Origin of the sequence: Acinetobacter terrestris, assembly GCF_004331155.1 — a bacterium.
In the GTDB taxonomy this organism is placed as follows: Bacteria; Pseudomonadota; Gammaproteobacteria; order Pseudomonadales; family Moraxellaceae; genus Acinetobacter; species Acinetobacter terrestris.
The window spans coordinates 1-115,343 of the sequence record NZ_SJNZ01000008.1; the positions used below are offsets into that span (position 1 = coordinate 1).

The window sequence follows — 115,343 nt, forward strand, 5'->3', positions numbered from 1 at the left end:
AACTCTTCAGTTTAATATTGCTTAGTGCCTTAAAGGGCACCAATCTTGGCTCATCAATTTTCTGACAAATATTTCTCAAATAAACTTCGAGTCATTTCTACCATCAATCAATGAAAATAATTTCGATTGATCAACCAGTAAAAATCCACACAAGTTGTTCTTCATAATCTCTTAATGATCTTCTTGCTGATTCGTCACCAGCAAGCTAGGTCGGCTATACTACTCTCTTTACAAGAATAGTCAACAGGTTTTGCCAATTAATTTTTAACTTCTTCAAGACTTCCAGATTTTACCCTTTAGGCTAAATCCTTGTTTCTCAACAAGTTTTAATCAACATCACCGCCGATGGATGTGCATTCTACAGTATTTCAGAGGGGTTGCAAGCCTGTTTTTGAAAGTTTTTATTTGGCTGTTGCTTTTATATTCCAATAAAAATATAAGATATTGTTTTATATAGTTAATTAATTTTATATTTTTTATTCTCCTTATAAAACATGCAATCAAAATAAATCAACATACTGATTTTATTACTATTAAAAAAATAAACCCTCTCATTAATGCTTATTTAGAGAACAATTCTTGCTGCTTTCTTCAACATTACTGTTACTTAATAAACAAAATGGTGTGATCAAGTAAAATAAATCCATTAAAAAAGATCTAACCGATTGCCTATTTATCTAGAAATAAAAAAGCCATCACTGAAACAGCGATGGCTTTTTTTAATGAAATTCAGTTTGAATCAGAATTTCATACTGATGCGTGCCCAGTAGTTACGACCAATATTATTAAATTGCTCATCAGCTGCAAAACCAAAGCCGGCACTCCCCGCTTTATTTAAGTGTTCGCTATAGGTTTTATCCAACACGTTATCAATACCCACGGAAAGGTCTATCCCGTCGTAAACATGATAGGTGCCATTCAATGATAATGTTCCAAAACCACGGCTTTCACCCAAGTCATACCCCACGATGTTGCCTTGATCTTTACTGATACGATTTTGACTATCCACAACACGCCACAATGCACCCAAAGTATATTGATCCTGCACATAACGCAGATTAACCCGACCTTCCAAAGGGGAAATTTGCGGTAAAGGTTTATCATCGGTGGTATTTTCACCCCAGGCATACATGGCACTGACATCCGCTTGCAGATGACCGGTAAATTGATAACCAATGCCTGCTTCAGCGCCGGCAATGGTCGCATCTACATTTTTAGCGCCAGCTGTTTTTTCAGCATTACCATGGTTCATGCCAGGCATAGATCCTGAATGATCATGATAACTCATCAGAATATAATCATTGATCAGTCCAGCATAAGCAGAAACCCAAGAACTGAGTGCACCATGCTCATGTTGATAACCCATGTCTAACTGTAAAGTTTTTTCGGTATTGAGATCATTAAATGCAGGAACAGGTATCCCAGTATTACCGTGTTTGGCACTAAACAGTTCCCAATAATCCGGTACACGCTCGACATAACCTACGCCGATATAGGATTTGGCATCATGCTCTGGATGTTGATTCTCTAAACGAACAAATCCACTTGGCAATGTTTCTTTACGGTCATCATTGAGCTTTAAGGCATCAATTTTCACCTGATCAACACGTGCACCTGTGACCAACTTGTAATTATCATTGAACTGGTAAGCCAACTCACCAAACGCACCATAAGACTGGAACTTCATATTGGTTTGCATCGGCATATTCATCATCATTGATGTCATGCTACCGGCATGATGATTCTGCTGGGAATCGATCCCTGTCGTCAGCTGCAGTCGATCCCATTCACTGACAGCAGCCAACCGGGCATTTAAGGTACGGCGTGTCACTTGCATAGAAGATGGATTCGGCATCTCCATCTCCATACCGTCATGCATCATTTTTTCAGTCGGTGGCGTACGCAAGCTAAAGTTATCCATGACATGATCGTTAAAACTATAGTTCACCTGCGCTTCAATTTTCTTGATCACCTCGGTGACATTTTTCTTTTCTACACGCAGTCCAAGACTTTCACGGGCAAATTGAGAACCATCCATATCGCGTCCAGCATAGACTGCTTCACCATCTGATTTCCCGCCAGTAAGTTCTACCCACGTGTTTTCATCCGGTGTCCATCCCAAAGCCAGATCCGCATTCCAGCGTTCCCAATCCGAAGGAACAGTATTGCCGTCACCATCTTTATAGCTATCTGAAACTGAGCGATTGGCATTCAGGCGAATATATTTCTGTTCATCTCCTACTGCGGCTTCAACATTATGATCAAGACGACCATATGAACCCATCAAGACACTGGCTTGACCACGATAAGGCTTATCTTGACTCAGCTTTTCCGCTTCGCGTTCAAAGATAACGGTCGCAGCCGAACCGGTATTGGCATATTGAACCGTTTGCGGACCTTTAATCACCGAAATGCGGTCATAGCTTTCCGGTGAAATATAAGAAGTTGGCGCATCCATACGGCTTGGGCAGGCACCCAGATTTTCTGTGCCATCCGCTAAAATTTTAATCCGCGAACCAAACATGCCACGGAAAGTCACATCACCATTAGTGCCGCCATTTTTAATCGAGCTGAATCCCATAATACTCTGTAGATAATCAGCACCATCACTGGCGGGAATCGGTTGAATCGGCTGCTTAGGATCTGCACGCACAATCAAACCATTGGCATCATTGCCTTGATGTGCAGTTGCCACAATTGGGGCTAAAGTCTGAATAATTGCAGTTTGTTCTTGAGCAAATACTGAAGCTGAATAACAAACAACACAAATCGCAGCTGCAAGAGGCTGTAAAAAGAATTTTGGCTGAGCCATTTTTCAATCTCACTAATACATAAATATGAGCTGCGGTTGAAGCAGCGCAAGGGCTTAAGTCAATTAAGACCCGAAAACAGGTTTCGATTTATGCAAATAGTGGTGGGGCTCGCCCTTGGGGCAGAAGAAAGAGTCGCTGTAGAACAAACCAGACATGACTAAAGGTCTTTTGGAATGCAATTAAACGAATTTGAATACGATCTAGAACTTCTTTAACGTCCAATTCAGGAGGCAAGACCAAGTTACCGTAGACAGTACAGTACTGGCATTTATGGTTGGCATCATGATCATGCCCTGCATGCTGTTCATGCAATTGGGTGTCTTGATTTACCTGATGATGGGAATGTTCAGAAGTGGAGGTTTGATGAATAGTGCTAGAGCTGAGTAATAATGCACGCGTAATGGTTTCACAGACCGGAGCAATCTGATATTGCTTCGGTAGCAAGGGCTGTAAAAAAACAGCAATCTGTAAAAATACCGCTATACAAGATAGCAGCAGACCACTACGCAAAAGCACCGGCAAACCCTAAAATTTGTCTAACTCAAGTATAACAAAGCCCAATCGAAATTGGGCTTTGTAAATTTTCATTTTATCTAAATATGTGTGCTTAACGTTTTACCGCAACTTTCTCTTTTTGGCGTTGACGAACAGTTTTTTCGACTTTTTCACGTGCACGTTGACGCTTTAATGGCGATAAATAATCGACAAATAACTTGCCATTTAAGTGATCCATTTCATGTTGAATACAAACAGCGAGAAGCTCGTCTGCTTCCATCTCAAATGATTGACCTTCAAGGTTAATGGCCTCGATTTTTACACGTGACGGACGCTCAACTTTATCGTATATTTGAGGCACTGACAGACAGCCTTCTTCATAGGGCTGAGTTTCTTCAGTTAACGGGGTAACTTTGGGGTTAATAAATACCATGGGTTGATCTTTATTTTCAGATAAATCCATGACAATCAGCTGAATATGGTAGTCCACTTGTGTTGCAGCCAAGCCAATACCAGGCGCTTCATACATAGTTTCAAACATATCTGCTGCAAGCTGACGAATTTCATCAGTGACTTCTTCGACTGGTTTAGCAATGGTACGAAGACGGGGATCCGGGAAACTTAAAATAGGTAATAAGGCCATACGGTGTCCTCACTTATGCCATTGATCAAAAAACAAAATGAAGGAATGCTTCATCAAAAAAATGTGTGTAATATCGTTATTATAACGCAACTACATACATAATTTTAGGAATTATGATAATGAAAAAGGTTTTGAAGGGCATGCCAACTTTTAGTGCCTTGGGGTTTAAAAAACAATTATTGGCACTTGCCGTTTGTGTAAGTGTTGGGGTCGGCGTTGTTAGTGTTGCTGAAGCGGCACCCGCCCGAAATGTAAACCCACCTACATTAAAAGCCGGTGCGCCACAAGTTTATGTGGTGAAAAAAGGTGATACTTTATGGGATATTTCCAAAAGATTTCTAAAAAATCCCGTGCGCTGGCCTGAAATTTGGGCCAGCAACAAACACGTGAAAAATCCACATTGGATTTTCCCGGGCGACCGCCTGCTTATGTGTACCTATAATGGCAAACCGATTATTGGTAAAGATGAGGGTGATGGCTGTGAAGGAATTATCCGTCGCTATACCGGTGGCACCGGCACCAAACTGCAACCTCAAGTTCGGGTTGAATCTTTAAATAATGCTATTCCAGTGATTCCTCTGGAATACATCAAACACTGGCTGGAACGTAGCACCATTGTGGCACCTGAATCGATTCAAGGTACGCCATACATTTTAGGTACTGCCGATCAACGTGTTCTTGCTGCCAAAGGTCAAACCGTTTATGCACGCGGAAATGGTCTGGAAGTCGGTCAACGCTATGCCGTTTACCGTGAAGGCGAACCGTATATGTTTACCGATGCCAATGGTAAAAAATACAATGCTGGCCTTGAGTTAATTCAAGTCGCATCAGGTGTTGCAGTTCGCGGTGAAAATGACATTACCACCCTTGAACTGACAGATACTTATAATGCTGAAGTTCGTCGTGGAGATCGTGTCCTTCCTGAATACGATCCAATGTTGCCAACCTTGTTCTACCCGACCAATGCCGAAGAAGTGGTTGCAGGTGGGCAAGTTGTTCGCGTGATGGGTTCTATCGGCACAGCGGCAAAACACAGTGTAGTGACCATTGACCGTGGTAGCCTGCAAGGTGTTCAAGTTGGACATGTGCTCACAGTGAACCAGAAAGGTGAAGTCGTCACCGATCCGAAAACCAAAGAACGTGTGCAATTACCTGGGCAACGTATTGGTAACATCATGGTATTCAAAAGCTTTGAAAACTTAAGCTATGCTTATGTACTGGATAGTGAATTACCGATTAAAGTCGGTGCTGGCATTCAGCCGCCACTGATGGATGAATAATCGTTAAATAAATCGAAATCTAGAAATGAGGCTGAGATTCAGCCTCATTTTAATTTTTAAACAATAAATTTTTTAAACAATAAAAAGAAGACATATCTAAAAGGTCTCATTATGCTCAATTCATTAAGCTGCTTGCAGCTGGATTACATTCGTTTATGGTTTCTGCTGCAACACTCCCTGCCCAGCTTTTATAAAATCAATAAACACTATCCACATCTCGCTGAGGCAACACAGCCCGATCAAATTGAAACCTGGCAAAAGCTTGGCATTCACAAAAACCATATTCAGCGCCTGAGAGATTTTCATCTTCCTGAATCACAGCTGCAATTTCAGCATTGTGTTGCCCTGATTCAAAAACATAGCGACTTTATTCTTACACTCGAACATCCAGATTACCCTACTCAACTGCTGCCCTACGCAGATAAACCGCCCATTCTATTTGGCCAAGGTGATGCTAAGGCACTGTTGCAGCCTCAAATTGCGATTGTCGGCAGCCGCAAACCGAGCAGCCACGGGCGACAGGTGGCTTATGATTTTGCCTATTATTTAAGTGATCAAGGTTTTTACATTATTAGCGGTTTGGCTGAAGGGATTGATGAAGCCGCACATCAAGGGGCTTTACGCCACAGTCGAACCATTGCCGTGATGGGTACTGGCCTGGACCAGACCTACCCGACACAGCATCAGCAACTGCGACAACAGATCATTAGCCAGTCAGGTACAGTGGTGACTGAATTCTTGCCAGGAACACCGCCTTTACAGCAGCATTTTCCACGGCGCAATCGCCTGGTGAGCGGTTTAAGTCTGGGCGTCATCGTTGCAGAAGCCGCACTGAAAAGTGGTTCTTTAATTACGGCGAAATGGGCGGCCGAACAAGGTAAATCAATCTTTGCCATTCCCGGTCATATTTATAGCGAGCATCATCAAGGCTGCCATCAACTGATTCGTGAAGGGGCCATTTTGGTCGACCATCCCGAACAGGTGATTGAAGACTTGGCCCTGCCGACCCAATGGCAGAATCAGCAGCAGATTGAACAATGCAAAAATTCAGATAGCCTTCAAGTACCAATCCAAGCACCCACTGCATTACCGCCTCACTTAACGCCGCTGTATAACCAGCTGGATTGGGTCGGGCAAACCATCGATGATCTGGTCGCTAAACTGCAATCCGATATTGCTACATTGACCAGCCAACTGATGGAATTAGAGCTACTTGGCTTATGTATGCAGCAGGCAGGTTTGTATCTACGTTGTCGTCCAGGCAAATAAGGTTCACAATATCCCGCTTAAATGTATTTGAAGGGATAAGATCCAATGATTACCACCTCTGTTGCCGAAGCTGCTCAATGTTTAAAACAAGGACAGGTTTTAGCGTACCCTACAGAGGCAGTTTGGGGCTTAGGCTGTGATCCGTTTAATGAACAGGCTTTCCTGAAAATTTTACGCTTAAAGCAACGCCCGATTGAAAAAGGGGTAATTTTATTGGCAGCCCAGATCGCACAAGTTGAGCCTCTGTTAGAACCTCTCACTGCAGAAATGCGTCAGAAAGTGATAGATTCGTGGAGTCATCGCTCACCAACTGAACGCGCAACCACCTGGTTACTTCCTGCAGGCGAGCATATTCCAAAATGGATTAAAGGCAACCACCCGAAAGTGGCGGTGCGTGTTACCACCCACCCTTTATGCGTGGCGCTATGCAATGCGTTTAATGGTTTTATTGTATCGACCAGTGCCAATCCTACCGGTGGCACACCTGCCCACTCACTGCAAGAAGCTAATCAGTATTTCTCAACTCAAATCAATTACCTAAACGGTGATCTAGGTCTTAGCCAAGAACCGAGCCGGATTATTGATGCTGAAACAGGTGAAGTGATCCGCGCTTAATGCGGATCATTTTGATGAATGGATTGACCCATCCTAATTTTTAGACAAAAAAAAGCTCAACCATATAGGGACGGCTGAGCATAAAAAGGATGTGCATAAATCACATCCAGAGGGTCTGTAAAGCTGGGTGCAAAAGCTTAAATACTTAAACATTTACGATAGAAATATTATCTAATAAATTGTTTTGTTATACAAATATATTATATATCTTATAAAACACTTAAAACCTATAAAGCATTCATCACATTTTCTTAACAATTTAAATTATCTCACTATTTTTCAATCATCTTTTTTCAAAACAGTCATTTCAAGCTATGATTAAACCCCTGATTCATCTTTGTACGCAATTAACGACACATGAAAAAATAAATTCGTTTGTTGTTTTTTTCATCTATTTTTAGCTTAAGTATTCAACTTTGCTGTGGCTGCTGTTATCACTTTCTTTTGGGCCAATAAAATTCCCAGCAAAATGATCACGCCCCCAATACTGTGATAAATCGTCCAGGCTTCAGCCAACCACAAATTGGCAATAATTGCGGTACAGACCGGCATCAGGTTCATAAAAATACTGGTTCGATTCGGTCCAATCATTTGTACTGCCAGCATCCAGACTAAGGGGGCAATCAGAGAGGGGAAAATACCGGCATAAAGAACACTGCCGACATTGTGCTGATCAATCGCATCCAGCCCTAACCATAAAACAAAGGGCAAATGGTAAAGCAAGGCAAAAACAATCTGCACATACAAACTCACCATCAACGGAATTTGCAGTTGCCACTTTTTCAAGAACACGCCATAAAAAGCATAGAAAAATACCGCCAGTACCATCATGGCATCGCCCAGATGGCCGCCTGACTGCAGCAGATGAAGCAGATTCCCTTGCGCCATCACATAGAGCAAACCGGCAAAAGATAAGATACTGCCCACGACTGCAAAACGGTTCGGAATATCCTTGAGCATGAGCATGGAAACAAAGATGGTAAACACAGGAATAAAGGCATTGATAATGCCCATATTGGTCGCGGTCGTATAATGTGCTGCGGTATAGCCCAGGCCTTGATACAACACCATGCCAAAAGCGCCCAGTACAGCAAGCTGTTTCCAGTGTTGCATCACCAACTGACGTTCACGCCAGACTTTGCCCAACATAAAAGGCGTTAATACAAGAAAAGCAATTAACCAACGATAAAAACTGATACTCACAGGAGAAATATAGTCTGCTACATAACGTGTCACCGTAATATTCATCGACCAGATTAAAACTGCCAGTAATGGCAAAGCCAGTGCCCACCAGACTGTTTTGTTTGGCTGTGTCATGCCCTTTCCTGTGCTTAAATATCCAGTATGCATTTTTACTGAAGTCTGAAATAATTAGAATATCGGATTTCAGACATCAATATTGCGCTACAGACACAGCTTAGATTGCTCAGTGCTGTGTAAGGAAAACTCGTACTAGCTATAAAATTGATGCAGTGACAGAGAAGAACCAAAATAAGGACATTCACATGCTGGAAAATATTGAACAATATGTAGAAGTGGATGATTTCTTTTATCAAAAGGATGAAATTGTCGCGCCACACAGTTCTTTGTGGGGCGATTTCAATTTTAGTTTGAACGGTATTTTAGAATATGAAATTGAAGGACAAATTTATCTGTCGCCACCGAATTACGGTATCTGGCTGCCACCTCAAACAGCACATGCCTCTATCGCCCTAGATGAACAAATCACCCATTATGTCTGTATTCGCGTGCATCCTTCACTCTGTGAACATTTTGCAGCTTGTACCAAAACCTTAAGTATTCGCCCCTTTCTTCGGCATCTGGTACATGAAATCCTGGAACAAAAACAGCAAGGCATAACCACCGCACATTATGCGCATTTATTACAGGTGCTGATGGATCAGCTGAAAACAGCACCGGTTTATGAACATTATTTACCGCAAACCAGTCATGTTTTGCTTAAGCCGCTATTACAGCAATTGGCCAATCCACAGTTATTTCAAAAAAGCTTGCAGCAGTTGCTGCGCGACTCATCCATAAGTGAACGGCATTTACTGCGTTTAAGCCAGCAAGAATTACAATTGAGCTTATCCGAATGGCGTAATCGGGCGAAAATCTTATATGCGATCACGCAGATTCGCCAAGGCAAAACCGTGAAAAAATTGGCTTATGAACTGGGTTATCAGCACAGTTCCAGCTTTATTGAGTTCTTTAAACGCTATACCGAACAAACTCCGGCACAACTGCGTGAAATCTAATCTTTATACGAGTTTAAATTACCTTTTTTGCAATTTGTCGTAGATAAGCCAACAAAAAAACCATAGTCAGCAGCAACAGAAGTATGCGACTTTGAGAACCATACTCAACTTAGTATGTGCCGTATTTTTAAATTTGAATGAATAGAATCAGGTTTAATAGAGTCAGTTTTGATGATTCAATTAAACCTGTGAGGATGCGTTATGAAAAAACGATTATTGGCTTCACTGTGTTTTGCTGCCATGGCATTAACGGCGTGCGATAAAAAAACTAATGAAGCACCAGCATCGTCATCGACTAGTTCAGCGGTATCTACTCCTCCTGCGAGTACTCAACCCGCAACCGCCGCCTTAAGCTCAAACAATGCCGCAGATATTAAAAATGATTTAAACCAGATTCAGACACTCTCCAACAGCCGGGCCAAAGAAGCAGCGGCCTTGCAAGACAAAGCCAATCAAGCTGCGCAAAAAGGTGATAAAGCCTCTTTAAATTCGATTGTTGCGGAAATGAAAAGCTATATTGCACGCTTCAATCAGGACCTCGACGCTTTAAGCCTGAAAAGCACAGAGCTTAATGCTGTTCGTGGCAAAATTAAAGAATCCAATAATATTGGTATAGAACTTTCTGAAGCGAGTATTGCCAATACACCGGATACCAAAAAAATCACTGAACTGCAAAACCGCGCCACTGAATTGCAAAAAGAATTAGTCACTGAAATGCAGGCTCTGCAAACCAAAGCGCAAACCGCCCAATAATTTAAGGTGAGTTTAAAAAACAGGTCTTTTGGCCTGTTTTTTAATTGGTTTATCTGGGAAGATTTTTAGAATTACCAATAAATGCTTGTCGATAGGCGCAATAACCGTTAAAACAAAACAACGATAATCTCAAGCATTTAAGGACAACAGAATGAGCCAATCCGTTTATGACATTCCTGTCAAAACCATTCAAGGCAATGACACCACACTGAACCAGTATCAAGGTAAAGTTCTGCTCATTGTAAATACCGCATCTAAATGTGGTCTTACTCCGCAATATGAAGGCTTGGAAAAACTGTATAAGGAAAAGAAGGATCAGGGACTTGAGATTTTAGGTTTTCCTGCCAACAATTTCTTGGCACAAGAACCCGGTTCTGATGAAGAAATTCAGGAATTCTGTTCAATCAATTACCAAGTGAATTTCCCCCTGTTTTCTAAAATTTCAGTTGCCGGTGAAGACAAGCACCCACTTTATCAAACCTTGACTCAAGCCATTCCAGAACGTATGGGTGAAGGTCCGTGGTGGAAAGATCTGGTTGATTATGGTTTAACCCCGAACCCTAAACCGGAAGTGCTGTGGAACTTTGAAAAATTCCTGATCAATAAAAATGGTGAGGTTGTGGCACGTTTCGCACCGGATATTACTGCAGATGATGCACGTATCGTTGATGCGGTGAATGCAGAACTTGCCAAGTAATTTGTAACAGTAATGTAAGTATCTATACCACTTATAGATACTTATATTTTTTATTCAAAAACAAAAACTTAACCACGTAAAAACTCATACTTTAATACTTCACACTTCATCCTTTATTTTAATTATTCAACAACACTTCATCCACGATGTATCAATGACTTAGCAATATAGTGGACGCATAAACCAACCGCCATGAACACAAGGTGAAGTATGAATACTCTAGTAAAAGCAATCGTTTTATCATTATCTACAGCTCTGGTTGCTGCACCTGCAATGGCTGCTCCACAAGAGCATAATCCACAACAACATCACCAGCAATATGGCCATCAACCTGTTCAAAATCACCATAAGACACCAGTTCAGCAACACCACAATGCTGTACATAAAAAAGCGGTGAATCCATCACATGACTGGCGAGTGGGTCAAAAAGTACCAACTCAATACTATGGCCACAGCTATAAAGTAGACCACAAAAAATTTAAAAAATTGAGCAAACCGGGTAAAAACCAACAATGGATTAAAGTGAATGGCGATTATGTTTTAACCAATATCATGAGTCATAACATTATCAAAATTATTGCTGGCTAATCCCAACAATCTCGGTGAGAAAAGAGTGCTTCGGTACTCTTTTTTAATGCCTGGAAATAAATTTGTTATCGCTTTGCAACAATCATTCTTTTCTACACATTTCACCCTTATATTAGGCAGGATTAAAGTAAAGATATGAATTGATTATGAAAAAATTCATCCAAAATGTGGTTTCTCCTTTTGTGATGTTTAGTGCGGGCATTTTGTTGATTGGTTGCGAGCAAGCCAACTCTCCTGATTCAACCGAAGACCGAACTTCACAATCAAGCGAAGTATCTGAACAGGTTTCAGAATCAGCGAAAGATTCAGCAGAAATATCCAAGCCTGAACTCAAAAGCGGCAACATATTTTATATCGTGCGTGACGTTGCAGATATGCAGCTTAAAGCCGGCGATTATGTTGAGCAGCTCAAGCAGACTCAAACTGATTTAGAAACTGCAATCAATGACAAAGACCAACAGCAGCTACAAAGCACTGCCAAAACCCTGAAACAGCAACTGACTGGATTTAATCAGGCACTGACTGGCTTGAACCTGAAAAGTCAGGAAATTGATTCGATTCGTCAAAATATCATGCAAGCCAATCAGCAAACCCTTGCTACCCCACTTTTAAATGGTGACGTCGATTTGAGTCAGGTCGATTTCAAGAAAATTGAAAAACAGATGGGCAGCATCCAAATGGAAATGATCAAATTGGCTGGAATGATGATTCCACAAGGTCAGGATGAAGCAGAACAGAATGAACAAGACCAGAGTGAAGCAGATCAGGAAGGCTAATGCTTAAAGCGATTTAGACCAATTCAGCATCAATGAATTGGTCTGATCAAATTGATCGTAAATTAAAAATAACTAAAACCAGATCATTTAAAACCTGGTCATTTACGGTAAATTCCTCCATCTCTGTCATTGCACGATTTAATCAAAATTTTATTTAATGAAAATCTCATTTTTGAAATGTATCTAACCAATAAAGCTAAATGTGTCATTGATAATATCAACTCGAAATCAACCCGACAAAAGCAGATCGTGCACGTTATATTGAGCCTGCCACGATACCCGTTTTGAATTGATTTCTTATATTTTAAAGCAGATTTAAACAGTACTTTAGAACGAAATAATCAACATACCAATAAAGCACACATTCCTGAAGTCGGTATTCGAGCAACCTTTAGAAAGCTTGGCATGCCAAGTTTAGGTGAAGGTTTAGATGAATTTTTTAAGCTAAAGATTGTGGACAATAGAGAATTTTCGGTTCAGTTAGTCGAAACTTAAAACCAAACTATTTTTGACTGTTACGCCAGCTTTTAAATGTGACTTGCATTGCCTGTTTTTCTGCTGCTGATGCAGGACGATTTTCAAGATTAGAAAAATTGCCACGAAAGACCTCTTTCACCAATTTTTTCGCAAGTTGATCAATACTGTTGCGACCGAAATTTTGATAAGCCTCTATTTCTATTCGAGTTAAGACCAGATCCCAACACGACACCACAGAACTGACATCAATCGCAATTGCTAAATATAACTGTTCACTCTCTTGATAGAGCTCCCAAAAATGGGGCTCTAATTCGATTATTTTCATACTCATCAATTTATCATTCAAAGATTTTTTATAAGAATAAGCTACAGGCTAATTTGGTGGAATAACACTTTAGATTACGATGAAGATAGCAGGCTTATTTTTATAAAATAAAGACCCAAGTTTGGCTGAAAGCTTGCTGGAATATTTAAGCTAAAAATTACAGGAAATGGGAAGTTTTCTATTTTAGCTATAAATAATTGATGCTTTTATAAAAAAACAGTAACCACTTCTCGTTTTTACTATAAAATGTGCAGATTAAAACGCAGAAAAATATTTTATATAATGAAAAAAATTGTTCTTGGGGTGGTCTGTTTAGCAATCATGGCATATGGCGTGTTGCATTTCAGCATGCCTGAAAAAACCACGCCACGCTTAAACCAGTTTTTTTCTAAACAAATCAAAGATGTTCAACTGATTCAGGACTGGCTCAAACACACTCAACAACATCAATTATTATTGGTTGATGTCATTCAGCCGGTCAATCCAAAACAAACAGCTGCTTATGTTGAATACATAAAGCAACGAATTGAATTCAACCAGCAAAATATTCAGCGTCTTAAGCTCAGTCACTATCGAAGCAAGGCATTTAAAGAAATTCAACAACTTGAAATTCATGCGCTACAACAATGGAATAATATCCATCAAAGCAATATTGTTGATGTTTTTGAACAGCAACAACGTTTATTAGATCTGCCCATTGCAGAGTTTGAACAACTGGATACTGCAGCACGTTATGCGCTGCAACAACAAGAAATTATCGTATTGCAACGGTTACAACAGTTAGTCCAGCAAAATAGCGATTATGTTGCAGATATTGACCACAGCTTACTTGGCGACTGGCTTGACTACCATTTGATGCAACATGAGATTCACCCGATTGTTGCCGAATGGCAAAGTCCATCCTCAACTGCAATACACAGTTCTTCAGAAGCATTGCAAGATTTACATCTGTATAAGCATTTTCAGCCAAATACGGATGAATATAAATATATTAAGGCGCTTTCAACTCAGCTTTGGCATATTGAATACCCCGCTTCATCCAATTTGGTCACAGCAAACCCTCGACCTGTTTCATATACTGACCAATCTAAAGAAGATATTTTTATCCTTACAGATGCACCAAAAGCTGAAAAATTAAAGCAATTGATTAAGATGCAAAATGACAGAGTGACTCGTCTGTTGTCAGCTCAGCTCAGAGAGGCTTTCTTTAAAGAAGATAAAAACTAGAGTTTGGATTTAGGAAAATAGACCAAACAGTTTTGATGAGATATTTAAGGTGAAGACTGTGGGGAATGGGGGATTTTTGATTTTCCCTTCTCATTTTAAATGAATAAATCACTTTAATAGAATCTTATTAGACATTAGGTCAGAAATACTTTCATCATATTGCTTTACAATTATTGGTAGCTGCTCTTTTAAACTTTTAGCATCATCAAAATGTTCAGAATGATAAACCTGTCCCTCTCTTTCATGATATTCCTCTAAAATTGGATCTAATACTTTATCTAGTTCGGCTTTAAATTCTTTAATTGTTTGTTCGTAAGTTTTATCTTTAAAAATAATTGCATAATAATCAAATCTATTCGCTATTTCCTTTAAATGGATTTTGACATTAGAAACTCCTTTAATTAGTCCACCATCCTCATAATCATCAATTTGACCCTGATTTCTATAAATATCTTCAAGCCAAGAATCATGAATATTCTGAAGCACATAAATAGCATCTTTTAACTCTATATATTTATCAAAAGTTTTCTGGAAATAAGCACTTTTTAAGTTTTCTCTATGCTCAATTTTCCAATTATCAAGTAATAGATATGCAACTATTGCTGCATACAAAGTTGCACTAACACTCAAACAAGAAGCTAAAGTAGTCCCTTTATCATTTGATATCGGAAAAATAAACACAATTGTTATCAACAAGGTATAAGAAAAAGTAAGTAAGAACATAGAAAGCATTTTTCTATATAAATTTAGTTCTGAAAATTTCTTCAACTCTAATTCCTTTTTATTGTTAATTGTATATACCATAAAAAAACCACCCTTCCGGGTGGTTTCTTTAATCTCGAACCGTCTCTTATTGAGCGCGGTTTTTGATTTTGCGGATCGTTTCTAACTGAGCAACAGTTTCTGCCAAAACAGCAAGTGCAGCAGCAGTGTCCAACTCACTCTTTTGATTGGCAAGCAATGTTTCAGCGTTTTTACGCGCTTCAAGAATTGCAGCTTCATCTAAATCGTGTGCACGAACTGCAGTATCTGCAAGAATCGTAACCACGTGCGGTTGAACTTCAAGAACACCACCTGATACATAGATTAACTCTTCTGTACCATTTTCAAGCAAAACGCGAATTGCGCCTGGCTTGAGCAAAGTTACCAACGGAGCATGGCCAGGCATAATACCCAACTCACCGCCAGCACCTTTTGCAATTAGCATCGTTACAGTGCCCGAGTACAAAGACTCGTTTACACTTACAACATCACATTGCATAGTCGCCATGAGAATCTCCTAAATTAGAGTAGCTAATTAAAGTTTCTCGGCTTTAGCAATAACTTCGTCAATACCACCAACCATATAGAACGCTTGTTCTGGAATGTGATCGTATTCACCAGCGAGAAGACCTTTAAAGCCACGAATCGTTTCTTTAAGAGATACTAATTTACCAGGCGCGCCAGTAAATACTTCAGCTACGTGGAACGGTTGAGAGAAGAAACGTTGGATTTTACGCGCACGGTAAACAACCAATTTATCTTCTTCAGCAAGCTCGTCCATACCAAGAATTGCGATAATGTCTTTCAATTCTTTATAACGTTGAAGAACGTTTTGAACTGAACGAGCAATTTCGTAATGCTCAGCACCAACTACTAATGGATCAAGTTGGCGTGAAGTTGAGTCTAGTGGATCGATCGCTGGATAAATACCAGAAGATGCGATGTCACGGCTCAATACAACAGTTGCGTCTAAGTGAGCAAACGTTGTAGCAGGCGATGGATCTGTTAAGTCATCGGCAGGTACGTATACCGCTTGGATTGACGTAATAGAACCAGACTTAGTCGATGTAATACGTTCTTGAAGAACACCCATCTCTTCTGCAAGAGTTGGTTGATAACCTACTGCAGATGGCATACGACCTAGAAGTGCAGACACTTCGGTACCAGCCAATGTGTAACGGTAAATGTTGTCAACGAACAACAATACGTCACGGCCTTTACCGTTTTCATCTTTCTCGTCACGGAAGTATTCAGCCATAGTCAAACCAGTCAACGCTACGCGTAAACGGTTTCCTGGTGGCTCATTCATCTGACCGTAGACCATTGCTACTTTGTCTAGAACGTTAGAATCTTTCATTTCGTGATAGAAGTCATTACCTTCACGAGTACGTTCACCAACACCAGCAAACACAGATAAACCTGAGTGAGCTTTCGCGATGTTGTTGATCAATTCCATCATGTTTACAGTTTTACCAACGCCGGCACCACCGAACAGACCAACTTTACCACCTTTCGCAAACGGGCAAAGTAAGTCGATGACTTTAATACCAGTTTCTAAAAGGTCAGTAGAAGCCGCTTGTTCAGCATAAGAAGGTGCTGCGCGGTGAATCGGCAAACGTGCTTCTGTCGCAACAGGACCAGCTTCGTCAATTGGGCGACCAAGAACATCCATGATACGACCCAAACATGCTGTACCTACAGGTACAGAGATTGGAGCACCAGTGTTAACTACGTTCAAACCACGCTTAAGGCCTTCAGTAGAACCCATTGCAATAGTACGAACTACGCCATCACCAAGTTGTTGCTGAACTTCTAAAGTAGTTTCAGTACCTTCAACATGGAGAGCGTCATAGATCTTAGGAACGCTGTTGCGTTCAAACTCGACGTCGATTACCGCGCCGATGATCTGAATGATACGACCGCTATTCATTGCTGTCTCCTCAATTCAAAATAATGTTAAACGGCAGCGGCACCACCAACGATCTCAGAAATTTCCTGAGTAATCGCGGCTTGACGCAGCTTGTTATAAATAAGTTGTAGGCTCTTGATGATGTCACCCGCATTGTCGGTAGCAGCTTTCATTGCCACCATTCGTGCAGATTGCTCACATGCGATGTTTTCAATCACACCCTGATACACCACAGACTCGATATAGCGAACCAATAAACCATTTAATAGCTCTTCAGCTTCTGGTTCATAGAGATAATCCCAACCGTATGAACGGTTCAGATTCTCGCCGTCTTCAGCAGCTGCCAAAGGAACGAGTTGCTCAATCTTTTGATTTTGAGTCATGGCATTCACGAAGCCATTAGACACTAGATAAATACGATCTAACTCGCCTTTATCAAATGCATTCAACATCACCTGTACAGAACCAGATAACTGTTCAAGACTAGGAGCATCACCCACTTGAGTGTTTGCACCAAGCACTTTACCGCCGTAGTTTTTAAAAAACGAAACCGCTTTTTGACCAATTAAAGCAAATTGAACTTCAATTGACTGCTCTTGTTGCTGTTGGACGTGTTTAACCACTTTCTTGAACAGGTTAATGTTCAAACCACCAGCAAGGCCACGATCTGAAGACACAATGATATAGCCAACGCGTTTTACCGGACGTTCAACCATATAACGGTGTTTGTATTCAGGGTTCGCTTGGACCAAATGAGCAATTACACGGTGCATATTTTCGGCATACGGACGGCCTTGAGCCATGCGCTCTTGCGCACGACGCATTTTAGAAGCAGCTACCATCTGCATCGCACGCGTAATTTTCTGCGTCGACTTGATACTAGCTACTTTGGCGCGAATTTCTTTTAAATTTGCCATACGCTTAACCTAGTATTCGAAGGCTTTTTCAAGCCTCCGAAGGTTGATTCCGTGAACCAAGCCTACTAGCTTTTAGCTATTGCTAAAATTAGTAAGTTTGAGTCGCTTTAAAGCTTTCAATACCAGCTTTGAATGCAGCTTCGATTTCCTTATCCCAAGCACCAGTCTCGTCAATTTTTTGCATTAACGCAGCGTTTTCTGAACGGAAGTAAGAAACAAGCGCAACATCAAATGCAACGATTTTATTCACTTCAACGTCAGTCATATAACCTTCGTTAGATGCATAAATTGAAACAGCTTGGTCAGCAATTGAATATGGAGCATATTGTTTTTGCTTCATTAATTCAGTTACACGTTGACCATGTTCAAGCTGTTTACGAGTTGCTTCATCAAGATCAGAAGCGAACTGAGCAAACGCTGCCAATTCACGGTATTGCGCCAAAGCGGTACGGATACCACCAGACAATTTTTTGATGATCTTAGTTTGCGCAGAACCACCAACACGAGATACAGAGATACCCGCGTTCACAGCAGGACGAATACCTGCATTGAATAATGATGTTTCTAAGAAGATCTGACCATCTGTAATCGAAATTACGTTAGTCGGTACGAATGCAGATACGTCACCGGCTTGAGTTTCAATAATCGGTAATGCAGTTAATGAACCAGTTTTGCCAGTAACTTCACCGTTAGTGAATTTCTCAACGTATGCAGCAGATACACGTGAAGCACGTTCAAGTAAACGTGAGTGTAAATAGAATACGTCACCAGGATATGCTTCACGACCTGGTGGACGGCGTAAAAGCAATGAAATTTGACGATACGCAACAGCTTGTTTAGACAAGTCATCATAAATGATAAGCGCGTCTTCACCACGGTCACGGAAGTATTCGCCCATTGTACAGCCAGAGTACGGAGCCAAATACAGCATTGCTGCTGGATCAGATGCACCTGCTGCGACAACAGTTGTATACGCCATAGCGCCAGTTTCTTCTAGCTTGCGCACAACGTTAGCGATAGTCGATTGTTTTTGACCGATTGCTACGTATACACATTTAATGCCAGAGTTTTTCTGCGCGATGATCGCGTCGATCGCCATTGCTGTTTTACCAGTTTGACGGTCACCAATGATCAACTCACGTTGACCACGGCCTACAGGGATCATTGTATCTACTGATTTATAACCAGTTTGTACAGGTTGATCCACTGATTGACGCCAAATTACGCCTGGTGCTACTTTTTCAACAGCATCAGTTAATTTAGCATCAATTGGGCCTTTAGCATCAATTGGGTTACCCAAAGCATCTACTACACGGCCTAAAAGTTCTGGACCAACCGGAACTTCTAATACACGACCTGTGCAACGCGCTTTTTGACCTTCTTGAAGGCTTAAGTAGTTACCTAAAACAACGACGCCCACTGAATCCTGTTCTAGGTTCAGTGCCATACCAAATAAGCCGCCGTCGAATTCGATCATTTCACCGTACATTGCATCAGCAAGGCCGTGAATACGCACAATACCGTCGGAAACCATAACAATGGTCCCTTCGTTCTTAGCGGTTGCGCTGGTGTCCAGATCGCCGATACGCTGTTTAATGAGCGCACTGATCTCGGATGGATTCAGTTGTTGCATTGCGCTATACCTCAATCTTTTTAAAGTTCAGTCTTCTTCTATGCAGTAATTTTTAAAAAAAATTACGCAAGAAGACGAGTCCGCATTTTTTCAAGCTTGTTAAGTGCAGAGTCATCTATCACTTGGTCGCCTGCACGAATAACAACACCTGCAATTAACGCAGGATTAACTTCTACAGTTACATTTACCGCAGCGTTAAATTTTTTCTCTAACGCTTGAACCAGTAATTGTTCCTGTACAGAAGTCACAGGGAATGCTGATTCAATCACAACATCCACAGTATTGTTATTCTGTGATTTGAGCAGTTCGTATTCTGTTTCAATTTCAGGTAACAACGCTAAACGATCGTTGTCTGCAAGAAGAGTCAAAAAGTTTGACACTTCTTGAGTTTGATTCTCACCTAAAACTTTTGCAAAAACACTCACCTGCTCAGCAGGAGTAAGCTCAGGGCGATTCAAATAAGCGGAAAATGCTTCGTCTTGCACCGCAGCACTGAGCACTTGTAACACATTCGACCAATTGTCAGTTGCACCTTGCTCAGAAGCGAAAGCAAATGCTGCTTTTGCGTACGGGCGTGCCAACGTCAAGAGTTCAGCCATAATCGCCTCGCTTAAAGTTTAGCAGCCAGCTGAGTAAGCATGGCATTGTGAGCTTCCGCATCAACTTGCTGGTTCAGAATTTTTTCTGCACCAGTAACTGCCAAGGCAGCAACTTGTTGACGTAATTCTTCGCGTGCAGAATTGATTTCAGTATCAACAGTTTCTTTCGCCTGTTGACGGATACGCTCACCTTCAGCAGATGCTTGGGTACGCGCTTCTTCGATCAATTGTGCACCACGACGGTTCGCTTGTTCGATCAATTGAGCCGCTTGTGCTTTTGCCACATCTAATTCAGCTTTCACTTGAGCTTGCGCATCGGCAAGGTCAGCTTTTGCTTTTTCAGCAGCATTTAGCCCATCAGCGATACGACGCTGACGTTCACTAATCGCATTGATTAGTGGTGGCCATACAAACTTCATGCAGAATGCGACAAACATCGCAAACGCAATTGCTTGGCCAATCAATGTGAGGTTGATATTCATAGCTATTCCTCAATAGTTTAATTTAGGAATTAAGCTGATTAACCTACAAATGGATTAGCGAAGATGAAGAACAAGCCAATACCAACACCGATCATAGGCACAGCATCAAGAAGACCTGCGATTAAAAACATACGAGTTTGAAGTTGTGGAGCCAATTCTGGTTGACGTGCAACAGCTTCAAGGAAACGGCCGCCTAAAAGACCAAAACCAATCGCAGTACCTAAAGCACCAAAAGCGATCAAGATAGCAGATGCAATTGCAACTAGACCTAAAGTGAGTTCCATGAAAAATTCCTCAGAGGTTAGGTTTTACCCAATTAAATTAAAAATTGTACCCAACCATCTTATGATAGTTAGGCAATTACCATTAATGCTTTTCGCTTGCCATGCTCAAATATACGATAGTCAGCATCATGAAAATAAATGCTTGTAGCGTGATAATTAAGATATGGAAAATAGCCCATGGCACAGACAATGCCCATTGAATCCAGAACGGTAGTAACGCGATAAGGATGAAGATTAACTCACCCGCATACATGTTACCGAATAGTCGTAGAGCCAATGAAATTGGACGTGCAAGGAAAGTTACCAATTCCAAAAGCAAGTTAAATGGAATTAAAAGCGCTTTAGCGATTGGATTCTTTGGATTGAACGGGTTCAGCGCCAACTCACCAACAAAGCCACTCAAACCTTTTTCACGAATACTGTAGAAAATAATGAGAGCGAATACAGATAAAGACATCCCTAATGTGATGTTTGGATCTGTTGTTGGTACGATTTTGAAATACACACTATGTGGATCCATTCCGAATACATTGCTACCAATAAGCGTAGCTAAATGAGGAATGAAATCTACCGGCATCAAATCCATTAAGTTCATGAGGAAAATCCACACGAAAATGGTCAGTGCAAGCGGTGCAATCAAACGTGACTTTCCGTGGAAAGTATCACGAACACTTGAATCAACAAACTCAATGATCATTTCAATTGCTGACTGGAACTTGGTAGGAACACCAGAGTTTGCAGCTTTCGCTACAACCCAGAACAACAAACAGAAAATCACACCCAGCGTGATTGACCAACCCATTGAATCCAAGTGAATAGCAGTGAACCCCATCTGTTGAGCTTCTTCAGCAGTCTCAGCCAACTTCCACGAGCCATCAGGCATCTTGCCATAGGTCATATTGGTCAAGTGATGCTTGATATACTCGGTCGAAGTAAGCGCATGTTCTTCAGCAGCCATAAATCACACCTGGTCAATGTCAAATACTAAATAGAGTGAACGAACATCGCGTGCTGCCTGATATCTCGTCCATCTCCTAAAAAACTTTTCAATTTTTTGTTGTGCTTAAACCCGTTTTTGTAGACGTGACGCTAAAAAAGGAGCGACCCACGACATGGCTTGAACGAGGATAAAACCACAAAACAACGCTCCCGCTGACAACGGTTTAACGTTACTTAAAATTAAAATGAAACCAACGATCACAATTGCAAACTTGCCCATCAGGCCTCTATACATGTTCGAAAGAACCTGCTTTGAAGCTCGCGCACCTGCGGCTCGAAACGATTGCCAAGAAAAATAACAACTTGCAAGCCAGCACACCAACGCACCAAGCGCAGCGCTGTAAGCTGCAGTTGAGTCTTTCAGGACCCACGCTATCAAGGCTGAAACAGGGATCATGCCTGCTTGTAAGATGACCAAAGCTTTCGCTAATCGTCGGTCAACCATGCGACTAGTTCGGCTCATTATTTATTCACTCACAGCAATCATGCTTGACAAGTTTAGCTGATGATCGTTTTTAATCGCAGGCATTATAGAGTTACACCCCTGAACATGCAATCTTTTCCCGACTTAAGTCTGGTTTTTTTCCACGATCAAGTTGCTTTGATACTAATCAATAGTTGTTTATTTTTTGTATTACTTTCGTGCATTTAGCACACAGTTATGGGTTTGCTCGGCAAGTTTTTTCCAAGCCAGCACAAAATCCCCTGCCCCGCCCATGCTTTCATCTACTGCCTGGAAGGTAATCGGATTCAGTTTACGGTACTGGTTTTTACTGGCATGCCCTTCTGCCAACAGGCACATATTGCGACTTGGACGACTGTCATTTAGGTATTTAATTTGCGCCAGAGTCGGTGCGACATGCGGATCATCGGTCAGTGCACCGGCAAATTTCAAATTCAAGGCCCGTTCCAAATATTGATAAGCATCATGATAGGACCAGTAGGTCTTTGCCGTTGAGCGACTATTATACTGTTGTGCAGTCAGTAACATCTCTTGGGCGAAACGCTTGGCATTGGCCCAATAGGCATCTTTATGTTCGGGCAATTGTTGTGAACGCAGTGCAGCGATAAAGAAGCCAATCCGCACCGCATTGTTTGGATCAAGCCAGACATGGGTATCCACGGTATTGTTTAAAGCCACGCCACGGGTATTGCGCTGCGGCAATGTCTGTACGATCCCTGAATCTAAAATAGAGATGGCTTTGGGATTATCCGATAACAGTTTATCTAGTGGTGCTTCATGTGCCTTGCCCAACCAGATTACTAATGATGCATCGAGGATGGCTTTGCGATGTGCAGGCGTGAGCGTGACATCGTGTCCGGTTTGATCGGCGAGCAACAGTACAGGCTTTTCAACACCTTGCGTGATTTCTTCAGCAATAAGATAAATGGGATGCGTAGAGACCACTAAACTTTGTGACCAGCTTAAGCTACTGAATAAGGCAAGCGCACAAAATGCAAAGAAACGGGACATGAAAGAAGATTACCAAAGATTCAACAGGTGTTATAATATAACAAATCAACAAAAATACCTACGTCTAATCGAAACGGGTATCGCTTCATGTTAAGATTTAATGTCCATTTGTTTTTATAAATTTCGCACTTGAGGTTGGCTATGAGCTCATGTTCTCACGAACATCACAATGCATTACATGGCGTACACGACCATCATAATGTCGAAACACGTCTCGCTGAAGCGGAAAACCTCTGTGCAACGACTGGCGCACGTTTAACACCGTTACGAAAAGAAGTATTAGGACTGATTTTAAATGCCACCGGTCCAATGGGTGCATATGACTTACTGGCTAAAATCAAAAGCAATTCAGACCGCCCTGCCGCCCCACCGACGGTTTATCGGACTTTAGACTTTTTATTAGAAAAAGGCTTAATCCACCGTTTAACCTCTATTAATGCTTATATTCCTTGTTGTCATCCGCGTGAAGGACATCAGGCTGCATTTTTAATTTGTACCGATTGCAAGAATGTGACAGAAGCTTCTGCACAAGGTTTATTAACACAATTAGATGCACTTTCAGCATCTGATCAATTTACTGCACATCACAGTATTATTGAAATTTCTGGGATATGTCAGCAGTGTCGCAACAAACAGTAAACCCTCATACACTGATTGCGTTAGACAAAATCAGTGTACGCATCGATGAGCGTGACATTTTAAAGAATGTCGATTTCGCCTTACATGAGCGAGAAATTGTCACGCTGATTGGCCCGAATGGCGCAGGGAAATCCACCCTGATTAAAGTCCTGTTAGGGATTGTAAAAGCCAATTCAGGCAAAATTCATAGTCATAAAAAATTAAAATTTTCTTATGTGCCGCAAAAGTTCAATCCGTCGCATAGCCTGCCTTTACGCGTGCAAGACTTGCTGGCCTTAGAAAAATGCGCTGCGGATAGAAAAGCAGAAATTATTCGCGATACCGGCATCACCAAGTTACAGGATTGTAAAGTTCAGCAACTGTCCGGCGGTGAACGTCAGCGTGTGCTTTTAGCACGTGCTTTATTGCGTCAACCCGATGTACTGGTTCTAGATGAACCGATGCAAGGTTTAGATATTCAGTCAGAAGCTGAACTGTATGAATATGTCAGAAGCCTGCCAATCAAATATGGCTGTGCCGTGTTGATGGTATCGCACGATCTGCAATGGGTGATGCAAGGTACACACCGTGTGGTCTGTTTAAATAAACACATCTGTTGCAGTGGCTTACCTGAAAATGTGCAGAAGCATCCAGAATATCAGGCCATTTTTGGCACTAATCGGGTTTTCTATCAACATCATCATGATCATTGCGCCCATGGTGACAGTGCAACCCCGTGCCAGCATGATCCTCGTCCCCATATTCACCCCGAACCGGAAGCTTAAGCCATGATGGAATGGTTACAAATATTGTTGCCTGCATGGACCATGGGAACACTACTGGTGTTTCTAACTGCTCCGCTGGGTTGTTTAATGTTATGGCGACGGATGTCTTTTTTTGCCGATACCATGGCGCACGGGACTTTATTGGGTGTTGCGATTGCCGGTGCCTTAAGTCTGCCGCTGTGGTTAGGCGTGACCTTTTTGGCATTTTTATTGGTCGGTGTTTTATGGGTGCTGCATGACCCTCGTCTGCCCAATGATGCTTTGCTGGCGCTCTGTTCAGCCACCCTGCTCTGTTCAGGCTTATTGTTTATTCAGCATATTCCAAGCTTAAGACCGGAACTGCTCAGCTATTTGTTTGGTGATCTGCTACAAATTTCCTGGTCAGATCTACCGATGTTTGCTTTTGTCATTATTGCTGCACTGGCTGTGCTATATAAAAACTGGCAAGCCCAAATTCAAATTGCGATTGACCCTGATATGGCAGTGAGTGAAGGCGTGAATGCCAAATGGCAACGTCTGGTGTTTATGCTGTTATTGGCACTCTTTACCGTATTGGCTTTACGTGCCGTAGGTTCATTGTTAATGGGCGCTTTACTGGTGATTCCAGCCCTGACGGCTCGCCTGCTGGCAAACTCACCTAAACAGATGGTGATTTGGGCTTTTTTGATTGCGCAATTTGGGATTAGTGTCGGTTTATGGTCAAGTGCCGGTTTAGATACATCGACCGGTTTAACCATTGTACTGACCATGGCAATTTTATTTGCGCTGATTTTTGCAGTGCAGAAAGTGAAAAAGATGGCTTAGTCATATGTCCAGCAAACGCTACTTGATGAGTGCATGTTTGCTCGAACATAAGGTTCGGTAAGATGGAAAAGATTGTTTGATTAGAGGGATTTTAGATCATCTGTTACCAGATCAATATATCAGTCTATGTCCTGAAGTTGCCGGTGGTCTGCCCACTCCTCGTCCACCTGCTAAAATTCAGTATGCTTCGAGCATCGACGTATTACAACACCAAGCATTTGTTCTCGATAATCTAGGCAACGATGTGTCTAATGCCTTTATTGATGGTGCTCATCAAGCCTTAAAACTAGCTCAACAATTTAAAGTTACCCATGCCATATTAAAAGCCAAAAGTCCGTCTTGTGGTAGTGACTTGATTTATGACGGCTCATTTTCAGGACATAAAGTTCATGGCGATGGCGTCACCGCTGCACTCTTTAAACAGCATGGCATAACCGTCATGACTGAGCATGAATTCTTGGTGCAATTATCAAAGACTATTCTTTAATTTATAAAATCTAAATTCGGGATTAAACAGCCCAATCAAAAATAAAATCGTGAATGCAATCCAAAAGAACCACGCCATCATGATGACCTGATCCTTCGTCCATTCTTCAGACTGAGAGGTGTTAAAGACAAACTATGTTTTCCAACCCTGAATATACGCTGCCCCGCCCCATGAAATAATCCACTTGGTTAAAGTGCAGTGTAAGACATAGATCAAAATCCATAATGGAGTTGACATGCTGCTTTGCCTATTTGTTATTTTAATGCTGGCAAATTAGATGAAATACGTTTAAAAATCAAGAAATAGCCTTTCGAAATGTATTACGGTACTGTTACTGATGTACTAAGCTCAACAAACTTGCGGCACAGGCAAACAACACTGCAAAAGTACGGTTCATGACTTTTTGCTGTTTTGGCGATTTTAGAACCCGTAAAACTTTAGCTGCAAGTCCGGTGTAACCTGCCATCACGATCAGATCAATTGTAATCATGGTCGCGGCCATAATCAGATATTGAATCCATTGTTGTTTGGACAAATCCAGAAACTGCGGCAACACTGCCAGTAAAAACACAATCGCTTTCGGGTTGCTCATATTGACCAAAAAGCCATGCAGGACCAGTTTAGCAATAGATTTATCCGGCTGTTCTTGTTGAATTTTAATTGACTGAGTTGGTGCTTTCCATTGCAGATAAGCCAGATATAACAAATACAACACGCCGAACCATTTCACCACCATGAATGCCCATGGCGTAGTTGCAAATAGTACCCCTACCCCGGCAGCCACAATCCCGATTTGCACCAACAACGCCAACTGCAAACCTAAAGCATTCCAGTAGCCTCGGCGAAAGCCATAATTTAAACCACTCGACATAGAAGCAATTGCACCTGCGCCAGGAGAAATGCTAATCACCCAACATGCCAGCATATAGGCAAGCCAAACTTGGTAAGACATAAAATACAAGGAGATAGAAAGACCAGCTTATTATATGACTTTTCATGCTGATGAAACGTTAAAAATCAACTATCAAAATAAAACTTTGGCTATTCACTCAGGCAGTGATGAGGCACAATAAAGCCAGCCACGTATTTTATAAAAATTGTTAGGAGCCATGTATGACTGCCCAATCTGTAATTTTACCATTACCTTCAGATCATGCTCGGTTTATTGTTTTACGTTTAAAAGACTTAACGATTGATGAGTTAAAAGAGAAACTTGCAGATTTATTTACCACACGTGATCGTTTAATCACGCAGCATCCCAATGCGCAAATTAAAACCGGTGTCGCTTTTGGTCCCGAACTTTGGGCAAAACTCTATAATCAAACACCAGCAGGTTTTAAACAATTGGAACCCCTTCAAGGCTCCTTTCAAATGCCGGTTGTCCCTGCCGATGTTCTCATTCATGTTGCATCTCAACGTACTGATATTTGTTTTGCGTTAAGCCAGTCATTCTTTGAAGGCATTCAAGATAAAGTTGAAGTGCTGGATGAACGGGTATGTTTCCGTAATTTTGATGGTCGTGACCTCACAGGTTTCATTGATGGCACTGAAAATCCACAATTCCCGGATGACCGTGCCGAAGTCGCTTTACTCGGTGATGATGCTGGAGTTTTTGCTGATGGTTCTTTTGTCTTTGCACAACGCTATGCTCATAACTTGGCAAAATGGAAACAACTAAAAGTCGATGCCCAAGAAAATGTGATGGGTCGAACCAAGTTAGAGTCTATTGAACTGGATGATGAGGTTAAACCTAAAAATGCCCATATTGCCCGTGTTGTGATTGAAGATGATGAAGGCGAAGAAATGGAAATTTTACGTCACTCCCTTCCTTATGGTGATGGTAAAGGTGACCAGGGTTTGTTCTTTATTGCTTATACCCAAAATTTAGGAATTATTGATCGCATGCTACAACACATGTTTGGTATAGCGGGCGATGGTATTCATGACCGACTTCTACACTTTGTAACACCAATGGATGGCGCGTATTACTTTGCGCCAAGTGAAGAGCTGTTGGAAGAAGTTTTGGAAGGGTGATCTAATGAGAAATAGCTTGATAAGCTATTTCTCATTTTTTAATAGATTTAATAAATTAATTATATCTTTCTAGAAATGAGATTCTTTCTTTAGTCATATCAATTTGACATTGAATAGCATCAAAATGGCTTTCTCTTCCATAATTTTTTTCATCTGCTATACATTTTGACTCTTTAAGCTTAATCCATTCTCGTTGAGAATTTTTTAATTTATTTTTTTTAATTTCTGATATTTTACTTATTTTATTCTTATATAATTTATTCAATTTTTTATCATATTCCTTATAATCACTTATATAACACTCTAAAATTTCATTAAAAATTATACTATTAGGAACACACTTTTGATTATAAGCAAAACATGTTATCGAACTAGTTGATAATAAGATAAAACTTATTAGTTTTTTTTTGAAAACAATCACATTTTAGTCCTTTCATGAATTATTTTTATGAATTAAAAAATCCAAAATCAAATAATTAATATAAAAAAATTAAGTATTTTATTAAAAAATCCTCATAAGAGGTGAATAATTATCAAAATTTAATAATATAATTAAAAAATAATTTGAATTATAAATAATGAGTTAACTTAAAAATGGCAGACTAAATATATTAAGAAAGTTAATTTTTATCAATTATTTATAATTTTCTAAAAATTTTATTCGCTTATGATTTTCTTGTGCATAACAATCAATTAAATAAATGGGTGCTTCTCTTCCTTCCTCTGCCTCTTTATATTCCGATGTACATTTATTTTTTCTATTTTTCAACCATGCTCTTTGACTTATTAATATTTTTTTCTTCTTAATCATATTCATTGATTTAAGCTTATCTTTGTATTCTACATTTAATAATTTATCGGACTCTAGATAATCTCTTGAAACACAATACATTAAGTCATCTTGCATAGGACTTCCTTTTTTACATTTCACTTTTAGAGCATCTTTGTATAAAAAATCTTCAGGAATAACTGCATAAGTATTTAAAGAAACCAATAAAATTAAAAAAAATAAAAATTTATTTATAACAATCACATTTTAATCCTTTTTCAAAAATTTTTGCTTCATCTTCTCGTCTTGCTTGTAAACCTCTATTTTGTTTTGTTGTCCACAAACGTTTCATACTTCTTAAAGATATAGGAACATTACTTCCACTTATTTTTAAATCATCCTGAATTTCTCTCATTTCTCTTCGTCTATTTCCTTTAAGACCTATATATCGATTATATACAAGCGATAAAATTGCACCTTGACAATGAGGATGATATTTTAAAATATCAGGGTAAATTTTTAATGCATCTTCTGCATATCTTTTCTTTACTATCATTACCATATCATAAGCTTTATTTTTACTTATCGTAATATCAGATAGACTACTCACTAAAGCTTGTGCAGATACGCCTTTTTTTCCTTGAGCTTTTAATAAGCGTTGAATTTGATTTGGATTATAATACAAAGCTAAATCTTTTTTAATTTGTTCTATACTCTGTTGTCCTAAATCATAACCATACCCTAAGGTTACGCCACTTCTAGCATCTCCTCCTTTACTCGGTACATAAGGTTTAGATTCATATTTTTCCCATTTTAGAATTGATTCAAGAGATTCTTTGGAAATAATCATTGTTCCTGAAGATGTTTCAAAAGAATATGTTTGAATAATGCATTCAGAAGAGCACTCTTTATGATTAATACTTTTATTTATAACTGGTTTATCTTGCTGAGTACTTCCATTCGTTACATCCACATCTAGATGCAACTTAACAGAACTTTCATTTATTCTTTTTGGCAAATAATTTATAGATTCTAATGGAGTACCATCAGGTTTATATACGGTTATCCTTAACCATTTTCCAATATGGCCACGAACTGTAATTTTTCCATTTGAAGTAGTGATTATATTTTTTTCTTTACTATCTAGAGCCAATATTTCAACGTTCGTTTTTTCTACAATATAGTTATTATCATTTCTATCTAGCAGAGTTATTGTCAATAAACTTTTAAAACTTTCATATGGTTCATCTAATTTAATAAGAATTGGCTGTTGTGAACCAGTACCAGAATTTACAGATTTTTTTAGAATAAATTTATCACTAGATGTCAGAACTAAAATCTCTATGTCTCTATTTGGAGAAGACTCAATTTCTGCAATCCCTTCTTTATTAGTAGCACGTTCAAAAGCTTTTTTACCTTTGGGTCTTGATTGAACAGGAAAATCAACCATAACTTTTCCTGTACGATCTATAACTTTAAATAAGGTAAAAACTGTTCCACTCGCAGGTTGTTTTACATTTCCCTTTTTGTATTCTTCAATAGTTTTTGGCAATTGTACTTTTATCGGATTACTAACAGATGAGGTTAGAGAGGAATTAATCGTTTTAAACACTGTATACTCTTTAGCATTAGGCGGTTTAGCTAAAATTTCAATGGTTCTGTTCGAAGAAGCCTGAAAGATGAAAAAGCCCTTTTCATCTGTCTTTTGCGGATTTTCTCTGGTGGATCCATGATAACGAGACTTTACATTGAGATTGATCACTCGTTGACCAGATTTATCATAGAATTTAGAAATAATTGTGACCAAATTACTCATTAGTCAAAGTCCTCTTCTGTGTAAACTTCATCCTCTTCTGAAATTTCTTCTTCTGTTTCTTCTATCAGTTCATCACAATTATCGTTTGATATTTCCTGACTTAAATAAGTGTTTAAAGAGTTAAATCCCAATGCTGTAAATTCTGCTTGTTGTGGAGTATAGAACCTTAAAGAACTAATATTTTTTTCGCTACCCAATTCATTTTTAATATTTTTAATTAATTTCCCTTCTGATTTATCAACAATAAAAATCTCTTTTTCTCCCATAGATAGTCTGTTCCAAATATAATCAACTTGATTGCTGTAAGGCGTTTCAAGTATCGGCAAACTTACCTGAGGGGTTAGTACTTTCTGCCCTCCCACAAAACTATGCTGCCCCGCTTTACTCTCAAACTTACCGCCCGTAGTTGTAAAAACACCTTCACCATTAATCTTTAACTGTGACCCGCCAGCTGTCAGCACGATCTCTTTCGGGCTGATCATTTCAATCTTATCTTCTGTAGAAATCAGCTTGATGACCTTGCGCGCGATCGCTTCGATTGCATCATCCTGTGCTTGTAGTTCAACCTTTCCTTTTGCAGCAAAAGCTCTGAATCCTTCTTGTGCTGCAAAAAGACTGATTTTCTGACTTGCATGCCCAATCAAAGATTTTTGTGTACTGAGGTTGATACTATCTCCCGCACTATGGTTAATCTGCTGATCTGCTGAAATATGAATATCTTCATTGGTTGCAAGGGCAATCGAATTAGGCGCTGCGAGTAGCATTAAAGCCTGTTTAAATGTATCCGCTTTTTCTTTTTCCCCACTTTCAATGTGCTCAAGAAAAGCTTGCAAATTGTCCAAAACATCCAACGGATCTGTCAGCTGGTTCTTTGCGATTTGACTCAATGCTTCAGAATTATTCAGACTCGATTGCAGTTGAGTCTTTGCCTCATTTGTACTGAGATGATTGGCAATGGCTTGATCTTGAGGATGTGTGGAAATCAGCAGACCTTTACCCGCACGAACAGCTCCATATTGATCGGTTCTTAGCTCAAAGCCTTCACCACGCCCCTCACTGGTCTCGGCAGCTTTTGGATGGCTCAAGTTGCCCAAATTCAGCTGGCTCGCCCCATGACTGCTCTGCAACTGGCTGCTAATTTGTCCTGTGGTGTCATCAAAACGAAGTTGATTAAAACCTGTGCCAGCGACCTCTTGCGAGCGAATGCCACTGAGCTTTTTGGTATCGGGTAACTGACCTTTAATATCGAACTTGGTCTGATGGCGTTCAGCCTCATGAATACGTCCCACCACAAAAGGCCGATCAACATCACCTTCAAAGAAATCAATTACCACTACTTCACCAATTCGAGGATGAAATCGTGCGCCATAACCTTCGCCTGCCCAAGGAGTCAACACATCTACCCAGGCAGAGTCGGTGTCGTTCTCATTGCTCCCTGCACCCCCATCATGACCATGGTCATCGGTACGGGTAAACAAGAAGCGCACCTTGATGCGGCCCCATGCATCCACAAAAATAGTTTCACCTTCAGGCCCCACGACTTTGGCACGTTGTGGATAGGCCGCAGGCCGATATATTAAAGGGCTATATTCAGGCACCACGGGGACATTGCGACGTACCAGATACAGCTCATTGGCTTGCCGTTCATCACCTTGATGGTGCCAGCGGCTTAAAGTTAATAAGGCATCAAGTTGACGAAGAATGTCTTTGGGTAAATTATTCTGGTTATAAAAAGCTTTGCCTAAAATCAGGAATTCTTTATCTGAACCTGAATGCCGGTCAATTTCTGGATGATCGATTAATTCAAACCAGTAGCCTACCTGGGCATCACGCACGCTACTCTGCGCAGTGAAATATTTGGCCTGCAACGCTTGGTACTGGCCCAGCTGCTGATTCAATTTTTCTAACTGCTGACTGCCTGAAGTGGTTGCTTGATCTGTACCGGTTAAATCGGATGTCCATGCAGGGCTAATGCTCCAGGCTTGCTCCAAGCTTAAGGTTTCATTGTCCTGCAACTCACTATGTTGATGATGACTGAGCAGGCTATCGGCTTGATCTTGAGACAGACTGCTGGCTTGCCAACGCTGTACCTGAATTGCGGTGGATTGCAAATAGCGTTCGGCGATAAAACTGGTAATGCTATCTAGGCGTTCTGTGGCATGGCTACGATGAAATCGGATTGATCTTCTGCTTAACGCGCTATATTGATGATTATCATCAATCAAACGCAGTTTCTGCGGCTGAATCGCGGAGGAAGACACTGCAACTCTGTGTTCAGATTCATCAATCAGCCAGTTAATGCCTTCACTGCGCCACAGTCGTGTCAGAAATTCATAATCGGTTTCATTGGATTGCATCACAAAAGGACGGATATCGTAGTCTCGGGTTAAGCCTTGGGTATTTAGACTTAAGCTGGCTGCAAACAAGGCACTTTTACCTTGCCATTCTTTAAACAGTATTTCACTGATATCACGCACGCTTTTGTTCATAAACACACGACTATTGCGGCGCTTGTGCCAGAGTGCAGTCGCATCTTCAATGGTGATTTTATAGAGGGTGAGTGCCCCATCACTCTGACCTTGACTGGCGCCCGTAACCACACCTGTGATTCGAGAGAGCTCACCTAGATCAGTCACTTGGTCGACAGCTACTCGGCCGCCTATAAATTGCTTCAGGGGAATATAGGCATTGGTCGACAGGCAAATCAGTTCTGCTTTCAGTCCTTGATTGATTTGATGTTGTCCTTCAATTCTTTGAATAAAGACCTGAGGATTGAGCAGTTGGTTGGAAAAATATAAATGCAGGGCACGTTTTTGCAAACTTAAGCCCATAGCTTCAATCACAGTATGGATCGTATTTAATATAGTCATTTATTATTCTAATAATTTTATTTTTATTCGTGGCTGCATTCTAGGAAATGTTGTTTTTTTAGTCTAGTGCATTTTTTGTTATTTTGATAAAAAGCTGCATTCAGCTAAATGGATCAGATGAGTTAAAAAATGTAGCGATTAAACCAGACTTTTATTTTTCAGCCCCACGCTTGCTGCTACACTAAAAAGAATAACAATATTCAAGAGTTCGGGTCATGATTGACATCCATTCCAAACTGCCTGCACAAGGTGTCACTATTTTCAGTGTGATGACTGCAATGGCACATCGCCTGAATGCCTTAAATCTCTCTCAAGGTTTTCCAGACTTTGCAGCCCCGCCTGCCTTATTAAAAGCCTTAAGCCAAGCCACTTTAGATGGCTTTAATCAATATGCACCAAGTGATGGACTGATTTCGCTACGTGAACAATTGGCACACCAGTTTTTAAAACGCGACCAACTGGTGATTGACCCGATTACCGAAATCACCATTACCCCAGGGGCAACCATTGGAATTTTTTGCACCATTCAAGCACTGATCCATGCCGGTGATGAAGTCATCATTTTCGATCCCTGCTATGACAGTTATGGCCCCAGCGTGCAGCTGGTGGGTGCTCAAGCCATTCATATTCCTCTGCTTTCACCGGAGTTTTCCGTGAACTGGAATCAGGTCAAGGATGCTATCAATGACAAGACCCGAATGATCATTGTGAATACCCCTCACAATCCTACAGGTGCAATCTGGTCACATCAGGACTGGCTAAATTTAATTGAACTGATTCGTGATAAAAACATTGTGGTGCTATCCGATGAAGTCTATGAACACCTGATTTATGATGGTCAAAAGCATTATTCTGCGCTGTCTTTTCCTGAATTGCGTGACCGAAGTATTGTGGTTGGTTCTTTTGGTAAAACCTTTCATGTCACCGGCTGGAAAACCGGTTACTGCATTGCCTCACCTGAACTGATGAAACTATTTAGACAGGTATACCAGTTTGTCAGTTTTTGCGGTGTCACCCCCATACAAATGGCACTGGCAACTTTTATGCAGCAGCATCCTGAACATATTGATGGACTGGCCGACTTCTATCAGGAAAAACGTGATCTGTTTAATGCTGGCATTCGTAATTCACGCTTTCATTTTACCCCGTCGCAAGGGACCTATTTCCAGAACTTGAATTACAGTGCCATTCGCCCCGATTTAAACGATGTCGAGATGTGTAAATTTCTTGCGGAGCATCATGGCATTGTCGCCATTCCTGTTTCCGTTTTTTATCAGCAAGCACCGGAAAATTTACGTTTAATTCGTTTTTGCTTTGCCAAAAAAGATGAAACCCTAGAACAAGCCTCTGCAATTTTATCTGCCGTTTAAGTTCATGATTTGTTCATAAATTTAAGCCTTAGTTACTGAACAACTAAGGCTTTTTTAAGCCAATTCAGGTAGTGTGAGTTTAAATCTGAAAATGATAAAAACACCTTTACAGGACGTTCAATGCCTCAACATCAATCCCTGCTCACTCAACAGAAATTATGGAAAACCTTTTTAATTTTCCTGTTGCCGTTGATTGCGACCAATATTTTGCAAAATCTTTCAGGAACGATTAATACCGTTTTTGTTGGGCAAATGATGGGGGTAAATGCCATTGCAGCAGTGGCTGTGTTCTTCCCGATTTTGTTCTGTCTGATGGCTTTCGTGATTGGTCTTTCAGCAGGCGCAACCGTATTGGTTGGACAGGCATGGGGAGCGAAGAATGTTGAAAAAGTCCGCTGTGTGGTTGGTTCAACCCTGTTTATGACTTTAATTGGCGGCAGTATCATTGCCCTGTTGGGGGTGCTTTTTGCTGAACATATCTTGCTTGCCTTAGGCACAGATCCTGACGTCATGCACCTGTCTCTGCCTTATGTGCAGTGGATGCTTGCCGGTAGTCCATTACTGTTTATCTATATTATTTATACTTCAATTTTACGCGGTGTCGGTGACAGCACCACCCCGCTGATTGCGTCAGGCATGACCATTCTGATAGGCGTACTGATTACCCCGGTACTGATTGCAGGATATTTTGGCTTTCCGAAAATGGGCATTGTTGCGCCTGCCATTGCCACCATTGTCGGTTATCTTGCGGTACTGATCTTTCTGGCCGTGTACCTGAATAAAAAAGATCATCCGCTTAAACCGGACCGTCATCTGCTCAGCCATATCCGTCATCAACCTGAACTCAGTAAAATCATTCTGCGTTTGGGCATTCCCACCGGTGTGCAAATGGTTACCACATCCGTTGCCGGTTTGGTGATTGTCGGCCTGGTCAATCGTTATGGTTCACATGCAACCGCAGCTTATGGTGCAGTCAATCAGGTACTGAACTACATTCAATTCCCTGCCCTGTCTATTTCTATTGCTGCATCCATTTTCGCAGCTCAAGCCATTGGTGCAGGAAAATCGGAACTTCTGAACAAAGTGACGCGTACTGCACTGGGTATGAATATCCTGATTACCGGTGGATTGGTGGCCTTGGCCTATCTGTTCTCAAAATATCTGATGGCGCTATTTATTACCGACCCGACGGTGGTGGTCCTTGGGCAGCAATTACTGTTTATTGTGTTGTGGTCGATTATCTTCTTTGGTGCGAGTGCCATTTTTGCTTCAATCATGCGTGCCAGTGGTACCGTGACTATTCCAATGCTCATTAATATCGCCGCGATTATTGGTATTGAAGTGCCGTGCGCCTATTTGTTTAGTCAATGGTGGGGCTTGCAAGGCATTTGGTATGCCTATGCTCTGGCATTCGTCTGCTTGTGTATTTTGCAGGGACTGTATTATCAGTTTGTGTGGAAGAAAAAAACCGTAACCGCCCTGATTTAAGTGCCTTCCTTTAATCAGCGCATTGATGAAAACAAGCCTCTACCAAACCTTGATTGAGGCGATCCACATCCTTATCCCATATAGGTTATAAGGATTTAATTTTATCGTATTTTTCAAGCGCCTGATTCCTTGCTATAACCCTGTTGAAAATGAATGATTACAACAGGGTATGACCATGTCTAAACGACAAATTAAACTGGGTGCTTTTATTCCAACCACCTCACAGCACGCAGCAGGCTGGCGTCACCCGCAGTCTCGTCCACAAGATCATTTAAGCATTGATTACGTTATAGAACTGGCGAAAACTGCAGAAAAAGGTTTGTTCGATGCCTATTTTCTTGCCGACGGTTTATCGGTGAATTGGAGTCATGGCGCGTCTAAAAACAAGCAAAGTATTGGTTATAGCGACAAGGTTGTCGGCTTTGAACCGGTGACTTTATTTGCTGCCATTTCAGCAGTCACCAAACACATTGGTTTTATTGCAACTGCTTCAACCACTTATGAAGAACCTTACCTGCTAGCACGTAAATTTTCCTCTTTAGACCATATCAGCAAAGGTCGTGCGGCTTGGAATGTGGTCACCACCATTTCGGCGGATACGGCACGCAACTTTGGTTTTACTGCACATCCGGATGCCAAAGTCCGTTATGAACGTGCAGATGAATTTATTGAAGTAACGCAAAAGCTTTGGGATTCCTGGGAAGATGATTCATTTTTATATGATAAAGAAAGCGGTCAATTTTTTGATGCCAGCAAGCAGCATGAACCGCTACATACAGGCAAATATTTCAATGTACAAGGTTCACTCAATGTCCCTCGTTCACCGCAAGGCTACCCGGTCATTGTACAAGCGGGCCAGTCGGAAGATGGTCGTGAACTTGCAGCCAAATATGCCGAAGTTATTTTCACTGCGCAACAAAGCTTAAGTGATGCCCAAGCGTTTTACCGTGATGTTAAAAGCCGTTTAAGCAAATATGGGCGTCATCCTAATGACCTGAAGGTAATGCCGGGCGTATCGGTATTTGTGGCTAAAACTGAACAGGAAGCCAAAGAAAAATATGAATTGCTGAATAGCCTGATTCACCCGGATGTTGGTTTAGGCTTAATTTCCGGTTTAGCTGGCGATATTGATTTATCTCAATTTGACCTGGATGCACCATTCCCGAGATTGGAAGATATTGAGATCAAGTCCAGCCGTCAGCAAATGATGATCGAGATTGCAGCCAAGCATAACTTCAGCATTCGCCAGTTATATGAACATATTGCCTCTGCCCGTGGTCACTGGACCTTGATTGGCACAGCTGAACAGGTGGTCGATCAACTGCAACAGTGGTTCGAAAATGAAGCTGCGGATGGCTTTAATGTATTGCCACCTTCGACCCCGGCAGGTCTGAATGACTTTGTTGAATTTATTGTGCCAGAACTGCAACGCCGCGGCCTGTTCCGTACAGAATATGAAGGCACCACCTTACGTGAAAACTTGGGGCTGAAACGTCCTGAAAACCAGCATGTATTAGCAAGATGCAATACTGCTGAAGCCTCTTAAGAGCTTCTCCCTCTAAAGTGCCCTTCGGGGCATTTTTTTATGTCTTTTTTAAAGATCACAGCATTTTGATTGATCTAAAAAATAATATAAGCATAGAGATTTTCCTTCTTCGCCCATAGCGAGCTTTTCATATAAGTACTGCATTTTTTCTACTGTCTCATTTGAAACAAAGCAACGATTTTACTGCTTAATTTTAAACACATAAAACTATTATGCATTTTAACTTATTGTTTATTTTATATTTTTAACTTGGCACAAAGATTGAGTTATATATTTTGAATATTATTAAAATCCAGAGGATATAACAATGTCAAAACGTCAAATTAAACTCGGTGCTTTTATTCCTGCGACCGCTCAACATGCTGCTGGCTGGCGTCATCCTGAATCACGCCCTCAGGACCACTTGAATCTTGATTACATTATCGAGCTGGCAAAAACCGCAGAGAAAGGTTTATTCGATGCTTACTTTTTAGCAGATGGCCTATCCGTCCGTTGGGGTTCGGCAATTGAAGGTGAATTGGGTTTAGGAGATAAAGGTGTCGGTTTTGAACCTGTGACCTTGTTTGCTGCACTGTCTGCAGTGACCAAAAATCTGGGCTTTATTGCTACAGCATCGACTACTTATGAAGACCCGTACCTATTGGCACGTAAATTCGCTTCGCTGGATCATATTTCGAAAGGTCGTGCAGCATGGAATGTCGTGACAACCGCATCCCCAGACACTGCTAGCAATTTTGGTTTAACCCAACATCCTGACCCGAAAACACGTTATGAACGTGCCGATGAATTTATTGAAGTAACCCAAAAGCTTTGGGATTCCTGGGAAGATGATGCCTTTATTTATAACAAGGAAAGTGGTCAATTTTTCCATGCCGATAAAATTCACGAGCCTAAACATAAGGGCAAATATTTTAGCGTCCAGGGGCCACTAAACGTCTCTCGCCCACCGCAAGGTTATCCTGTGATTGTGCAAGCGGGACAATCTGAAGATGGCCGAGAACTTGCGGGTAAATATGCTGAAGTCATCTTTACTGCGCAACAAAACCTGGCCGATGCACAGGAATTTTACCGCGATGTCAAAAGCCGTCTGGTCAAATATGGTCGCCAGCCAGATGACCTGAAAATCATGCCAGGTGTATCCATTTTTGTGGCAAAAACCGAACAGGAAGCGCAAGAAAAATACCAATTACTGAATAGCCTGATTCATCCAAAAGTTGGTTTAAGTTTACTGTCAGGTCTATCGGGTGGGATTAATTTAGAAAAATATGATTTAGATGCGCCATTCCCGAAACTTGAAGATGCCGATATTAATTTCTCAAGCCGTCAGCAAATGATGATTGATATTGCGCGTAAACATAATTTTACTATTCGCCAGCTGTATGAATATATCGCCAGCGCACGTGGTCACTGGACCTTGATTGGTACGCCTGAACAAGTGGTCGATGAGCTACAAAACTGGTTTGAAAATGAAGGCGCGGATGGCTTTAACATTCTGCCGCCAACTACCCCTGCCGGCCTGAATGACTTTGTTGATTTTATTGTGCCTGAGCTACAACGCCGCGGCCTGTTCCGTACCGAATATGAAGGCTCAAGCTTACGTGAAAACTTAGGACTGAAACGTCCTGAAAACCAGTATGTTTTGGCACGTCAAGAAGTAAAAGCCTCTTAAGTTAAAACCTGTTGAATCTCCCTCATTGGTGGGGGATTTTTTATGCCTGATTATTTTTAAATAGCTATCAAAAAACCCGCTTGACGCAGGCTTTTGGATCGAATATAGAACGTGACTACCAGGCAAACTGGTAATCGGAAAACTTTGCTGGCTTACTGTGAAATTGATCTTTGAATGGGTCACTAAAATCGAGCAAAATATCATTTTTAATATTGTGCAAACGCACATCTTCACGTTTACGCGGATGCGCAACCGGTACATCCACAATGCGTTTAATTCGACCTGGATGTGGCTGCATCACCACCACGCGATCCCCTAAATATACTGCTTCTTCAACGTCATGGGTCACAATCACCATGGTGATTTTTTCTGCTTGCCAAATCCGCTGCAATTCATCTTGCAGGTTTTGACGGGTTAAGGCATCCAGCGCACCAAAGGGCTCATCCAGAAATAAAATTTCCGGACGATTGACCAAACTGCGTGCAATCGCCACGCGCTGGTTCATGCCGCCGGAAAGTTGTGACGGATAAGCATCTTTAAACTTGGTCAATTTGACCAGTTCTAAATGCTCATCAATGATGACATCTTCTTCGGCACGGCTTAAATTGCTTTGATGCAATGCAATGCGAATATTTTCTGTCACACTTAACCACGGAAAAAGACGATGGTCTTGAAACACAATCCCGCGGTTTAAACTGGTGCCAAAAATCTTTTTGCCATCCACCTGGATCTGGCCTTGATAGCTATTTTCCAGTCCCACCAATAAGCGTAACAGTGTGGATTTACCACAACCACTGCTACCGACAATACTAATAAATTCACCCGGTTGAATGTCTAAATTAATATCGTCCAGTACAGTTAATGCTTCATCATTTTGAGTCGGATAGGTTTTACTGAGTTGCTGAATAGATACATGGCCGGTCTGTTGCTGTGTCATATCTCAATTCTCCTGTAAAGCTTGAGGCAATGGCGAATTAAAGCTTCGCCAATGACACTTCCGTCGATTTGATCAACACCACCACTTCAGAACCGACTTTTAGATCAAGGTCTTTGACTGAACGGGTACTAATAATTGAAGTAAAAAGACCGGCTTTGGTTTCCACATTTATTTCTGAAACAACGTCACCTTGTAATACTTCTTGAATAACGCCTTTAAATTGGTTACGTACATTAACGGCTGTGATTGTCATTATAATTACTCTGTGTTTATGATGTTGTTAATATAAAATACTTTTGGCTGATCATTTATCTCGATTTAATATTTAGTTATGCGCGCTTTATTTATCTATTTAACAGATATATTTATCAAAAAGCATTTATGCAGCAAAACAGATAATTAAATATCGTTTTATTATTTATTTTTCGATATTAAATATTTCATGATGAGCTGAATTTTTATAATGAAGCAAATCATATGTCTATATTAACGCATCCTAGCGTCAGTCAGACGGTTCGCTACGAACGCGCAAGAGCGACCGTCTTTGAAGATCCCCTGTCAAAGGCGCTACTTGAGCGCATTGAACAAATTGCGCCAAGCGATGCCAATGCCTTGATTATTGGCGAAACCGGTACCGGTAAAGAACTGGTTGCCAGACAAATTCATGCCCTAAGTCACCGTACCAAAGGTCCTTTTATTGCGGTGAATTGCGGTGCTTTAACCGAATCTTTGGCAGAAAGTGAATTATTTGGCCATGAAAAAGGTGCGTTTACCGGTGCAATTCATCAGCGTATTGGCTGGTTTGAAGCCGCACATAATGGCACCTTATTTTTAGATGAAATTGGTGATTTATCGCTGTCGATGCAGGTGAAATTACTGCGGATTTTACAAGAACGTGAGATTGTTCGGGTCGGCTCGCTCAAGCCGATTCGGATTAACGTACGTATTATTGCTGCGACCAATGTCGACCTTGAAAAAGCAGTACTGGAAGGTAAATTCCGTGAGGATTTATTTTATCGCCTATATGTCGCTTTGCTACGTATTCCCAAGCTTTCAGAGCGTCGCGATGACATTTTACCCTTGGCTAAATTCTTTGTGGAACGCTACCAAACGGATCCGCATGCAACGCCGTTACGCATCAGCCCACTGTCGGTAAAAAAACTATTACAACATCGTTGGCCGGGTAACATCCGTGAACTGGAAAATACCATTCACCATGCAGTTTTGGTCAGTCAAAATGGGGTGATTGAACCGGACGATATCCGCTTTTCTAACCTGTTACATAGCCGCAGCAAAGGGCAAAATCAGGGCGTACAGCAAAACGATTTGGAGCCAAGTGCATTGCCGGAAATTTTGGCCAATACCGATGCTGAAAAATTATTACAATCCACCTTTCAGCATTTGTTCCAAGCCTCACAACAATTGCCACAACTGAATATCAATGAGTTGATTGAAGAGCAATTTATTCGCAGCGCCTATAGTTACTGCGAATACAATCAGGTGCATACTGCAAGGTTGCTGGGCGTGACCCGTAATGTGATTCGTACCCGCTTAATGAAATATGCATTATTGTAACTGGATGAATTTTTAATATAAAAACTCAAAATCAGCCTAAAAAAGCAGATAATCATCCTTTTAAAATTCCAATTTAAGCGCTATTTAAAATTCAGAAATTATATTAATTTTCACATTTTATACCTATTAATATTTTTATTTTATTAATCAAAAAAAAGCAGTATTTTAATACTGCTTTTTTAAATCTTTATATTATTCCGACGGATTACGTTTCCACGCAGTAAAGTATTTTTCCAGTCCAATCAAAATATAGTTAAATGATAGACCGACCAGTGTAATCACCAAAATACCGACAAACATTTGCGGAATTTCAAAACTAAATTGTGAATACATAATCAGGTAACCCAGACCGGCTTTGGCACCGAACATCTCAACCGCAACCAGGGCAAGAATAGAGATCGCCCCTGCCAAACGGATACCCACGAAAATAGTCGGTACAGATGCCGGCAAGATGACTTTACGAAATAATTGATACGGTTTTAAACCCATGGTACGCGCTGATTTAATCAGCAACGGATCAACGGTTTGTACACCAGTAATGGTATTTAACAGAATCGGCCAGGTGCACGCATAAACCAGCAAGCTGATTTTAGAAGCTTCACCAATTCCTAAGAATAAAATGAATAATGGCATTAATGCCAGCGCAGTGGTATTACGAAACAGTTCCAATAATGGATTTAAGGTTTCTGCCACCAGCTTATACCAGCCAATAATGAGACCCAGTGGAATGGCAATCGCTAAGGCCAAAACAAAACCAATAATCGAGCGCTGAATACTGGCGCTAAAATGCGTGCCCAATTGCCCGCTTTGATACAGCTGCCATGCTGTATCTAGTACCACAGACAATGGTGGTAAAAATGCCGGACTGACTACGCCTAAACGCGGAAGACTTTCCCAAAGTAATAAAAACAGAACAATGGCAATACTGCGTTTAAAAATCGTATTGAGCCAGTTCAGTTGTAAGCGTGGTTTTGCCGCAGTATAGCTTTGGCGATGCGGAATCGCCTGTTGAGTCGATGACATGATGAATATTCCTCTTATTTATTTATGCGTGAGCAAGCTGTTTATCTTTTTCGAGTGCCTGCGCCTTAATCACTTCTTCGCTAAGCTGCGACCAAATTTGATGACGAATTTTGCCGTATTCAGCCGTTGAACGGATGTCCTCACCTTTGGCTTTCAGGCTGGCTGGAATGTCGATAATTTCCTTAATCCGTCCCGGTCTAGAGGTCATAATTGCCACGCGTTGACTGAGGAAAATCGCTTCATCAATACTATGGGTGATGAAAACAATGGTCTTTTTCGAGCTTTGCCAGATTTTCATCAGCTCTTCTTGCAAGGTTTCACGGGTCTGTGCATCCAGTGCGGCAAACGGCTCATCCATCAATAAAATTTCAGGCTCATACGCCAGGCTGCGCGCAATCGCCACCCGCTGTTTCATCCCACCTGAAAGCTCATTCGGATAATGCTTTTCAAAACCGGATAGTCCGACCAGTTGCAGATAATACTGGGCTTTTTCACGGCGGGTTTTCTTGTTTACACCTTTGGCCTCTAACCCAAATTCAATATTTTCTAAAGCGGTCAGCCATGGATACAGCGCGTATTGCTGAAACACAATGCCGCGATCCAGACCGGGTTGGGTAATTTGCTTGCCGCTGAGTAGGATTTGTCCCGAAGATGGCTTGGTTAAACCGGCAATCAGATCCAGTAAAGTCGATTTACCGCAACCACTTGGTCCAACAATCGAAACAAATTCTCCTTGCTGAATATCTAGAGTGACATTTTCAACCGCCACGAATTCAGGTTTGTAATTTTTACTGCTGGGATGATTTTGCGCAGGAAATACCTTACGCACATGATCTAAATTTAAGGCACTGGTCATTGTTATATTCCTTTCTAATCTTAATTTTTGAGCGTTGCATAAGGATTGAATTCATTGCTGTAGAGCGTGCTGACATTCAATTGATTCGGTTTAAGTTTTTGCTCTTGCACCAAGGCATTGACCCATGGCTCGAAGTCTTGAGTTTTTTGTACGCCGCCCAGCGCATGCACACCAGTTCCCGTGTAATACGGAATCAACACTTTGGTTTCGTTACGCTGACGTTTATCAATAATGTTTTCCATACGCGCCACAATTTGCTCTTTTGGCGTGTTATGCAACCACTCTTGCGCACGCGCCACGCCGCTGACAAAGGTTTTTGCGGCATCAGGGTGTTGGGCAATAAAGTCTTTGCGCATTGAATAACTGCCCGCAGTAAATGGCCCGTATAACTCAATATCTTTAAACACTGGACGTACGCCACCGGTTTTTAAGGCACGTTTTTCCAAAATTCCGGAAAATACGGCAATATCAATTTGTCCATTACGCAAGGCTTGCTCGGCACTCACAGGTGGCAGCACAATCAGCTCAACATCACGAATCTCTTTTTCAGTTAAACCATGACGCAACAAATAATCTTTGACGATAAATTCGTAATGTGCGCCAAAGGCATTCACTGCAACTTTTTTACCCATAAAATCACGTGCGCCACGAATCTTGCTGTTTTCCAGTACATAGAAACCTGCATTCATCTCTTCATCACTGCCATAAGAGGCAACTACAGGCACAACATCCAGCCCTGCGGCAATGACTTTCACCACGGCGCCATTAAAGGCTGAAGCAAAATCGACATCACCAGAAACCAGAGTCAGTAAGTCTTGTGGGCCGCCTTGTACCGTACCGACATAATCCAGTTTGATTTTGCCCAAATAGCCCAAGTCTTGCGCCAGTTCAGGTAGCGACACTAAACCCGGGTAACTTTGATAACGTAAATAGGTGACTTCTGTCGTGGGATTTTTATCGACCTGCTGCGTGCTACAGCCTGCAATCACACTTGCACCGATCACTGCAGCCAAGACCGCTTTTTGCCAAAATTCAGGAAGTATTTTCATTGTTATTTCTCCTGGCTACGCTGCTGCCAGCGCAGTACTTTTCGTTCTATACGGGCAAGGATGCTGTTTAAAATCACCCCGACAATACCAATGCTCAGCATGCCTAAAATAATCAAGGATACATTGAACTGTTCGCGACCACGAATCACCAAATTACCGAGTCCAACCCCATAATTGGCCAATAAAAATTCTGAACCTACGGTTGCCAGCCATGCGAAAATCAAGCCCAGTTGCAGACCGACAAAAATCTGCGGACTTGCTGCCGGTAAAATCAGTTTGCGGTAGGTATATAGTTTTGGAAATTGATACACTCTTGCGACTTCGCGGTATTTCGCGCTAATGCTGCTGACGCCTTCTAAGCTATGTAGCGCCACAGGGTAAAATACAGAAAGACTAATAAATAAGATTTTGGCGCCGTTGCCATATCCTAAAAAGGTCGAGATCAACGGCAACCATGCAAATAGCGATACTTGGCGTAACACATTAAAGCTGGGCGCAAAAATCCAGCTGACCCAACGCGTGGTACCGAGTGCAACGCCAAACGCTACACCCAAGCTTGTGCCAATGGCATAACCGGTGAAATTACGGCTTAGACTTGCCACAAAACCTTGCCAGAATTCGGGTTGGCTAAAGCTTTGAATTGCACCGCTTAACACGGTCAATGGCGATGGAATCAGTTTCGGATCGAGCCACTGTAAAGCTGAAGCGACTGCCCAAAGTACAATAAAGGCGATCGGTAAAATCAAGGCGTGTAGCACTTTAAGACTTTTTTCAAAGCCTGAATTTACGCTGATTGCTGATTTTTCAAGACTGAGTTCTGACATGATTAATCCCCTACTCGCGTTGCGTAAAAACGAGCCAGGCGTTCAAAGGCGGCCAATACGCTGTCCAGAACAAAGCCCGTGATGCCAATTAAAATAATGCCCATGAAAATAATATCCATCTGCATGAGCTGGCGTCCCCAAACCATCAGAAAGCCAATGCCTTCACTGCTTGCCAGTAATTCCACAAACACCAAAGCCAACCAGGCTTGCATCACACCTTGGCGCAAACCACTAATGATCGCAGGCAGGCTTGCCGGTAAAATCACTTTGGAAAAAGTCTGGAATTTAGAGAATTGGTAGACTTGTGCCACTTCAAGCAATCGATTTGGCACTTGTTGAATGCCTTTAAAGGTTGCAATCAATACTGGAGAAATCACAGCAAGTGAGATCGCAACAATCTTCAAGGCTTCATCAATGCCCAAGAAAATCATTAACAGTGGAATCCAACCGATGATTGGAAATTGAGTGAGTAAATGAATACTTGGCAAGACAAAACGTTGCGCACGCTGAGACAATGCAAACCAGATCCCAAGGCTCAAACCAATACTGACACCTAAAGACACACTCCATAAAATACGTTTGGCACTGATCAAAAAGTGAAATTGCAAATCACCCGACTGCCACAGTTCAACGGTTGTGCTCCACACCAATTGTGGTGCTGGCAAAATCTGTTCCGGCAGCCACTGTTTGAGTGTTGCTACATACCACACACCCAGCAACAACACCGGTAGCAGCAGACCACAAGCCAATTGCAAGGTTACTTTTAGGTATTTCTTAAAAAATTCAAATGCACTACGGTAACTTTGCCACTGTACCGAATGTGCGGTTACATTGGTAAGGCTCATGATTCTTGTCCTTCTACTATGTGTTGTGAATCATCAGGTTTTAAAAAAGAGATAAATGCCTGATCACGAGAGATCACTAAAATCAGTCCAATAAAAGCCAGACCAATCGGGAAAAATAGATTTTGCAAGCCCAGACTGGCGCCAAAGGCTGCCCCTAAAAAGCCGCCAAACAAGCCGCCTGCCGGCCCAACCAAGGCCAAAATCGGAGAGATTTTTGCCATGGCAGTTTGTTCGCCCACTTTGGCAAAAGACATGAAATTGGCAATGTGCAACATGCCTAAACCGAGTCCCAACATCAGCGATGCCGGCCACATCCAAAAAGTAATGGGTGTGATGGCTAAAATGAGTAATGCGCTGCTGATCAAGCTCAGTCCAATCCAGTAAAACTTGGCATAGCCAATCAGTTCGGCCAAACCACCTAGTGTGAATAAAGAACCGACAAAGACGATCCCTTGTGTGGTGAGCAGCATCACCGCGACGGATTCAGACAGGGAAAAACTTTGAATGGCGATAACCACAATGAAAAAACCAAAATAATTATTCGCGACACTGCTTAAAAACTCTAAGGCGCAAACCATACGCAGCGCTGCATGGGTTTTCAGTAATGCCAGCGGTGCAACTACATCACGCCATTGAAAGCTGGGTGCATTGGCTGCGGTTTGATGAATCTGCTGAAAACAAAATGGCGCAAAGATTAGTGTTCCCAAAAATAAAAACGCCACCCAGTAAAAGCTGCCGCCATAACCAAAATGCTGGATCAGCAATACGGTTAAAGCCGGTGCAATCAGGAAAAAACCCATCATGTGTGAACCGCGGAACCAGCCTGCTTTGGCCGGGCCGAGACGTTTTAAATTGCTCAGAAAAACGGTATTAATTGAGACAAAACGCATCGGTAAAACAAAGCTCACCAATGCCGTCACAATGAGTAAATACCAAGCACTTTCCTGTAGCGGTGTCAGTGCATATAAAGCTGCACCCATCACACTGCCCAGACTAAAAACTTTTAGGGAACCCAAACGCTGCACCAGAACACCAATGGGCAGCGCCATAAACAAGATACCGACACTTTGTGCTGCAGCAATCAATCCAAGCTGAAGCTCTGTCGCTTCAAGTTGCACGGCGTACAATGAAATCAAGATACGGGCAACGCCCACCCCAAGACCTGCAATAATTGTCAGCAGCACAAAACTGCCCATGAATTTCGCGGTTAGAGGGGTAGAGACAACATTGCTTTCAATCGGATTCATGACCACATTCCTGAATTATTTAGGCTGGCCATTGGCATTAAATTGACGCCAATAGTTCTGCAAATTCAGTTCTTTTAAAGCATTGTTTAAATACTTCGGTTCGTACCAGGTTTTGGTATCGACATCGCGGCGGATGAGTTTTGCCTCTTTGGCAATTTGTAATGCGCTGTCGATTTGTGCGCGGTGAAATTCATCCAGTAATGGGCTGTTACGATCTTTGAGGTTCCAGCCATCCCAGGTTTTTTGATAGTCGACCAATGGAATACCGCTTTGTGACCAAAGCTTATATTGGGTGACACGGTTGGCTTCTTCCGAACTCCAATGAGCTTGTTTAATCAGTGTAGTGACGACACGTTGCGTGACTTCCGGATATTGTTTTTCAAAATTCTCAGTCACCCAAAAATGCGCCACGGCTGCAACTTTTGGATCTTTGATTTCAATTAACGTTTTTGCGACTCCACGTGAAACCAAACTAAATGGTGAAGTAATCGTGGCATCAATATCACCTGTTGCGAGTGATGTACGAGCAGAATAACCATCTTGCGAAATCACGCGTAGATCACGTTCGGTAAAGCCATATTTTGCCAATACACGGTTAAAGACGATTTGACCATTCGTGCCTTTAAAGATTGAGAATTTCTTACCTTTTAGATCAGCAAAAGATTTCGCACTAGAACCCGCTGGTACCACCACGTAAGTCGGGCCAAAATGTCCAGTGGAGAACAACACTTTGGTTTTAAGTCCAGTAGAACGACCCACCAATGAAGGTAAGTCCCCGTGTAAAGCAAAGTCGACTTTGCCATTGGCTAAAGCCTCATTAGTTGCGGGGCCTGCACCCGGGAAGAATAACCACTTCACAGCAATACCATCTTTTTTAAATTCTTGTTCCAACACACCACGTAAATTGGCTGAAGCGGCAAAACTTCCCCCCACTTTAGGTTTGCCACCCTCACCGGCACTTGACATAGAAATTCGAATTTCTTTGGGATTGGCAGCATGGATGTGTAAACTTAAACCGAGTGCAGAGAGCGCTAAAAATGTTGCGGCAATTTTTTTTGAAAAAAGCTTCATCGAACTGTTCCTTAACAATCAAAATTAAAAGGTGTACTGAAATTGTGCTTGCAATTCGTTGGTATCTTTTTGAGTTGCGGTCTCAATGTCATAGAGGTAATGGTTGAGCTGTAACTGGAATTTGGTGGTTTGCGCAAAAAACAGGTTTAAGCCGAGTGAGTGAATGTCGTATTCACCAATGCGACCACTTGCAGTATCGAGATAATCTTTCTGATTTCTATTCGGGTTATAGCTGTCATAACGGTAGTAACCCTGAATCGATTTCGGCCAGAAATCGTCAAATTTGGCATTCGATTTAATACTGTTATAGAACTGGTCACCCAAGGTATAGAACGCGGTAAAGGTATGCCCTTCTGCTTTGGCTTCTTTAACCGCAAGTGCAGCCGTGTCGATATAATCGGTCTTGCCTTGCAGATATTCATAGGTCACGCCAAACGGTGCATGGTTATAATAAATATCGAAACCTAAACGGTCTTTCTTGGCTTTATTGTCGCTAATACCTGAACCGGATAGTTTTGCTTCGCCTTTGATATAAGACGCACCGACCTTGAATTCACGTAACCAGCTGGCATAGTCCACAGGCAAAGTGAATGCCACACGGCCAATATAATCCTTGCCATTATTGTCATCGGTTTTGTTGCTGCCATTGCCATTGGTCACACCAATTGCATATTCAAACAATGGCGCACGATAGTTCGCACCGTAGTCCACAAAAGGCTTGGCATCGCCACGAACAATCAGGCCGTTTTGACGGGTAAATAAACCCAAATATGTTGGTGCAGTTGCAGTGCTGATGGTGGGGCGTAAGTCTTCAGGTGACTGGACATCTAGACCAAACGGTAGCAATTGTTGACCCAATGTCAGGTTCAGTTTTGCTGTCTCGAGTCCTGAGTTAGTCGAAAGCACGTGATAACGCAAATAAGCATCCAGCAGGTTAAAATTGCTGTTGTTGCTGCCATCATTACGTTTTGAATAACCAAAAGAGGCTTGGTAATCGAGGTTTTTGCCTTCGTTATAATCTTTAAACAAGTTACCGCGTACGCCCAGTAATGCCGTACCAATATCAAAGGTTGATTTAGGCGTATTGGGTGCAGTGTTATTGTCTTGCACATTGGCACGCAGTTGCACCGTACCGAATAAAGTCGTATCACGTGCCGACTTCACCGTTTGGCGCTCGTACTGACGCGACTGATCATATTTATAGTTTTCTACATCGGCACGTAAACCTTCCACATCATCTGAGGTTGCAGGTGTTGGACCTGCAGCCAATTCAGATGCTTCAATATCTTCACTGCTATAACTTTCTATACTGTCATTCACCGGTGCAACAACAGCCGCTTTGGTTTGGGGTTGCGCTTCGACAGCATTTAAGCGTTGTTGCAGGGTTTCAATTTGTTGTTTCAAGCTGCTCAGCTGCTTTTGTAAGTCAGCGTCACTGGCAAAACTCAATTGACTGGTTGCAGATAAAACTAATGCCACTGCAAGGTTTAAGGATGTTTTTTTCATACTCTCATTTCACTTCTTTTTTGTGCCCCAAAGCGCAAAGCTGCCCCAACCCCAAGCCAAGGACTTGGGGGTAAATGTAGTGCGTTGGAAATACGGGTTATGCGGCCTGTTTGTTCTTCAGTTTTTCTTCCACTTGCGTGCCTTTGAAGAAATCCGGGTTGTTTGCAGTATAAAAACGGTAAGGGTTATCAAACACCAAGGCTTTAAAGTCAGCTTCAGTAATCGCACCTTCTTTGACTAAATCCCAAGTTTCAGCCAAAGGTTCAGTCAGCTCTGGTACATCCCAGTGACCTGAATCTGATGAAAATAAAGCATTTATTTTTTGATTAAACGGTGTTGCTTGAGGATGCAATGCGCCAACAATCGTGCGGTCATCAGCTTCGTTACCGAAGTAGAAGTTTGGTACCCAACGATCAAAAATATCTTGTTTGTTTTGTACTTTAGCTAAAGCAAAGTCATTAATATCTTGCGGATTTTGCTCACGGTAATGGGACGGCAAAATAATGCCAAAAATATGCTCAAGAATTTCATCATCGCTATAGTCACGACCCCGGAATAGCTCTTGACCATATTGGCGATACAAACTCAGCACCAATTCACGATCAACATTTGCAGGGTTATATTGCTGAATATGCTCATTACCGCGTTTTTCAAAACGGTCGACCAAATGCGTCAATACATTGGCGCCCCAAGCTGCACCTGCTTCTAAAAGTGCGATACGTAATTGTGGGAAACGCTCGGTCACGCCACCAAAGAATAATGCTTTCGCCAATCCTTCAGATGCATCCGCAAAATGGTTAATGTGGTTAAACATGTAGTTGGTTGGTGAATTACGTGCCACCCAACTTTGACTGCCTGAATGGGTCGAAAGATTAACCCCAAGATCAATACTCTTTTGCCAGAACGGATCGTAATCATGTGCGCTATCGATGCCAAAAAAATCTAACCAATAGGCATAGCGACGTAGTTCTGCATCATCTGGGTATTTTTCAGCGATCGATTTTACCGGACGGCGAATCGAACCCGGAATAAGCGCTGTTTTTAAGCCCAAACTCACTGCATGTTGTAATTCTTCAATCCCTTCTTCTGGAGTATTCAAAGGAATAGCAGCCACTGGGGTTAAACGGTCGGCATAAGGACGATAAATATCCGCATGATAATGGTTAATTGCACGCGTTAAGCTACGGCGTAAATCATCATTGCTTGAGTTAATTGGGAACAAAGAAATATTTGGGTAAAGCACCGCATAATCTGTTCCTTGCTCTTCTAGACGTTCATATAATAAACCCGGTAAAGACACCGTTGCCAAATCATAAGAATTTTGTGCAGGTGACGCCCAAAATGGTGGACGGAATAAACGCTTGTCTTGACGCTCTTGTGGCGTTGCACGATACCATTCTGCAGCCAGTACATTTAAACCATTACTGTTTAAATGTTCACGAAAGGTGTCAACTATTTTTGCGCCACCATATTGTGCAATATAGTCTTCGAGCAATGGACTGAATTCATTGGTATGAATATCCGTATCAATCACTGGATAATCCAGCTCTGCTTTCACTTCCGCTGAACGGGAATTTCTGGCTTTTAAAGCTTGTAAACTGGTCATGGCTATTCCTCTAATTTTCATTGTTCTGTGATTCTTATTTCGCAACAACCATGCCAACTATTTAAGTTATTGTTTTAAATTAACTTATTAATTTTATTCCAACTAAGCCTGTTGGTTTTAACGCGGTATATCTGTTGATATTTCAACACTTGCTTATTTAAATTCAGCTCGATTCTGTATTTTTATTTCTTATTTTTAGATATAAGGGCTTTTTAGACTTAAATCCTGTTTTAGCCAGTTTCGGGATATTTCAGATATAAAAAAACCCGCTATGCGCGGGTTTAAATGGCTAGAATTTTAAGCCGATTTCTTGTTCTTATTGCCCAATTTAGTGGCGAATGCCATGATACGCTGATAACCGGTCGGCAAAATGCGCTGCATCAAATCAACAGCTTTGGCATCGTTACCAATCAACAAACGGCGTTTATCTTTTTGCACTGCTTCAATAATTTGACGTGCGGCTTCTTCAGGTGGGCAACGTAATAATTTATTAAAGGCTTTAGCCGATTTTTCCGGATGCATACCTAAAGTTCGTATACTGTCATTCATTTTTGCCGCATTGGCAATATTGGTCCGAATACCGCCTGGGTGAACACAGAGCGCACTTACGCCACAGTTTTCCATATCCAGTTCCTGACGCAGCGATTCAGTAAAACCCCGTACCGCAAATTTGGTCGCGTTATAGGCAGACTGGGTCGGTTGTGCCGTTAAACCAAACAGACTGGAAATGTTGATGACATGCCCATCACCCGACTTCTTGATTAAAGGTAAAAACTCTTTGGTGCCATAGACCACACCCCAGAAGTTAATATTGACAATCCATTCCAGTTCTTCGTAACTTGCCCCTTCAACGGTTGAACCCAGCGCGACCCCGGCATTGTTGAAAATCATGTTGACTGAACCATGATTTTGCACGGTATCCGCAGCCCATGCTTTCATGGCATCGCGGTCAGCCACATCCAGTTTTTGGGTGGTTACACGCACATGACTGTCTTTGACCAGTTCAACTGTTTGCGCCAAACCTTGCTCATTCACATCACTTAAGGACAAATGACAACCCTGTTTTGCCAAAAGAACCGCCAACTGCTGGCCAATCCCTGAACCCGCACCGGTAATTGCAGCGACTTTATTTTTAAAATTTTTCATGACTCATCCTTATCCAATTTTTTCTGCACCATTCACCTAAACATCGCGATTATTTTTCTGTTGTGATGAAGTGCAGTTCATCCATCCAATATAATTTTGACAATACATATTGTCAATATAATATATGACCAATAGCAAGATCAAAGCGCATCTGGCCATTTGTGACATAGGTCTACGAGTAAATTATTGTTAATATAAGGCAAAATCTAGATTTAATTCGGCAACTACATTTATGACTGAACCATACGAAAATCTTGAAGAAAAACAAAATAAGCTGTCGCAAACTAAAGAACGTCAATTTAAAGGCCTGTCTTTAACTGAGCGTAAACAGGCACGTCGTGAAAAGTTGATTGAAGCCGGCATTGAAGCTTATGGCACGCATGGTTTTTTTGCGGTGACGGTAAAAGATATTTGTAATGAAGCCAAACTGACCGAACGCTATTTCTATGAATCTTTTAAGAAAAGTGATGAACTTTTTCAAACCATCTTTTTAAAATTGATCGATCAATTGCAGCACAATGTCATGCAAGCCATCATGCAGGCATCAACCGATCCGCGAAAAATGATTGAATCTGGCTTAACTGCATTACTGACCACCTTAAAAGATAATCCACGTATGGCACGGATTATTTATATCGATGCCATGTTGGTTCAAGAGCTGCATAATCAGGCCACCATTCATGAAACCATGCTGCGTTTTGACCGCATGATTCATGCCTTTGTCATGTTAATGATGCCGCATATTGACCGTTCCGAGCGTGAAATTTCTTTGGTTGCAACCGGACTAAATGGCTACGTCACTCAAATTGCGATTCGCTGGGTGGTGAGTGGTTTTAAACAGTCCATGCAAGAAGTTTTATCGTCTTGCAGTATTGTTTTTCTGTCGCTGCTGGATACTTTCTCAGAAAAAGAAAAAATATTGAAAAAAGAAAGTTCATCTTAAACAGCCGAGTAAAATACATACAATGTGTTGAATTCATTATATTTAGATGCCTGATTTAGTTTTAAATTTTCATTTTTCAGCAGAAAAATTGTCACATTTCTTTGCGAAAATTGGCATATCGCCCTTTTCTGCAATGATACTGTCATAATTAATCTTTGTAATAAGCCTGTCATAAATACAAAACGGTTCACCGTTAACATCAAATAGGATATTGCGTTGTGAAAGATGACTATATATTAATCGTCGATGACGAACTTCCCATTCGAGAGATGATTCATACCTCTTTAGACATGGCAGGCTTTCAATGCTTACAGGCAGAAGATGCTAAACAAGCCCACCAAATAATCGTGGATCAACGCCCTGCGCTTATTTTATTAGATTGGATGTTACCGGGTGGGATCAGCGGGGTTGACCTGTGCCGCCGTTTAAAACGCGATGAAAGCTTAAATGAAATTCCAGTAATTATGCTGACTGCACGTGGTGAAGAAGACCATAAAGTACAAGGCCTCGATGCCGGTGCAGATGACTATATGACCAAACCTTTCTCGACCCGGGAACTGGTATCACGGATTAAAGCGGTGTTACGCCGTGCCAATGCCTTAAGTGGCGAAAAAACCATTGATGCCAATGGTCTGGTGCTTGATCCGGTCAGCCAGCGCGTCAGTTTCGGTGATCATATTTTAGAGATGGGGCCAACAGAATACCGTTTGCTGGCATTCTTCATGACCCATCCAGAACGTGCCTATACCCGCGCTCAATTGCTGGATCAGGTTTGGGGTGGTAACGTATATATTGAAGACCGTACCATTGATGTGCATATTCGCCGTTTACGTAAAGTGCTGGAACCTTTTGGGGTAGACCGCTATATACAAACCGTTCGTGGCACAGGTTACCGTTTTTCGACCCGCACAGATGTCGCTTTAGGTTAGCCGTTTTTTAGGTAAATTGCGTTTTATGTATGAACCCTACCCCATCCCAGAACTTGCCCGAGAACATAAACGGTTCCGCTACAGCAGTTTATGGAATTTTGCCAAGCAAGATTTACGTTTACTTGCCTTTTTACTGCTGATTGCAGGTTTAATGGGTATCGGGATGGGGTATTTCTGGATTTTTATTTTTATCGCTTTTGCGATATTTTTCGCTTTTCAATTACGTTCACTATATTTGGTGAATGAATGGATTTCCAATCGCCCTTACGATGTTCCACCCAATTTAGATGGGATTTGGGGGGCATTGCTGTTTAATGTTTATCGTGCACAGCGCCAAGAACGTATTGTACAAGCAGAAATGGTCGGCTTAATTGATCGCGCGCAATCGTCCTTGGTTGCCCTGGCCGAAGCTGTAGTTTTGATTGATGAATTACACCAGATTGAATGGTGGAATCCCGCAGCGGAAAAGTTGCTCGGAATTCAACCCCTAGATCGGGGGCGTAATATTTTAACCCTGCTGCGTCAGCCAAATTTTATTGAATATTTTAACAATATAGATCAGGCACCCGATGGCTTAAAAATGAAATCTTCTGCCTTTGAAGACCATTATGTTCAAGTCAAAATGACCCGTTTTGGTGGCGAGAGCCGTCTATTGGTGGCTTATGACGTTACCCGCATGCACAATTTGGAACAAATGCGTAAAGACTTTGTCGACAATATTTCCCATGAACTGCGTACGCCCCTAACCGTACTCAGTGGTTATATTGAAACCTTTACCGATCAGGAAGATTTAAATCCACGCTGGAAACGTGCCTTTGACCAGATGCAGGCCCAAACCAGACGTATGAACGCCTTGGTCAATGACTTGCTGTTACTGTCACGTTTAGAAAGCAACAAGCAGATTGCCAAGAACCAGATCATTGAAATGCCAGGGCTGATGAACCAGCTGTTTGATGATGCTCAAGCCTACAATGTTGACTATCACCATACGTTGAATTTAGATATCGACAGTCATTGCGACCTGATTGGTTCAGATACCGAACTTTCCAGTGCCTTCAGCAACCTGATTACCAATGCCATTAAATACACGCCTAAAGGCGGAACCATTACCATGGGCTGGCATGATGATGGCGAGCACGGCATCTTTACCGTTGAAGATACCGGCATCGGGATTGACCCCAAACACTTGCCGCGTTTAACCGAACGTTTCTATCGTGTTGATAGCGCGCGTAGCCGTCAAACTGGCGGAACCGGTTTAGGGCTGGCCATTGTCAAACATGTGCTGATGCAACACGGCGCACATTTGGAAATTGAATCTAAAGAAAATCAGGGCTCGACCTTTAAAGTGATTTTTCCAAAAGAACGCCTCTATCACATCAACTAGCCGTACCGTACAGATTGGGCTTAATCTAGGCCAGGTTCTGTTCTTTAAACTTGGCACGCTGGTAAGCTGGACGCTCCGCCAAACGTTTTACATAGGCCGCAATATAAGGATATGAGCCTGATGTTCTTGACTGAATGGCCTCTAAGGGAAAACCCATCTGAATATCGGCAAAAGAAAATTCGCCTGCGACATATTCATGCTTCGCCAAATAATCTTCCAGATAATTAATATGATCTTTTAAACGCGGTTGAATAAACCCGGCCTTCACCCCTGCGGTGATTTTTTTCGCAACCGGTTTTACCAGCCATGGAACCTGTTTCGGTACATTGCTCATGACCAGTTGCATCACCAGTAAAGGCATCAATGAGCCTTCTGCATAATGCATCCAGTAGCGATATTGCTGCTGATCTTTCTTGTTCTGCAGTTTAAATTGCTGCTGCTGATCATAGTTTTCTTGCAGATACTGCAAAATCACTGCAGATTCGGCAATGGTTTGATCGGCATCGGTCAACACCGGAGCTTTGGCTAAAGGATGAACCAGTTTTAGTTCAGGTGGCGCGGCAAAAGTCGGTAAGCGCTTATAAAACTTCACCTGATAATCCAGAGCCAGTTCTTCTAAAGCCCATAAAATCCGAAAGGAACGCGATTGATCTAAGTGGTGTAAGGTAATCATTATTTTGCTCTCTATTTTTTTCTGCATTGACTATACCCATAGCCCTAAAAAAATGACATCCTGCTTTACACAAAATGTCATTTCGATCTGCTCATCAACTTAGACCAGTACAGTATGAATCTCCAGGCTACGTAATAAGGTCTTGGTCACTGGCGTTTTACTGCTGATCTCTAAAACCTTTTGCTTCAGCTCATCCGATAAAGGCTGTGCAAAAGACAAACGCCGTTCAATCCACTCTTTGCCTTGTTTATTGGCATTAAAATCGGCTTCAACAGAAAATTCGCCCAGCTCTATGTCTTTATGACTGGCATACATTCGCAGCGTGATCATGGTACAAGCAATCAGACCTGAACAAATCAAATCATAAGGTGCAGGGCCTTTATCTTGCCCACCAAAAGATTCGGGTTTGTCGGTGATAAATTGATGCGTTCCAGTCCTGATCTCGCCCGACCAGGGTTCAGCCAAGCGATGTACTTCTGCATTTGCAATAATGGCCATGAGGGTAATGGTTCCTAAATATTAGCTTTATTTTTAAAGTTGATCTTTATTTAGAGGCACGCATTTTCTCCGGGAATGCCGGCGCTTCCAAACGTGGTCCCGGATAATCAGCGATACTACCAAAACGTTCATGTTGTTCAATCCAGTGGTCACGCGCCATGCAAAGTTCTTCCTGGGTACGGCCAACAAAGTTCCACCACAAGAGTATTGGCGACTCAAAAGGTTCACCGCCCAGCAACAGAATACGGCTGCCCTTATGCAGCTGAATTTCAATTTCGGCAACACCCGGCTCCAGAACCACCATATTGTCTTCAGTCAGTTCATGACCATTCACCACAGCAGCCCCATCCAAAGCCATGAAACCATATTCAAATTTTGGATTGAGTTTAATTCGGGTCGTGGTCGATTCTTTGGCGGTTAAATCCACACCGAGTAATTCTGTATGCACGGCTACCGGCGATTTGGTTTTTAAAAACTCACCGACCAGTACGGTAAATTCAACCTGATCTTTTTCAACCACAGGAAGTTCTGGGTAATGATCAAAGCAGGGTGCCATATTTATTTTATCATCAGGCAGCGCTATCCAGAGCTGTGCCGCATGCATATGGGTTTCAGTGTCCGGAGCAACTTCAGTATGTGAAATGCCGTAGCCTGCTGTCATTAAATTGACCTGCTTGGGGCGAATCAACTGTTTTGTGCCCAGACTGTCGGTATGCATCATGGTGCCTTCAATCATCCAGGTGAAGGTCTGTAAACCGATATGTGGATGCGGTCCAACATCCAGGCCATCACCTTGCGGAAAAGTCACCGGACCGGCATGATCCAGGAAACACCATGCGCCAATTAAGCGTTTATGGCGACTTGGCAAAGCACGCTTGATCACGGTTCCCTGCCCAATTTCCGCGCTACGTAAAGGAAATTCCTGAATAAACTGGTTCACGTATTTTTCACAATCATCTGAATCAGAAAGCTCTGTATAGTTGCTATTGGTCATATTTTTATCCTGAATCGTATGGACTAAGCGTGCTTTAATGGCCTGAATTTATGCTTATGATCATATAGGCTCTTAGCGATTCAGCCTATAGCTAAGTTAATACGCTGAATACCATATGTAGGACAATATTATTTTTGAAATTTTCCTTAATAAAACAAGACCTTTATTTTTTATTTACTGCAGTATTTGTCTCCTATTCATATGAATTTTATATATAAATAAAATTTTGTCACAATTGGCTTAACCATTCATTGTTTATCTTATATACAAAATTTAGTGCTCCACCTATTATTCTTGCTTTATGAATCCCACACAGAAAGGGGTATCTCCATGTTGAGCGGAGATCAACAAAATTTTTATAACAACAATGATAAGAATCCTCATCAGACTGGGATCAATGAGGCTAAAAATTTACATCATGAAACTGCTTATATTTTACCCAAGCAGCTGTGTACGATTGAAAATCGAAAAGTGATAGAACAGGAATTACAGCATCCAGCCACACGTATTCCGGACCAATTTGAACCATATTACCTGGACTACCAAAATAAGCACCAACGACAATTTTTAAAATGCGTCAACTTTATAGGCCAGATTACCTTTTTAAGTTATTTCTTTGTAGACTGGTTGCTGATCCCTGAAATAGGCATGCTTTCCGGTATTTCCCGGCTCATTCTTGTGGTCTGTGCCATATTAATCAACTGGCTCGCATTTCGTTACTGTAAAAATATTAAAATTCTGGATAGCTTGCTTCCCGTCTATGTGGCGGCAGCAGCTGCACTGTGGCTGGGTCTTCTGATCTTGTCACATAGTGCGCTGGTGACAACCTATATATATGCTGCAGTAATTTTTATTTTATTGGGCAATTTGTGTGTACAAGTCTCTTTTCGAAATTCAATTTTCACCTCTGCGCTGATTAGCGCTGTCATATTTCATGGTGTATTTCAGCTGGTCAGCCTGGAGGAAATTGTTTTATTTTCGCTCATCTATGCCCCTATTTTATTCCTCAGCATGTATATCAGCTGGAATAATACTTTAAATTCCAAACGCAATTTTTTGCGGGTTCTATTAAATGACTGGAACTACTATGCCTTAAGTGAACTGGCGCATACAGATGAGTTAACCCAGCTCAATAACCGTCGACAGTTTTTGCAGGTTGCCGAACAGACCATTCAGAAATGGCCAAAATATAATTTAGCCTGTTTATTGATGCTGGATATCGACTTTTTCAAAAAAATTAATGACACGTATGGACATGATGTAGGCGATGAAGTGCTTCGGATCCTTGCTGAAATTGCGCGTAAGGAAATGCGGCATACAGATGTCTTGGCCCGTTTTGGCGGAGAGGAATTTATTGCATTGCTGCCCAATACCACACTGGAAGATGCCATCGCCATCGCCAATCGGTTATGTCGAACCATTGAAACTCATCAAATCTGTATTAAAGATAAGCTGTTTTTAAATTTTAGTGTCTCGATTGGGGTGTCCCAATTACAACCCAATCAAAAGGATTTGAGTTTACTGATTAAAAATGCAGATATTGCCCTGTATCAAGCCAAGAAAAATGGCCGCAATCAGGTGGCTATTTATAATTATGGCTAATTCAAATCAATTCCTAAAAAGGCTCTTCATCAAATAATCCTGGTCAGTTTTATCACTAGAGATACGAACTCGGCTTAATCATTTGATAAAAACTTACAACTTATTGATGTAAATTAATTGTTTATTTGGTTTTACGGCTCCTTTACCATAGAATAAAAATTAATCTATTACATCTATAAAAAAGAATAAAGCACACTTCTATCAATTTAGTAGAAAAATATAATGATCGATAAATATAAAAAAGAATCTCGTTACTCTATTCAAGAGATTTTAAACCGCCCTTTTGCGCGGATTCCTTCATCCCTGGAACATGAATTTCATAGCTACCAAAAAGACCAAATTTTTAAATTCTTGTTGCAAGTCAATATTCTTGCCCAATGTGCCTACGTCTTTTACAGCATTGCAGACTGGTATATTCTTGCTGATGTTGGCCTGCTTGCGGTGTGGTTAAAACTGTCTTATACCGCTTTGATCAGTTTGGTCACGGTACTGATTTACACGTTTAGTCGAAGCCTTAAATTATTTGATTTAATGTTGCCCATCTCGATTATTGGGGCCGCTGCGATCTGGTTTTATTTACTCAATTTATCGCATAGTCCAGACACGCCCATTTATTTGTATGCCTCTTTAATCTTTGTGGTCTTGGCCAATCTGTGTGTACAAATCCGTTTTATTCCTGCAGTGGTCATCTCGCTGATCATTTCTGCAGTGATTTATACCGGGGTTTATTGTGTTGTTAATGCTGACTGGCATCAAATAAAGCTATTTTCTCTCATCTACACGCCGGTATTTATGTTCAGTCTTTATATCAGCTGGACTTCAACCCAAAAATCAAAAATGTTATTTTTACATAGCAAATTAGATGAAATTAATTGCCAAGCACTTAATATCATTGCGCATCCCGATGTCCTGACCGGGTTGCATAACCGTCATCAATTTACCCAACTGGCCGAGCAAGAAATCCAGTCGGCGCAAAAATTTGCCCATCCTATTTGTTTATTAATGTTCGATGTAGATGAATTCAAAAAAATTAATGACAGCTATGGGTATGATATTGGCGATCAGGTTTTACAACAGATCGCCGAGACCAGCAGCAATATTTTACGTGCCAATGACGTGCTAGCGCGTTTTGGTGGTGAAGAATTTATTATGCTGTTACCACGCGCCCATTTGGAACAGACCCGGCAAATTGCTGAACGTTTACGCAAAGCCATTGCAAACAGTCATTTAATCACTGATGACGGCACCAAGCTTCAATATACCATTTCCATTGGCATCGCTGAATTTAGTGTTCAAAACCCAGATTTGAATAGTGTTATTAAACGTGCTGATGAAGCACTTTACCAAGCCAAAAAGAATGGACGTAATCAAACCCGAGGTTATCAGCCTTTCAAGCCTTAATTTTTTGCTTAAATAAAAAAGGACGCAAAAGCGTCTTTAATAATTATCTTCATCAAAACGATCTTGGTCGATTTTATAAATATGAAAACTGCGCTCGACTTGCACACCCAATCCAAATTCAATCATGAGTGACGTGAGTTTGTCGCCATCAATTAAGACAATTCCAGATTTTTTAGCTGATTCAATCGCTTCTTTACTAAAATTTGATGTCGTTATAAAAACACCTTTCTTTGCGACTTGATCCGCCAAAGCACCTTTAAACTGCTGAATATCAGGACGTCCGACTGTATTTTCCCAACGTTTTGCCTGAATATAAATTTTATCTAGCCCTAAACGGTCTTCACTAATCACACCATCAATTCCACCATCGTTAGTTTTACCAATCGCTTGAGCAGCATCTTGATGTGAACCTCCGTATCCTATCTCTACAAGAAGATCGACTACTAATCTTTCAAAAAAAGATGGACTATTTTCTTTTACTAATTTCAAAAGATCATTTTTTAATGAAGAAATTAATAGCATTGTTGTATTTTGAATGATTTCTTCAGGTGTTTGAGTCTCACTTTTTTTAGCAGCATCAATATCTCTAACTGTATCTTTTCGGTTGTTTGACTCTGAACCAGAATTAGTTCCTAAGTGAAATTCTGAAAATCCATCAAACCTCATCAAAAAATCATTTGTGATGGCGGTAATACTATTTAAATCCAGTTTTCTGCCTTCTGCACTTAATTCACAAAATGCACGCTTAGGTTGTGAAATTAATCCTGCTTTTACAAGATATGTTTTCGCCCAACCAACTCTACTTTTAAAAATATTATTACCACTAGCTAGCGATTTATTTAATTCTTCTTCAGTTAAGCCTGATCGCTGAGCTAAAATTTCACTAGCTTGTGAAATTTTAATTGCCTCATCTCGCTCTGATAATAATTTCATCAATGGCAACATGAGTTGATCGTAAGTAGGCAATGCCATTTATTCTCTCATTAAGTATTTAATTTTTAATAATTATAGGATAAAAAAAGAGCGCCTAAGCGCTCTTTTTCTAGTAATTTTCTTTAGAAAATTACTCCCATTCAATTGTCGCTGGTGGCTTAGATGACACGTCATATACAACACGTGAAACGTCAGCAATTTCGTTCATGATACGCGTTGAAATTTTATCAACCAATTCATATGGAAGATGAGCAAAACGTGCTGTCATGAAGTCCACAGTTTCCACTGCACGCAGTGCAATTACCCATGCATAACGACGACCATCACCCACTACACCAACCGATTTAACAGGCTGGAACACAGCGAAAGCTTGAGCAGTTTTGTCATACCAACCGCTGGCACGAAGTTCTTGCATGAAAATATCATCTGCTAAACGAAGAATGTCAGCATATTCTTTTTTCACTTCACCCAAAATACGCACGCCCAAACCTGGACCTGGGAATGGATGACGGTAAAGCATCTCAAATGGCAAACCTAAAGTTGTACCTAAACGGCGTACTTCATCTTTAAACAAGTCACGAATTGGCTCAACCAACTCAAATGCCAAATCTTCTGGCAAACCGCCCACATTGTGGTGTGATTTAATCACGTGCGCTTTACCGTTTTTAGTTGCAGCAGATTCGATTACGTCAGGGTAAATTGTACCTTGAGCAAGGAAATTCACGCCATCTAGACCACGTGCTTCTTCAGCGAATACTTCAATGAATTCGCGGCCAATGATTTTACGTTTTTTCTCAGGATCGACCTCACCTGCAAGTGCAGACAAGAAACGTTCTTCAGCATCGGCACGAATTACACGGATCCCCATGTTTTTCGCAAACATCTCCATGACTTGCTCGCCTTCGTTCAAACGGAGCAAACCGTTATCTACGAATACACAAGTCAACTGATCGCCAATGGCTTTGTGGAGAAGTGCAGCAACTACAGATGAATCTACGCCACCTGAAAGGCCAAGCAATACTTTTTGATCGCCAATTTGTTCACGTAATTGTTCAACGCGTAGGTCGATAATATTTTCAGAGTTCCAAAGATTACGACATCCGCAAATGCTGTGTACAAAGTTAGACAATAACTCTGCGCCTTTTGCAGTATGGGTGACTTCTGGATGGAACTGTACACCGTAGAAACGACGTTTTTCATCGCTTACTGCTGCAAATGGACAGCTTGGAGTGCTGGCAGTCACAGAGAAACCTTCTGGAATTGCACTCACTTTATCACCATGGCTCATCCAAACATTCAGTTTGTTTTCACCATCGTTTAAATCACCAAGAAGCTGGTCACGGACTAAAACGTCAACTGCCGCATAACCAAATTCATGCACTGTGCCCGGCTCTACTTTACCGCCAAGCTGTTCAGACATGGTTTGTAAGCCATAGCAAATACCCAATACAGGGACACCCAAGTTAAATACAACTTCAGGTGCGCGTGGACTACCTTCTTCATGAACACTTTCAGGACCACCCGACAAGATGATACCGTTTGGATTAAATGCGCGAATGTCTTCTTCAGACATGTCATAGGCATACATTTCAGAATATACACCAGCTTCACGTACACGACGTGCAATAAGCTGACTGTATTGAGAACCGAAGTCCAAGATCAGGATGCGGTCTTCAGTGATTTGAGTATTGGTAGTCATGACAAACAACTATGTAAGGCAAACGAAATAAGCGCTGCATTCTATCATTTTTCGCTGCATTAAGCACACTATTCGCACAAGGCTCGTATTCAATTGATTGCATGATATTTTGATCAAAAAAAAGCACCCTTTCGAGTACTTTTTTATGTAGCTGTTTTTTCTATTTTAAGCGCCGCCATATCTTCGATCCATTACCATGAGTGACAAGCTCACCAATTCGTTCAACTTTATCAAATATATTCAAACCTGTTGGTTTCCAGAAGTCATCTGGCCTATCAATGCTGGTTATACCAAGTCCATTTATCAGATTGATTTTCCATTTTTCCAATTTGAACGACATCAATATCCGCCGCTTGACCTGTATTGGTATCCACTTCACCAATCACCTTAACTTTATCACCTGCTTTCAAGCCCATCGGTTTCCATAAATCAGAATCCACTTCCATCCCAATTTTTCCCGAGCTATCTTTCAATTCAAAATGATCCTTCTGTGTTTTTCTGACAATTACGCCAGAGAGCGTGACCGCAGTTTCATCCGGGAGTTTTTTTGCTTCTGCAACAGTCACCATGTTTTGAGCAGCTTCAGTCATGATGACCTGATCACTTTTGCCTGCCCATACAGATGCGGTAGAAAGCATTGAACCCGTAACAAACAGTGCCAATAATATTTTATTCATGATTGATTCCACTAGGGTAGCTTCATCAATCTTTATTGAAGCAAAATTCAGACAATTTGTACGCAGCTTTTATGTAGGGTAGGCAGCCTTTATGTAATTACAAAAATGTAATAATCCAGCTTAAATCGTCCTGTTCTTCTAGATTTAGTGATTATTTTCAATTGTATAATCCGTACTGGATTTTCCTGCGCCATACAACATCAGCAACAATAATCCATCGGTCATGGCAATATTCTTCATCAAGTGAACATATCATCTGGAGTGCACGCACCATGGAAAATATAAGCCATCAGCACACTTGCAACCAGCCTTATCAAGGCATCGGCTTGCGGGTCTTGAACCAGATTTTTTATTTCATATGAGAGTTAAATATCGGCTCAGCTATTGATTTCTATTTTTAATGACCCGTTCATCCTAAGCCTGTTTTCATAAAGCGCCAAAAATAATTTGCAAGCTAAACCGCTGCAAAAAAGAAAAGATGAAAGCGCAATTAATTTCCTTTCTGGTACTGACTTTCATGCCCCGGACTGCTAGGATTTCAGCACATTTTTGTTGCCTGTAGCCCCATGGAACTGCTTGATTTTATCTTACATGTCGATGACCATCTGCTCGAATTTATCACCAATTATGGCATCTGGATTTATGCCATTCTTTTCTTAATTATTTTTGTGGAAACCGGTCTGGTGGTGATGCCGTTTCTACCGGGTGACAGCTTATTGTTTGCTGCAGGAGCATTGGCCGCTTCAACCGGGGCAATGGATCCAGTGGTTCTGGTGATTTTACTGTTTACTGCTGCAGTCTTGGGCGACACGCTGAATTATCATATTGGTAAATTTGTCGGACCGCGGGTTTTTGAAATGGAATCACGTTTTATTAACAGACAGCATTTGATTTACACGCAAAAATTCTTTGAGAAACATGGTGGAAAAACCATTATTTTTGCCCGTTTTGTTCCTTTTGCCCGTACTTTCGCTCCCTTTGTCGCAGGGGCAGGTAGCATGAATTATAAATTCTTTCTGACCTATAATCTGATTGGCGCATTTTTCTGGGTCGGTTCATTTATTACCTTGGGCTATTTATTTGGCAACATGCCAATAGTCAAAGACAATTTCACCCATCTGATTTTTGGCATCATTATTATTAGTGTACTGCCCGGCATTATTGGTTTTATTCGCCAGAAGCTGAAAAAGGCAGCTTAAACTGGTGTGTTGTACAGCTGTGAAATTTAAAAGAAACGAATCACCACAGGCAACATTCCCAGCAGCAGCAACATGGCCGATCCTTTATATAAGAGATCGGCTTTTATTTGCGTTGATTGACCTGCCAGAATTGCACTTCCAAATGACATCCAGAACACTACAGTAGGCAGCAGCACCAAACTGAATACTGCAAACACTAAAACAAAATTGGTTGCACTGTTCCAGGTTTCAATTGGTAAAACGCCAGCGGCAAATAATAAGGCTTTAGGATTTTTAAAGGTGGAAAAGAACAGCTGTCGAGGCCGGATAGAAGGATGACGTTGATTATGCTTTTCTAAATCGGAGACTTTCCATAAATTGAAGGCCATCCAAACCACATAAATGGCACTAAAAAAATGCACAATATGAATAAAGCTCGGCCAGACTGGACTACATAAATGAATCAGCAATGCCCATAAATTAATGGCATAAAAATAGCCCAGCAGCTCGGCTGGAATAAATAAACTGGTTTTGGCAATGCCTTGTTGATGTGCAGAGCTTGCAAGTAATGCGTTAGTTGGACCCGGAATCATCAGAACCGCAATCACCGCCAACACAAAAAGCCAACTCTCAATCATAAATACCTGACATCACCACTAAAGAGTGGCACACCTTATACGAAAGTCACAAAAAGTGACAAGTATTTCGATTATAAAATCATGACCTTAGGCGTTTAGTTTTTACACTTTAAATAAACAAGTATTTGATCTTAATAAAATTTACCTGAAACATTTTGCTAAGATTTTATCACCCTGCTGTACATTTAACAGCCACAACAGCGTGATAAATCGATGAATTATTAAGCTTTATTGCGAACAATAATTGGGCAATTCTTAAATTGAGCCGCCTGAACCACAGCTTCCTGCTCACCCAATAGGCGGGCCAATTCCGTTTTTTTGGTATTTGAAGATTGTCCCATATTGACTGAAACACTCGGACCAATTCCCCAGCCACCACGACTGCCCCAACCACCACCCACGCCTACACCTACGCCTACACCACTACGCTTGGGCGGCTGTACGCCACTGTCGATATATTGCTGGATACGGTTATATTCACTTTGTAATTGCTGGCAGTTTAAGGCTTGATACTGCGTTGGAGATACATAACTCGGTTTGACCGTTGTTGCACATGCACCCAGTAAAAGAGTACTACCCAGTAACAGGCTTAAATATATTGTTTTCATGGGAAACCTCACATCTTATTTTGCTCAATTTCATTGAACAATGATTGATAGGCTTGCGTCAATTTATGATCGGTAGCCAAGTGAATTAAAGGCTGGTTTTTAAGATGAGATTCTTTCATCAGAATCGATGGAGGCAACATACTTTCTAACACAGGCAAGCCTTCATCTTTAAGTTGTTGCACCACTTCACGGGGCAATTTTGCCTGTGCCTGAAACTGATTAACCACGATGCCTTCAATTTCCAGACGCTCATTATGATCGTCTTGAGTTTCAATGACGTTTTCAATCAAGGTTTTTAAAGCCCGTTTCGAGAAAACATCACAATCAAAAGGAATCAGGACCCGCTCTGCGGCAATCAATGCAGACAAAGTAAAGAAGTTAAACGCGGGTGGCGTATCAATATAAACACGGTCATATTGACCTGCCAGCTGTTGCAAGGCATCGCGTAATTTATAAATTTTATGTTTCGACTCTAAAGCATGTGCCAGTGCACCCAAGGTTGGACTGGCAGGAATCACATGCAGATTTTTAAACGGTGATTGATGGACATAGCTTTCCAGACCTTTGGAACGATTCTTTAAAATCGAACCAATGGCATTGCCTAAAAGTCCCTTATTTTGGGTGCTGCCTAGAACTTCTTCAAAGTAGTTTTCAACATTCGGCTCCAGCGCAGGTTTATCAACCGAGTAAGTCGCATCATCCCCCAACAAATATTGACTGGAATTGGCTTGTGGATCGAGATCAATCAGCAAAGTTTTAAAACCTTGATGAGCACTGATTGCCGCCAGATTTACGGCAATACTTGACTTGCCTACCCCACCTTTCTGATTAAAAACCACACGTGTCCGCATTGCCGCCCTCTATTATGCTTTATATTTATGTATTGCTTGCAGTTTAACCTACTGGCCTTGCTTCAAAAACAATTATGTCTAACAATTAACCGAAATTTGGCTTGATGATGACCAGACCAATAATCCCAATCAACGCTACCACAGCAATAACTAAGCCTGCACGACGTTGTGCCAATAAAATACTGTCATCTTTTTTATAGGCCTTGATTAAAGATGAAAATAAAACCAGGAATAAAACCACTTTGGCATAGAACCACGGTTGTACTTCAAAATTTTTGATCACTAAGGAGGCGACACCGGTCAGTATAATGATGGTCATCGACAGATGTTGTAACGCCACCAAAAGTTTCCGTGCCACTGGATTAGGCTGGTTACCCTGAACCCCAACAAACAGGGTAAAAGCCCGGGCAATCACCACCCCAATCAACAAGGTCACAATACTCATATGTATAATTTTAACAGTCAGCTGCATGTCCATTATTCAACATTCCTTATTCAGGTTTGGGTGCATGCGCACATTCAGGACTTGGTGTCGCTTGTCCTTGCCATTCTGAGGGAACAAAAGCATGGATGGCCAATGCATGAATACGGCTCGGACTCAGCAAATCTCCCGCAGCAGCATAAATTTTTTGATGACGTTGCACCAGGCGCAGTCCTTCAAAGCTATCACTCACCACAATCACTTTAAAATGGGATTCTTTACCGGGGAAATAGCCACCATGACCTGAGGATTCATTCACCACTTCTAAATGGGTGGGTGATAAATTCTGAAGACGTTGGATCAGTTGTTGTTCTAAAGTCATAATAATACTCCCAAATCATTTAAGCGCTGGGTTTAGTATAACGTGTTCCGATTCAATCTTTATCCTGAAGCAGCTAAATCATTCAGCAGTTTTAGCGAGAAATCATCCTGATTCATATTGTTTTTGCTTACAAAAGCGCCACAAGCTTAGAAAATGGTTTTATTTTATGCAATTGATACAAGTTTTTTCACAAAGTTATTGACCCTATTTTTGCATCCTGTATTATACACGGCATGCGGGAATAGCTCAGTTGGTAGAGCATAACCTTGCCAAGGTTGGGGTCGGGAGTTCGAGTCTCCTTTCCCGCTCAAATTTTTTAGTGTAAGTTTTATAAAAAACTGCTCAATAAGCGGGAATAGCTCAGTTGGTAGAGCATAACCTTGCCAAGGTTGGGGTCGGGAGTTCGAGTCTCCTTTCCCGCTCCAGATTCAAAAAAGGCCCTCATCGAAAGATGGGGGCTTTTTTCTTGTTAGTTTTTACAGATATTAGCTAATACAGGTAGAGTTGGAAAAATTTGTCTAAAAAATAAAACCTATTTAACTATTTGTTTTTAAATCTTAATACAATCAAATCTCGGTGATATCAAGGGAGAGCGAGAATCGTGATTTTCGCTTTCCCCATCTTTAAGCAGAATTTTTTATTGCATGAAATTTCTTAATTAAAAAAGACCAGTATCCATCTTAAACAACTTTAGTTCTTGGCTCAGAACTTTCTTGATGAGCAATTACGGCCTGATTGCTATACACCTCTTTCCAAGGAGAAATACCGTAAAAAGAGCCATTCAGTTGTGAATAGAGAATAAGTTCTCTACGGAAATAAGAGAAATAATGAGAATCGACCTTTCCGGGATTGGCCCAGAACTTGGACAAAGCATATTGATTGGTCAGTTTTGGTAAATTATATAAAGCAAAACCCAGCACTTTAACCGGTATTTGATGGAATAATGCCTGAATACCGGTTGTGCTATTCACAGTCACCAAACCTAAGCCATGCTTTAACAGGGTAGGAAAATGTATATCACAAAAGTAATGAACCCGCCCTTGAATATGGAATTGCTTAGCATACCGATTAATGAGTTTTTTATAATTTCGATATCCTCGATCCATTGGGTGATGTTTCAAAACTAAATGCATGGATTGATCTGCATGCTGGCCGAAGTCTTTTAAAACCAGTTCAATATACTTTTCTACATTCTTTAAATCACTATGTATTTTGATTTGCGAATCATTATGTACTTGCAACGAAAAAATAAAATATTTTTTTGAATTTTCCTCTAAAAATTTATTAAATTTACGCTGTTCAAAAAGTTTATTTTTAACACTTCGAATACTCGATAATGTCCAGAATCCCACTTCTTTTATTGGGTGAATACCGCGATGATGCTCATAATCTGGATATTTAAAAGAAAATAAAACCCATAATATATAATAGGTAATAACACTCATCACCATTTTAGAGTAGCTATTCTGTACATCAGTGATGTTGGAATTTAAATCATTACGATATTCCACTCCCTGTACCTTATTATTATCTAAATGGTTCAAAAAATTAGAAAAAAAGTTAACGCCATTTTGTTCAAAAGTGATGTAATTCGGGCGAATATAACCCTCTTCAAAAGCAAAAAAATTAATATTGTTTTTTTCCGCTATCACTTTTGCTAATTTATGATATTTCCTGCAATCGCCAAAGCAAACAATAGCATCGATCTCATGCTCTATTAAAAATGCCTCAATCCAACCTAAAAAATCGCCTAAACGTCCCTGATAATCAAAAACGTTCTCTTTGGATTTATAAAAAAACCGGTCTCCACCATTAAAGTTAATTTTATAACATTCAATATTTTTACTATTTAACCATTGCGCTAAACGATGAAAAAAATCACCCATTGGTCCTTGTAAAAGTAAGACCTTATTAGCCAGCAGTAATTTATCTACATGTATAGACATGAATGAATTTTACCTATTTTGAATTTTTTTAAACTTTAAAAAAATATCCTTCCACGTTTCTTTTGAAGTTTCGGCTGGAAAATTCATCTGGCTTTGAATGTATAAAATCACATCTTCAGCAGAAACGAGTGGAATATTCATACTTGTAGTGTTTTTAATATTATATACCGCATATTCTACAAGTGTCACATACACTAAGGTATCAATATCTAAATTTTTATCTCGTCTCTCACACCGGAATTTATCTTGTGTTAACCCCCAGCCTGCATAAAAAGGCAGACCATAACAATAAACCTTTAATCCTCTTAACAATGCCTCAAAACCGCTTAATGAAGTAATGGTATGCACCTCATCGCAAATTTCAAAACATTCTAAAATTGAAGCGTCCAATTCAATCTGATTGGCAAACTGCAACACGACCTGCTCTTCAATTTTCCCCACTCTAAGACCAGCATGAACATCAGGATGAGGCTTGTAAACAATATATGCCTCTGGATTATTGGTTCTAACCTCTTTAAGTAAAGCCAGGTTAGTCTTTATTTCGACTCCCCCCAACTGTACTGACATATCATCTTCAACCTGACCAATGACCAATAAATTTTTTTGATCTTCCGAGGGTTTAATTAATTTTTTTGCTACACCTACATTGTATTTGGAAATATTGAGTTCAACCAATAAATCACGCAGCTTCTGGGCGCGCTCATATTGGGTATAAGTTAATTCTCTAGTTTTTAATAAATTTTCTATTTTAGAGGGTTGTGTTGCATCGTAATAAATACCCACATCATCAAACACTAAAGAACAGGGACGGATCAGCGAGGCACCCAGACCAATCGAACGAATAAAACCATCCTCGACTGTTATCACATTTTTATAGCCTTTATCTTTTAGCAGTTTTGCTTTTTTCCCCCAAGCCAAAATATGATCATTCTGATTGGGTTTGAAGAATTTTTTAAAATTAATTTCAACTTTTGGAAAAGCCAAGAAGTCTCTTATAAATTTCCTCTTCCAGGCACTAAAACCATAGGCGCTAAGCTTCAAGGGTAAAGTGGCTTGTACTTCAATATTCGGTATAAGTAAGGCAATAATCTCTTCTAGCTCACAGCGTTTATGGGTGACTGGTGACACATAACGCGCATATTTTAGATAGGCGCAGGCAAAAAGATGCTCTAAGGAACGATTAACTCCTCTGCGCCCCTGAAGAATCTCTAAAGGAGCAAACTTATCATTGGTTAGCCCCCAACCTGCATACCAGGGAACACCAAAGCAATGAACCTTTTTGTCACACATTAAAGCTTCAAAGCCCAATTGAGAACTTACAACATAAACTTCATCAATTAGTGAAAGCAGATCAATAGGATTATAATTTTCAATTAAAATTTTTATATTTGAATGATTTAAATCAGCTGTTGAAAAATGCCCCTTTGATTTTCCTGCAATCACATCTGGATGGATCTTTACCCAAACTATTGCATCTGGATGATCAAGACATGCTTGTTTAAGCATTTGTTTAAATATTTCAGGAGTTGCACCCGCATATTTAATCGATTGATCACCAAAAGTTTGATCGACAACCAATATATTTTTTGCTGTTTTTGAAAACAGAGAAGGATCAAGTTTTTTGAATTGTTGATTATATTTAGTGATTTTATGGTGCAGAATGGCCTGAATCGCAGATGTAGCCCGCAGATTTAATTCTTGATTTTCGAGTTGAAGAATCAGTTGTTCCAAGTCAGATGACTGTAAGGCATCAAAATAAATTCCGGTTTCATCGACCACAAGGGAAAGAGGGGCATAGCCATCCTTGCCTAAACCGAGAGAACGGATAAAACCATCTTCTAGACACAAAGCTTTTAAACCTTTTTTTTCGGCAAGCGCTTGGGCTTTAAAGAAGCTTTTTTTACGGCCCCAGCCCAATATCACATGCCTAATTCTCTCTTGAAGAAAGGTGTTCAAAAAGAGGATTTTATAAATACCTCTTTTTCTTTTAAATATCATTCAAAAAAAACCCTTAGTCTACGAAGATTAGAGTTTTTCGCATCCTTAAAAAAATCATAAGGTTTGTACCTCAACTTATTTAGCTTGCGCTTAAATTTTTCTACTGGATTTTTTTGTTTATTAGCCTCTGTAAAAGAACTATTTTGGTTTAACAAAGAATCAGGAGTAGATATTTTCCTAGTACATTCAGGCGAAGATGTTTTTTGCTTGCCTCCTGATATTTTTGAACTTTGTTGTAGAATATCGAGACCAAATCGTTCAAACAACGGAGAATTAGTTGACAAGAAATCTTTAGGTTCACGTAAATATGTCATAATTTGTTTATTATTAATTTTAAGATCATAAAAATTGATTTTTTTTGTAATTGTTCGCTTGGAGCTATCTGATTCAATACGTTGTGAAGTTGTAACATCACCAAAGGAGTAAAAATTATTAACTAAGAAATCTATAAACGTATAAGCTTTGTTTTGATCAAACTTAAAATCACTACTAATAATTTTTTTTGCTAATAAATTTAATTTCTGGTCATCCTTATATTCATACTTCAATACTTTATAATTTAGATTATCGTGTTCATAAAATGCATTACCAAATATATAACATGGTTTAGACATCATCATACTATACATGCCAACTCCTGAATTAATTAAAGCTGATGCCTCACAAGCTTCAAGAAGATCTAAGAAATGTGTATCATCATTTACAATTTTTGCATTGCAAAAATTTAGATTCCCCACTTCAAGAGGGTGTTTTTTAACCAGAGTAACCCAACCATAGGTTTTTAATACTCCCGCCAATCTATCAATTATATTAATAAAGTTATCAAACCCCTCAATATCGCCAGAAAAATATTTAATTACTGTGTCTGATGGTCTTTGGAGTGGAACGAATAATATTTTTTGGTTTGAAATATTTAATTTATTCCTCAGCCCTTCACCACCTAATCTCACCCCTTGTATCTCAAGAGCATCTGAATGATTCAAACAGTTATTTATATAACACTTAATATCATTAATTTTTTTATTAGAGAGAATACCATCAAATTTAATTTTGTAACTTTTTGAATCTGAATTGAATCCACAAGGATCAAAAAACCAACTATTAGGTAAAGCGCCTCTTTCAAAAACCAAATATGGGAAATTATTCTGTCTACACCAATTATAAATTTTTAATCGCGATTCATTACCATAAGGATTAGGAAATAAAATCAATCTAATATTATTCAAACGAAGCATTTCAAAAAAATTATCGTTTACTTCGTAAGTAAAATTATTAACACAATCATATTCACTTACACAATGCACATTACCAAGATGTGGAAAAACATCTCTTAAACAATTGAATGCATTTGTATTTTTCTTACCAAAAAAAAGCACATTTGAATACAGATTATCAGATTTAACTAAAGGTTGAGGATGTAATCTATCTTTATCAAATTTTGTAAATGCATTAAAAATTCGCTTTCTATTTTCAATTAATTTTTTGGTATCATAAAATGAATTTTTTTTAGGTCTTGGATGCCATAAATGGAATATTATTATATTCATCATTAATGCGGGCCTACCGAGGATAGATAATTGACTTCTAAATCCGGAATACTCATATGAAACCCAGTTTTTTGTATCCTTTAGATAGTTGTCAGCTCTTGGAATAACATTATCTTCAATCATTAATCTATGATACAGATCAAAATCTTCATAGCCATGACCATTAAATTCAGGATTATGGCCTCCAATCGAAAGGTAGTGAAATCTATCCACAATCATCACAGATGAACAAGCTGCAAAACTTTCAATATTGTCTTTATTCCCTTTTAAATATTGTAGATAAATTTTATGATATTTATCATCATCCTCTTTTAACGTATTGAACTCCCTTGTACCTTCTTCAGAAAGATACAAACAAGGAATCGCTAATACCTTAGATTTGCTATCACTTACTCCCCAATTTTTAATAAGATTTAATAGATTATCCCAAAAACTTGGAGCCATACGTAAATCAACATCCAAAAAAGTTATAACTTTTCCCTCTGCATTTTCTACTCCAAAATCACGACATCCGCCTAAAGAAAAAGGTTTACCTCTTGTATCTTCAAATAAGTATCTAATATTATTTTCTTTACAGATTTTCTTACATGATTCTGAATAATTCAGCGATGATCCCGAGTCCACCACCAAAAATTCAATATCATTATGGTTAGGCAAAATTTCACATAAATTCTTTAATCTAATAAATAAATAATCAGAAATATTATTTTCACAACGAAATGGAATTATTACAGATAGCTTAAACATTCAAAAAACCTTCAAAAAATTATTTAGAAATTTTTAAATTATTTCGAGATATAATTAAAAAATTATGAATTTTAAAAACATTTTCAACATTTTTAAAATAAAAACCATGCTTATCATCTTCAATCTTATTTAGATAAAATAATATTTTCTTAAAATCAATTTTTTTAAAAAAATCTAAATTTAGTTTATCCATTGGATAATCACCACAAGCATAGTAGATAGCTGAATTAACTTCTTTATTTTTTATAAACAAATCAATATCAACCCATTCATTTCGAACTCTATCAAGAGTAACCTTCAAATCCTTCCAAGCTGATTCATATGATAATTCAAAATTTATTTGAGGATTCGATACTATAATATTGGTATCAAAAAACAAACCATAGTTCAAAGCTGCGTACCCTGCCATAGAACTACCAAAAAATGTTACATGACTAGCCCCATATTTATCAATAAATGGTTTAAGCATTTTTTTGTAGGATTCACCTTTGTCTTTCTCGAGATAATATGTATTCAAAGGATCTTTAATAAATAGTAAACTACACTTTTGCTCGGAAACTAGTGATTTTAGAAAAAAATAACGCTCTCCAAAATTGTGGGTACTCATTGCAATAATTAAGGATTTATTTAAATTTTCCTCTATATTATAAGGGATATATATATACTTTTTATTCTCAAAAAGAGCTTCATGCTTTTGAACAATTAAGTTCAATTCTTCATCTGATATCATAAAAAACCTACAAATCCAAAGCAACTTTTGCCGCTACCGCAATTTGGTAAAGTACTTGAGTAATACCACGAGTTAGCTCAATACCTTTAGTCTGAGCTTTAGGTAAAACTAAAATTTCATCACCCTGCTTAATTTTTTCACCTTTACGTACAAGTTCAGCTTTACCATTTTGACGAATCACAATCACTTTGGATTTATTCGATTTTTGGCTAAAACCACCGACTTGTTCAATATAATTCTTGGCACTTAAGCCATTTCTATATTCAATACCATTTGGGAAAGCAACTTCACCGTGTACCATAATCACAGATGTTTTCTCTGGAATATGTAAAATATCACCTTGTTCCAATATCACATCTTGGAAAGTATCTGGATTGAGTACCACTTGCCCTTTAGGCTCTACCTGACGCGCTTTTACGATAAACTGCTTCACCAATTCTGCATCGCGTAAACGCAAAGCTGCTTCTTCCTGCGTGCTTGAGCGGGCATTGAATGTGGTTTCTTCTAACTTATCTAAAGCAACATTCAACATTTCTTTTTGCCGCTTGGCTACAGAAGGACGGAACAATTGTAAAGATTCCACTTCCGCTAAGGCATTTGGTTGCAGCTGCGTTAATACATCACTCAGTTTGGCGCCATAAGGCAGTACAATAGCGTGGGCACCATTATGTGCACCATTAACACGCACTTGAATGGTACCCGCATAGCGGTCAGCCGTAACAGTAACAATATCGCCATCTTCCACCATTACATTATGCGCTTGGTTCAGCGAGTAATATTCACTTCTATACTCTGCACCTTGTCGACGCTGAATACTGACATTGGTTGCCCCTGGCTTAAGCTTGGCAAATGCCAATGCTTGTGCCAGCGTGACTGCAGGCGAGTTAAACTCGAAATCATTCTGGTTATAGACTTCACCCGACACATTAAAGGTATGAGTGCGCTGTCCTACAACAATTACATCCCCATCTCGAAAAGAGAAAGGACGAATTTGGCCTTGTAACAGGAATTCATATAAGTCGACCTGCTGAATTGTTTGACCATTTCGCATGACTTTAATATCAATATAACTGCCACGCTCTGGATCTACCCCACCCGCACGATCCAAGTAAGCAATGACACTATCATTCGCCACACCACCATAATTACCAGGCTGATTCACAAAACCAGTGACCATCACTTTTACTGGCTGAGCTTGCTCAAGGGCTGCATACACGCCGACATTAGACACATAAATACGTCGTACCTGCGCTTCAACCACCGATTGCAGATTGCCATTGCGAACACCCGCCACTTTGACCGGTCCGACATTCGGAATAAAAATATTGCCTTGTGGATCGACTGTTTGGGTGCCATTAAACTGATAGGCGCCCCATAGGCGTAAATTAATATTATCGCCTGGATTAATTTGATAACTACTATTGAAAGTCGATCCCGCCGTTGACGCAAATGCCCCTTTAAAAAGCTGCGAACCAAACATTTTATTTTGAGTAGGATATTTCATTGAGCTGCTTGGAGACAGCTCAACCACTGACTGGCTATTGAGCAGTGTGGCATTATTCGTACTTGCTGTATCCAAATTTCCGCCATTCAAGGTCTGAGACACTTCGGTTGGCAGCAGACTTGAATCGAATGCATAAGTTTCCGTCGCACACGCCAATGATAAAACTGATAATAAAGCAATTTTTTTCATAATTTATTCTCTGTGCTCACGGATAATTGAATGGATCAGTAATCCAATACCAAAAATAATGTTCAATAAAAGAAATGAGGTAATACTGATATAAATTTTACGCGGATATAAAGCATCCTGGGCTAAACGAGGTGTGGCAATCACCACCAACTTTTTCAGCTTACGTGAAGCTTCTAAACGTGCCTTTTCAAGAGAGACCAGGGAAATTTTATAAAGATCGGCTGCAAATTCAACTTGTGCTTTGAGTGCTTCAAAATCTGCAACATTTTTATTGAGCTTCAAATTGTTCGGGGAAGTCAGTTTTGAACTTTCAGTATTAATTTGCTGTTGTAATGCTGCAATTTGACTACGTAAGGCCACTACTTGAGGGGCTTCAGGGGTCAAGTAACTGAGTAGAGCCCGTTCTTCGGTTTTCATTTGCGCTAGACTGCTTTGCAAGCCTGCAATCAGGGTAGCGACAGCTTTGGCTTGTAATTCAGGATCGAAAATTTCATTTTCATTTTGATACTGGAGTACCGCCTGACGTGCCTCATCCAACTGTGCAGTAGCTTCCGTATACTGTTTCTGCGCAAATACCTGTTGCTCTTGTGCGATGGTCTGTGAAATTTCATTAATAAATTGATCACTTTGCTTCAACACTTCTTGATTGAGCTTAAGCGAGAACTGTGGCGAGAAACCTTGCGCATGCACATGCAACATCATGGTTTGCTCATCAAGCTCGACTTTAATCATTTTATTAAAGTATTCGACCAAGTCTTCCACCGAAGCATCTTTAGAAAGTGCAAATATCGGATCATTAACCGATGAAAATTCCTGACGCAAATGCAACGTTTGATCTAACTGCTCAATCATATCGCGAGAGCCAATATACTCTTTGAGAATCTGGGAATCCTCACGGCTAGTATTGGGCACTCCCAACAAAGCGCCTAGTCCTGCAGTATCGGCAACTGGGGTATCAGCCACCTGCTTCACCAACAAGATGGAAGAAGATTCATAACGATCTTTAGCAAAGGCAAAAAGATAAAATATAATGATCAATACGGGAACTAGAACACAGCAGGTATAGGCGATCCAAAGTCGCTTATTTATTTTAGCTTGCATACGCTTTATATACCTCTACTGCATCTTGCACATTATCAAAATATTCTGCTTTGCCGTCTCTTACCAAGAAAGCGACATCACAATTACGGGTTAAATCTTTTAAGTCGTGAGAAACCATAATAATATTTGAATTTTCTTTAAGTTCATCGAGCAGAGCCTGACTCTTTTTTCGAAAAGAAGCATCCCCTACAGCACCCGCTTCATCGAGTAAATAATAATCAAAGTTAAAGGCCATACTTAAACCGAAACCAATCCGGCTACGCATACCACTTGAGTAACTTTTCATCGGCATATCAAAGTATTTACCAATTTCAGCAAACTCTTCAACAAAATTTACCACATGTTCAACTTCTTCAGCCTGACTCACATATAGTCGGGCCACAAAACGTACATTTTGTCGGGCAGTTAAACTTCCCTGGAAGCCACCTGACAACGCCACTGGCCATGAAATTGTTTTATTGGTAATAACCTTGCCAGAATCGGCATAGTCAATCCCACCAATGACACGCAGCAAGGTACTCTTGCCTGCCCCATTTTTACCCAATAAAGCCACACTTTTATTCTCAGGTAAAATCGCATTTAAATCTTTAAAGACATAATGCCGACCTTTGGGTGTCGCATATGATTTTGTTAAATTTTTTAATTCAATCATTTTGATTTCACCATATGTCGCTCAAAGCGTTTATACAGTAATAGCCCAATAAATAAAGAAATAATCATCCAGATTATAAAGTAACTTAAACTAATTCCCGGTACTAAACTATAACTAGGGGCAACAGCATGACGCATTAACTCAAAGATATGAATCAGGGGGTTATAAAGTAAATATTCGCGATATTCCACTGGAATAATATGAATGGAATATAAAATACCCGATAAAAAATAAAGAATTAAAAAAAATACTGAAAGAAATTTATTTAATTCTTTTGAAAAATCGCCAATCACAACAAAAATAAGACTACACGCCATCATGAATATGAATAATAGTGACCAGTAGCCCAAAAGCTGCGGAATCTGTTCAAAACTGATGCTATAGCCAAACCATACAAATGCTGCAGTAAAAGCGATATAAGCTGTGAATTTCAGCAGAAATTCGAGAATATTACGCGCGAGTAAAGCATCGATCGGTTTTACTGGGCGATAGCTAAATAGCCCTCGGTTGGACTCTGTTGCACTAATCGCAAGGGTGACCCCAGTTCTAAACATAAAGAATGGAATGATGCCATTGATCAAAAAAACAGCGTAATCCATACCGGGTAATGTTCTCTGCATGACTGTACCGAAAAGTACCACCATTATCCCAATAGTTAATAAAGGCTCTAGAAAAACCCATAAATATCCTAAACGATATTGACCAAAGCGGGTTTGTAATTCCCGAAGCAATAATGCACGTATAGCTGCATGCATCACTTGCAAACCACCACGAGCTTTCAGTCGAGGGAGTTTTTTCAGTTGAGATTGTTCTGGAAATTCCATGTATATAAGCTTTTTATTAGTGAGTCATATTAAGTTAAATATGTGGATGACATCATACCGATATCCCTAATCTTTATAAAGTAGATTGTGAGTTAAGCTCAATAATGGATCCGCCTATTCGACTAAAGATAAGTTTATTCTTTTAATACAACTGACAAGTCTATAAAGAAAGCATAAATTCCCGCCAGATCACCTGCATACGATGATGTTTATTTCTTAGTGCTATATCGGCTCTTTAGTCATCTGAAATAGAAATAACGGTCTAAAATCCAAACAATTATCAACATTCTGCATAAGCTTGTCGTTATTTATACATTTCAACTGTTTAAAGATTGTGCATAATCGCAGGCTTTTAAAATAAAGGCCTCTTTTCAAGCATTCTACGACTGTGTATAACAATGGGCAGTTTAGGGAAATCAATAAGCATAGGCAAATGACGTCAAAACACGTTAGACTATGCAGCAATCAATACAAGCAAAATGTCATTTGAGACAAAAAGAAGGTGAAGGTTGATGCCGCTCAATACCGTTGAAGAGCTCGTAGCAGATATCCGTGCAGGGAAAATGGTCATCCTGATGGATGATGAAGATCGTGAAAATGAAGGTGATTTAGTCATTGCTGCGACACACGTGCGTCCAGAAGACATCAACTTTATGATCACGCATGCGCGTGGTTTAGTTTGCTTAACGCTTAGCCGCGACCGTTGTCAGCAACTCAATCTACCTTTAATGGTTGATGCAAATGGTGCGCAGCACGGCACTAACTTTACCCTTTCGATTGAAGCTGCAAAAGGCATTTCAACAGGGATTTCTCCTGCTGAACGTGCACATACCATTCAAACTGCAGTTGCAGCACATGCAAAACCGGCTGACATTGTACAACCCGGACATATCTTCCCACTCATGGCACAGCCAGGTGGCGTACTGCACCGTGCCGGTCATACTGAAGCCGGTTGTGACTTATCGCGCTTGGCGGGCCTAGAACCTGCTTCGGTGATTTGTGAAATTATTAATGAAGATGGCACCATGGCGCGCCGTCCTGACCTTGAAGTTTTCGCCGAAAAACATGGTTTGAAAATGGGTACCATTGCGGATCTGATCCACTACCGCATGACCAATGAACAAACCGTAGAACGTATCGATCAACAAACTTTAGATACTGAATACGGTACATTTGATTTATATCGTTACCGCGAAATTGGTAATCCAGACATTCATTTGGCTTTAGTAAAAGGTCAACCGAAAGACGGCGTAACCACTGTTCGCGTGCATGGCTTTAATCCGGCACGTGACTTGCTTAAACTCAATAAGCAAGATGGTGAGCCTGCCTGGAACTTAGACCGCGCATTGAAAGAAATTGCCAACAGTGATCGCGGTGTCCTGGTCTGGATTGGTCAACGCCATTTACAGGATTTGGGTCCTGCACTGGACAGCTTGACTGCACCAAAACCAACAAAATCCAATGCTGCCCTTTCACAGCAATATCAAACCATTGGTGTAGGTGCACAAATTTTACGTGATTTGGGTGTTGAAAAAATGAAGTTGCTTAGCTCTCCATTACGTTTCAATGCACTATCAGGCTTTAACTTGGAAGTGGTGGAATATATCACCGCACAGCAAACAATTTAAGAAATAATCGAGGTTGCCATGGCAGTTCGCCGTATTGAAGGTATGTTACATCTCGCGAACGAAGACCGTTATGCGATTTTAGTGGGTCGCTTTAATAGCTTTGTTGTTGAACATTTGCTAGAAGGTGCAATTGATACGTTGAAACGTCATGGCGTATCAGAGGATAATATCACTGTTGTTCACGCACCTGGCGCTTGGGAACTTCCTGTGGTTGCAAAAAAACTTGCCGCTTCAGATCGTTTTGATGCGATCATTGCACTTGGCGCCGTGATTCGTGGTAGCACGCCTCACTTTGATTTTGTTGCTGGTGAATGTGTCAAAGGTTTAGGCGTTGTTGGCCTGGATGCTGGCTTACCAGTAATTAACGGTGTATTAACTACGGATAGTATTGAACAAGCGATTGAACGCTCTGGAACAAAAGCAGGTAATAAAGGTGGCGAAGCTGCCCTTACTGCGATTGAAATGGTTAACTTGTTAAAGGCTATTTAACGCTATGTCGCAAACACTTCAAGCAACTTATGCAGCGAAACGTAAAGCACGTCGCTTTGCTGTACAAGGAATTTATGAATGGCAGATGAGCCACAATCCAGTGCATGAGATTGAAGCACGTACCCGTGTGGAAAATGCCATGCACAAAGTGGATCTCGGCTATTATCATGAATTGTTGACTCAAGTGGTTGCCAATCATGAAGCATTGGATGCGCTCTTAATCCCTGTGCTTGACCGCGAAGTTAGCGCCCTTGATGGCGTTGAACTTGCAACTCTTCGTCTGGGTGCCTATGAATTGCAAGATCATCTTGAAATTCCATATCGCGTCGTTTTAGATGAATCGATTGAGCTTGCTAAACACTTTGGCGGTGCAGACAGCCATAAATACATCAATGGTGTATTGGACCGTTTAGCCACCAGCTTACGTGCAGCAGAAAAGCAACAAGCCGACTAATTTTTCAGTAGATTTGTTGTATGGCTGAGTTCTCGATCATTGATACTTATTTTAATCGGCAGATCAATTCATCTGTCGATTTAGGTGTCGGTGACGACTCAGCCTTGCTCACTCCCCCTCCCAACCAGCAACTGGTCATCTGTGCCGATACTTTAGTTGCCGGGCGACATTTTCCTTTAGATACAAACCCGCATGCCATTGGCTGGAAATCTGTTGCCGTCAATTTATCCGATATTGCTGCAATGGGTGCCAAACCACACAGCATTCTTCTTGCATTGAGCCTACCCCAAATTGATCATGACTGGCTGAAAGGTTTTAGCCAGGGTCTGTATGATTGCTGCGATCAATTTGGTGTGAGTTTAATTGGTGGTGATACCACACAAAGTCCTCATCTGACCATTTCAGTCACTGCCCTCGGCTGGATTGAAGCAGGTCAGGCCGTGACACGTTCTGGCGCACAAATCGGTGACTATGTCTGTGTTAGCGGTCAAGTCGGTGATGCCGCTTATGCATTGCAACATTTAGGTCATCATCTACAGAAACGTCTGGATTACCCCACCCCGCGTTGTCAACTCGGTCAAAAGTTAAAAGGCCTCGCCTCAAGTATGATTGATATATCTGATGGCTTGGCCCAAGACCTAGGACATATCCTTAAAGCATCGCATGTCGGTGCAACCTTAGATTTAGACCAGCTACCGATTGATGCTGCTTTAAAAAAATTACAACAAGAAAAGCAGTGGCAATATGCACTCGCAGGTGGCGACGACTATGAACTATGCTTTACAATCAGCCCGCAAAACTATGAAAAGCTTTTGCAACAACAATTAGATGTCGACATTACCAGGATTGGAAAAATTGCCCAAGAAAAAGGCTTAACTTTTGTGCAGAATGGCGTAGATCATTCGCTACAATTTCATGGATACCAACACTTTGCATAAACCCAGCATTAATTTTAAAAACATGTCCTGGCCAAACCGCTGCATCGTGTTTTGTGGCGTTGGCTTCGGCTCTGGTTTATTACCTAAAGCACCAGGGACTTTTGGTTCAGCATTTGCATTACTATTTATTCCTATTTGGCTAGTATTGGGCTTTGTTAACTCTATATTTGCTATTTTTGTAATGTCACTTATAGGCATCTATATTTGTGGTCAAACCGCCAAAGTCATGGGCGTGCATGATGATGGGCGTATTGTCTGGGATGAGTTTGCCGGACAGTCGATTACATTTTTGCCTCTCATTTATTTAGGGCACATGAGCTGGTTATGGATATTGGTTGGATTTGCTTTATTTCGTTTGTTTGATGTATGGAAACCTTGGCCTATTCGCGTGATTGACCGTCAAGTCGGTGGCGGCTTCGGCATTATGTTTGACGATATTATCGCCGGCATTTGGGCTGCACTATGCATTTACATTTATTTATCGTTCATGATGGCTTAAGCTAAAAATTGTAGGATTACAGATGTCTACTAGCGTTATTATTCTTGCTGCAGGTAAAGGAACACGTATGCGTTCTAATTTACCGAAAGTATTACAACCTCTTGCAGGACGTCCTTTGCTGCGCCATGTCATTGAAACGGCAAAAAAACTCAATGCAAAAAACATTATTACCATTTATGGCCATGGTGGAGATAAAGTACAGCAAGCCTTCGAACAAGAGAATGTGCAATGGGTTGAACAAGCAGAACAACTCGGTACAGGCCATGCCGTTAAAGTCACCTTACCGGTACTTCCTAGCGATGGCGTTTCACTGATTCTTTCCGGCGATGTGCCTTGCATTACCCAAGAAACCCTGGAAAAGCTGTTGGCTGTTTCACGTGAAACAGGCATTGGCTTGGTGACATTAACCTTGAATGACGCGGCAGGTTATGGCCGTATCGTGCGTGAAAACAATAAAATTCAAGCCATTGTTGAGCATAAAGATGCAAACGATGCACAGCGTCAAATTAAGGAAATCAATACCGGTATTTACTGTGTCAGCAATGCCAAACTGCATCAATGGTTGCCCAAACTTTCTAATAAAAATGCCCAAGGTGAGTATTACCTGACTGATATTGTCGCTATGGCAATTGCAGATGGCTTAGAAGTTGCATCTGTAGAACCGGAACGTGCCTTTGAAGTTGAAGGCGTCAATGACCGTGTTCAGCTTGCTGCTTTAGAACGTGAATTCCAGAGCTATCAGGCAAAAAAACTCATGCAGCAAGGCGTGCATTTAATCGACCCTGCCCGTTTCGACTTACGTGGTCAATTAAAAGTAGGTCAAGATGTGCGGATCGACATTAATGTGGTCATTGAAGGTGATTGCGAATTTGGTGACAATGTTGAAATTGGTGCCGGTTGTATCATCAAAAATACCACGATTGCTTCTGGCAGCAAAGTTCAACCCTACAGTATTTTCGACAATGCGATTGTTGGCGAAGATGCGCAAATTGGTCCATTTTCCCGTTTGCGTCCAGGTGCCAAACTGGCAAACGAAGTCCACATCGGCAATTTTGTTGAAGTTAAAAATTCAAGCATTGGTCTCGGGTCTAAAGCCAATCACTTTACCTATTTAGGTGATGCAGAAGTCGGCGCAGGCTCGAATATTGGGGCCGGTACCATTACCTGCAATTATGATGGTGCCAATAAATTTAAAACCATTATTGGTGATTCAGCTTTTATCGGTTCAAATAGCTCACTGGTTGCCCCGGTGAGTATTGGCAATGGTGCAACTGTGGGTGCCGGCTCAGTCATCACACGCGATGTCGCAGAAAATAGTTTAGCCTTTGAACGATCAAAACAAGTCGCTAAAGAAAACTATCAACGCCCCCAAAAATTGAAAAAATAAGAGGATTATAAATATGTGCGGAATTGTCGGTGGCGTTGCTGAACGTAATATTAGCAATATTTTAATTGAAGGCCTAAAACGCCTTGAGTACCGTGGTTATGATTCAGCAGGCATGGCACTGATTAATGGCGGCCATGTACTGCGTGAACGTCGTGTCGGTAAAGTCATCAATCTGGAACAGGCAGTCGCAGAAGCCGATATTCAAGGCTCACTCGGTATTGCACATACACGTTGGGCAACCCATGGTAAACCGACTGAAAATAATGCCCATCCGCATATTTCAGGTACGGTGGCTGTGGTTCATAACGGCATCATTGAAAACTATCAAGAACTGAAAGATGATCTTGAAGCGCTTGGTTATGTGTTTACTTCACAAACCGATACTGAAGTTGTGGCACATTTGGTCAACGATGCATTGAAGTCGACACCTAGCCTTTTAGCAGCAGTACAGCAAGTCGTTCCGCAGCTTAAAGGTGCGTATGCTCTCGGGATTGTACATACCGATTATCCGGATGAATTGATTACCGTTCGTGAAGGTTCGCCGCTAGTGATTGGTGTCGGGATTGGTGAAAACTTTATCAGTTCGGATCAATTGGCGTTACTTCCCATTACCAACCGTTTTATTTACCTCGAAGAAGGTGATATTGCGCGTTTAACCCGTAATAGCATTGAAATATTTGTAGATGGTCAATTGGTTCAGCGTCCTGTGAAAGAATTGGATGCCACGGTAAGCAATGCTTCTAAAGGTGAATACAAACACTACATGCTCAAAGAAATTTATGAGCAGCCAGAAGCGATCCAGCAAACCATTTCCCAAGCATTAAATGGAAATGTTTTACGTGAAGATTTCTTAAAAGATGCGGTTGTTGATTTTGAAAAAATCCAACAGATCCAAATCATTGCCTGTGGGACCAGCTACCATGCCGGCATGATCGCAAAATACTGGTTCGAGCAACTGATTGACCTGCCTTGTCAGGTTGAGATTGCCAGTGAATTCCGCTATCGCACCCCTGTGATTGTCAATAATACACTTTATGTGTGTATTTCTCAGTCAGGTGAAACGGCTGATACTTTGGCGGCACTTCGTGATACACAAAAACGTGCTGCTGCAAAAAATCTAGACATTGCGACCCTGACCATCTGTAATGTGGCAACCTCTTCAATGGTTCGTGAAACCAACCATAGTCTACTGACTTTGGCGGGGCCAGAAATTGGGGTTGCATCGACCAAGGCCTTCACCACACAACTTGCAGCACTTCTGCTGTTGGTTTTAAAAATCGGTCAGGTGAAGCAAAGTATTACTGCGGAAAAAACCACGGCGATCATTACTGATTTATGGCATGTACCCAAAGTAATTTTAGATACGCTGCAAAAAGATAAAGATATTTTGCGTTTATCGGAACTCTTTGTAGAGAAACAGCACTGCCTATTCCTTGGTCGCGGTACAGAATTTCCTATTGCACTTGAAGGCGCCTTGAAACTGAAAGAAATTTCATATATTCACGCTGAAGGTTATGCCGCAGGTGAACTGAAACACGGGCCATTGGCACTGGTTGATAATGACATGCCTGTGGTGATTCTTGCCCCGAAAGATGACATGCTGGATAAACTCAAATCCAATATGGAAGAAGTTCAAGCCCGCGGTGGTGAATTATTCGTATTTGCCGATGAAAACAGTGGAATTAAAGGAAAAGACCGCCAGCATGTGGTCCATGTTCCAAGTATCAGCCCGATCCTTTCTCCAATTGTTTACAGTATTCCGGTACAACTCCTGTCTTACCATGTCGCAGTACTGCGTGGCACCGATGTCGATCAGCCACGCAACTTGGCGAAATCGGTCACTGTAGAATAAAAATTTAATATATAAAAGGCTGATTAAAATCGGCCTTTTCTTTATAGAGAGAAAAAAATGACGCAACTGACTTGTTTTAAAGCTTATGATATCCGAGGTAAATTAGGTGCTGAACTCAATGAAGAGATCGCCTATAAAATTGGCCGTGCCTATGGTCAGATTTATCAACCAAAATCAGTCGTCATTGGTTGTGATATCCGCTTAAGCAGTGAAGCATTGAAACAGGCCACGATCAAAGGTTTAAATGATGCTGGCGCCAATGTTTTAGATTTAGGCATGACCGGTACAGAAGAAGTCTATTTCGGTGCATTCCATCTTGACGTTCAAGGCGGAATTGAAATTACTGCAAGTCATAATCCAATGGATTATAACGGCATGAAATTGGTACGTGAAAATGCACGCCCGATTAGTGCGGATACCGGACTCAAAGAGATTCAAGCTTTGGCAGAAGCAGAGAACTTTACTGAAGTTGCAAAAAAAGGGATAACTCAAAACTACAATATTTTGCCTGAATTTATTGAACATTTGATGAGCTATATCGACCCGGCTCAAATCAGCCCAATGAAATTGGTGATGAATGCTGGTAACGGTGCAGCAGGTCATGTGGTAGATGCAATTGAGGAAAAATTTAAACAGCTGCATATACCGGTTGAATTTATCAAAATCAATAATGAAGCTGATGGAACATTCCCGAATGGTATTCCCAACCCGATTTTAATTGAAAACCGTGATAGCACCCGTGATGCAGTCATTCAGCATCAAGCAGATATGGGGATTGCCTGGGATGGCGACTTCGATCGGTGCTTCCTTTTTGATGAAAAAGGCCAGTTTATTGAAGGTTATTACATTGTCGGTCTGCTTGCACAAGCCTTCTTGCTGAAACAGTCTGGTGAGAAAGTCGTTCATGACCCTCGCCTGGTTTGGAATACCTTGGATGTGGTTGAGCAATATCAGGGTATTGCTGTGCAATCAAAATCAGGTCACGCCTTCATTAAAGATGTGATGCGTGAGCACAATGCGGTTTATGGGGGCGAGATGAGTGCACATCATTATTTCCGTGATTTTGCTTATTGCGATAGTGGCATGATTCCGTGGTTATTGGCGGTTGTGGTTTTATCTGAAACTAAAAAATCATTATCTAGCCTGGTTGAAGAGATGATTTCGAAATTCCCATGTTCGGGTGAAATCAACTTTAAAGTTACGGATACTCAAACGACAATTCAAAAGATTTTTGATCACTATGCAGATCAAAAACCTGAGATTGATTACACGGATGGTGTGAGTTTAGATTTTGGCGTATGGCGTTTGAACGTACGTGCTTCAAATACTGAACCACTATTACGTTTAAATATCGAAAGTCGCCGTGACAAGAATCCAAAACCGATGCAAGACTATGTGAATGAATTAACGTTACTCATTCAGAGTTAATTTAATTTCAGCAATAAAAATGGGAGCCGATATGCTCCCATTTTTATTTAGACCCATTAATTTTTATAACCAGTGGGATTTTGTTTTTGCCAGTTCCAGCTATCTGCCAACATATCTTCTAAAGCATATTGTGGTGTCCAGCCTAGCTCTGACACTGCACGTGCATTATCCGCAAAAGAGGTTGCCACATCCCCTTCACGACGTGGAGCAAATTCAAATGCGACCGCTATACCGTTCACTTTTTCAAACGTATTTTTAACTTGAAGCACAGATGAACCATTGCCGGTGCCGATATTCCAGGCACGACAACCTTGCGCATTTAAACGGTTATTCAAGGCACATAAATGCGCATTGGCCAAATCGACCACATGAATATAGTCACGCACGCCTGTACCATCGACAGTGTCATAGTCCTGACCAAAAATAGAAAGTTTCTCTCGGCGCCCTACTGCCACCTGAGTCACATATGGCATCAAATTATTGGGAATCCCTTGTGGATCTTCACCAATACGTCCACTTTTATGTGCACCGACCGGATTAAAATAGCGAAGTAGCGCAATCGACCAACGTTCATCTGCAATTGATAATTTTTGCAAGAGTTGTTCAACAATCAGTTTGGTGTAGCCATAGTTATTACTTGGCATACCTGTTGGCATCTCTTCATTTAGCGGAGATGTATTTGCTTCATCATAAACGGTTGCAGATGAGCTAAAAACCAAATTAAAAATTTCTGCGCGTTCCATTGCTCTAACCAGGCTAATAGAACCGGCAATATTATTATCAAAATAGGTCAATGGAATTTGCTGACTTTCGCCCACCGCTTTCAAACCGGCAAAATGAATTACCGCATCAATCGGATATTGCTGAAAAACCTGATCCAGAACTTGTGCATCACGAATATCGCCTTCAACAAAAACCAAGGTTTTACCGGTCAACTGTTGCACACGGTTAAGAGATTCTTCTGAACTGTTGCAAAGATTATCCAGAACCACAACTTCATGTCCTGAATTTAACAGCTCCACACAGGTATGCGAGCCTATATAACCCGCCCCACCTGTTACTAAAATTTTAGCCATGTGTTTTCCCTAATAATATCTGGATCAACCCTTGAGTAGAGGCATCTAAACTCGAAATATCTTCTACATCTCCATTTAAAATCGGCAACAGCTGATTGGCAATTTCTTTGCCTTTCTCAACGCCCCATTGATCGAATGGATTGATATTCCAAAGTACAGACTGTACGAATACCTTGTGTTCATACATGGCAATCAGCATACCTAAACTATAGGGATTTAATTCTTGCAATAAAATGGTCGTGCTCGGTTGATTACCCGAATACTGCTTATAGCGCGCTAAATTTTCTAATTCATCTTGATCAAGCGCCTGATTACCAAATGCCAATAAACGCGACTGCGCCAGACAGTTGGATAAAGCTAAATGGTGCTGCTCGACCAAGGCCTCAGCATTTTCTGCATAGGTAAACTGGTTGGTATTATAGCGTTGCACAGGTGCAATAAAATCACAGCTTACTGCCTGTGTACCTTGATGTAACAATTGATAAAAGGCATGCTGGGCATTCGGCCCGACTTCCCCCCAGACAATCGGGCAGGTATCCAAAGTGACTTTTTCACCATTGCGCTGAATCGACTTACCATTCGATTCCATTTCTAGCTGCTGCAAGTAGGAAGCAAAGTATTTCAGGCGGCCATCATAAGGCAGTACTGCATGGGTTTGAATATCAAGGAAGTTATTGTTCCAAACACCCAGCAAGCCCATCAGCACCGGAATATTTTGACTTAAAGGCGCTGTTTGGAAATGCTGATCGATGGCGTGTGCACCGGCAAGCAACTGCTTGAAGCCTTCCACCCCGATTGTCAAAGCAATCGGCAGGCCAATACATGACCAGAGAGAATAACGACCGCCAACCCAATCCCAAAGCAGAAACTGGTTTTCCTCGGCAATCCCCCATTCCGTCATTTTTTCAGGTTTGGTCGACACCCCCACAAAATGATGTTTCAGCATCTGGCTATGTTGGCCAAAGGCTTTTTCTAACCACAAGCGTGCCGTTTGCGCATTGGATAAGGTATCAATGGTTCCAAAAGATTTCGATGAAATAATAAACAGGGTGGTTTCTGGGCGCAGCTTATGCAACAGCTCGGATAACTGACTGCCATCGATCGTGGAAACAAAATGTACATTCAGTGATTTTGATGTCGCTTGCTTAAAATCAGATAAAGCTTGGGATACCATCAGTGGTCCAAGATCTGATCCACCGACCCCGATATTGACGACATCCTGAATCACTTCACCGGTTGCGCCGCGACATTGGCCTGCGTGAATTTTTTCTACCAGGGCAAACATGCGTTGTAATTGAGCATGCACCTGACTTGAAAGTTGCGGATGTAATGGATCATTCTCAGGAAGGCGCAAAGCCCAATGCATTGCTGCACGCTGCTCGGTATAATTGATCTGCTCTTCAGAAAAAAGCCGTTCAATCCATTTTTCCAGATTTTGTGTCTCAGCAAAATGAATTAATGCATTCAAGACATTCTGGTCAATACGATGCTTACTAAAATCTAGCACAAGCTGTTCACATGCCACTGAGAATTTTTCGAAACGCTGATCATCTTGCGCGAACAAGTCATTTAAATGCAGCTGCTCAAACTGTTTTTTTAAAGGATTTAATTTCACTAAAACGGATTTATCATTATTGACTATAAAAGGCTGAATAGGCTGTGTCATTAGCGTCCAACTCCCATATAAGCAAAGCCTTGTGCTTTAACATAATCCGGATCAAAAATATTACGGCCATCTAAAATTAAGGGATGCTGCATGGTTTGAAGCAGTCTCTTGTAATCTGGACTCCAGTATTGCTTCCATGCAGTCAGTAAACACAAGGCATGGCTGTCTTTTACAGCTTCATATTGATCGGTACAATAAATCAGGTCTTCACGATGCCCATATATTTTTTCAATTTCAGCGAGGGCTTGAGGATCATGTAATTTAACCTTGACCCCTTGTGCCCACAAGGCATTCAGCATGACGTGAATAGGCGATTGTTGAATACGAGAGGTATTTTCCTTAAATGCAGCCCCCCAAATGGCGACGGTTTTCCCGTTCAAGTCACCATGAAAATAGTTCCATAATTTTCTAAATAAAAGCTCTTTTTGCTGTTGGTTAATTTCCCAAACCTGAGCCAGTAACTGGCTTTTAACCCCAGTACCAGAAACCGTATTGGCCAAAGTCATAATATCGTGTGAGAAGTTTTCCCCACCAAAGCCGGCACTCGGATACAAATAAGAAGCACCAATACGGCTATCTGCAGCCATACCCTGACGGACATGCTCAATATCAATGCCCAGTTTTTCTGCGACTACAGCCAAGTCGTTAATATAACTGATACGTGTTGCCAACATGCCGGAAATACTGAGCTTGGTAAATTCAGCATCTAAAACAGGCATAAACAGATACTGTTGCTGACGGGGAAATAAAGGACGTAACAATTCCCGAACCTTGTTCTGAACTTCAGATCGCGTACAACCGACAATCAGCTGTTCAGCTTGCGTCATGCTGGGTAGCGCATTACCTTCCTGAATCATATCGGGTAAATACACCCACTCATCTTGGGCAAGAATATGCTGGAATTTCTCAGTACTGTGCAACCCCAAAGTTGAAGCATTAATCATCAACTTGGGATGAATAATGGGGCGTTGTTTGAGCTCTTTTAGAAGTTCGATGCCTTGGGCTTCTTCAGCAGGGCTTAAACTAAAAAAATAAACATCGGTATCTAAAGGAATTTCATTGAAGTTGCAATATTGAAGAAATCCATTTTTTGCTTGTTTTTCCAATAAATGCTTAACCGCTTCATCTTGTGCATAGGCCTGTTCTGACGATGTCTTTTTTAATACATCACACCAATACACCTGATGTCCACACTCTGCCAATAAAGCTGCCATTACACCGGCATAAAGGGTTTGTCCAAATACCGCAACTTTCATAAAAGCTCCTAATCTTATAATTTTATAGTTTTAACTCTTTAATTAAGGCTTTAAAATCTTCACCCAATTTTGGATGAGCTACACCATAATGCAATACTGCTTTTAAATAACCGAGTTTGCTACCACAATCGAAAGTTTGACCTTTCATACGATAGGCTTCAATGCAATCTGTCTGATGTAACATTGCAATCGCATCAGTCAATTGAATTTCATTACCTGCACCTTTGGGTGTCTGCTCTAATAATTGCATAATTTTTGCAGGGAGTACGTAGCGACCAACCACTGAAAGATTAGAGGGTGCTGTTCCCACTGCAGGCTTCTCTACAATACCTTGCATGATAACGCTTTCAGCCACTGCCGGACTTTCGGCGACATCAACAATTCCGTATTGATCGACCAGATGCTCAGGTACTGCTTCAACCATAATTTGTGAAGCGCCAGTCGCTTCAAAACGCGCGATCATTTTCGCCAGGTCATTTTCAGCCTGATCATCTTTAACCAGCACATCTGGAAGTAATACAGCAAAATCTTCGTCTCCCACCACGGCTTTTGCGCACAATACCGCATGTCCTAAACCAAGTGGCTGTGGCTGACGAACACTCACAACACTGACATGTGGAGGTAAGATTTCAGTGATTTCTTTGAGCAAATCAAATTTCTTTTTATTTTCTAATGTGGTTTCAAGTTCAAAATTGCGGTCGAAATAATTTTCAATGGAAGCTTTTGAAGAATGAGTCACCAGAATAATTTGTTCAATCCCTGCCGCAACTGCCTCGCGTACTACATATTCAATGGCTGGACGGTCAACAACCGTAACCATTTCTTTGGGAATCGACTTACTGGCAGGTAAGAACCGGGTACCTAAACCTGCTACTGGGAGAATCGCTTTTTTGATCATTAGCATACCTAAATATTAATTTACTTTAATTTCTTTGCCACGTTGATAGCCATCAACATAATGCTCTAACTGGATCAAAGCCCAATTTACATCCTCTTCAATGGCTGTCAGCGTATTCATTTTTTCAAAAATTTTAATCAGCTCATCCAGAGGATAATGCTTTTCGAAAGATCTTAAAATACGAGTATGTTGTGTAATTTCAGTATCTTCATGATCAATGAGTAACTCTTCGTACAGTTTTTCACCAGGACGTAAGCCGGAGTATTGAATTTCAATATCTCCCTGCTGCGAATCTGCTTCTCGAACGGTCAACCCACTCAAGGCAATCATTTGTCGCGCCAAATCCTGAATACGAACCGGTTCCCCCATGTCTAACAGAAAAACATCACCGCCTTGTCCCAAAGCACCGGCCTGAATCACCAGCTGTGATGCTTCCGGAATAGTCATGAAGTATCGGGTTACATCGGGATGGGTTACCGTGATTGGACCGCCTTTAGCAATTTGCTGCTTAAACAAAGGAACCACTGAGCCCGATGAACCTAAAACATTACCAAAACGGACAATACTGACTTGGGTCTGGTTTTGTGCTTCAGCCATGGCTTGACAGTATAATTCTGCCATACGTTTTGAGGCACCCATCACATTGGTCGGACGTACTGCTTTATCTGTTGAAATTAAAACAAAAGTTTCAACCCCTTTTTTTACCGCAGCATTCAAGCTAAATGCAGTACCAATCGAATTATTTTTGAGTCCCGCAAGTGGATTACACTCAACCAAAGGTACATGCTTATATGCGGCAGCATGATAAATTGTTTGTACTTGATATTGTTCAATCACCCGTTCTAATTTTGCTTGGTCCAGCACAGTTCCCAAAATAGGAATAATCTCAATATCGGTATTTAAATTCAGCTCTTTATCGATACCATATAACGCAAATTCTGTAAGTTCATAAATCACTAATTTTTGAGGCTTATTTTTAATAATTTGTCGGCAAAGTTCTGAACCAATTGAACCGCCCGCACCCGTCACCATCACGACTTTATTCAGGATATTTTTAGCCAATAATTCTTGAATAGGCGGGATGGGATCGCGACCTAACAAATCAATGATATCTACTTCCTTGATGTCTGAAACGCGAATTTCCCCATCCACCAATCGGGTTAAACCTGGGATTTCAGTAATTTTAAGATGTGCAGGCTCTAAAAACTTGAGTATTTCACTTTTACGTACACGTCCTACAGAAGGCAGTGCAATCAGTATTTCATCTACCTGTTGTTTTGCAAATAAATTTAAAGCATGGGCAGGATGATAAACTTTTAATCCGCCAATTATTTGACTCGACAATGAAATATCATCATCAATAAAAAATACCGGTAAATGTTCATCGGACCTGTAGAGTGTAGCTGCCACCTGTTGACCGGCATATCCGGCACCATAAATTGCAACACGTTTACGCGGAATATCGGACTGTAAATAAGACTTCACCACCGCTCGAATCATGCCGCGACTTACCCAGATCCAGCTAAACATCAAGAAACCAAACATCAAGGGAATAGATGTTGGAATAAAAGCATCGGTCGAATATGCCATTGCGTATAGACCCACAACCGTTAAGGCAGTTGCAAGTGCTAATTTAGCAATGAATACCTCATTGAAGCTACGGACAATAAAAAGATAAACACCACAAACCAGTAATGAACAAACTGCCAAAACACTGACCCATAAAGAGCCAAAAGCCAAGTTGGGAACAACCTCTGCACCAAGGTTAAACTGACGAATAGCATAACAAAGCCAGATAAGAACAGGAAAAACCAAAAAGTCTAAAACGATTAAAAAGCTTTGTTTCTTGTGTCTTGATGCTGTAGCGAATGGAACAATAATTGATTTCACTGGAAAGGCTTCTTTTTCAATTCGATTATTTTATATAGATTAGATATCTCTTGATTTAATCTAGATCCCCACATTGACTGCACATATTTCATAATGTGGAACACATAATTTTATGCTCCACACTACTCAATACGCTATTAAAGCTGGCTAATCACATGCTGGATACCCGCTACAGTCTTATTCATGCTTTCTTGACTTAAAGTAGGATGGACCAAAAACATCAGACTGGTTTCACCGAGTTTTTGCGCATTTGGCAAACGCTGTGCCGGACGCCATGGCGTGCCATCAAACGCGTGCTCGAGATAGACTTCTGAACAGGAACCGCTAAAACAAGGCACATTCAGCGCATTGATGTCCTGCATGATCCGGTCACGTGACCAGCCTTCAGGCAGCTTTTCGGTATTGACCTGTACATAGCATTTATACGCTGCATGTACATAATCTGCAGATGGTCGATGCACGGTAAAATATGGACTGCTTTCAAATACGGTTAAAACTTTTTCCATATTTTCCGTACGTTTTTGAGTCCATTCTGGCATTTTTTTAAGCTGAATACGGCCAATGACGGCCTGCATTTCCATCATGCGCCAGTTGGTACCAAATGAATCATGCAACCAACGGAACCCCGGTGGATGTTGCTTGTTATAGATGCTATCAAAATTTTTACCATGGTCTTTATAGGACCACATTTTTTTCCATAGTGTTTCATCATTGGTGGTGACCATACCGCCTTCACCGCCAGTGCTCATGATCTTGTCCTGGCAGAATGACCAGGCAGCAATATGACCAATGGAGCCAGCAGATTTACCTTTGTACATTGCACCATGCGCCTGCGCACAGTCTTCAATCACGTACAAGCCTTTATCACGAGCCAATTGCATGATCGGATCCATATCACACATCCAGCCTGCCAAATGCACACAAATGATGGCTTTGGTATTTGGTGTGATGACTGCTTCAATAGTGCGACGCGAAATATTTTGAGAATCCAGTTCGACATCGGCAAAGATTGGATTTGCACCTGCTGTGACAATTGAACTGGCAGAAGCTAAAAAAGTACGGGAAGTGACAATCACGTCATCCCCTGCTGCAATGCCCAATGCCTTAAGCGCGACATCTAAAGCAACTGTACCGTTGGCAAGTGCTACTGCATATTGAGTTCCCGCAAACTGTGCAAATTCTTTTTCGAATTCACGGCATTCTTGTCCCGTCCAGTAATTGACTTTGTTGGAAAGCAAGACTTGCGATACGGCATTAGCTTCTTCTTGACTAAAGCTTGGCCATGGTTCAAATGCAGTGTTTAACATATTTTTTGCCTTAAATTAAATACGGATGAGGCGATCGCATTTAGAAAATACGAGACCATCTTGATATTGATTGAATGTAATATCTAGTTTTTCATTCGATAACCAAGCTAAATAAGCTTGAATCGTATTCATCCCTGCTTCATGTGAGAAAGGATATCCTCCACCAAATCTTGGATTACACTCTAAAACATATAACTCATCATTGTGTTCAAAGACATCACAATCCAAATTACCAATATGTTTTAAATTAACCGCAATTTTTTCTCCCACATCTGAAAAACGTTGATCAATAATAGAAATAGCTTTATCTGTTTCACCTGCCCGCATAGATAATTTCTTACGAACTACTGTAGTAAAGTATTCTTGATCCAAGTTATTCACAATATCCATACCATATTCTGGTCCATTCAACTTTTGCTGAATTAATATGGCAGCGTTTAATTCGTTCTTGCTTGCTTCAAACAAAATCGTTTTTTTCAACTTAATCGTTAATAACTTATACGCTAATTCAAACTCTTCTAGACTTTCTGGAAATTCAATTCCAATAGAAGCACTGCCCCACCGTGGTTTTAATACGAGAGGGAAAGTCAATTGACCTGATTTAATTGCCTGTAATGCTTCATCATAATTGGTAAAGGTTAGTGGTGTATTTAAACCAATAGATACTAAGAAATCACGTGTTTTAATTTTATCAAAACAAATATCAATCACTGAGCTATCTGAAACCATCACTTGTGCACCAAGATCAGCAAAGGTTTGTTTATGGCGAGCGAGAATAGGTAACTCAAGGTCATTTAAAGAGATAATTGCTTTAACCTGATATTCTTTCACAATACTAATTAATTTTGGAATGTAGTCCTCACTATAAATAGAAGGAACAATCAAACTGATATCTGCATCAGACATTGCTGGAGCCAGCTGGCTCATATCGGTAGCCAAGACTTCACCTTGACCATTTAATACTTGTTTACAATAATTAATGAGATAATTACGACGTCCGGCGCATGTAAATAAAATATTCATAAGTTGATTTAAGCCAAAAAATTAAAAATTCCACCAGTATGCCAAAATACAATATTACCTTGCAGATTGTGCTTTAAAATATACTGCTGCATACCCCAAAATGCTTTACCACTATATGTGGTATCTAAAGCAAAGCCATAATCACGAATTGAATCATCTGATAATTTTTTCAATTCATCATTATATTGTTCATAACCACCACACAAGTAATCATCTAAGACAATAGTTTCATGTTGTTTCGCAATAGAAAAATTATCACAAAGCTTATTATAAAAATTAGATACATGTTCTTGTGCAGATTGCTGATTTCTTGCAACGGATACGCCAATAACTTTACAAGGCATATTTTTCTGCGATAAACCTGCCATGATTCCTGCTTGGGTAGAACCGGTACCACAGGCAACAAATAAATAATTTATTGCTAATTGCGGATCCAGTTGAATAACAGCATCAATATAAGCTTTACCGCCTTGAAGATTATGACCACCACCCCACAAATAATAAGGTTTTAGGCCTATGTCCTGATATTGCTGCATCGATTGATCCATCATTGGACCAATATCTACAGGTTGTTCAACAAAAATAATCTTCGCACCTGACATTCGCATTATTTTTGCATTGCCAGATTCTTTTAAAAAATCTTCTTTATCACCATGTAGTACTAACGTACATTGCAAATGATGTTGCGCGCAAAAAACAGCTGTTGCTCGGCAATGGTTTGACTGAATACCACCCGTCGTTACTACAGCATTATATGAATCATCTAGAATTTCTTGGCCAATACTATCAAGTTTGCGACCTTTATTACCGCCACCTAAAAATGGATATAAATCATCACGGATAACAGTAATTTTTTGATTAATCTCTGCTTGATAGATTTTTTGATAGATAATCATAAAAGTATAATCTCTTTGCTTTCATAACTTACTTGATGCTGAAATAAATTTTGATCAAGATCATCTATTAAGCAGCCATAATAATAACGATCTATAAGATTATTCTCTCTTTTAGTTTCACAACGTAAAATACCTTCTTTCTTAAAACCGATTTTTTCATATAAGTTTTGAGATGCAAAATTATCTGAATCAATGTAAGCATAAACTTTATTTATTTTTAGAATTTCAAAAGCATACATACATTGTAAAAATAATGTTTTTTTACCTAGGCCTTTTGCTTTAATGTCAGGGGCAACAAAAATATAAGATTCCATTTTCAAAGTATCAGCATCGAGTCCGGTTAAACCAGACATGGTTAATACTTCTCCATCTGATGTCTCGAAAACAAAATCTTCGCGTTTACTATTGTTTTTATTAACATTAAACCACTGAATGGTATTTTCTAGTAAAATAGGTGGTTTGAAATGCATGGTGGAATAAATCCGCGCATCATTCATCCATTTTACCCGGAAAGGTAAATCTTTTTCATCTAATAAACGCAATTTCATTTTATAGCTCGTTCAATATCTAAAGGCTTACCTATTGCACCAGGAATAACAGCAATATCTTTTCGTTGAATCACGTTTTTAATAGTTAACAAAACAATTTTAATATCTTTAATTAGACTGATACTTTCTACATATTGCGCATCAAGTTCTAAACGACTATCCCAATCTAAGAAATTGCGACCATTAACTTGAGCTAGTCCAGTAATACCCGGCCTTACGTTATGACGTGTCGCTTCACGTTGATCATAATAAGGTAAGTAACGCACTAGCAATGGTCTAGGTCCTATTAAAGACATATCACCTTTAATGACATTGATCAGCTGCGGAATTTCATCTAGGGAAGTCTTGCGAATAAAAGCACCTGCTTTTGTTAGACGTTCCGCATCAGATAATAAACTTCCCGACTCATCTTTTGCATCGCTCATCGTTTTAAATTTTATAATTTTAAAGATTTTCTCATCTTTTCCTGGCCGTAATTGGAAAAAAAATGGTGTTCCTTTATTCTGCCACCCAAGTAAAACCATTATACAAATAAAGATCGGAATCAGCGTAATAAAGGTTATTATGGAGATCAAAAAATCAAAAAATCTTTTAAAAAAAAGCTTATACATACGTTAACCTAATAGAATTTCAATCAAAGACTGATTAACTTTATTCGCATCAAATTTTTTTCGAGCAAGTTGGTAACCTTCTAAACCCATCGAGGATAAATACTTAGGATTTTCAATAAAAAAAATCATCTTTTCAGCTAAAGCTTGCGGATTCCACTTATCAACAATAAAACCATTTACACCATGTTGTACTGTTTCGCGACAGCCAGGAACATCAGTCGTAATCACAGCACGACCAATCGCCATAGCTTCTTGAGTACTTCTAGGAATACCTTCACGATAAGATGGCAAAACAAATACATCACTTTTTGCAATCCAATCTTTGACATTGGATACGTAACCTGGATAATCAATAACCCCTGTAGCAATCAGTTGATCTAAATCATTTTGTTTGAGTGCACCCATATTAGCATTGTCTATAGCACCTAACACAGTAAAGCTTGTCTGAGGATATTTAGCCTTCACAATTGTTGCCGCTGCCACAAAATCATGAATCCCTTTTTCTTTTAAGAGACGACCAATAAATAAAAAGTTGAGTCCCTGACTAAAATCCCGCTCTTGAATCGCACTATAAGGATAGCTTTCAAGGTTTAAACCTATAGGACCCAAAACAACCACCTCTTTAACATTAATATTATATCGATCAATTAAATCTTTAGGATCATCGGGATTTAAAAACAAAATTTTATCGAGTTTGGGTAAACTTAACTTATATAGAAAGACTTGTATCACTTTAATTAACTTAGTTTTTTTCGCCAAGCCTTCAGGTTGATCGGTAAAGGGATAACCTAACCCCTCAAGCATACCTATTATGCGTGGCACTTTTGCAATTCTGGCTGCTAATGTCCCAAAAATTACTGGCTTAGCAAAAAAAGAAAATACAATATCTGGATCAATATGCTTAATTTTATTAGCTAAAATATATGTCTGCTTAATATCCGCCAGTGGATTTAAACCACCACGATTTAAATGATAAATTATAGGAATAACACCTAAACTTTCAACACGCTTTAGTTCTGACTCATCCCTATATTGTGAAATAAAGGCGTAAACTATATGACCATTTTTTTTTAAGGACATAATAAGATCTTTACGAAAGCCTAAAAAACTAGATGCAACTGTACCTAATAAAACTATAGTACTCATTAATTAACCTTAGGATTAATGTTTTTTAAATTATAGCCAAATACTAAACAAAAAATCCAAACAAAAATAAAACTAGAACCTACTTCAATAGACCAAAACATTTGCATCAAAACTAACATCATCATAGGAAAAACAAATTTACTTCCATTCTTACAAAAATATTTATATATCAAAAACAATAATAAACCAAACCAAAAAAATAGATTTGAAATTAAGATATTTTTACCAAAAATAACACCAATATTAATATAATTATTATGAAAACCTAAATCAAATGGGCTATAAAAATCCCTACCAAGACCTGTATAATTCATTATATCAATCCCATAAGACCACAAATCTAAACGACCATTACTTAAGTCATCTCCTAAAGAATTATTTTTATTAAGAAATTCATTAAAGATATTAAAATAAAGTGATATAAAGCCCACAAAAATGATTGTTATAAAACTAACAAATAGAAACCTAAAAGAAATTTTCCTAGTTCTAATTTTGACTAAAAAAAAGTAAGATAAAATAACGAATATACATATTGATAAAGACGATCTACTAATAGATAAAAATACACCCAGAATTGAAAAAAATAATGAAAAATACAAATTCCAATGCGGTTTATACTTCAACTCAAGTATAGATATAAGCAAAAAAACAAAAGATGTACACGAGAACAACCCATATATATTTGGATTACCAAAAACTCCAGAAAAGCCTGGCAAATTATTATCATCAGGAATTAAAAATCCTAACAAATGAATAAAAATACAAAAAAAACTAAAAAAATTTAAAATAAAAATAAATGAGTGTTTTTTTAAATTAGATCCATATGAAATACTTGTACTCAAAAAAACAAAGTACAAAATAAAAACATAAATCATTTCATAAACTTGAGAAAAAATAGGATTAAATAAACAAAATAAAATTGTAGGAAAGTAAAGTAAAAATACTATAGCTATTATTTTTGGTATTTTAAAAAAAAATAAATATAAAATAGAAAAAATCAGCAAAAATAATTCTACTAAAATTAATTTAAAATCAAAAACTTGACCATATTGAACAACACTCAAAGGAAAGAGTAGTGCAAAAAAAATAGTTGGAATAACCTCTCTTTTCACGAGTTAACCCTTATAATATTCTAACCATTTATTAATAGTATTTTCTAAACAAAATAAATTTTCCACTCTTAATCGTGCATTCGTTGTTACCTTATCTTTAGTTTCTTCATCAATTGAAAGTGCATGAAATATAGCATTCGCTAATTGTTCTGGTGACTGTGGAGGAACAAGAAAACCACAATTTCCAACCACCTCCGCCACTCCCCCACAATCTGTAGCAACCACCAGAGTTTTACAAGCCATTGCTTCAGCGACAACCAAACCAAATCCTTCATATAAAGAAGGTAAAATAAATATATCAGCAGCACTCATTAATTCAGGAATGTCTTGGCGTCGTCCCAATAAGACAATATCATTCTTTAACTCTAATTCTGATATTTTATTTTCAATTTCATTACGTAATTCACCATCCCCTGCAATGAGTAACTTAACTTTTTTGACCTCTCTATTCTTTAAGACTTTAAAAGCATGTAATAAATTTGGATAATCTTTTTGCTTATTAAAGCGCCCCACAGCCAAAATCAGACAGGAATCTGAGCTTATATTCAGCTCATTCAAAATTTTATCTCTAGCCGCAATCCGATAAAAAAACTTACTCAGGTCAATTCCATTATAAGTTGTAATGATATCAGTACCTTGCACTGCTTTTTTTGATATAAATGCTTGTGCTGCTTCATTACTGACATTTGTAGTTAGATCCGCCAAATGATGAGTGATTCTATATGCATACATTCTTAACGGCCCACCTTCATCACTATTATGAGCTGTACAAATCAGTCTCTTTATAGGTGTTGCTAGTCTGACTAAACGAGTAAGAATATTTGCATGCACCATATGTGAATGAACGACATCAGGAGAGAAGTTTTTAATGAGTTTTAAGAGATGAGCATAAGCCTTAGGCATGCTTAATAAACTGTTTAAATCTAATTTAATAATTTCTATATCATCGAAACAAGGTTTGGTTAATATTTCACCAGTCAAATAGGCTATCTTTACACTATGCCCTTTTTTATGCATTTGATTAGCAAGGTCACAGACAACTCGCTCTGCTCCACCTTGACCTAAGCCAGTGATAACATATAAAATTTTCATGTTTAACGCATAACCTTTATGTAAATATAATACATATAAATATATATGATACCACTTAAACCAAATATTTTATTTTTAAAATTTAAAGTATCGTCAAATTGTAGACCTTTAATTTTAAAATAAAAATATTCTCTCATTGCATCCGATATACCCCTATTTTTTGAAAGATAACCAATATAGCCTTGAAATAACTTAATATATATACCGACATACAAACTATTATTGTATATTTTTTTTCGATATAGATTTAAAATAAATTTAAAGCTTTCTATATTTTTTTCAACATTTTTTTCATTTAAAGAATGAATACTACTTTGATTATTAATTCTATAATAGTATAACGCACGGTCTAATAAGAAAATATTTTTAGATTTTATAAGCAAATCCGGAATAATAGCTACATCTTCAAAATAGACCCCTACTGGGAATTGAATATCTTTAAAAAGATTTTTTTTAACGACATTAAGCCATGAAAACCAAGCACCTTTTTTAAATATAAATTCTAAAAGGTTTTTGTTATTTACACATAACCCTGTAAAATTTTCAAAATCTAAAACTTTTCCTATACTCTCATCTTGATTTTTAAATTTAGCAGCATTAAATCTTATTATATCAGGACCATACTCATTAATAATAAATAAAATTTCAGAAAAATAACTACTATCAATTAAATCATCTGAATCTATAAAACTAATATATTCTCCTCTAGCCACAGCAATTCCATTATTTCTCGCAACACTTTGACCCATATTTTCTTGCTTTAAAAGGATTACGTTCTTACGTAATAAGGGATCAATTTTCAAAATTTCACTTTGGAGAATATCAATAGATGTATCTTTACTACCATCATCAATGAATATAATTTCTACTTCTCTAGGTAATATTTCAAAAATACTCTTAATACAATCTAGAATATACTTCTCAACATTATAAATTGGTATTACTACGCTTAGTTTATATTCCATAAAATACAACTTAACCTTTTAAAGACTTTTCTAATCGAGAAATTGAAATTTGACGATATTTTTCAACCATGTTATTTACTTCTTCATAATCAATATTATCAAGAAGTAATTCAGTGTTTAAACCATCAATATTATTAACCAATCGCTCTTTTAGATTAAATATACTTAATATAGATTCAAAACGGGCCATTCCTCGACCTGCATTACCTAAACATATAAACTGCTTATTAAATATAATTGAAAATACTACACCATGAAAAGAATCTGTTATTACATAATCTGAACAATATATTGCATTTAACCAATTTTCAATAGAAGGATAAGTATAGTCTTCTATATTAGATATATGTTTTCTATCTTTTATTTTAGATTTAGGTTGGGCGTAATAATTATTTTTAGAAAGAAAATTAGAGACATAATTAATGATTTTTTGTTTCTCCAAATTTGGATCAAGAATATAACAAAAAATTCCTTTATATTCTTTATTTTCATATTTACTTTCATTAATTAACTTTAAATAATCTTCAGCCTTTAATAATAAAGTAGGATCTAGTACATGCTCAGCAACAGCATTTAACTTATTCCGACATAGCTCAACAGCAGAAATTTCACGCACTGAGATATAATCAAATTCATTTAATAACATTGTATATTTTTTTGTTGCCTTTAGGCTAAATTCCCAATCATTAACTCCAAATGATGCAGCATAAGCTACCTTTTTTATACGTTTGTTATTTTTCAAAAAATCTAAAAAAAAACAATCTATATTTGGCGAATATTGTTTACGCCAAACCTGATCACTACCAACCACAATAGCATCAAATTCTTTTTTAGAAAAATATTCCTCCAGCTTATTTTTTTTATTAATTTCAGTAGAGGTAATTATTTTATTATTTATAAATTTATCGTGGTTAAGACTGATTAAATCATACTCATTTTTAGTAAAATAATATATTTTTCTATTTAATATTTTATGCTTAATTGATGCAAAAAATTTATGTAGATTTGATAATTCTTTTTTCTTAAAATCTATAGTCTCTGGCTTACACCCTAGATTAATTAATACTTTTTGCAAAGCATATGCCTGTAAAGTACCACCAAAATTTGTATGTAACGGCTGAGTTAATATAGCGATTTTCATTTGGTATTAGCACCTTTAATTAATTTTACTAGGCGTAAAAAATGATGATTCATTTTAGTAAAAACAGCTAATTCATATAAGCTTTTTTTCATTTCTATATGAAAAAAATTAAGATCTTTTTTCTTTTTCCAAACTTCTATACTTTTTGACCTAGTTTCTAGCCGCTTTCTTTGAACCAAATTAAAAATAAAATTTTGTGAACTTATAAACCGAATACGTTTATTAGGTGTTATCGTTTCAGTCATCTTAATTCTATACGATAAACCTTTATGCCTATGATTAAAACTTCCTGACTGAGATTGCATAATTTTATCTTCACATATTAGCTCTAGGCATAAATCTTGATCATCTAAGCCTTGTTGAATTATTTTTTCCGCAATTTTAGATCTGCTAATAATAATATTATTGCCTAATCCATCTTTATCATAAGGATTAATCCAAGCATCTCCTAGAGAGATATCGGCTAATTCTGTTACAACATCATCACAAAAATCACAAGCATTTGATTTAAATAACCCTGTACCCCACATATCTCCTAATTTTTTCATTTCAACCATATGTATTTTATTATTATTTTTTTCTATACAAGAAAAATTATAATCTAAAGCATAGCTATCTTTATTTTTTACACGATATTGTGCATTTCTATACTCAACAAAACAATCAGCTGATTGAGCTAAGAAATCAGTATAATATTTGCTCTTTAAACCACCACATATTATCCCAACCACAAATGGTATTTTTTCTTTTAATCCAGGATAGTAATACTGTTTTAACCGTATTGCTTTAATGAAACAAGCCACCCCTGATACTGCAACCTTTCCCTCTAAAGTATCAATTTTTTCAAATAATTCAGACATTGTAACTGGTATATAACGGGTTTTTGAAATTTTAGTAATATCCTCAAAATCAGAATAAAACTGATATAAATATTCACCATTTTTTTCTTTGACTATAAATAACTGATCTACTATTTTTTCTTTTAATAACTTTTTAAAAATATATGTAGCCACACCTCCTGAAGAGGAGGTTTCTCGAAACTGCTTAGCGTAACCTACATATAAATTAGAATAATAACCTAGCTTCTCATGATAATTCTGAGAATTATTTTTAAAAAATAATTCCCCTAGTTCATCTTCATTTTTTTGTTGCTTAGCAAACGGACAGACCTTTAGCATTTTATCCTGTGTAGAATTAACTCCTAGCTGCGGTACTAAAAATCCATTTTCGTCCCAAATCATTTTAGCCTGCTTACTTTCATCTTCAGAAATACACACACCGCAGCCAGTACATAAATCGTTCTTTACTATGGATTCTATACTCATTTCAAATAACCACTAATTTTAGAAAATAGAAACTGTCTTTCTGAGGATCGAAATCCAAACATAACAATACTTAAAATAACACTAAAAACTATTAAAACTGATACCAATAAAAATGATAGGAAATCATTATCCACATCAACAATATTGGTAACGAACGATGCTAAAACAAATGAACTTAATATAACAAATATGACTTTTAAAATCACAGATTTCAAATAAAGTAAAATACTAAAATTTATCAATCTACTTATAAAGTATAATCTCAACGCTAAACTTATTAAAGCTATTAACAATGCGATCCAATATACAATTATTGGTTGATTCCAAATTTTTAAGCCATAGTAACTAAGGGGCAGATTTAAAAAAACGAATAAACTAACTACAACTTGGTATAATTTTATTTTTCCAGTTGCTTGTATTCCCGTCATTAATGAACCAGATAGGCAATCAACTAATAAAATAATAAGTGCAAGTTGTACAAAACTCACTAAATATAATGGCAATTGGTTTAACCAAAAAATTAATAAATATTTAGTATTAAATAAAATAGGCAATACCACTATCAAACCTAAAAAGAAACTAAATTTAGAAGAAGTATTAATCAATAAATTATATCTCTCAAAATTTTTTTCTGCATAACTTTTATAAATTTGGGGATTGATTGCCGTCACAATAGAATTAACTAGATTACCTATAGCAGAACTGACATTTGCAGTAATTGTATATGCAGAATTTGCCACCACGCCCACAAAAATATTTAATACCACATTTATCCCTTGTGTTTTTGTCACAAAAGCAAAATTACCAAATACATTCCATAAAGAATATAATAACATTTCTTTCAATAATTTAGGTTTAAATTGTCTCAACTGTATTTTTTTTTGTATTTTTTTTGAACAATATAAATAATAAATTAAAAAAATAATTAAGGAGGAAGCTACAAACATTAAAGCATATTTTTCTAAAATATAACTCTCAAAAATATACAAAAAATAAATTATACATAATTTCATTATTGCATCCAATAAAGATAAAAATGCAAAAAAAGACATTTTTTCTTTTGCAAGTATTAATGCGTTAAATGGTGATTGAATAATTGAGATAAGAACCACCATTATTGAACAATAATATATAAAATATGCTGTATTAATAAATTTATAGTCAACCACTAAAAATCTTATTAATATAAAATCCTTTAAAACAAACAATAAGATAAATATAAATATTCCTATACCAATGTGGAGCATAAGGCTATTAGCCCATACTTCATTTACCATTTTTTCATCTTTCTTCCCAATATAATAGGCTAAATATCGTTGAGTGGATGAAATCATAGCTCCATTAATAAAGGAAAAAAGTACGGCTATTCCAAAAACCAAGTTAAATAATCCATACTCTTCAATACCTAATACTATTAACAACTCACGTACTGAATACAAACCAACAAGAGTAATCACAATAGTTCGTATTGCTAAAAAAACTGAATTTTTTACAATTAAACTATTATTTCTCATAAATATCAGACCAACATAAATGTATTAAGCTAGATTTAAAAAATTACAATCTAAGATTACTCTCACAAGCATCAAGAATATATTTCAAGTCATATAGCACATAATTTTCTTTAGCCAATGCTTTAAAATCAGCTATCGACATATTCTTGAATTCATCATGTGCAACAGCCAATATGACTGCATCATAATGATGCTCTGGTAATTGAGTAATGGGCGTTAAACCATATTCATGCTTAGCTTCATTTATATCGACCCATGGATCATAAATATCTAAGTCCAACTCATATTCTTTTAGAGCTTTCACCATATCTACAATTTTCGTATTGCGAATATCGGGACAATTTTCCTTAAAACTCAAACCCATCACTAAAATTCTGGAACCTACTACTTGTATACGTTGCTTCACCATTTCTTTAATTAATTGTGTAGCAACATATTCCCCCATACGGTCATTTAAACGACGTGCGGCTAAAATAATTTCAGGATGAAGTCCAATAGACTGAGCTTTATGAGTTAAATAATAGGGATCTACACCAATACAGTGGCCACCAACCAAACCTGGACGGAAAGGTAGAAAGTTCCATTTGGTTCCAGCAGCTTGCAATACCGCTTCCGTATCAATGCCCATTTTGTTGAAAATCAATGCTAATTCATTAATTAAAGCAATGTTTACATCACGCTGTGTATTTTCAATGACCTTCGCTGCTTCAGCAACCTTTATACTCGGCGCTTTATGCGTGCCTGCTTCAATAATCAGGTTATAGACTTGATCGACAAAGTCAGCTACTTCAGAAGTAGAACCAGAGGTGATTTTTAAAATATTGGTGACACGACGGTTTTTATCCCCCGGATTAATCCGCTCTGGACTATAACCGGCAAAAAAGTCCTGGTTAAATGTCAAACCGGAAACTTGCTCTAAAACAGGAATACAGGTTTCTTCTGTAGCACCCGGGTATACTGTCGACTCATAAACAACCACATCTCCCTTTTTAAGCACTTGTCCAATGCTAGTCGATGCTTTAACCAAAGGCGTTAAATCGGGTTGTTTAAACTCATCTATCGGAGTGGGCACTGTTACAATAAAGAAATTACAGTCTTTTAAGTCTGCTAAATTTGCAGAATAACTGAGTTGAGTAGTTTGTTTTAATTCTTCTGGTGAGACTTCTAAAGTATGATCCTGCCCACTCTTTAATTCATCAATTCGTTGTTGATGAATATCAAAACCCACAACTGGTACTTTTTTCCCAAATTCAACCGCTAAAGGCAAGCCGACATATCCTAGACCAATCACGGCAATCTTGATTTCTGACAAAGTTAGCATTTTTGAGCCTTGGTTATTTATACAATCTAAGAGTTAAATAAAAACGAGCGCAATTGTAGCAGAAACACAACTATTTTCCGTTGTTAATTTATATAAAGATCCATTAAAAAAAACCAACTAAATATTTTTGGAAAAAGTAGGTTTCTATTACATTGAATAGTAGGTTTATTTTTTCCTTCTAACACATTTCATCTATTTACCCCCCATAAACAACTTACAATTTGCTATATTTTTTTCGTAATTAGAAAGGTAGAATAGCTCGCGTTTAAGTTTTTAATAATTTTTACAACAGGATTTAGAGTGAGAAAAATTCAATATACTGCTTTATTGGTTTTAAGTTGTTCCATAACGGGTTGTGCAGTCACTTCTGGTTTACAAACTTATGATTTACCAAGTGAAGGAGTTTACCAAACGGATTTAGGCACTCAGGTGAATGTAATTCAACTCACTCAAGAATCTTTATTTGCGGTACAACCTGCCGAAATTAATCTTCGTCAAGATTATGCTCATTTATTTAATACTTCCCATAAAAATTATAAATTAAGTAGTGGTGATGTTCTTTCTATTTATTTATGGGCTTATCCAGATATAACCCCCCCCACCACAACTATTAGTAATGAACAATCAGTACAAGCTAATGGCTATCAGATTGACCAAAATGGTTATATTCAATTTCCTATGATTGGCCGTTATAAAGCAGCAGGAAAGTCATTAACCCAGGTCAATCAGGAATTACGTAGCCAGCTTTCCCGTTATTTAAAAACCCCTGATGTAATTGCACGCGTGTTGTCTTACCAAGGACAGCGCTTTTCTGTACAAGGCAATGTAACCAAGGGCGGGCAATTCGCACTGAGCGATCAACCTGTCAGTGTATATACCGCTTTAGGCATGGCAGGTGGCGTGAACTCCCAGCAAGGTGATAACGCTTCGATTACCCTGGTTAGACAAGGTCGTACATATAAACTCAATACCATTGAGTTGGAAAAAGCTGGACTCTCTTTACATAACTTATTAATCCAACCGAATGACACCTTGTATGTCAATTCACGTGAAAACCAAAAAATTTATGTGATGGGCGAATCGGGTAAAAACCAGTCCTTGCCTATGCGTGATCAAGGTATGAGTTTAAGTGATGTGTTAGGTGAAAGTTTAGGCTTAAATCCGCTGTCTGCCAGCCGCAGTAAAATTTATGTGGTACGTAGTCAGCCGAATGCTACGCATACTGAGGTCTACCAGATGGACTTGAGTAGCATCGCTGATTTTGGTTTAGCCAATCAGTTTAAAATGCGCAGCAATGATATTGTCTATGTTGATGCTTCAGGCTTGGCGCGTTGGCAGCGTGTGATTAACCAGGTTATTCCTTTTTCCAGTATTGTGAATACTGCAAATAATTTAGGCAATTAACATGAATATTCAAAATATTCTTGTGGTTTGTGTTGGAAATATCTGTCGCAGCCCAATGGCCGAATATCTGTTAAAACAGCAGTATCCGCAGCTTCATATTGAGTCGGCAGGTATTTCCGGTTTAACCGGCCATGCTGCAGACCCCAAAGCACAGTTATGCATGCAGCGTTTATGCATCGATATGCAGCCGCATGTTGCCAAAAAACTGAATAGTGATCTGATTAAAAAAGCCGATTTAATTTTGGTCATGAGCCAGAATCAGCAAAAACATCTAGAACAAACTTGGCCTTTTGCTAAAGGCAAGACCTTCAGATTAGGGCATTGGCAAGGTAGAAATGTACCTGACCCCTACCAGCACGAACAATTGGTCTTTGATGAAACCTGTCAGCTCATACAAGATTGTATTAGCGACTGGACACAACATATTTAACTTTTTGATACTAAGATTATGAGCCAAACCTCCAATACCGAAGATACAATTGATTTAAAAGAGTTGTTTTTTTCACTCATTGCTCAATGGAAACTCATCGCACTGTGTGTGATTTTAACTCTGGTCTGTGCCTTACTGTATTTAAGAGCCACGCCCGACACCTATTCGGTCGATGCACTGGTACAAGTCGAAGAAAGCAAAGGTACCTCTGCCGCGTTACTGGGTGATCTTTCCAGCATGATTGAGCAAAAACAGCCGGCTCAAGCTGAAATCGAGCTGCTGAAATCACGTTTGGTGCTGGGTTCAGTCATTAAAACCCTTAACCTAGATTTAAATATTTCCGGTACAGAAAACAGTTTTTTTGACCGTTTACTGAGCCCGCATGCCTATAAAACTCAATATCAGCCAAATGCTGTTTTATTCCAGGATGACGCCAAGTCTTTTGAAGTGCGAAAATTTGAAGTCCCAGCCTATTATCTGGACAAGAATCTGCTGCTGAATTTTGATGCCAATCAATTCACCCTGACCGATGCAAAGACCCAGCAAGTCGTTTTTAATGCACCGACCAACCGGGAAAGCCAGCATACTTCCACCCATGGTACCTGGAAAGTGGCGATCTATACGCAAGACCCGCTCAAAGACAGCTATACTATTCGGAAAATGTCTTTGCCTGCAGCCATGAATTCAATTACAAAGAATTATTCGGTGGCTGAAAAAGGCAAATTGACCGGCATCCTGGGGCTGAATTATCAGGGTCAGGACAAAGAACATATCACCAAAGTTTTAAATTCAATTCTGGTGGCGTATAGCCAGCAAAATGTCGAACGCCGTTCTGCTGAAACAGCGCAAACACTTAAATTTTTAGATGAGCAATTACCTGAATTAAAACAGCAGCTGGATGTGGCAGAGCGTGAATTTAACAAATTCCGTCAGCAATACAATACCGTCGATGTGACCAAAGAATCTGAACTGTATTTAACCCAAAGTATTACCCTAGAGACCCAAAAATCACAGCTGGAACAACAAGTCGCTGAAGCATCCGCCAAATATACCAATGAACACCCGGTGATGCAGCAAATGAATGCCCAACTGGGAGCGATTAATAAAAAAATTGGCGAGTTAAATGACACCTTAAAACAGTTGCCTGATTTACAGCGTCGCTATTTGCAGTTATACCGTGAGGTTGAGGTTAAAACTCAGCTCTATACAGCATTGCTGAATTCTTACCAGCAACTGCGTATTGCCAAAGCCGGGGAAATTGGCAATGTCCGCATTGTAGATACTGCGGTTGAACCAATTCAACCTATTGCGCCGAAGAAATTACAGATTTTGATTTTATCCATCTTCCTTGGTGGTTTCCTGGGAACTTTGCTAGCTCTACTGCGCAATATGATGCGTTCGGGTATTAAAGATTCAAGTCAGATTGAAAATGAACTGGATTTACCGGTATATGCCACAGTACCTCGCTCACCTGTTCAGGAAAGCCGCATTAAACTGCTGAAAAAGAAAAAACATATTCCTATTTTAGCGATTAAGAATGGTGACGATATTGCAATTGAAAGCTTACGCAGCATGCGTACTGCCATTCACTTTGCCATGAATCAGGCGAAGAACAATATCATTATGATTTCCGGTCCTGCACCGGAAGTCGGTAAATCCTTTATTTCTACTAACTTGGCGACAATTTTAGCGCAAAGTAATAAACGTATCCTGATCATTGATGGAGATATGCGTCGTGGTTATTTACATAAATATTTTAACCATGACAACCAGCAAGGTCTGGCTGAATATTTAAATACTCAACAAAGCATTGAAAGTATTATTAAGCCTACTGAAGTTCCCAATTTAGATGTGATTACACGTGGCAAGAGTCCAGTGAATCCTTCCGAACTTTTAAGTTCCGCAAAGCTAGCGGAACTTTTAGAACAAGTTTCCCCGCTGTATGACCATATTATTATTGATACCCCGCCTGTGCTTGCGGTGACCGATGGGATTATCATTTCACAATATGCCGGTGTGAACTTGGTCATTGCGCGTTATGCAAAATCGCAGATGAAAGAGCTGGAATTAACCCTAAACCGTTTTGAACAGGTCGGTGTTAAAGTGAATGGCTTTATTCTAAACGATATTCAACGTGGCACTGGCGGTTATGGGTATGGGTATGGGTATGGGTATGGGTATGGGTACAACTATGCCTATGGCTATAAGGCCTCAAAAGACAAGGATTAAAAACAGATTTGATCCATATCCATTAACTTTCTTAATTCCAAGAGCCAGTAAGTTTGATTCACTCAAAGACCGGATGGTTGATTAAGAAATTTTTGGGAGAAAATCAATTTTTTTGGTTATATGGTTAAGAAATTAAGCGAATGTTATAAGGCGTCAAACTGCTTGGGACTTATCCAGTTCACCTCAGTTCGGCGCCTTTTTCTATTGGAGTATTTTTTATAAACGGAGAATAATTTATCTTGTTGTCTAATGGATCAACATATCACCTGAATACTGCTGAAAACACTTAATCCAAAATTTATATAGCATGACTCTCCCCTTCAACAAAGGATAGGTTTTGTTGTAAATGCGACTACACGCAATTTAAAAATTCTTCTGAACCATTGGGAAAGTGATCCAGAATAACAACCTCATGTCCTGAATGTAAGTTCCGTACAAATAGGTGAATCCCTATAACCAGCTCCCCTGTTATTAACATTTTAGCCAAGTGCGTTCCCTTGTAATGGGCAATTAAGCCAATACTGTGACTTAGTCTTAAATACCATCGACGGATCATTGCAATAGGTTCTACGCACAACACTCCAGAAGCCCCAATTTAAAAGCTCGATAATTACCTAACATCTGGGATTAAAATTGGACGACATTTTTTCCTAACATTTTGATCAGTTTCATACATTGATTAGCCGAGATAGAACCATTAAAACCCTGCAAAAAGCATTTACACAGCAACGAAATGCTCTTCTTAAAAGGGTTAAGCATTTAGGCTGTAAGAAGATATAAAAAATAGTCGGGTTATCATCGGCAGAGTCTGGTTAAAGCAAGGTTAGCTGCATCAAATGAGTCCGGAAAATTAATAATAAGTAATTTTAAGGGAAAGGTAAATGAAACTGATACAATTTGCGCTGCAGCGCTGTTCAAATAGTAAATAAATTCAATGGATTAAATAGACTTTATATCCTTTACCAAACAATATTTATCACTTCCTATATGTGAATGGTATTTGGATGATTTAACTTTAAAATATTTATTGCAAAATAGAACAACACCATCTTAATTTATAGTATATTTCATATCTTATAAAAATAAATTCTAAAAATCATGAATAAGAATAATATAAACCGATTAGTGGGTATTGATTTACTAAGAGCTATTTTGATTATAATAGGTGTTTTCTATCATGCCTCCTTAGTAGTCGCCCCAGTATCATGGCTATATACAAGCCCACATTACAATTCATATGCAATAGGACTTTTTTCTGAATTCATCCACCTATTCAGAATGGAAACATTCTTTCTTTTAAGTGGATTTTTCTCCACATTACTTCTAGAAAAAAAAGGAAAAGCCTATTATATTGAAAACAGAAAAAATCGCATATTAATTCCCTCAATACTTCTTTTTTTAATTTTAGGTATACCACAATATTATTTCCTTATTTATAATGGAACATTCAATTATGACTCCATGATATCTCACTTTTGGTTTCTTCAAACACTAATAGCCTTTATTGCAATTCAATACTTTTTTTTAAATAAAATAAATTATGAAAAATATAT

General features: G+C 39.5%; 106 protein-coding genes, 2 tRNA genes and 1 pseudogene (1 of these 109 running past the window's edge). 39 read left to right on the forward strand and 70 right to left on the reverse strand.

From position 1 onward, the window contains the following. Window positions 1-739 precede the first annotated feature (739 nt). The 3 genes from E0H81_RS05965 to def all read right to left on the reverse strand — a co-directional run bounded on the left by E0H81_RS05965 (window position 740) and on the right by def (window position 3,951). Entirely contained in the window at window positions 740-2,812 is a 2,073-nt protein-coding gene (locus E0H81_RS05965; RefSeq protein ID WP_131317370.1) for a TonB-dependent copper receptor, read from the reverse strand. Between the two features lie 88 nt (window positions 2,813-2,900). Beyond that, complete coding sequence (locus tag E0H81_RS05970) at window positions 2,901-3,329, reverse strand: DUF2946 family protein (RefSeq protein WP_131317372.1); 429 nt, start codon at window positions 3,327-3,329, stop codon at window positions 2,901-2,903. Between the two features lie 91 nt (window positions 3,330-3,420). Beyond that, the gene (gene def / locus E0H81_RS05975; protein WP_131271028.1) at window positions 3,421-3,951 is read right to left on the reverse strand and encodes a peptide deformylase; all 531 of its coding nucleotides are present in this window, start codon (window positions 3,949-3,951) and stop codon (window positions 3,421-3,423) included. A 119-nt stretch (window positions 3,952-4,070) separates the two neighbouring features. Here def and E0H81_RS05980 point away from each other — a divergent pair, with 119 nt between their 5' ends. The 3 genes from E0H81_RS05980 (at window position 4,071) to tsaC (ending at window position 7,115) form a co-directional block, all read left to right on the forward strand. Continuing rightward, entirely contained in the window at window positions 4,071-5,231 is a 1,161-nt protein-coding gene (locus tag E0H81_RS05980) for a LysM peptidoglycan-binding domain-containing protein (protein WP_131317374.1), read from the forward strand. A 111-nt stretch (window positions 5,232-5,342) separates the two neighbouring features. Then, window positions 5,343-6,500 (forward strand): DNA-processing protein DprA, encoded by a 1,158-nt coding sequence (gene dprA, locus E0H81_RS05985; protein ID WP_131317376.1) that lies wholly within the window; start codon window positions 5,343-5,345, stop codon window positions 6,498-6,500. A 45-nt stretch (window positions 6,501-6,545) separates the two neighbouring features. Further along, window positions 6,546-7,115 carry an L-threonylcarbamoyladenylate synthase type 1 TsaC gene (tsaC, locus tag E0H81_RS05990; RefSeq protein ID WP_131317378.1) on the forward strand — a complete coding sequence of 190 codons (570 nt, stop codon included), beginning with the start codon at window positions 6,546-6,548 and terminating at the stop codon, window positions 7,113-7,115. Between the two features lie 402 nt (window positions 7,116-7,517). Here tsaC and E0H81_RS05995 read toward each other — a convergent pair whose 3' ends face one another. Then, a complete protein-coding gene (locus E0H81_RS05995) occupies window positions 7,518-8,432 on the reverse strand; it encodes a DMT family transporter (protein WP_131317380.1) in 915 nt (304 codons plus the stop codon). A 188-nt stretch (window positions 8,433-8,620) separates the two neighbouring features. On the opposite strand from E0H81_RS05995, the gene E0H81_RS06000 reads away from it, so the two are divergent. From E0H81_RS06000 to E0H81_RS06020, 5 genes are all read left to right on the forward strand, one after another. Further along, window positions 8,621-9,373: a helix-turn-helix transcriptional regulator gene (locus E0H81_RS06000; RefSeq protein ID WP_131317382.1), complete on the forward strand. Its 753-nt coding sequence runs from the start codon at window positions 8,621-8,623 to the stop codon at window positions 9,371-9,373. Window positions 9,374-9,574: 201 nt separating this feature from the next. Continuing rightward, window positions 9,575-10,126 carry a PM1805 family lipoprotein gene (locus E0H81_RS06005; protein WP_131317384.1) on the forward strand — a complete coding sequence of 184 codons (552 nt, stop codon included), beginning with the start codon at window positions 9,575-9,577 and terminating at the stop codon, window positions 10,124-10,126. A gap of 151 nt (window positions 10,127-10,277) precedes the next feature. Beyond that, window positions 10,278-10,823 (forward strand): glutathione peroxidase, encoded by a 546-nt coding sequence (locus E0H81_RS06010; RefSeq protein WP_131317386.1) that lies wholly within the window; start codon window positions 10,278-10,280, stop codon window positions 10,821-10,823. A 210-nt stretch (window positions 10,824-11,033) separates the two neighbouring features. Continuing rightward, a complete protein-coding gene (locus tag E0H81_RS06015) occupies window positions 11,034-11,411 on the forward strand; it encodes an RcnB family protein (protein WP_131317389.1) in 378 nt (125 codons plus the stop codon). Between the two features lie 146 nt (window positions 11,412-11,557). Continuing rightward, window positions 11,558-12,187: a PM1805 family lipoprotein gene (locus E0H81_RS06020; protein ID WP_131317391.1), complete on the forward strand. Its 630-nt coding sequence runs from the start codon at window positions 11,558-11,560 to the stop codon at window positions 12,185-12,187. Window positions 12,188-12,689: 502 nt separating this feature from the next. Here E0H81_RS06020 and E0H81_RS06025 read toward each other — a convergent pair. Further along, window positions 12,690-12,995 (reverse strand): hypothetical protein, encoded by a 306-nt coding sequence (locus E0H81_RS06025; RefSeq protein ID WP_323052949.1) that lies wholly within the window; start codon window positions 12,993-12,995, stop codon window positions 12,690-12,692. A gap of 276 nt (window positions 12,996-13,271) precedes the next feature. Here E0H81_RS06025 and E0H81_RS06030 point away from each other — a divergent pair, with 276 nt between their 5' ends. Then, a complete protein-coding gene (locus E0H81_RS06030) occupies window positions 13,272-14,216 on the forward strand; it encodes a hypothetical protein (RefSeq protein WP_131317392.1) in 945 nt (314 codons plus the stop codon). Window positions 14,217-14,324: 108 nt separating this feature from the next. On the opposite strand, the gene E0H81_RS06035 is transcribed toward E0H81_RS06030, so the two are convergent. From E0H81_RS06035 to E0H81_RS06085, 11 genes are all read right to left on the reverse strand, one after another. After that, window positions 14,325-15,020 (reverse strand): hypothetical protein, encoded by a 696-nt coding sequence (locus E0H81_RS06035; protein WP_131317394.1) that lies wholly within the window; start codon window positions 15,018-15,020, stop codon window positions 14,325-14,327. 46 nt (window positions 15,021-15,066) lie between these two features. Next, window positions 15,067-15,486 carry a F0F1 ATP synthase subunit epsilon gene (locus E0H81_RS06040; protein WP_131267489.1) on the reverse strand — a complete coding sequence of 140 codons (420 nt, stop codon included), beginning with the start codon at window positions 15,484-15,486 and terminating at the stop codon, window positions 15,067-15,069. A gap of 27 nt (window positions 15,487-15,513) precedes the next feature. Continuing rightward, window positions 15,514-16,908, reverse strand: a complete 1,395-nt coding sequence (gene atpD, locus E0H81_RS06045; protein ID WP_131267490.1) for a F0F1 ATP synthase subunit beta — start codon at window positions 16,906-16,908, stop codon at window positions 15,514-15,516. Window positions 16,909-16,934: 26 nt separating this feature from the next. After that, window positions 16,935-17,804, reverse strand: coding sequence for a F0F1 ATP synthase subunit gamma (gene atpG, locus E0H81_RS06050; protein ID WP_131317396.1), 870 nt, complete (start codon window positions 17,802-17,804; stop codon window positions 16,935-16,937). 88 nt (window positions 17,805-17,892) lie between these two features. Continuing rightward, on the reverse strand, window positions 17,893-19,437 hold the full coding sequence (gene atpA / locus E0H81_RS06055) for a F0F1 ATP synthase subunit alpha (protein WP_067864594.1): 1,545 nt from the start codon (window positions 19,435-19,437) through the stop codon (window positions 17,893-17,895). A gap of 62 nt (window positions 19,438-19,499) precedes the next feature. Continuing rightward, window positions 19,500-20,036, reverse strand: coding sequence for a F0F1 ATP synthase subunit delta (locus tag E0H81_RS06060; RefSeq protein WP_131267493.1), 537 nt, complete (start codon window positions 20,034-20,036; stop codon window positions 19,500-19,502). A gap of 11 nt (window positions 20,037-20,047) precedes the next feature. Beyond that, window positions 20,048-20,518, reverse strand: coding sequence for a F0F1 ATP synthase subunit B (locus tag E0H81_RS06065; RefSeq protein WP_131317398.1), 471 nt, complete (start codon window positions 20,516-20,518; stop codon window positions 20,048-20,050). A 38-nt stretch (window positions 20,519-20,556) separates the two neighbouring features. Continuing rightward, complete coding sequence (gene atpE, locus E0H81_RS06070; protein WP_000424060.1) at window positions 20,557-20,802, reverse strand: F0F1 ATP synthase subunit C; 246 nt, start codon at window positions 20,800-20,802, stop codon at window positions 20,557-20,559. A gap of 82 nt (window positions 20,803-20,884) precedes the next feature. Beyond that, window positions 20,885-21,760, reverse strand: coding sequence for a F0F1 ATP synthase subunit A (gene atpB / locus E0H81_RS06075; RefSeq protein ID WP_131317400.1), 876 nt, complete (start codon window positions 21,758-21,760; stop codon window positions 20,885-20,887). A gap of 105 nt (window positions 21,761-21,865) precedes the next feature. Further along, window positions 21,866-22,264, reverse strand: coding sequence for an ATP synthase subunit I (locus E0H81_RS06080; protein ID WP_131317402.1), 399 nt, complete (start codon window positions 22,262-22,264; stop codon window positions 21,866-21,868). A gap of 171 nt (window positions 22,265-22,435) precedes the next feature. Beyond that, window positions 22,436-23,275 (reverse strand): metal ABC transporter solute-binding protein, Zn/Mn family, encoded by an 840-nt coding sequence (locus E0H81_RS06085; protein WP_131317404.1) that lies wholly within the window; start codon window positions 23,273-23,275, stop codon window positions 22,436-22,438. Between the two features lie 141 nt (window positions 23,276-23,416). On the opposite strand from E0H81_RS06085, the gene E0H81_RS06090 reads away from it, so the two are divergent. The 4 genes and pseudogenes from E0H81_RS06090 to E0H81_RS06105 all read left to right on the forward strand — a co-directional run bounded on the left by E0H81_RS06090 (window position 23,417) and on the right by E0H81_RS06105 (window position 25,969). Beyond that, window positions 23,417-23,914, forward strand: coding sequence for a transcriptional repressor (locus tag E0H81_RS06090; RefSeq protein WP_131317406.1), 498 nt, complete (start codon window positions 23,417-23,419; stop codon window positions 23,912-23,914). Then, window positions 23,887-24,678, forward strand: a complete 792-nt coding sequence (znuC, locus tag E0H81_RS06095; RefSeq protein ID WP_131317408.1) for a zinc ABC transporter ATP-binding protein ZnuC — start codon at window positions 23,887-23,889, stop codon at window positions 24,676-24,678. Before E0H81_RS06090 ends, znuC begins: the two co-directional genes overlap by 28 nt. A gap of 3 nt (window positions 24,679-24,681) precedes the next feature. Then, complete coding sequence (gene znuB, locus E0H81_RS06100; RefSeq protein WP_131317410.1) at window positions 24,682-25,482, forward strand: zinc ABC transporter permease subunit ZnuB; 801 nt, start codon at window positions 24,682-24,684, stop codon at window positions 25,480-25,482. Window positions 25,483-25,486: 4 nt separating this feature from the next. After that, window positions 25,487-25,969 (forward strand): annotated as a pseudogene (locus E0H81_RS06105) (2-thiouracil desulfurase family protein). A gap of 331 nt (window positions 25,970-26,300) precedes the next feature. Here the strand turns inward: E0H81_RS06105 and E0H81_RS06115 are convergent. Continuing rightward, entirely contained in the window at window positions 26,301-26,921 is a 621-nt protein-coding gene (locus E0H81_RS06115; RefSeq protein WP_131317412.1) for a LysE family transporter, read from the reverse strand. 161 nt (window positions 26,922-27,082) lie between these two features. On the opposite strand from E0H81_RS06115, the gene E0H81_RS06120 reads away from it, so the two are divergent. Then, a complete protein-coding gene (locus E0H81_RS06120; RefSeq protein WP_131317414.1) occupies window positions 27,083-28,003 on the forward strand; it encodes a Dyp-type peroxidase in 921 nt (306 codons plus the stop codon). 55 nt (window positions 28,004-28,058) lie between these two features. On the opposite strand, the gene E0H81_RS06125 is transcribed toward E0H81_RS06120, so the two are convergent. From E0H81_RS06125 to E0H81_RS06145, 4 genes are all read right to left on the reverse strand, one after another. Continuing rightward, window positions 28,059-28,424 (reverse strand): lysozyme inhibitor LprI family protein, encoded by a 366-nt coding sequence (locus E0H81_RS06125; RefSeq protein ID WP_244926507.1) that lies wholly within the window; start codon window positions 28,422-28,424, stop codon window positions 28,059-28,061. Between the two features lie 213 nt (window positions 28,425-28,637). After that, window positions 28,638-29,036, reverse strand: coding sequence for a lysozyme inhibitor LprI family protein (locus tag E0H81_RS06130; RefSeq protein WP_131317416.1), 399 nt, complete (start codon window positions 29,034-29,036; stop codon window positions 28,638-28,640). After that, complete coding sequence (locus E0H81_RS16110; protein ID WP_244926508.1) at window positions 29,020-30,588, reverse strand: pesticin C-terminus-like muramidase; 1,569 nt, start codon at window positions 30,586-30,588, stop codon at window positions 29,020-29,022. The genes E0H81_RS06130 and E0H81_RS16110 overlap by 17 nt, the downstream gene beginning before the upstream one ends. Then, window positions 30,588-33,452 (reverse strand): type VI secretion system Vgr family protein, encoded by a 2,865-nt coding sequence (locus E0H81_RS06145; protein WP_131317565.1) that lies wholly within the window; start codon window positions 33,450-33,452, stop codon window positions 30,588-30,590. The genes E0H81_RS16110 and E0H81_RS06145 overlap by 1 nt, the downstream gene beginning before the upstream one ends. 221 nt (window positions 33,453-33,673) lie before the next feature. Here E0H81_RS06145 and E0H81_RS06150 point away from each other — a divergent pair, with 221 nt between their 5' ends. The 4 genes from E0H81_RS06150 to E0H81_RS06165 all read left to right on the forward strand — a co-directional run bounded on the left by E0H81_RS06150 (window position 33,674) and on the right by E0H81_RS06165 (window position 39,531). Continuing rightward, the gene (locus E0H81_RS06150; protein ID WP_131317418.1) at window positions 33,674-34,828 is read left to right on the forward strand and encodes a methionine aminotransferase; all 1,155 of its coding nucleotides are present in this window, start codon (window positions 33,674-33,676) and stop codon (window positions 34,826-34,828) included. A 120-nt stretch (window positions 34,829-34,948) separates the two neighbouring features. Continuing rightward, window positions 34,949-36,316, forward strand: a complete 1,368-nt coding sequence (locus E0H81_RS06155; RefSeq protein ID WP_131317420.1) for an MATE family efflux transporter — start codon at window positions 34,949-34,951, stop codon at window positions 36,314-36,316. Between the two features lie 175 nt (window positions 36,317-36,491). After that, complete coding sequence (locus E0H81_RS06160; protein ID WP_131317422.1) at window positions 36,492-37,862, forward strand: LLM class flavin-dependent oxidoreductase; 1,371 nt, start codon at window positions 36,492-36,494, stop codon at window positions 37,860-37,862. Between the two features lie 307 nt (window positions 37,863-38,169). After that, window positions 38,170-39,531, forward strand: coding sequence for an LLM class flavin-dependent oxidoreductase (locus E0H81_RS06165; RefSeq protein ID WP_131317424.1), 1,362 nt, complete (start codon window positions 38,170-38,172; stop codon window positions 39,529-39,531). A gap of 115 nt (window positions 39,532-39,646) precedes the next feature. On the opposite strand, the gene E0H81_RS06170 is transcribed toward E0H81_RS06165, so the two are convergent. Then, window positions 39,647-40,468 (reverse strand): ABC transporter ATP-binding protein, encoded by an 822-nt coding sequence (locus E0H81_RS06170; RefSeq protein WP_131317426.1) that lies wholly within the window; start codon window positions 40,466-40,468, stop codon window positions 39,647-39,649. 37 nt (window positions 40,469-40,505) lie between these two features. After that, complete coding sequence (locus tag E0H81_RS06175) at window positions 40,506-40,721, reverse strand: TOBE domain-containing protein (RefSeq protein WP_067725863.1); 216 nt, start codon at window positions 40,719-40,721, stop codon at window positions 40,506-40,508. Window positions 40,722-40,945: 224 nt separating this feature from the next. On the opposite strand from E0H81_RS06175, the gene E0H81_RS06180 reads away from it, so the two are divergent. Next, window positions 40,946-42,043, forward strand: a complete 1,098-nt coding sequence (locus tag E0H81_RS06180) for a sigma-54 interaction domain-containing protein (protein ID WP_131317428.1) — start codon at window positions 40,946-40,948, stop codon at window positions 42,041-42,043. Between the two features lie 192 nt (window positions 42,044-42,235). Here E0H81_RS06180 and E0H81_RS06185 read toward each other — a convergent pair whose 3' ends face one another. From E0H81_RS06185 to E0H81_RS06230, 10 genes are all read right to left on the reverse strand, one after another. Next, a complete protein-coding gene (locus E0H81_RS06185) occupies window positions 42,236-43,066 on the reverse strand; it encodes an ABC transporter permease (protein WP_131317430.1) in 831 nt (276 codons plus the stop codon). 22 nt (window positions 43,067-43,088) lie between these two features. Beyond that, window positions 43,089-43,922 carry an ABC transporter ATP-binding protein gene (locus E0H81_RS06190; protein WP_131317432.1) on the reverse strand — a complete coding sequence of 278 codons (834 nt, stop codon included), beginning with the start codon at window positions 43,920-43,922 and terminating at the stop codon, window positions 43,089-43,091. 20 nt (window positions 43,923-43,942) lie between these two features. Beyond that, the gene (locus E0H81_RS06195; protein WP_131317434.1) at window positions 43,943-44,971 is read right to left on the reverse strand and encodes an ABC transporter substrate-binding protein; all 1,029 of its coding nucleotides are present in this window, start codon (window positions 44,969-44,971) and stop codon (window positions 43,943-43,945) included. Window positions 44,972-44,973: 2 nt separating this feature from the next. Then, window positions 44,974-45,795: an ABC transporter permease gene (locus E0H81_RS06200; RefSeq protein WP_131317436.1), complete on the reverse strand. Its 822-nt coding sequence runs from the start codon at window positions 45,793-45,795 to the stop codon at window positions 44,974-44,976. Between the two features lie 2 nt (window positions 45,796-45,797). Then, window positions 45,798-46,643 carry an ABC transporter permease gene (locus tag E0H81_RS06205; protein WP_378235434.1) on the reverse strand — a complete coding sequence of 282 codons (846 nt, stop codon included), beginning with the start codon at window positions 46,641-46,643 and terminating at the stop codon, window positions 45,798-45,800. After that, the gene (locus tag E0H81_RS06210; protein ID WP_131317440.1) at window positions 46,637-47,887 is read right to left on the reverse strand and encodes an MFS transporter; all 1,251 of its coding nucleotides are present in this window, start codon (window positions 47,885-47,887) and stop codon (window positions 46,637-46,639) included. Before E0H81_RS06210 ends, E0H81_RS06205 begins: the two co-directional genes overlap by 7 nt. A 15-nt stretch (window positions 47,888-47,902) precedes the next feature. Then, on the reverse strand, window positions 47,903-48,958 hold the full coding sequence (locus E0H81_RS06215; RefSeq protein ID WP_131317442.1) for an ABC transporter substrate-binding protein: 1,056 nt from the start codon (window positions 48,956-48,958) through the stop codon (window positions 47,903-47,905). A 24-nt stretch (window positions 48,959-48,982) separates the two neighbouring features. Beyond that, complete coding sequence (locus E0H81_RS06220) at window positions 48,983-50,464, reverse strand: putative porin (protein WP_131317445.1); 1,482 nt, start codon at window positions 50,462-50,464, stop codon at window positions 48,983-48,985. 97 nt (window positions 50,465-50,561) lie between these two features. Further along, window positions 50,562-52,070 carry an amidohydrolase family protein gene (locus tag E0H81_RS06225; RefSeq protein WP_131317447.1) on the reverse strand — a complete coding sequence of 503 codons (1,509 nt, stop codon included), beginning with the start codon at window positions 52,068-52,070 and terminating at the stop codon, window positions 50,562-50,564. Between the two features lie 297 nt (window positions 52,071-52,367). Next, entirely contained in the window at window positions 52,368-53,216 is an 849-nt protein-coding gene (locus E0H81_RS06230) for an SDR family NAD(P)-dependent oxidoreductase (protein WP_131267521.1), read from the reverse strand. A gap of 232 nt (window positions 53,217-53,448) precedes the next feature. On the opposite strand from E0H81_RS06230, the gene E0H81_RS06235 reads away from it, so the two are divergent. The 3 genes from E0H81_RS06235 to phoR all read left to right on the forward strand — a co-directional run bounded on the left by E0H81_RS06235 (window position 53,449) and on the right by phoR (window position 56,472). After that, window positions 53,449-54,159 (forward strand): TetR/AcrR family transcriptional regulator, encoded by a 711-nt coding sequence (locus tag E0H81_RS06235; protein WP_131317449.1) that lies wholly within the window; start codon window positions 53,449-53,451, stop codon window positions 54,157-54,159. A gap of 218 nt (window positions 54,160-54,377) precedes the next feature. Continuing rightward, the gene (gene phoB / locus E0H81_RS06240; RefSeq protein WP_131317451.1) at window positions 54,378-55,088 is read left to right on the forward strand and encodes a phosphate regulon transcriptional regulator PhoB; all 711 of its coding nucleotides are present in this window, start codon (window positions 54,378-54,380) and stop codon (window positions 55,086-55,088) included. Window positions 55,089-55,113: 25 nt separating this feature from the next. Next, window positions 55,114-56,472: a phosphate regulon sensor histidine kinase PhoR gene (gene phoR / locus E0H81_RS06245; protein WP_131317453.1), complete on the forward strand. Its 1,359-nt coding sequence runs from the start codon at window positions 55,114-55,116 to the stop codon at window positions 56,470-56,472. Window positions 56,473-56,497: 25 nt separating this feature from the next. On the opposite strand, the gene E0H81_RS06250 is transcribed toward phoR, so the two are convergent. The 3 genes from E0H81_RS06250 to E0H81_RS06260 form a co-directional block, all read right to left on the reverse strand. Next, window positions 56,498-57,145 (reverse strand): glutathione S-transferase, encoded by a 648-nt coding sequence (locus E0H81_RS06250; protein ID WP_131267525.1) that lies wholly within the window; start codon window positions 57,143-57,145, stop codon window positions 56,498-56,500. Between the two features lie 99 nt (window positions 57,146-57,244). Then, window positions 57,245-57,643 (reverse strand): OsmC family protein, encoded by a 399-nt coding sequence (locus E0H81_RS06255; protein ID WP_131317456.1) that lies wholly within the window; start codon window positions 57,641-57,643, stop codon window positions 57,245-57,247. A 46-nt stretch (window positions 57,644-57,689) separates the two neighbouring features. After that, a complete protein-coding gene (locus tag E0H81_RS06260; protein ID WP_131317458.1) occupies window positions 57,690-58,637 on the reverse strand; it encodes a pirin family protein in 948 nt (315 codons plus the stop codon). A gap of 330 nt (window positions 58,638-58,967) precedes the next feature. On the opposite strand from E0H81_RS06260, the gene E0H81_RS06265 reads away from it, so the two are divergent. Both E0H81_RS06265 and E0H81_RS06270 read left to right on the forward strand, forming a co-directional pair. Then, the gene (locus E0H81_RS06265; protein ID WP_131317460.1) at window positions 58,968-60,239 is read left to right on the forward strand and encodes a GGDEF domain-containing protein; all 1,272 of its coding nucleotides are present in this window, start codon (window positions 58,968-58,970) and stop codon (window positions 60,237-60,239) included. A 222-nt stretch (window positions 60,240-60,461) separates the two neighbouring features. Further along, window positions 60,462-61,640 carry a diguanylate cyclase gene (locus E0H81_RS06270; protein ID WP_131317462.1) on the forward strand — a complete coding sequence of 393 codons (1,179 nt, stop codon included), beginning with the start codon at window positions 60,462-60,464 and terminating at the stop codon, window positions 61,638-61,640. A 36-nt stretch (window positions 61,641-61,676) separates the two neighbouring features. Here the strand turns inward: E0H81_RS06270 and E0H81_RS06275 are convergent, their stop codons facing one another. From E0H81_RS06275 to E0H81_RS06285, 3 genes are all read right to left on the reverse strand, one after another. Beyond that, a complete protein-coding gene (locus tag E0H81_RS06275) occupies window positions 61,677-62,612 on the reverse strand; it encodes a restriction endonuclease (protein WP_131317464.1) in 936 nt (311 codons plus the stop codon). Window positions 62,613-62,703: 91 nt separating this feature from the next. Beyond that, window positions 62,704-64,272, reverse strand: coding sequence for a glutamine-hydrolyzing GMP synthase (gene guaA / locus E0H81_RS06280; RefSeq protein WP_131317466.1), 1,569 nt, complete (start codon window positions 64,270-64,272; stop codon window positions 62,704-62,706). Between the two features lie 275 nt (window positions 64,273-64,547). Further along, the gene (locus E0H81_RS06285; RefSeq protein ID WP_131317468.1) at window positions 64,548-64,949 is read right to left on the reverse strand and encodes a NirD/YgiW/YdeI family stress tolerance protein; all 402 of its coding nucleotides are present in this window, start codon (window positions 64,947-64,949) and stop codon (window positions 64,548-64,550) included. A gap of 566 nt (window positions 64,950-65,515) precedes the next feature. Between E0H81_RS06285 and E0H81_RS06295 the strand changes: the two genes are divergently transcribed. After that, on the forward strand, window positions 65,516-66,148 hold the full coding sequence (locus E0H81_RS06295; protein ID WP_131267533.1) for a DedA family protein: 633 nt from the start codon (window positions 65,516-65,518) through the stop codon (window positions 66,146-66,148). 26 nt (window positions 66,149-66,174) lie between these two features. Here E0H81_RS06295 and E0H81_RS06300 read toward each other — a convergent pair whose 3' ends face one another. The 5 genes from E0H81_RS06300 to E0H81_RS06320 form a co-directional block, all read right to left on the reverse strand. Next, window positions 66,175-66,765 (reverse strand): LysE family translocator, encoded by a 591-nt coding sequence (locus E0H81_RS06300; RefSeq protein ID WP_131317470.1) that lies wholly within the window; start codon window positions 66,763-66,765, stop codon window positions 66,175-66,177. Between the two features lie 221 nt (window positions 66,766-66,986). Beyond that, on the reverse strand, window positions 66,987-67,373 hold the full coding sequence (locus tag E0H81_RS06305; RefSeq protein WP_131317472.1) for a hypothetical protein: 387 nt from the start codon (window positions 67,371-67,373) through the stop codon (window positions 66,987-66,989). Between the two features lie 8 nt (window positions 67,374-67,381). After that, on the reverse strand, window positions 67,382-68,224 hold the full coding sequence (locus E0H81_RS06310; protein ID WP_131317474.1) for a ParA family protein: 843 nt from the start codon (window positions 68,222-68,224) through the stop codon (window positions 67,382-67,384). Window positions 68,225-68,309: 85 nt separating this feature from the next. Beyond that, on the reverse strand, window positions 68,310-68,702 hold the full coding sequence (locus E0H81_RS06315) for a SirB2 family protein (RefSeq protein WP_131317476.1): 393 nt from the start codon (window positions 68,700-68,702) through the stop codon (window positions 68,310-68,312). Window positions 68,703-68,715: 13 nt separating this feature from the next. Continuing rightward, window positions 68,716-69,027 carry a BolA family protein gene (locus tag E0H81_RS06320; protein WP_131317478.1) on the reverse strand — a complete coding sequence of 104 codons (312 nt, stop codon included), beginning with the start codon at window positions 69,025-69,027 and terminating at the stop codon, window positions 68,716-68,718. A 235-nt stretch (window positions 69,028-69,262) separates the two neighbouring features. On the opposite strand from E0H81_RS06320, the gene E0H81_RS06325 reads away from it, so the two are divergent. Further along, window positions 69,263-69,335 (forward strand) — tRNA-Gly (locus E0H81_RS06325). 41 nt (window positions 69,336-69,376) lie between these two features. After that, a tRNA-Gly gene (locus E0H81_RS06330) sits at window positions 69,377-69,452 on the forward strand. 255 nt (window positions 69,453-69,707) lie between these two features. Here the strand turns inward: E0H81_RS06330 and E0H81_RS06335 are convergent. The 8 genes from E0H81_RS06335 to E0H81_RS06370 form a co-directional block, all read right to left on the reverse strand. Then, the gene (locus tag E0H81_RS06335; protein WP_131317480.1) at window positions 69,708-70,973 is read right to left on the reverse strand and encodes a capsule polysaccharide biogenesis protein; all 1,266 of its coding nucleotides are present in this window, start codon (window positions 70,971-70,973) and stop codon (window positions 69,708-69,710) included. Window positions 70,974-70,982: 9 nt separating this feature from the next. Further along, entirely contained in the window at window positions 70,983-72,896 is a 1,914-nt protein-coding gene (locus tag E0H81_RS06340; protein WP_244926509.1) for a capsule polysaccharide biogenesis protein, read from the reverse strand. Between the two features lie 71 nt (window positions 72,897-72,967). Then, window positions 72,968-75,265 (reverse strand): glycosyltransferase, encoded by a 2,298-nt coding sequence (locus E0H81_RS06345; protein ID WP_131317484.1) that lies wholly within the window; start codon window positions 75,263-75,265, stop codon window positions 72,968-72,970. A gap of 19 nt (window positions 75,266-75,284) precedes the next feature. Further along, on the reverse strand, window positions 75,285-75,995 hold the full coding sequence (locus E0H81_RS06350) for a hypothetical protein (RefSeq protein WP_131317486.1): 711 nt from the start codon (window positions 75,993-75,995) through the stop codon (window positions 75,285-75,287). A 7-nt stretch (window positions 75,996-76,002) separates the two neighbouring features. Continuing rightward, window positions 76,003-77,688, reverse strand: a complete 1,686-nt coding sequence (locus E0H81_RS06355; protein ID WP_131317488.1) for a polysaccharide biosynthesis/export family protein — start codon at window positions 77,686-77,688, stop codon at window positions 76,003-76,005. 3 nt (window positions 77,689-77,691) lie between these two features. Then, window positions 77,692-78,789: a KpsE/RkpR family capsule polysaccharide export protein gene (locus E0H81_RS06360; protein WP_131317490.1), complete on the reverse strand. Its 1,098-nt coding sequence runs from the start codon at window positions 78,787-78,789 to the stop codon at window positions 77,692-77,694. After that, entirely contained in the window at window positions 78,779-79,441 is a 663-nt protein-coding gene (locus E0H81_RS06365) for an ABC transporter ATP-binding protein (RefSeq protein WP_131317492.1), read from the reverse strand. The genes E0H81_RS06360 and E0H81_RS06365 overlap by 11 nt, the downstream gene beginning before the upstream one ends. Continuing rightward, the gene (locus E0H81_RS06370) at window positions 79,438-80,265 is read right to left on the reverse strand and encodes an ABC transporter permease (RefSeq protein ID WP_131317494.1); all 828 of its coding nucleotides are present in this window, start codon (window positions 80,263-80,265) and stop codon (window positions 79,438-79,440) included. The genes E0H81_RS06365 and E0H81_RS06370 overlap by 4 nt, the downstream gene beginning before the upstream one ends. Window positions 80,266-80,777: 512 nt before the next feature. Here E0H81_RS06370 and ribBA point away from each other — a divergent pair. From ribBA to E0H81_RS06410, 8 genes are read left to right on the forward strand one after another with little or no spacing between them, the layout of a single operon-like run. Then, complete coding sequence (ribBA, locus tag E0H81_RS06375; RefSeq protein WP_131317496.1) at window positions 80,778-81,893, forward strand: bifunctional 3,4-dihydroxy-2-butanone-4-phosphate synthase/GTP cyclohydrolase II; 1,116 nt, start codon at window positions 80,778-80,780, stop codon at window positions 81,891-81,893. Window positions 81,894-81,911: 18 nt separating this feature from the next. Further along, on the forward strand, window positions 81,912-82,382 hold the full coding sequence (gene ribH, locus E0H81_RS06380) for a 6,7-dimethyl-8-ribityllumazine synthase (RefSeq protein ID WP_131267563.1): 471 nt from the start codon (window positions 81,912-81,914) through the stop codon (window positions 82,380-82,382). A gap of 4 nt (window positions 82,383-82,386) precedes the next feature. Next, a complete protein-coding gene (nusB, locus tag E0H81_RS06385; RefSeq protein WP_131267564.1) occupies window positions 82,387-82,836 on the forward strand; it encodes a transcription antitermination factor NusB in 450 nt (149 codons plus the stop codon). 20 nt (window positions 82,837-82,856) lie between these two features. Beyond that, window positions 82,857-83,774 (forward strand): thiamine-phosphate kinase, encoded by a 918-nt coding sequence (gene thiL / locus E0H81_RS06390; protein WP_131317498.1) that lies wholly within the window; start codon window positions 82,857-82,859, stop codon window positions 83,772-83,774. Further along, the gene (locus E0H81_RS06395; protein ID WP_131267566.1) at window positions 83,752-84,273 is read left to right on the forward strand and encodes a phosphatidylglycerophosphatase A family protein; all 522 of its coding nucleotides are present in this window, start codon (window positions 83,752-83,754) and stop codon (window positions 84,271-84,273) included. The genes thiL and E0H81_RS06395 overlap by 23 nt, the downstream gene beginning before the upstream one ends. Before the next feature lie 22 nt (window positions 84,274-84,295). After that, complete coding sequence (gene glmU, locus E0H81_RS06400) at window positions 84,296-85,660, forward strand: bifunctional UDP-N-acetylglucosamine diphosphorylase/glucosamine-1-phosphate N-acetyltransferase GlmU (protein ID WP_131317502.1); 1,365 nt, start codon at window positions 84,296-84,298, stop codon at window positions 85,658-85,660. A gap of 13 nt (window positions 85,661-85,673) precedes the next feature. Then, on the forward strand, window positions 85,674-87,512 hold the full coding sequence (gene glmS / locus E0H81_RS06405) for a glutamine--fructose-6-phosphate transaminase (isomerizing) (RefSeq protein WP_131317505.1): 1,839 nt from the start codon (window positions 85,674-85,676) through the stop codon (window positions 87,510-87,512). Window positions 87,513-87,569: 57 nt separating this feature from the next. Beyond that, on the forward strand, window positions 87,570-88,940 hold the full coding sequence (locus tag E0H81_RS06410) for a phosphohexomutase domain-containing protein (RefSeq protein ID WP_131317507.1): 1,371 nt from the start codon (window positions 87,570-87,572) through the stop codon (window positions 88,938-88,940). Window positions 88,941-88,996: 56 nt separating this feature from the next. Here E0H81_RS06410 and galE read toward each other — a convergent pair whose 3' ends face one another. The 18 genes from galE to tviB form a co-directional block, all read right to left on the reverse strand. Next, complete coding sequence (gene galE / locus E0H81_RS06415; protein ID WP_131317510.1) at window positions 88,997-90,016, reverse strand: UDP-glucose 4-epimerase GalE; 1,020 nt, start codon at window positions 90,014-90,016, stop codon at window positions 88,997-88,999. Next, complete coding sequence (gene pgi, locus E0H81_RS06420; RefSeq protein ID WP_131317512.1) at window positions 90,009-91,682, reverse strand: glucose-6-phosphate isomerase; 1,674 nt, start codon at window positions 91,680-91,682, stop codon at window positions 90,009-90,011. Before pgi ends, galE begins: the two co-directional genes overlap by 8 nt. Next, window positions 91,682-92,938, reverse strand: coding sequence for a nucleotide sugar dehydrogenase (locus E0H81_RS06425; RefSeq protein WP_131317515.1), 1,257 nt, complete (start codon window positions 92,936-92,938; stop codon window positions 91,682-91,684). The genes pgi and E0H81_RS06425 overlap by 1 nt, the downstream gene beginning before the upstream one ends. A gap of 22 nt (window positions 92,939-92,960) precedes the next feature. Then, window positions 92,961-93,836 (reverse strand): UTP--glucose-1-phosphate uridylyltransferase GalU, encoded by an 876-nt coding sequence (gene galU, locus E0H81_RS06430; RefSeq protein WP_131317517.1) that lies wholly within the window; start codon window positions 93,834-93,836, stop codon window positions 92,961-92,963. Between the two features lie 15 nt (window positions 93,837-93,851). After that, window positions 93,852-95,726 (reverse strand): polysaccharide biosynthesis protein, encoded by a 1,875-nt coding sequence (locus tag E0H81_RS06435; RefSeq protein WP_131317518.1) that lies wholly within the window; start codon window positions 95,724-95,726, stop codon window positions 93,852-93,854. Window positions 95,727-95,863: 137 nt separating this feature from the next. Continuing rightward, window positions 95,864-97,033 carry a DegT/DnrJ/EryC1/StrS family aminotransferase gene (locus E0H81_RS06440; RefSeq protein ID WP_131317521.1) on the reverse strand — a complete coding sequence of 390 codons (1,170 nt, stop codon included), beginning with the start codon at window positions 97,031-97,033 and terminating at the stop codon, window positions 95,864-95,866. Window positions 97,034-97,048: 15 nt separating this feature from the next. Continuing rightward, on the reverse strand, window positions 97,049-98,056 hold the full coding sequence (locus tag E0H81_RS06445) for an ATP-grasp domain-containing protein (protein ID WP_131317524.1): 1,008 nt from the start codon (window positions 98,054-98,056) through the stop codon (window positions 97,049-97,051). 8 nt (window positions 98,057-98,064) lie between these two features. Then, window positions 98,065-98,952, reverse strand: coding sequence for a 1-aminocyclopropane-1-carboxylate deaminase/D-cysteine desulfhydrase (locus E0H81_RS06450; RefSeq protein ID WP_131317526.1), 888 nt, complete (start codon window positions 98,950-98,952; stop codon window positions 98,065-98,067). Then, window positions 98,949-99,500, reverse strand: a complete 552-nt coding sequence (locus tag E0H81_RS06455; RefSeq protein WP_131317528.1) for a GNAT family N-acetyltransferase — start codon at window positions 99,498-99,500, stop codon at window positions 98,949-98,951. The genes E0H81_RS06450 and E0H81_RS06455 overlap by 4 nt, the downstream gene beginning before the upstream one ends. Beyond that, entirely contained in the window at window positions 99,497-100,111 is a 615-nt protein-coding gene (locus tag E0H81_RS06460) for a sugar transferase (RefSeq protein WP_131317530.1), read from the reverse strand. The genes E0H81_RS06455 and E0H81_RS06460 overlap by 4 nt, the downstream gene beginning before the upstream one ends. A 3-nt stretch (window positions 100,112-100,114) precedes the next feature. After that, window positions 100,115-101,257, reverse strand: coding sequence for a glycosyltransferase family 4 protein (locus E0H81_RS06465; protein ID WP_131317532.1), 1,143 nt, complete (start codon window positions 101,255-101,257; stop codon window positions 100,115-100,117). Next, the gene (locus E0H81_RS06470; RefSeq protein WP_131317534.1) at window positions 101,257-102,369 is read right to left on the reverse strand and encodes an O-antigen ligase family protein; all 1,113 of its coding nucleotides are present in this window, start codon (window positions 102,367-102,369) and stop codon (window positions 101,257-101,259) included. The genes E0H81_RS06465 and E0H81_RS06470 overlap by 1 nt, the downstream gene beginning before the upstream one ends. Window positions 102,370-102,372: 3 nt before the next feature. Then, window positions 102,373-103,461, reverse strand: a complete 1,089-nt coding sequence (locus E0H81_RS06475; protein ID WP_131317541.1) for a glycosyltransferase — start codon at window positions 103,459-103,461, stop codon at window positions 102,373-102,375. Window positions 103,462-103,463: 2 nt separating this feature from the next. Beyond that, on the reverse strand, window positions 103,464-104,426 hold the full coding sequence (locus E0H81_RS06480) for a glycosyltransferase family 2 protein (RefSeq protein ID WP_131317543.1): 963 nt from the start codon (window positions 104,424-104,426) through the stop codon (window positions 103,464-103,466). Between the two features lie 10 nt (window positions 104,427-104,436). Continuing rightward, entirely contained in the window at window positions 104,437-105,567 is a 1,131-nt protein-coding gene (locus E0H81_RS06485; protein WP_131317545.1) for a polysaccharide pyruvyl transferase family protein, read from the reverse strand. Beyond that, a complete protein-coding gene (locus tag E0H81_RS06490) occupies window positions 105,564-106,892 on the reverse strand; it encodes a Coenzyme F420 hydrogenase/dehydrogenase, beta subunit C-terminal domain (RefSeq protein ID WP_131317547.1) in 1,329 nt (442 codons plus the stop codon). The genes E0H81_RS06485 and E0H81_RS06490 overlap by 4 nt, the downstream gene beginning before the upstream one ends. Further along, window positions 106,889-108,406, reverse strand: coding sequence for an oligosaccharide flippase family protein (locus E0H81_RS06495; protein WP_131317549.1), 1,518 nt, complete (start codon window positions 108,404-108,406; stop codon window positions 106,889-106,891). The genes E0H81_RS06490 and E0H81_RS06495 overlap by 4 nt, the downstream gene beginning before the upstream one ends. 43 nt (window positions 108,407-108,449) lie before the next feature. Continuing rightward, window positions 108,450-109,727, reverse strand: coding sequence for a Vi polysaccharide biosynthesis UDP-N-acetylglucosamine C-6 dehydrogenase TviB (gene tviB, locus E0H81_RS06500; RefSeq protein ID WP_131317551.1), 1,278 nt, complete (start codon window positions 109,725-109,727; stop codon window positions 108,450-108,452). A gap of 300 nt (window positions 109,728-110,027) precedes the next feature. On the opposite strand from tviB, the gene E0H81_RS06505 reads away from it, so the two are divergent. From E0H81_RS06505 to E0H81_RS06520, 4 genes are all read left to right on the forward strand, one after another. Next, window positions 110,028-111,131, forward strand: a complete 1,104-nt coding sequence (locus E0H81_RS06505) for a polysaccharide biosynthesis/export family protein (RefSeq protein WP_131317553.1) — start codon at window positions 110,028-110,030, stop codon at window positions 111,129-111,131. A gap of 1 nt (window position 111,132) precedes the next feature. Beyond that, window positions 111,133-111,561: a low molecular weight protein-tyrosine-phosphatase gene (locus E0H81_RS06510; RefSeq protein ID WP_131317555.1), complete on the forward strand. Its 429-nt coding sequence runs from the start codon at window positions 111,133-111,135 to the stop codon at window positions 111,559-111,561. A gap of 18 nt (window positions 111,562-111,579) precedes the next feature. Further along, window positions 111,580-113,790: a polysaccharide biosynthesis tyrosine autokinase gene (locus tag E0H81_RS06515; protein WP_131317557.1), complete on the forward strand. Its 2,211-nt coding sequence runs from the start codon at window positions 111,580-111,582 to the stop codon at window positions 113,788-113,790. Window positions 113,791-114,888: 1,098 nt separating this feature from the next. Next, a protein-coding gene (locus E0H81_RS06520) for an acyltransferase family protein (RefSeq protein ID WP_131317559.1) crosses the window boundary here: on the forward strand, window positions 114,889-115,343 show its beginning. Its footprint extends 673 nt past the window's final position; the window shows 455 of its 1,128 coding nt (coding positions 1-455); it begins with the start codon at window positions 114,889-114,891; the stop codon falls past the right edge of the window.

What these genes read in the sequence shown, in the direction of transcription:
- E0H81_RS05965 (WP_131317370.1), bottom strand. Translation starts at nt 2,812, where the DNA reads ATGGCTCAGCCAAAATTCTTTTTACAGCCTCTTGCAGCTGCGATTTGT.
- def (WP_131271028.1), bottom strand. Translation starts at nt 3,951, where the DNA reads ATGGCCTTATTACCTATTTTAAGTTTCCCGGATCCCCGTCTTCGTACC.
- E0H81_RS05980 (WP_131317374.1), top strand. Translation starts at nt 4,071, where the DNA reads ATGAAAAAGGTTTTGAAGGGCATGCCAACTTTTAGTGCCTTGGGGTTT.
- dprA (WP_131317376.1), top strand. Translation starts at nt 5,343, where the DNA reads ATGCTCAATTCATTAAGCTGCTTGCAGCTGGATTACATTCGTTTATGG.
- tsaC (WP_131317378.1), top strand. Translation starts at nt 6,546, where the DNA reads ATGATTACCACCTCTGTTGCCGAAGCTGCTCAATGTTTAAAACAAGGA.
- E0H81_RS05995 (WP_131317380.1), bottom strand. Translation starts at nt 8,432, where the DNA reads ATGACACAGCCAAACAAAACAGTCTGGTGGGCACTGGCTTTGCCATTA.
- E0H81_RS06000 (WP_131317382.1), top strand. Translation starts at nt 8,621, where the DNA reads ATGCTGGAAAATATTGAACAATATGTAGAAGTGGATGATTTCTTTTAT.
- E0H81_RS06005 (WP_131317384.1), top strand. Translation starts at nt 9,575, where the DNA reads ATGAAAAAACGATTATTGGCTTCACTGTGTTTTGCTGCCATGGCATTA.
- E0H81_RS06010 (WP_131317386.1), top strand. Translation starts at nt 10,278, where the DNA reads ATGAGCCAATCCGTTTATGACATTCCTGTCAAAACCATTCAAGGCAAT.
- E0H81_RS06015 (WP_131317389.1), top strand. Translation starts at nt 11,034, where the DNA reads ATGAATACTCTAGTAAAAGCAATCGTTTTATCATTATCTACAGCTCTG.
- E0H81_RS06020 (WP_131317391.1), top strand. Translation starts at nt 11,558, where the DNA reads ATGAAAAAATTCATCCAAAATGTGGTTTCTCCTTTTGTGATGTTTAGT.
- E0H81_RS06025 (WP_323052949.1), bottom strand. Translation starts at nt 12,995, where the DNA reads ATGAGTATGAAAATAATCGAATTAGAGCCCCATTTTTGGGAGCTCTAT.
- E0H81_RS06030 (WP_131317392.1), top strand. Translation starts at nt 13,272, where the DNA reads ATGAAAAAAATTGTTCTTGGGGTGGTCTGTTTAGCAATCATGGCATAT.
- E0H81_RS06035 (WP_131317394.1), bottom strand. Translation starts at nt 15,020, where the DNA reads ATGGTATATACAATTAACAATAAAAAGGAATTAGAGTTGAAGAAATTT.
- E0H81_RS06040 (WP_131267489.1), bottom strand. Translation starts at nt 15,486, where the DNA reads ATGGCGACTATGCAATGTGATGTTGTAAGTGTAAACGAGTCTTTGTAC.
- atpD (WP_131267490.1), bottom strand. Translation starts at nt 16,908, where the DNA reads ATGAATAGCGGTCGTATCATTCAGATCATCGGCGCGGTAATCGACGTC.
- atpG (WP_131317396.1), bottom strand. Translation starts at nt 17,804, where the DNA reads ATGGCAAATTTAAAAGAAATTCGCGCCAAAGTAGCTAGTATCAAGTCG.
- atpA (WP_067864594.1), bottom strand. Translation starts at nt 19,437, where the DNA reads ATGCAACAACTGAATCCATCCGAGATCAGTGCGCTCATTAAACAGCGT.
- E0H81_RS06060 (WP_131267493.1), bottom strand. Translation starts at nt 20,036, where the DNA reads ATGGCTGAACTCTTGACGTTGGCACGCCCGTACGCAAAAGCAGCATTT.
- E0H81_RS06065 (WP_131317398.1), bottom strand. Translation starts at nt 20,518, where the DNA reads ATGAATATCAACCTCACATTGATTGGCCAAGCAATTGCGTTTGCGATG.
- atpE (WP_000424060.1), bottom strand. Translation starts at nt 20,802, where the DNA reads ATGGAACTCACTTTAGGTCTAGTTGCAATTGCATCTGCTATCTTGATC.
- atpB (WP_131317400.1), bottom strand. Translation starts at nt 21,760, where the DNA reads ATGGCTGCTGAAGAACATGCGCTTACTTCGACCGAGTATATCAAGCAT.
- E0H81_RS06080 (WP_131317402.1), bottom strand. Translation starts at nt 22,264, where the DNA reads ATGAGCCGAACTAGTCGCATGGTTGACCGACGATTAGCGAAAGCTTTG.
- E0H81_RS06085 (WP_131317404.1), bottom strand. Translation starts at nt 23,275, where the DNA reads ATGTCCCGTTTCTTTGCATTTTGTGCGCTTGCCTTATTCAGTAGCTTA.
- E0H81_RS06090 (WP_131317406.1), top strand. Translation starts at nt 23,417, where the DNA reads ATGAGCTCATGTTCTCACGAACATCACAATGCATTACATGGCGTACAC.
- znuC (WP_131317408.1), top strand. Translation starts at nt 23,887, where the DNA reads ATGTCAGCAGTGTCGCAACAAACAGTAAACCCTCATACACTGATTGCG.
- znuB (WP_131317410.1), top strand. Translation starts at nt 24,682, where the DNA reads ATGATGGAATGGTTACAAATATTGTTGCCTGCATGGACCATGGGAACA.
- E0H81_RS06115 (WP_131317412.1), bottom strand. Translation starts at nt 26,921, where the DNA reads ATGTCTTACCAAGTTTGGCTTGCCTATATGCTGGCATGTTGGGTGATT.
- E0H81_RS06120 (WP_131317414.1), top strand. Translation starts at nt 27,083, where the DNA reads ATGACTGCCCAATCTGTAATTTTACCATTACCTTCAGATCATGCTCGG.
- E0H81_RS16110 (WP_244926508.1), bottom strand. Translation starts at nt 30,588, where the DNA reads ATGAGTAATTTGGTCACAATTATTTCTAAATTCTATGATAAATCTGGT.
- E0H81_RS06150 (WP_131317418.1), top strand. Translation starts at nt 33,674, where the DNA reads ATGATTGACATCCATTCCAAACTGCCTGCACAAGGTGTCACTATTTTC.
- E0H81_RS06155 (WP_131317420.1), top strand. Translation starts at nt 34,949, where the DNA reads ATGCCTCAACATCAATCCCTGCTCACTCAACAGAAATTATGGAAAACC.
- E0H81_RS06160 (WP_131317422.1), top strand. Translation starts at nt 36,492, where the DNA reads ATGTCTAAACGACAAATTAAACTGGGTGCTTTTATTCCAACCACCTCA.
- E0H81_RS06165 (WP_131317424.1), top strand. Translation starts at nt 38,170, where the DNA reads ATGTCAAAACGTCAAATTAAACTCGGTGCTTTTATTCCTGCGACCGCT.
- E0H81_RS06170 (WP_131317426.1), bottom strand. Translation starts at nt 40,468, where the DNA reads ATGACACAGCAACAGACCGGCCATGTATCTATTCAGCAACTCAGTAAA.
- E0H81_RS06175 (WP_067725863.1), bottom strand. Translation starts at nt 40,721, where the DNA reads ATGACAATCACAGCCGTTAATGTACGTAACCAATTTAAAGGCGTTATT.
- E0H81_RS06180 (WP_131317428.1), top strand. Translation starts at nt 40,946, where the DNA reads ATGTCTATATTAACGCATCCTAGCGTCAGTCAGACGGTTCGCTACGAA.
- E0H81_RS06185 (WP_131317430.1), bottom strand. Translation starts at nt 43,066, where the DNA reads ATGTCATCGACTCAACAGGCGATTCCGCATCGCCAAAGCTATACTGCG.
- E0H81_RS06190 (WP_131317432.1), bottom strand. Translation starts at nt 43,922, where the DNA reads ATGACCAGTGCCTTAAATTTAGATCATGTGCGTAAGGTATTTCCTGCG.
- E0H81_RS06195 (WP_131317434.1), bottom strand. Translation starts at nt 44,971, where the DNA reads ATGAAAATACTTCCTGAATTTTGGCAAAAAGCGGTCTTGGCTGCAGTG.
- E0H81_RS06200 (WP_131317436.1), bottom strand. Translation starts at nt 45,795, where the DNA reads ATGTCAGAACTCAGTCTTGAAAAATCAGCAATCAGCGTAAATTCAGGC.
- E0H81_RS06210 (WP_131317440.1), bottom strand. Translation starts at nt 47,887, where the DNA reads ATGAATCCGATTGAAAGCAATGTTGTCTCTACCCCTCTAACCGCGAAA.
- E0H81_RS06215 (WP_131317442.1), bottom strand. Translation starts at nt 48,958, where the DNA reads ATGAAGCTTTTTTCAAAAAAAATTGCCGCAACATTTTTAGCGCTCTCT.
- E0H81_RS06220 (WP_131317445.1), bottom strand. Translation starts at nt 50,464, where the DNA reads ATGAAAAAAACATCCTTAAACCTTGCAGTGGCATTAGTTTTATCTGCA.
- E0H81_RS06225 (WP_131317447.1), bottom strand. Translation starts at nt 52,070, where the DNA reads ATGACCAGTTTACAAGCTTTAAAAGCCAGAAATTCCCGTTCAGCGGAA.
- E0H81_RS06230 (WP_131267521.1), bottom strand. Translation starts at nt 53,216, where the DNA reads ATGAAAAATTTTAAAAATAAAGTCGCTGCAATTACCGGTGCGGGTTCA.
- E0H81_RS06235 (WP_131317449.1), top strand. Translation starts at nt 53,449, where the DNA reads ATGACTGAACCATACGAAAATCTTGAAGAAAAACAAAATAAGCTGTCG.
- phoR (WP_131317453.1), top strand. Translation starts at nt 55,114, where the DNA reads ATGTATGAACCCTACCCCATCCCAGAACTTGCCCGAGAACATAAACGG.
- E0H81_RS06250 (WP_131267525.1), bottom strand. Translation starts at nt 57,145, where the DNA reads ATGATTACCTTACACCACTTAGATCAATCGCGTTCCTTTCGGATTTTA.
- E0H81_RS06255 (WP_131317456.1), bottom strand. Translation starts at nt 57,643, where the DNA reads ATGGCCATTATTGCAAATGCAGAAGTACATCGCTTGGCTGAACCCTGG.
- E0H81_RS06260 (WP_131317458.1), bottom strand. Translation starts at nt 58,637, where the DNA reads ATGACCAATAGCAACTATACAGAGCTTTCTGATTCAGATGATTGTGAA.
- E0H81_RS06265 (WP_131317460.1), top strand. Translation starts at nt 58,968, where the DNA reads ATGTTGAGCGGAGATCAACAAAATTTTTATAACAACAATGATAAGAAT.
- E0H81_RS06270 (WP_131317462.1), top strand. Translation starts at nt 60,462, where the DNA reads ATGATCGATAAATATAAAAAAGAATCTCGTTACTCTATTCAAGAGATT.
- E0H81_RS06275 (WP_131317464.1), bottom strand. Translation starts at nt 62,612, where the DNA reads ATGGCATTGCCTACTTACGATCAACTCATGTTGCCATTGATGAAATTA.
- guaA (WP_131317466.1), bottom strand. Translation starts at nt 64,272, where the DNA reads ATGACTACCAATACTCAAATCACTGAAGACCGCATCCTGATCTTGGAC.
- E0H81_RS06285 (WP_131317468.1), bottom strand. Translation starts at nt 64,949, where the DNA reads ATGAATAAAATATTATTGGCACTGTTTGTTACGGGTTCAATGCTTTCT.
- E0H81_RS06295 (WP_131267533.1), top strand. Translation starts at nt 65,516, where the DNA reads ATGGAACTGCTTGATTTTATCTTACATGTCGATGACCATCTGCTCGAA.
- E0H81_RS06300 (WP_131317470.1), bottom strand. Translation starts at nt 66,765, where the DNA reads ATGATTGAGAGTTGGCTTTTTGTGTTGGCGGTGATTGCGGTTCTGATG.
- E0H81_RS06305 (WP_131317472.1), bottom strand. Translation starts at nt 67,373, where the DNA reads ATGAAAACAATATATTTAAGCCTGTTACTGGGTAGTACTCTTTTACTG.
- E0H81_RS06310 (WP_131317474.1), bottom strand. Translation starts at nt 68,224, where the DNA reads ATGCGGACACGTGTGGTTTTTAATCAGAAAGGTGGGGTAGGCAAGTCA.
- E0H81_RS06315 (WP_131317476.1), bottom strand. Translation starts at nt 68,702, where the DNA reads ATGGACATGCAGCTGACTGTTAAAATTATACATATGAGTATTGTGACC.
- E0H81_RS06320 (WP_131317478.1), bottom strand. Translation starts at nt 69,027, where the DNA reads ATGACTTTAGAACAACAACTGATCCAACGTCTTCAGAATTTATCACCC.
- E0H81_RS06335 (WP_131317480.1), bottom strand. Translation starts at nt 70,973, where the DNA reads ATGTCTATACATGTAGATAAATTACTGCTGGCTAATAAGGTCTTACTT.
- E0H81_RS06345 (WP_131317484.1), bottom strand. Translation starts at nt 75,265, where the DNA reads ATGTTTAAGCTATCTGTAATAATTCCATTTCGTTGTGAAAATAATATT.
- E0H81_RS06350 (WP_131317486.1), bottom strand. Translation starts at nt 75,995, where the DNA reads ATGATATCAGATGAAGAATTGAACTTAATTGTTCAAAAGCATGAAGCT.
- E0H81_RS06355 (WP_131317488.1), bottom strand. Translation starts at nt 77,688, where the DNA reads ATGAAAAAAATTGCTTTATTATCAGTTTTATCATTGGCGTGTGCGACG.
- E0H81_RS06360 (WP_131317490.1), bottom strand. Translation starts at nt 78,789, where the DNA reads ATGCAAGCTAAAATAAATAAGCGACTTTGGATCGCCTATACCTGCTGT.
- E0H81_RS06365 (WP_131317492.1), bottom strand. Translation starts at nt 79,441, where the DNA reads ATGATTGAATTAAAAAATTTAACAAAATCATATGCGACACCCAAAGGT.
- E0H81_RS06370 (WP_131317494.1), bottom strand. Translation starts at nt 80,265, where the DNA reads ATGGAATTTCCAGAACAATCTCAACTGAAAAAACTCCCTCGACTGAAA.
- ribBA (WP_131317496.1), top strand. Translation starts at nt 80,778, where the DNA reads ATGCCGCTCAATACCGTTGAAGAGCTCGTAGCAGATATCCGTGCAGGG.
- ribH (WP_131267563.1), top strand. Translation starts at nt 81,912, where the DNA reads ATGGCAGTTCGCCGTATTGAAGGTATGTTACATCTCGCGAACGAAGAC.
- nusB (WP_131267564.1), top strand. Translation starts at nt 82,387, where the DNA reads ATGTCGCAAACACTTCAAGCAACTTATGCAGCGAAACGTAAAGCACGT.
- thiL (WP_131317498.1), top strand. Translation starts at nt 82,857, where the DNA reads ATGGCTGAGTTCTCGATCATTGATACTTATTTTAATCGGCAGATCAAT.
- E0H81_RS06395 (WP_131267566.1), top strand. Translation starts at nt 83,752, where the DNA reads ATGGATACCAACACTTTGCATAAACCCAGCATTAATTTTAAAAACATG.
- glmU (WP_131317502.1), top strand. Translation starts at nt 84,296, where the DNA reads ATGTCTACTAGCGTTATTATTCTTGCTGCAGGTAAAGGAACACGTATG.
- glmS (WP_131317505.1), top strand. Translation starts at nt 85,674, where the DNA reads ATGTGCGGAATTGTCGGTGGCGTTGCTGAACGTAATATTAGCAATATT.
- E0H81_RS06410 (WP_131317507.1), top strand. Translation starts at nt 87,570, where the DNA reads ATGACGCAACTGACTTGTTTTAAAGCTTATGATATCCGAGGTAAATTA.
- galE (WP_131317510.1), bottom strand. Translation starts at nt 90,016, where the DNA reads ATGGCTAAAATTTTAGTAACAGGTGGGGCGGGTTATATAGGCTCGCAT.
- pgi (WP_131317512.1), bottom strand. Translation starts at nt 91,682, where the DNA reads ATGACACAGCCTATTCAGCCTTTTATAGTCAATAATGATAAATCCGTT.
- E0H81_RS06425 (WP_131317515.1), bottom strand. Translation starts at nt 92,938, where the DNA reads ATGAAAGTTGCGGTATTTGGACAAACCCTTTATGCCGGTGTAATGGCA.
- galU (WP_131317517.1), bottom strand. Translation starts at nt 93,836, where the DNA reads ATGATCAAAAAAGCGATTCTCCCAGTAGCAGGTTTAGGTACCCGGTTC.
- E0H81_RS06440 (WP_131317521.1), bottom strand. Translation starts at nt 97,033, where the DNA reads ATGTTAAACACTGCATTTGAACCATGGCCAAGCTTTAGTCAAGAAGAA.
- E0H81_RS06445 (WP_131317524.1), bottom strand. Translation starts at nt 98,056, where the DNA reads ATGAATATTTTATTTACATGCGCCGGACGTCGTAATTATCTCATTAAT.
- E0H81_RS06450 (WP_131317526.1), bottom strand. Translation starts at nt 98,952, where the DNA reads ATGATTATCTATCAAAAAATCTATCAAGCAGAGATTAATCAAAAAATT.
- E0H81_RS06455 (WP_131317528.1), bottom strand. Translation starts at nt 99,500, where the DNA reads ATGAAATTGCGTTTATTAGATGAAAAAGATTTACCTTTCCGGGTAAAA.
- E0H81_RS06460 (WP_131317530.1), bottom strand. Translation starts at nt 100,111, where the DNA reads ATGTATAAGCTTTTTTTTAAAAGATTTTTTGATTTTTTGATCTCCATA.
- E0H81_RS06465 (WP_131317532.1), bottom strand. Translation starts at nt 101,257, where the DNA reads ATGAGTACTATAGTTTTATTAGGTACAGTTGCATCTAGTTTTTTAGGC.
- E0H81_RS06475 (WP_131317541.1), bottom strand. Translation starts at nt 103,461, where the DNA reads ATGAAAATTTTATATGTTATCACTGGCTTAGGTCAAGGTGGAGCAGAG.
- E0H81_RS06480 (WP_131317543.1), bottom strand. Translation starts at nt 104,426, where the DNA reads ATGGAATATAAACTAAGCGTAGTAATACCAATTTATAATGTTGAGAAG.
- E0H81_RS06485 (WP_131317545.1), bottom strand. Translation starts at nt 105,567, where the DNA reads ATGAAAATCGCTATATTAACTCAGCCGTTACATACAAATTTTGGTGGT.
- E0H81_RS06490 (WP_131317547.1), bottom strand. Translation starts at nt 106,892, where the DNA reads ATGAGTATAGAATCCATAGTAAAGAACGATTTATGTACTGGCTGCGGT.
- E0H81_RS06495 (WP_131317549.1), bottom strand. Translation starts at nt 108,406, where the DNA reads ATGAGAAATAATAGTTTAATTGTAAAAAATTCAGTTTTTTTAGCAATA.
- tviB (WP_131317551.1), bottom strand. Translation starts at nt 109,727, where the DNA reads ATGCTAACTTTGTCAGAAATCAAGATTGCCGTGATTGGTCTAGGATAT.
- E0H81_RS06510 (WP_131317555.1), top strand. Translation starts at nt 111,133, where the DNA reads ATGAATATTCAAAATATTCTTGTGGTTTGTGTTGGAAATATCTGTCGC.
- E0H81_RS06515 (WP_131317557.1), top strand. Translation starts at nt 111,580, where the DNA reads ATGAGCCAAACCTCCAATACCGAAGATACAATTGATTTAAAAGAGTTG.